Below are 102,803 nucleotides of genomic sequence, written 5' to 3' on the forward strand. Positions count from 1 at the left end.
TCCTCTCTTGTTTTTCAGTTTGAAGTTGCTCGGCAATATCCTTAAAAACATTCTTCGGTCTCAACACCTCATAATCGAAACCCTTACTCTGTAACGTTTTTTTGGTCAGTTCAATCCCTTTTCCGCCCGCCTCGTCATTATCTCGGACAACGTAAATCTTCACATCTTTCCCAACAACCCGTTCTATTAGGCACGCTTGTTCTATTGATAGATGTGAAGCTTGCATGGCCGCAGCTGGTACCCGAAGCTCTTGGCGCATTAAGATTGCATCAAATCCCCCCTCTACTAAATAGAGTGTCTTGCTGCGTTTTGCCTCTTTCAGCACTTCATAAAGGCCAAATAAAACAGCCCCTTTTTGAAAGAGGCTGTCGTCAGGCGTATTGCGGTATCGTTTTTTGGAAGTGGGTGCAATGGATCTGTACGTAAACCCAAGCACATCCCCTGTTACTGCGTCTCGGTTGGAGAATACGATACTGTTGGTCTTCTGATCCCATCCAATGCCATACGTTCGGATGGTATTAGCATCCAATCCCCTTTCTCTTAGATAGTTCTGGGCATCTTGGGAGAGACAAAGATCGGCAGCATACTTATGCGCCAGCTCCCGTCGTTGCATTTTGAGAAGTTTATTTGAAACAGTAGTCGTCTTCTGCTTACACGAAGATTGGTTGCGGGGTCTCTTGTATTTTCCCAAATCAATCCAAGCCCGATAAACCTCCCCTGGTATTGCTAAAAGCACTCGGGTTTCGCCTTTGAACAATAGCTGTCTTACGTCCTTAAGCACCTTCCGTACCGCATCTCCAAAGCGCATTCCGTACATGTGTCGAACCATTTCCGCAGCATCGCCAGAAATGGAGCAGGCATGGCAGTACCAGATGCCTTTTTCCCTGTTGGCATACATACTTGGTTCGGTATCCCCATGGAGCGGGCACAAGCAAGGATGTTCACCCGATCGGTTTTCTCTTTGAACCGTAATCCCAAGATGACGGAAATATACCGGGAGGTCAATCCATTCTCGTATCCATGTTGCAGCAGCTCGAGCTCGGTCCGTGGAAACTTTCGAGGGTAAAATCAATGCACTCGCGAGAGAAGCCGCAGTGATTTCACCCTCGTCACAATCAATTGGTTTTAGAGCCGTGGCCCCCGACTGCTGATTGACCAACGTTGCAGGATTCACACACGCGCGCGTAACCAACTGGGGTAATATATACTTTTTTATATATACTCCATTAGCGGCTGCCGGTTCTTGGAATGCAACATTACCTGCTTTATCCATGCAATTGCAGCTGGGGACAAATGCAACATCGCTTTCCATTCCCATTGCAACATTGGGAACGACCTGTTCCGTTCTGGCGTCTCCTCTGCCCCCCACCTCCTGAATCCTAATCTTTTCTTTAAGGACAGTCTTGGATGCAACATTACTGTCCCGTGCTTTTCTTGGGACTACTTTAACCTGGGTAGCATCCTGCCGCCACTCACCCACCTTTTCGATTTTGACCCCTTCACATGTCCGTTGTGTCTGGATCAGATTGGCAATTTCAAGTTTCCGTATATTCCTCCAAACGGTAGCTCTGTGAACTGCAAAAACATCTGCAACATCACTGATACGAACAAAGGAATGGTTGACCAAATACACATAAAGTTGGTATAATTTGTTTGTGTTCATATTGAGATTCAAAAGGGACTAGCGGCATCTAGTCCCTTTTTCTTTCCTCCTTTCTTATAGTTTTTGTTGTTTTTTTCATACCACCTTCATCAAAAAACAGCCTCGACGAGTGCCAGTTTTCTGAGCCGTCGCTTTGCCTTCTGGCTGGCTTTGATTTTCACGAACTCAACGCTACGGTCGGCTGGCCGGAATACCTTGATGATCTCGTCGGGGCGCCGGAGGTTGCTCCTCATAGAAAACTTCACTGGTGTCCGGGTCGACGAATTGGCGCACTACATTACCACCACCACCCAATTGAGTTTGTTTTGGAATGTAAAAAAAGTTTAGGTCCTCTAATATTTTTACTTATGACCCTTTAATTTTCTGTAAACCTTCAAAAGTGAAGTCGAATGGCATATTTGCAAAGTCCTTAGGAAGCAACATGTTTATTAACTGGTCAAAATACCTAACAAACAAGAGATCAAACTCTATTAAGATCTCTTTCCATTCGTCGATATTGATTTCTTCCCTTGCCAATAATTTGGGTTTAAAGCCATTAACACTGCCCATGAATTTTTTAGGGTTCTGTCCCATACCAACAAAGTGAAATGTTCCACGATGTTTTTGATAATTATACTTTTCACGTACAAGGTGAAATGTTCTATTACTCTTGAAAGCTTGGAGGTGATTCCTAAGCTTAAATTGCTTGAGTAGAGTAAGTTGCCACCACAATTCGTCAAAATAACATTCTTCCAACAATGAATTGTATTGCTCTTCATCTTCTATCACTTGATATTCATCTACGGCATAATAAAGCCAAGCAGCTTGCCAGGACAAATCAACACAATAATTGTAGCAAGCTAAAGCATTAAGAAAAAAATGTGCTTTAGCCCAAGTAACATGTAATTGATCATGTTTTTCTATCATCTGCCCATAATTGTCCAGCTCCAAGAAACATAATGATGAACGAGCAAAACAAAATGTGTGATAAACGTCAGATATTTTAAAGGCAGCAACAACTTGACCCGGACTATAGTTTCCGTAATGCCCTTCATGTGGTTGATAATCTAGCCAATGATGCATATCTGCAATTTCATACAACTTTTCAGCTTCCACTTTCATCCCCCCGCTAATTAAATTCGCTAGTGGGGATTTTTGATCCTTTCCTGGAACTGGGTTTGATGTTATCCGCCTTATCAACGGAATACCGATGATTTAACTAAAAGATCTTCTCCACAAAAAAGAAAAAGCACCGCGTGGGTGCTTGTCACTTACTTAATTTTTCCGCCATAACTTTTGTAATCGCCACAATTTTGGCAGAAGCTAGTCTCTGTTTTTCTAACCCTCCTTCAAACATTGTTGTATCCGCCTTTACGTTGTCAATATCAAGTGAATTGATAAGACTCTGGATAGCCTGTATATACTCTGAGAAAATGTTTACCAATTGTGCGTGCTCATTTTCTACAATGCCAGGAGCTGTTATGCTATTTAACTCCGCTTTTTGACTTTTGAATTCCTTCAGTAATTGTTGGTAGCCTTCTTTCATTGCCCTTATGTCATCTATTGTTTCTGGCTTGCAACTACTAATCTCGCCATATTTATTAGCGGTTTCTCTTATGGCTCCACCAATTTTTGCAACAGCTTGAGCGTAAGCAAAATAAATTGGATTCATGAAAATCCCTCCCACCTCGACAATTCGCCACTAGCGACCATATTCCTACAACTTTCGTCCGACATTTTCTGACATTTGGAAGGTGTGTAATGCTATCGATAGAATAATATAGTTAATCAACATGGAAAGGATGGTATTTTTTGTGAGTTATTTTCCTGTTCTTAGACATTCAAATGCAGAAATCGGCGCCTACTCTAATCTAAAAGAAGAAACAAAAAAAGCAATTATACCAATAATTGAATCAAGACGTATCGCCACCAGTAATCGTTCAAAATGGTGGGAAACATTCAAAACAATTGGAACGTATTTCAAAAAAACTTTTGAAGATAGGGAATTCATTTACGACTTCCGTCAAGCTTTCGATTTTATTGGCAGTCCTAACAACCAACTCTTGTCCGATAAAGGTGTTGATTTGGTCAGCTATTGCTCGCAAAAATTTAAAGAGCAAGGATTAAATTACATCCCTGCTTTCCATTTTGATTCTGCAGATTGGTATGTCGAAGCTATTGCAAAGAGTAATCCTGACAAAATCGCCGTTCGTATAAGGTGTTGGTAGTCTGATGAAGTGCTGGACAGCATAATATTTGATCGTGTAGACACCATTATTAAAAAGTACTTTGATAACGCTGTTAAAAAATTTATCATTATAGACTTTTTCGATAAGATCAGTAATGCGACTAGAATCGAAAGTGCCGTAGAGGTATTTACTAAACTTCAAAATGCTACTCCAATTATTTGCTTGTCCTCTTGCCCTGCCAATGCCGATAAAGCAAAGCCTATGACTTTCAATAAAATTGCACCCCGTAGTGACTTTGCAACCTACTTGAAGCTAAAACAAAAACACCGTTCATTGCTGTACTCGGACTACACAGTTAGACTCACTCCAGAGCCAGATGAAGGAAAAAAAATTAAGCAAGAAAATACTTACTTAAAAGTCTTTTACACTACATCCGACTCTTATATGGTTGGTAAATCTACATTAATCAAAGATAATGGCATAGAGACATTTGTGAAAGTATGCAATGAAATTATTCTGAGCAAGGCATATAATGGAAAAAACTTCTCCGATGGCGACAAAGCTATACACGACGGGGCACATAGGAAAATTGTAATAAAAAGTCACAACAAATTAATTGAATACGGCATTAGCCACCATATTGAATTTACTATTAATTACTTCCGCCAGAATTCTCTAGTTTTGAGAGAGGTATAAACAAAATTCTTTATCACATCGATATCTTTCTCACCTGCAAAAATATCCAAAAGTTGAGATTTGGTAAGCCTTTTTAGCTTTTTTGAATAACCCAGAACATCAACTAGCTTCTCTAATTCATCTTTCCAAAGTAATTTTAATAGCAACTCTTTATCTTGGGACGTTTGCTTACGTCCTTTTCTTTTGCTTATTAATTTGACTTCTCCTGCTCTCTTCTTAACAGTTGTAATCCCCCACCAGTTGGGCACAGTGACTTTAACTTCATCATAATACTTCTCGTCAACCACAATAGTAACTCGTTCAAATAACCGATTATAATATTCCATTTGCTTTGGAAGTCTTTTTAGATTGTCGCTTTCGCTCTTAATCTCATAACCGTGTAGTATACCGTTAACAACCGCGACATCTACTCTTGAAGCACCAAAATCAATTCCCAATTCATTAATGATCCTGGTATCTGGCTCATCTCGATGTTCAGATGAAAGGAACTCAAGTAGTACCTCCCTAACATCTTGGTCACGTAGCTTTTCCATACTTACATCCCGTTCCTTAGTTTCTTGGCCTTAGTATACTTTGACGTTTGAATGCATATTCCTGCCATAGATAAAAATCTCGCCCCGTTTCCGAGGCGGTAAGGAGGGGTTCGTGAAAGAAAATGTCCTTTCACTTACTATTGGCATTCGCACGACAAAAAACAGGCTCAACTGATTAAGAAGAGGCTGTTCATCACACGATCCGATATTTTTGCTGAGCGCGCTTGATGTGAGTGTCTACGCTGCTCTTTGTTATGCCGAGCATATCCGCAATCTGTGAATGAGTGAAGCATTCTCCATGCGCCAGCACGTAGCATTCCCGTTCCCTCCCCAGGGTACAATCGTAATGTTGTGTTAACTGCGTGCTTTAATTTTTTCTGCGAGGTCTATTACGTTGCTGACCTTGTCTAGCTTGTAAGGTTCGATTTCTGCCAAAAGTTTTCGTGCAAGCACTCATACTGACTGAAAACGTCGAAGTAAACTTTGTGGCCTCTATACCAAACCGGCATATGTTTATCACCGACTTGGTTGAAAAAAGATCCACTCTCAATGTCCAACCCCTTGATCGTTCCTTTTGCCCCCTTGGGAATAATGATGTTTTCAAAAAATGGCTCAAGCTTGATCAGCACGTCTTCGTTCAAAGTTACGGTATCCCCGTATTTCAATCCGCGATTATCGTATTCGTAACCTTCTGGAACAATTTCGCCTACCGCATATCTCCTTTCGGTTGCCGATCCGGCCATGTTCATACCCCCATTTAACAAATCGTGTGTTGTGATTAATACCAATAAGCTTATGATTTGGGTAATACTGGCATTTGAAATATTTGTGAAAAGGTGACATATAGTGAAAAGAGTCATATTAGATATTGTCATTTCCATTGTAATTTTAACAACCATGCTCAAATTAGATTTGATTGGTAACGGTGGTATAAATAGCGAAAGCTGGGTCATGCTTGTCTTAGTGATCATCGTATCTATATATTTTGTTATGAGGCTAATTACACAAAAGCGAAAATGATGAATTATCAGATGTGTTCAATAACTCTCTCCTTGTCTCGGTTACCGTTGTGTATCCAGGAGCAGCCATGGAAGACTGCTCCCAATGCCTGTCTACTCCGTCCACCACGCAACGCAAGGAAATTGCTTAACATCCTGCACCCATTCACGTACAGTCGTCGTGATATAGCCAATGCCGCTAGGTGACTCCACTTTGTTCGGCTTGTCCATCGGATAGTCGTCGACTGCGTAATCAGCAAAGTCCTCTTCGCTGACCCCGGTGTGCCGCTTGTACCAGTCAACGACAGATTCCCGATCATATCCGACCACTACCTCATAGCGATCAGGTCCGATGGCGAAAGCTTTTAACCCCTTGGTCTTTTCAGCCAGAATGGAATCAAGCCACTGATTGATGTCTTTACGCAACTCGTCATTTGTAGTTTGTTCCGCGTAAGCACGCAGTGCAGCAAATGCTGCTCTGTCCTTATCTGGCCGGAGTACAAAGCAATCGTTTACCAGCTCGCCGGTGTCCACCTTGCGGACATCGTACTTCACATACAAACCTTTGTTTTCCATCGTTCTTTCCTCCCTTTTCTGAGTAACTATCGTGTTAATTTACCGCTTTTTCGTCGTGATACCGTATTTCCTTACCGGTTGCCTTAGCATATTCGATCTCGTTCTTTGTGCTAGAACCAATGTATCCACCGAAATTGATCACATAAATCTCATCTGCCATGTCAATTTTTCTTAAGTGGATATTGTCCAGCATCTGCTTTTCTTGCTCTGACAATTGGATGCCTTCGCTATGGCCAAACACGCCAACCGATATCACGAGGTTCCCTTGCAATGTAAGGTTTTTATTGACCTCTTCAAACTCTCTTTTGAATCGTGTCGATCCGCATAGGGTGATGACCCTTGGTTTTTCCCTTCTGCATCTGCAAGGGTATTTATAGTGGATCGGCTCGTCGCAAACTGAACATACGCCAATACGTTGATTTTCCATTCGTTTCCCTCCCTGATTATCAAATTGAGCATTGTGTTAAATGCCTCAAGCAATGATGATTTCGTGCCGGAACAATCCACCCTCAGCCGGTTCCATTGCTGGTGGGAACCGGTCCGGTGGGAGCTGCAGCAGGAGTCTGCCGCTCTTGCTCATCCCCACCTTCCGGAATCCCGCTGCGTGAAAGCAACCGCCTCGCAAATGCTCTCCGACGTAGGTGATGATCCCTTCTGCCGGCGGTTCTCCCCAAAGGTGCCGTGTAATCCCCAGCGCCAACACGATCAGGTGACTTGAGAGGTAATTCCCCTCGTTACGGAACAAGGTACATTCCCAAGCGTCCCAGCCATCATCCCGGATACCGTTCCATGTCACCCACAGCGCTTTTTCATCCTCTGTAAGCAGGACCAAGTTCTTTCTCGGCCTACAAAACTGATTACTTCCGGGTTTCTGGCGGGTGTAGTGCCTGTCTGCCAACTGCAGCGCTCTGTGATCACCCTTATTAATCAAGGTCCAAGACATGTCCTACACCCCCCACCTACCCCAGCTGTACCCCGGCAGCGAAAAGATTGTTTGTTGCCCAACCTGCTGCGCAGCCAGCGGATTGATCCAGAGGACTTCCTTACGCCTTTTCCCGCCTTCAGCTTGCACGAATTTGGTTTCCCTATACCAGTGCGCCAGGCGTTCGTCATACAAGAGATGCTCGTAACCAGAAAGCAAAACCGGACCAGGATGGGCATCGAGAGCATCAAGCAGCTCCAGGTGGTCGGCATCCGTCATTTCATGTTTGTACATCCGGTTGTTCCGTGTCGCCAGGACATAAGGAGGATCGGCGTAAATCAAGACCTCAGACCGCCGGTGCCGTTCAATAAGTTGCAGCGCTGGTTGCTGCTCGATCTGCACGTACCGCAGGCGTTCCGTCACAGCAAGAATCTTCTCCGGCAATTCCGCCCAAGATTTCGTTACAGATGGTCCGTTCGTGTCGATGATGTGCCGCCAACCGGTTCTATCGCTTGTCTTACCCCCGCGTGCCATCCAGCAGCGAATCAGGAACCGTCGGGCGTCCTCTAGCTCGTCGCCAGTCGGCTCGTAGCTGTCGTAATACTCCTGCCGGGAGTATGGCGTCCATCTTATCTTTTCCGCCAATTCCTCCGGCCGGTCCCGGATTACCCGGAAGAGGTTGACCACTTGGCCGTCCAGGTCGTTCACCGTTTCGATCTTGGAGGGCGGCTTGTTGAAAAGGACAGCGCCGCTTCCGAAAAACGGCTCCAGGTAAGTCTCATGCTCCGGCATATGCTCGATGATCCAGTCAGCCATGCTCCATTTGCTTCCGGGATAGTGTAGTATCCGTGAGACCTTCACTGTTTACGTCCTCCTTCCGTCAGGCCATTTAACATAATTGAGCTTGTGTAAAACCTTTTTTGTCCCAACCCGGTATGCTACGCTCACCACAAGGAGCGTGATCGTATGGAAAAGTCGTTTTACTATCCAGTCCCCTGGCAGGAGGTCAGCTACCTTCGTGATGCCTTAGTCTCCATGGAGATTCCATTTCTCATTGAGCAGGATGACTGTCTTGATCTTGCCGCAGGCCAAGTCGCCTTCGTTTTCCCGGAAGCTTTATAAGCTAGGAAAAATCAACAGCCCTTCTCTCCTCCCAATTAGGAAGAGTCGGGGCTGCCTTGTTCAGTCCATATAGCTGAATGTCCTCAACGATTCGTTTGGTTAGTCTCGTATTACGTGCCACAATCTTGTTGTTCTTAATCGCAATTTGCAAGGCTTTTTTGGTTCCCACCAAGACTACTTTGGATTCGGCTCGGGTGATTCCGGTGTAAATGAGATTTCTCGCAAGCATGATGTAATGACTGGTCGATACCGGTATGATGACGATGGGAGCCTGCCCTCCCTGCGACTTGTGTATGGTGATACTATAGGCCAGTTGAAGCTCATGTAATTCTTCCTTTGTGTATGTCACCGCTTGGCCGTTGATCGTGCAGTACAGACCTTTCTCTTCCGTTACGTGCCCTTCTTTGTCCAGCAGGTAATCAATCCGATCAATCTTACCGATATCGCCGTTATAAACCTCTTTCGCGTAGTTGTTTTTGGTCTGAATAATCTTGTCCCCGACTCGAAAGACTGTTTTCCCGACCACGATTTCTTCCTTATTGGGGGCAGAGGGATTGAGGGTTTCCTGGAGCACACGATTCAGCTCTTCTGTTCCAATGGGTCCCTTTTTCATGGGACTGAGGACAAGAATATCTGCAGCGGTGTATCCAAGCTGCGTAAACCTCACGACGCTGTTCCGAATCGTAGCAGCGATCTCTTCCGGCTTTTCCCGCTGGATGAAGTAAAAGTCCTGTTTCGCTGGATCAATGACAATCGACTCGCCTTTATTGATCCGGTGAGCATTGGTAACAATCTGGCTGTTTTGCGCCTGGCGAAAGACTTCTGTGAGCCGCACGTGCGGAACGCCAGCGTCCAACATATCTTTTAGTACATTTCCTGGGTTCACGGAAGGGAGCTGATCCTGATCCCCTACCAGTAGTACTTTCGTTTTGTTCGGGTTGATCGCTCTGAACAGCAGATCGGCCAGCTGTATGTCCATCATGGATATTTCATCGACGATGAGTAAATCTGCTTCAAGCGGATTGCTTTCGTTGAATTCTGGCTCCTCTCCCGGCCGGAAGTTAATGAGTCTGTGAATGGTGGCCGCATCCAGTCCGGTTACCTCCGTCAGTTTGCGGCTGGCCCGTCCTGTCGGTGCAGCCAAAGCAATACTTGCCACTGGGTTAAGCCGTTGATACACATCAATGACGGCTTTTACGCTTGCGGTTTTCCCGCATCCTGGACCACCGGTTAAGATCAACAGGTTTTCAGTGAACAACTTCCGGATCGCCTCACGTTGTCCTTCCGCCAATACGATTTTGGAACGTACCTGGTAGTCTTTGATGGCAGTATCGATAGCAGCCATGTTTACGTTGTTACTGCCGCTTCGCATAAATTTGAGCAGGAGTTGGGCCAGTCTCTTTTCGGAGCGATACAAAAAAGGAGGATAGACTCCCTCTTCCTCAATAATGAGGCGGCCGTTTTCCTCCAGCTGAAAAATCCCCTGTTCTACCTCTTCCCGTGTAATGTGTACGTCCGTGTTGTGGTTGAGAACCTTCAGAACCTCATCGATCAACTCTGCTTCTGGAATGAAGCAATGGCCAAAATCGAAGCACATCTTTTTCAGAACATAATCCACACAGGATTCAATCCGGAACATCGAATTGGGCATGATGCCTATTCTTTTTGCGATTTCGTCTGCCTTAAGAAAGCCGATGAGATCCAGTTTGGTGAGCTGGTACGGATTCCGCTTGATAATGTCCAGCGTGTTGGAGCCAAACTCTTTGTAGGCCTTCACGACAATACTTGTACTTATACCGTACTGTGACAGCTCCATCATGATCTGTTGAACCTCAAACGATGCCCGGACACTGGAGACAATAGAAGATGCCTTTTGCTGACCAATTCCACGGATCGGCAGCAAGCAGGCTTCTCCGTCTTTCATGATAATATCTAATGCGTTCTCACCAAGGACATCAATAATCTGCTTGGCTCTTTTCTCTCCGCAGCCTTTCACCAGGGACGAAGAGAGGAAAGCAATCACCTGTTCCTTGCTTTTCGGAATCGGACGTTCCCAACGCTCGACACGGTACTGTTCGCCAAACTGGGGATGTTTAAACCAATCGCCGTAAACCGTGATTTTCTCGTTTGGCTCTACCCCATAAATAGTCCCGATGATGGTAATTTCTTCGCCATCGTCTTGCTTAAGAATGGCAACAATGAAGTCGTTGTTCGGTTGCCGAAACTTATAACGGACTAATGTTCCGGTTTTCACACTCAATGTTACACCTCCTCGTTGTGTCACTTTTTTGATATAGTAGTTTTAAGTTTGGTAACGAAATCAACTCGGGTTACAGGCTTACACTATGGATCAAACAACATGACCTCATCTCTCCCCCCAATAAAACATAATAAACAATGTAACAAGCCAAAGGATGCCAGCTATTATTTTCGCTCGTTTAAACGAATCCATTGTTATCTGCCTCCATTGTTTTTACTTCAACAAGAAGTACAGCTCAAATAATGCAAGCTAATATCCACCAAGTGGATGAAATGTTGTCCACAGGGCAATTTAACTCGCATCTGAGCTCCTCTTGAGCGATAATGCTAATGTTTGTTTTGTCCGCCGATGAACGAGCAGCCACATATCGGGCAGTTTTTTGCTTAGCAGCCAATCCTTCGGATTAAGGTCACAGCTAAGAAGTACGAGTTTTTGCGTTCGTGTCAAGTTTTTCCCGTTTTTCAATGTCTCAACTCCTTCTCCTTAATTCCACCGTCAAGCCACTGATCCCCGATGCCTCATATCTTCTTCAATCAGTACCGGCAGCCACTTGATTAGCCATTCTGTCGGGATGAACACGTTGGGTTGGATCGCCTGGGGCAAGTGTCGCTTAATCAAATCAAGAACAAAGTCGTAAGAGAGAGAAAGGACCCGCTTGGGTTTTCGACCGATCTCCCTTTCCTCTATCCTCTGCCCAATCGAACTCACTTTTTGTTTGAAGCGATCCACCATCTCCTTGAAAGACACGCACTTACGAACCACGTTTTCAGCCTTGGCTTCTTCAACTGCAGCCTGGATCTCAACCGCCTGAACAGTGTCAGTCTCTTTTTCAGGTAACACCAGGCGAATCTCCGGCTCCAATTCTGTACCGAGATTACGAGCCATGCGTTCCATCTCTTCCTGAGAAGTAAACAGCCGCTGTTGAATCTGCTGCCACTTCCGAACCAACCCGATCACAAATGGGATGCCGCTTGTTAAAACGCAATACAACTTCTCCAGTTGATCGGTGGTCCAATTCATCAGATCGGCACCGATAAACAGGTAGCTTTTCACCCCCTTTTCATAGCTATATTTGACTCGGCTGGAAACCTGAGAGACCCCCTTCCGGAAGTGACATACAACCACATCTCTCAGGAACGCGTATGAATCATCGGACTCAGCCAGCATTTCAATTTTCTTCTTGAGAAGATTCAAAACGTTGTGTTCCCGACCGCTCAAAACCATCAGCTCAACGTATTGCATAACGACCCCTCCCCACTTTTTTCCGAATCTGACCACTAACAAATGGACAAGCGCCTTTATGATCGTGTCCTTTTGTTACTACTCAGTTTCAACTTGTAAGAAAAACGATAGGGAAGACTAACTTCCCCTGAGTAACCACTACTTTTTGGTATCTGTGCATATGGATTCAGCTTTTTTTAATCCAGGTTCCGTAAGCAAAAAGGGTGACGAGAAACCTGTTTCCTTCAAATTGGACTGAGCATCTTGCAGCTCAATGAATGCCTTCTCTACCAGGGAACGTTCCATATGGATCTCCCTCCTCGGATTCCGTTGTTGGGTGACAGATCTGGATCAAATACCGGGCATCATACTCCTCCGTGCAGCATGACAATCGCGTAAAGTGGAGATAATGAAAACAGCGAGTAGGAAAAAGCAGGAATAGAACTAAGAAAGAGAAACAGCTAGAATATTCAAAAAGATGTTGAGTTACTAGGCCGAAGACTTGGTGTTTTTCTGTTCCTGTTCACGCATCCAGGCGTCGATGCTCTCAACTCGGAAGAAAATGCGGGAGCGAACCCGAAAATGCGGGATTTCCTTTTTGCGAACCATCGCGTAAATCGTGTCACGGTGGACGCCGATGTATTTCGCACATTCAGCGGGGGTCAGTATTCCTTGATTCATGAGTATCACCTACTTTATGGATTAACCTATCAGGCGGATTTATCTTCACTCATTTTTTGAGCGTTATCTTCAAAAAAAAGATACTCAATTGAACGTTTCAAAACCTTTGCAATCCGATACGCAGTTGGCAATGACGGTAATGTATACCCTCGCTCGATATTTGAAAGCATTGCACGAGAAAGATTTGCCATGGCTGCCAGATCGTCTTGGGTCATCCCACGATCTTTACGTGACTTAATTAAATTCTGGCGAGGGGCGAGTTTTTTTTCATTTCCTTTCACCTCACTTTGTTAAGCTCATTTTTTGAACCTTGCAATTATAATATACGCTCGATAAATGAGCGTGTCAATGGTTTTTGTTCAAATATTGAGCGTTTATTTTATGAACGTTATTTTGTAGAATGGAGGCAAGAAATGAGCGTGATAATAATGGGGTTTAAAGATAGACTTAAGGAACTTCGGTCAAAAAAAAGGCTAACACAAGAGGCTCTTGCAGCAGCCTTAGAAATTCCGGAATCGACGATCCGCCGTTATGAATCGTCTGATGATAACATTCCGAGGCGTGAGCGCTTAGAAAAGATTGCCGACTACTTCGGGGTTTCCGTCGATTATCTCCTCGGTCGTACTGACGATCCTGCCCCTTCCGACAAAAAGGACGATAAAGAGGCACGCATGGGCCTTGCCTTTATTACTGGCGGAGAAGATCTTACCGAAGAGGAAGCTGAGTATTTAAAAGAGAGCTTGGAACTGTTCCGTAGGATGAAAGAAAGACGAGCGAAGGAACGGGAAAAATAATCCTTTATTCTAGTGCTTCATAGCCCTTTGGGCTATTATTTTCACCCATAAATACGAACAAATGTTTGTTTAGGAGGGGTTTGTGTGGATTTGTCGCTCTACAAAATGACTCCACTTGAGGAATGGATTGCTGAAAAATACCTCGCACATTCCATCTTCACGCCAGAAGACCTTGATATTCACCGGATTGCAAACATTTATGGGGGTGAAATATCCTATCTCCCGACAAAATCTCATGCCCGTTGGATTGACGATGGCTCTAATGATTTTATGATCATTCTCGACTCTCGTTTGGACGAGCCATCTGCTCAGAGCGAATTTTTTCATGAACTTTGTCACCCGCTCCGCCACGTCGGTGATCAACAAATGCTCCCCAAGGCGTTCCGGGACTTGCAGAAAACGCAAGCATCGCAGTTTCAGTTATACGCCGCTATTCCCTTCTTTATGGTGCTGGAACTGGATTTGCCAACATACGAGAAAGATGTCCCCATGTACTGGGCTCACGAATTTCGGGTTCCGCTTGACCTCGCAACACGTCGATTCAAACAGATCAAAAATCGAATCAGCCAGGAAGAATACAGTCAGAGGATTGCTACCTATCTTCAGAGTCAGTACAGCAAAGCAAATCCCACAAACTGGTCAGACGAAACAAAAGGCTCTTTCTGACTGCAATAAAAAGAAAATTTCAAAAAGGACAAGGAGTTGTAATACGATGAAAATTGCAGTTTTTTACGATTATTTCGAGGGGGAGATGGCCCCGCTCTGGTACGTCATCAATTTTCGGAAGGGGGAACTTGATTGGAACAAAGATATAGCCTATATCCCCATAGCTGCTCCCTTCCAACGACAGGGAGCGGAAGATTTCTCGTCGGACAGCATGGGGATAACGGTGACGCTTGCAGATCTGACCGTGAGCGAAGATAAACCAGGGAAGTTCGGGATTCGGCTTGACCCTCTCCGTAGGCGCGCAACGGAAAACATGCAAGATTATTGGGATGCCGAGTTTCTTATGCTGCAGGTGGCAGACCTCGAAGAGCTCCTGCAGATGAATCCATGGAGGTGAACCAAACATGGCAAGCATTGAAAAACGCGGCGCTAATTCTTGGCGTTTAACCGTTGAATTGGGGTATGGACCTAATGGAGAACGGTTGCGCGAAAGAAAAGTCATCAAGGTTGAAGATCCAGCGTTATTGAAAACAACGAAGAAGCTCAGAGAATATCTGGAAAGTGAGTGGCTTAAATTCAAGATGGAGGTTGAGGCCGGTGAGTATATTTCCCCCGAAAAGATGACATTGGCTGGGTTTGTTGACGAATGGAGAGAAAAGTATGCCAAACGAGAACTAAGTGCTAAAACATTAGAGAACTATCTGATCCAAATTAATAACCGGATTATTCCTGAATTCGGCCACATGCGTCTCGATCAGATCAAACCTCTCCACATCGTCACCTTTATAAAAAAACTTGAAGAAGAAGGCTCCCGGAAAGACGGCAAGGAGGGAAAGTTATCGTCTGGGATGATCGAATATATCCACCGCGTCTTGAAAAATATATTTAACCGTGCTGTTGAGTGGAAGGTAATTAAAACAAGCCCAATGGACGGGATAAAGAAGCCGAAAGTTGAACAGGCCGAAATGAGCGTATATGACGAAGCTGAAGCTCACCAACTGTTCTTGGCATTGGAACGTGAAAAGCTGATGTGGAGAGTCATGATTGCCTTGGCACTGACAACTGGCCTGAGAAGAGGAGAACTGCTTGGATTGGAGTGGAAAAATGTTGACCTGGAGGCCGGTACCATTGATGTCCGCCAATCGCTTACTTACGTGAAGGGGATCGGCTACGTTGTAAAGGAACCAAAGACAAAAAATTCGGTCCGGATCGTGTCCATTCCCCCAAGTTTATATCATGATCTGAAGGCGTTGAAAGTTCAGACTAGCAAGAAACGGATGCAATCAGAGGAACTATGGGAAGGTGGCGATCGATTCTTCGTCTTTTCCTCCTGGAACGGAAAACCACTTTACCCTTCCAGCGTAAAGACTTGGTGGTCACGTTTTACGAAGCGGCACAAGCTGAAGTACATCCGTTTTCACGATTTGCGACATACTTCGGCCACTCTTCTTATTAACAAAGGTGTCCATGCCAAGATCATTTCAGAACGTCTCGGACATGCTAACATCCTTACGACCATGAACATTTATGGTCACGCTTTACGATCTGCTGACCAGGAGGCTGCTAAACATTTTGAATCTCTCTTCGACAGTCAGCCGAAAAGTAAAAAGGCCTGATGGTCACAACGGCCAAAAAATTCGTCCCCAGCCCGTCCCCAATTATGAGTTTTGACGCCTGTATTAGTCTTTTTCAGGCGGTTATTACAACAAAAAAAGCCTTGATTTTCAAGGCTTTTGGCGTTTCTGTTATGGTGATCCGGACTGGGTTCGAACCAGCGACCCCCACCCTGTCAAGATGGTGCTCTCCCAACTGAGCTACCGGATCATGGGATATGTTGTGATCGTCAAACAGCTATGTACTCGTTTCATGGTGGGCCCTGTAGGACTCGAACCTACGACCAATCGGTTATGAGCCGACCGCTCTGACCAACTGAGCTAAGGGCCCCAATCGCACCGGACGTCGATCACATTTATTACTATACAGCATACGAAAACGAAATTCAAGAGGAAAAATATAATTTCTAGTAATTTTTTCACTCCCACCAAAAGACCTTCACTAAGACAGGTCCGAAGACATTCCTCCGCCCTCAATTTCCCAGTAAAAGTCAATACCGGGTGAAGATAAAGAACTCAAGATCAAATCAATATCTGGTTAGGTTAAAGACCCTTAGGTCGAATCAATACACGAGTAGGAAAAAAAGCTCTACTTCAAAACAGCCCCCGGGGAAGAAGCACATCTAGATCTAGATCAAAATCTAGATCAAAGAAATACAGCCGATAAAACCAATGACCGAAACACAGCATGCAACAGACATACATCTGAAATTACTCTAGCCGCGAAGTGACTTTAGCTTCGAAACTGATCACCCGTGAGGAGCGTAAAATGGCGCGTAAAACGGAGCTTAAATGGGGCGTAAAAGGGGCCTAAGCAGTAAGAATGTAACAAATGCCTGTATTTCCCCAGTTCCATTATAACCTATTACCCCATATCCCAACCAAACAAAAGACGAAAGGATCCCTCCCCCACTCCTTACTCCATCCCCCAACGCAAAAAGCCACCTCCCCAGGCTTCCCCAACATTACGGCACTCCAAGTACGCAAAGGTTCCACACACTTGCCTGGGCCTGCCGTAATCCCTCCCCCCAGGGAGAATGGCTTTATTCATCCCGAATGGATCGACCTTTCTTACTCAGGTAATAAACAAAATTCAGGCAACAACCAAAGAAAACGGTTTTACGAAAGACTTACTTTCTCGCTATCTGAAAGAATATTTCTGCCCAACCCAACCAATTACCCAGCCTGCCCCGCCTTCTTGTCATCCTGCCCCTCAATCCGCAGTTCGGCTGCCGGCTGCTGCCCCAAGGCTTCCTGCCTCGCCAGCTCGGCCTCCTGCTCGTCCCGCATCCGGTGGGCCATCCGGCTGGACGCATTGGCCGCGACGCTTGCCACGAGGTCATCCAGGAACGTATGCACGCGTCCACCAGCTGTTTTCGTATCCAGGCGTTTGATGACGCCCACCTTGTGTTTATCCAAATGCCCGAAGGTCGTCACCGCGATGCTCCCATACCCGAAAACGGAGCCGAGCGCCAGTGTTTCGTCGCAGCCGAACAGCCCTTCGTCCGAAGCGATGATCGACTGGAGCGGTTCGGACAGAAGGCCCTTCTCCGCCAGCGTATCCAGCTCGATCCCGACCAGAATGGCATGCTGCATTTCGCGTTTTTCCAAGACGGCCTTTACGCTCTCGATACATGGCGCCATGGTCAGGTCGGGATGGTAGGGCGACTGCATGAGGTACACGATCTCGGCAATGTCTTCCACTGTGACGCCCCGCTCCGCCAGGCGCGAGAGGGCGGCGTTTCTGACTTCGATGCTGTGCACTTGCTTCTTCATAAGAGACAACCCCTTCCGCAAATCGAGTGAAGTCGTTTCCTACCATAGTATCATACGGTGACAAAATTGCGACAATTTTTCACCGACAGTGGAAAAGCTTGAGGCGCTGCAAGTGCGTTCTTCCGTTTTTAAACCCCCGCCGCTCCTGTATAATATTCACCAGAACATCCTGAAGGAGGACAAACCTGTGGCTCTTGAGGAAATCGTCTTGGACAGCCGGCATCTGGGAACGCCGGAAAAGCTGATCGTCTACACCCCGGAGCGCTATTCTCCGCTCTACTCGTACCCCGTCCTCTACGTGCAGGATGGCGATGACTATCTGGCGATGGGCCGGATGGCTACCCTATTGGACCGGATGATCCGGGAGAAGGAACTGCCCGACGTGCTGGCCGTCTTTATTCCCGTGGACAAAAGCAAACGGCAAGCGCGGTACCATCCCGATGGACGGGAGCATCTGGCGTACCGGCGTTTTCTGGCGGAGGAAGTCGTCGGCTATGTCGATACGCACTATTCGACGGAGACGCTGGGCAATGCGCGGGCGCTCATCGGGGAGTCGCTCGGGGGCGTCGTTTCCCTGTTTACCGCTTTGGCGTACCCGCATACGTTTGGACAGGTCGCCTGCCAGTCCATTGCGATGGACGCCGAGCTGAACCGCCGTGTCGCCGAGACGGACTTTACCGTTCCGCTCACCGTCTACCTGGAGATCGGGACAGAAGAGACGGCTGTCTCCTCCGCACGCGGCACACTTGACCTCGTCGCGGCCAACGAGGAGCTGCGCGACATTTTGCGCACGAAAATGGCCACCCTCGTCTATGAGACCTTTGAGGGTGACCATACGTGGGGCCATTGGCAAGCCAACCTGCCGCGTATGCTGCGGTCGCTGTTTGGGTAAACTTACCGTGGCTGTTCTTCTTGCGGGCCTTCGTCCTTCACTGGCGTCACCAGTGCCTCTTCAAACTCCACTTTGCGGATGGCGGAGAGGATGGTGAACGTCAGCACGGACAGCAAGAGCAGGACAAGAAAAATGAAAGTGATCATCATGGCCATATACATGCTGTGCGGCACCTCCTTGCACTACACAGTGTTTCCTGCCGCAGGAGGAATATACGGACACGCGCTTAACATTACACAAATGAAGAATTTTCTGTTAAAATAGCAGAATAACCAGAGAAAGATGCTTGCTAGATAGTGAAGGAGGAGTGGTTCTTATGATGTACAGTATCGTCGTATTCCCGTCCAGCAAGGTGCAAGAAGTAGCCAACTCTTACCGGAAGCGTTACGACCCGGCTTATGCTTTGATCCCGCCGTACATCCGCTTGAAAGAGGGCTTCGAACTGGATGAGACCCAATTGCCGCAGCTGGTCAGTCACCTGGAGCAAGTCGCCTCCTCTACCGATAGCTTTACGGCCCAGTTCCATCGGGTATCTACCTTCCATCCGACTACCAACGTCATCTACTTGGCCATTCAAAATAAAGAACCGTTTACCGAGCTGCACCAAAAGATCATCAACCAATGTGTGTCCGAGAAAGAAACGTACGCGTACGTCCCTCACCTGACCATCGGGCGCGACCTGTCTGACGACGAGCTACGCGATGTGACCGGACAGCTCAGCATGGCGAAGATCGACCTGACCTCGGAGATCGACCGCTTCCACCTGATTTATCAGCTGGAGGACGGGATCTGGAGCGTCTACCAGACTTTCCTGCTCAAAAAGTAAGCGCCCGCTCGATCGCTGCGGCTACGATTCGCACCTGCAGATCGATCCCTGTTTGGCAGCGCCGCGAAGCACTCCGGGACTGGCGCATGTTCCAAACTTATACCGCAACACCCCGACCCTCCCTGACCTCTTTTAGGCAGGGAGGGATCTTTTGCTCATATAAAGGACGTGTCATTCCATGAACAAAACCTATCTGATCCAACCAGTCCACTCGGAAAAGGAAATGGCGGACGCCCTCTCCGTGCGCAGAGTCGTCTTCATCGAGGAGCAGGAAGTGCCGGAGGATCTGGAGATCGACGAGCATGACGCCGTAGACAGCGGCACGATTCACTTCGTCGCCTACGACGGAGATAAGCCGGTCGGTGCCAGCCGTCTGCGCCCGTATGCACCAGGCGTGGGCAAAGTCGAGCGCGTAGCCGTCACGCAGACGGAGCGCGGCAGCGGCCTGGGCCGTCTCATCATGCAGGCGATGGAGCAAACGGCGCGGGAGCAGCAGTACCAAACCTTGAAGCTGAATGCTCAGACGCACGCCCAGCGCTTCTACGAAAAACTCGGCTACCAGCCGCACGGCGACGTATTCGACGAGGCGGGGATCGAGCATATCGCCATGGTGAAGCAGCTGTAGGAGCCTATTGATAAAGAAGCCGGTCGAAACGCTTTTTGCCCAAGTGTTTCGACCGGCTTCTTTCTGTGAAAGGGGAAATCTTACTTCCTCCCCGCTTTCCTTTCCTCCGCAATCTCCCGCAGTCTCTCCACGGCCTCCAGCGGGGCGGTATGCGAGCCCAGCATGGCGTGAAACGGCTCTTCTCCGCGCCATCCGTGGAAATCGGAGCCGCCCGTCATGACGAGGTCGTGCTCGTTCGCCCAGGCGGTATAGCGCTCGCGCTGCCCGGCATCGTTGTCCGGATGGTAGACCTCGATGCCGTCCAGGCCGAATGCGATCAGCTCCTGCACCAGCTCATCGTCGTCGTACAGTCCGGGATGGGCCAGGACAGCTGCTCCGCCCGCCTCCTTGATCAAGGTGATGGCTTCCTGCGGCGCGATCCGCGGCGGGTTGACGTAGGCCGCGCCCCCCTTGCCCAAGTATTTGGCAAACGCCTCGTCAATCGACGAAACGACCCCCAGCTCGATCAGCTCTTCGGCGATGTGGGGCCGCCCGATGTTTTTGTCCGTCCCTTGCTTGCGGCGGTATACATTCTCCAGCGTGATCGGGATGCCGAGCTCCTGAAGACGGGCGATCAAGAGCTGGTTGCGCTGGTGTCTCGTTTCCCGCAGGCCGACCAGCTTCTCCTGGAAAGCCGCGTCCTCGTACGGCACGAAATAGCCAAGCACGTGAATATCCTGCCCGCGCCCGACCGAGCTGACTTCGACCCCGGGAATCACCTCCACCCCCGATCCGGCTGCCGCTTCCATCGCTGCCGCTACGCCTCCGACCGTGTCGTGATCCGTGATCGCGACGGCAATGAGCCCCGCCTCTTTGGCCAGGCGTACGTTTTCGGCCGGATCGCAGGTGCCGTCGGACGCTTTCGTATGGGTATGCAAATCTGCCTGCTTCTTCATACAGGTCCACTCCTTCTTTTCTTTTTCCGCGAGTCTGAATCCGGATCGCCCTACATAGGATGATACCAAACCCGATTTCCCAAAGGTTGAGCCGAGGAGGATGTCCATGCGGTTAAAAAACAAAACCCTGACCGGTGTCGTGCAGCCGCTCTCCTACGTAGACAAGATGCTCCGACTGCAGGGCTTTCAACGATCAGGAGGGGACGCCACGCCCACCTATGATGTCGTCATCTACGACTCCGCCAGCAGCAGCACGTACTTTTTGCGCATTCCCACGAACTTCACCCATGCGACGACCGGGAAAGGCGAGCTTACCGTCAAGCTGGGGCATCCCTATCTGGAAGCGAAGTTCTACATGAACACCGCATCCGACGAAGTCTTTTTCATCCCGAAAGCCGTCCGCGAAGCCGCCGAGCACAAGCTGGCGGAAATCGCCGACTACCTTTCCTCACCCTCCGCACCATCCTGATTCTTACGCTTTCTTCCACAACCATTTGTTTTGATTGAACCGATAGACGACTCGTTGCTCTTTCAAAAGTCCTGCGAGGTATCCCATGAACGCCGTCCGATACAGGACAAAACTGGAGGCGTTCTCCACGGAAATATGCAAGCGCTCGCAAAGACGAGCCAACGCTTCTTCCAGCGTGCTCTCTTCCTGCAAAATCTCTTCGATTCGCGCGTAAATGCTGCGATGCAGCCCGATGTTTTTGTCCACAGCCGCTTGAGGGGAGGTGGTGTAAGGGCCGTGCCCAGGCACGTAGCCTTTGTAATGGGTCTGCAGCAGTTTTTCCAGGCTGACGATTGTCTCATGCGCATCGACGAGAAATGGAAGCTTGTGCTTTTCCAAGAGTTCTTCGCCTAAATAACTGTCGGCGGCAAAACAGATGCCATCGCAGACGACGCCTGCTTGCTGCCAGCTGTGCCCCGGCAGGGAAAGGATAGAAAACGGCACACCGTCAATCTCGAACTCCCCCTCTACAGGAAGGAGGTGGTCCACCCGAGAAGCGTTTGCAAGAAGAAACTTGTTTTGCAAATCCGGGAGCGGGTCTGCTCCGAGATTCAAGTAGATCGGCTCCAGGATCGGATAGCGGATGATCGCCTCTTCCAGCGGCGGTGCGTACACCTGCGCTTCCGGCCAGCAGCCGAGCAGGTAAGCGTTGCCGCCGAAGTGGTCGGCATGAGCATGGGTTTGTACGATGGCGCTCAAGGGCTGGGCAATCGCGTCCAGCCCTTTCTTCAATTTTTTTGCGGTTTGCGTATCCAGGCCCGAGTCGATTAGAATCGCCCCGCGGGATCCCAGGACCAGACCAACGTTCACGTGACCGGGAAAATAGCCGACTCGCTCCGTCAACATTTCAAATGGATTGGCAGACAAAGACGTCCCTCATTTCAGCTTTTCCTATATAGTTTCTCCATAAATTTCCCCTTCCCTTCCCCCTCACCGTTTTCCCTGCCGCTGGCCTTCTACCGGGTAAAATGATCCACGCCGGACCAGGTCTGTTTTTTGCGTACAGCGCCTTCGCCAAGCGGCCCAATGACGATATACGGAGGACGCCTGCGCCTGATTCCGCTGAACATGTGCGTAGTCGCCGCAACAGCCGTAATGGTGATCAGCGAGAACACCATCCTCTCCAAGCCGATCGTATGCAGCGAACAAGCCACGATCATGCCGTCGATCAGAAAGATCAGCAGGCTCACGGGAATGGCAAACCGCCGGGCGAGAAACTGGGCGAGCAGGTCCGTTCCCCCTGTATTGGTTTCGTAGGCCAGCATCAATCCGATGCCTGTCCCGATCAACGCCCCTCCCGTCACTGCCGAGCTGGTGACGCTCCAGTGATTCCAGCTTCGCATCCCCGAGAAAATATCGATAAAGAAGGAAGAGATGAGCATCCCGTGAAAGCTGTGGAAAAACAGCCGGCGGTCATAAAAAAACGCCACGGCGTACACCGGAATGCTGACGCCGATCATCACGAGTCCTGGCGGCAGCTGCACGTAATAGCTCGCCAACAGGCCGATTCCGATCATGCCCCCGTCCATCAGCCGATGCGGCACGAGAAACAAATTGACGCCGACTGCCACGAGAATGCTTCCAGCCAGGATGGCGGCCGCTTTTGTCAGCCAGTACATCATCCTCCCCCCTTCCTTTGTCCCTTCCTTTGTCGCTCGTTTATGTGTATGATGCGAGGCAATTCGGTATGTCCAACCATCTGCAAGTATGCTCGGACGGGTCGGAACGTTTTGACTGTTCCGCAGACCTGTTGGTATACTATCCAATAACAAGGAACATGCGAATGTTTGCCTGATTTTGATCGTACATTGGAAATACCATTCTCTTTCATACGGAGGTGAATTCTCCTCCTTTCGCACGGCGGGAGGATGGGGGTATGCTTGGAGAGTCCGATAGGGGAGCTTACGCTGAATCTGCTGCTCGTGCTGTTTTTGGTATTATTGAACGGTTTCTTCGTCGCAGCAGAGTTCTCGTTGGTAAGAGTTCGCCAAACCCGTCTGACCCAGCTCGTTAGCGAAGGCAACCACAAGAGCGCCCGCTACGCGCAAAAAGTCACCCGGCAACTGGACGCCTACTTGTCCGCCTGCCAGCTCGGGATCACGCTGGCATCGCTCGGCTTGGGGTGGGTCGGCGAGCCTGCCATCGCCCATTATGTCGAACCCGTGATGGCATTTTTTCATTTTCCGTCTTATTTGGTCGGCCCGGTTTCGCTGGCCATTGCTTTTGCGATCATTACCTTTTTGCATATCGTGATCGGCGAGCTGGCGCCCAAATCGCTCGCCATTCAGAAACCAGAGGCGACCTCTCTGTGGACGGCAGGGCCGCTGCTGTTTTTTTTCAAGCTCAGCTATCCGCTGAACCGGCTGTTGAACGGTGCCGCCAATCTCTTTATCCGCCGGCTGGGGATCGAGCCCGCCTCTGAAAGCGATTTTGCCCATACGGAAGAAGAGATCCGCCTGCTCGTCAACCAAAGCCACAAGAGCGGCCATATCGACCAGACAGAGCTTGCCCTCGTAGACAACGTCTTTGCCTTTTCCGAACGCCTTGCCCGGGAAATCATGATTCCCCGGATCGACATGATCTGCCTGTACGATGACAATACGTTCGAGGAAAATCTGAGCATCATGAGAGAGTCGCGCCATTCCCGCTTCCCCGTGGCGCACGAGGACAAAGACCGGCTGATCGGCTTTGTCCACACCTCGGATTTTTACCTGTCTGCGTTGACCACGGGCCAAGCGGAGCTGAAGGACTTCCTGCGTCCGCTGCTGACGGTGCCGGAGTCCATGGAAATCAGCCACGTGCTTCGTCTGATGCAGAAGCGGCGCTCTCAACTGGCGATCGTCATCGACGAGTACGGCGGCACAGCCGGCCTGCTCACGATGGAAGACATCCTCGAAGAGATCGTCGGGGACATTCAGGACGAATTCGACGAGCATGAACGCCCTGAAATCGAGGAGAGCTCCCACAATGCCTGGTCCGTTTCCGGCAAGACGCTTTTGACAGAGCTCAGCGACTACATTACGATTGAGATCGTGTCCGATGAAGTCGACACAATTGCGGGGTGGCTGTACAGCCGGCTGAACGAGGAAGTGGGCAAAGGAAAAGCCGTCACGTTCCAAGGCTATCAGTTCACGATCAGCGAGCTGGAAAACCACCGGATCACCCGCGTGGACATAACGCAGATGGGGGAAGAAATCGATTCCCCCTCCATCTCTGAAGATACCGTGCTGTCGCACGCGCAATCTTCCTGACAAACCAACGTGCGAGTGTCCCCTGCGGCCGGGGGGCACTTCTTCTTTCCTTACTTACTATCAGCCTGAGGTGTCCTGATGAAACATGCCATTCTCGAAAACAAACCCATCCTGCTGAGGCCGGAGACGTACAATCGCATTCCGTTCTGGCGAATGGCAGCACGGCAGGATCAGGTGCGCTGTCCCGTCTGCGGATCGCCTCTGCGCCTGATCGCAGGCATTACGTTTGAGCCGTACTTCGCGCATCCACAGGCATCGGACGGACCGCCTTGCCCGGTCTCGTCACAGGAGGATGTCCTTTCTCCTGACTGGCTTCAGGCACAGGAAGAAGCAGCCGCTGCCAGCGCCGCTTCCGAGGCTGCTGTAGAGGACAAGCCTGCCGCAGACGAAGAAGCGGAGATGATCGGCTCTTTTCGCTTGCCGAAAAAGCGGAGCATCGCCAGCAGCGCGACATCTCCTTCCCCTGCTCCCAAACCGCCTGTTTTTCGCAAGCGCCTGACGCCCAAGAAGACGATCCAGCATCTTGCGGAAAAACAAAGTGAACCGCTGCATCCCGGCCAGCAGCGTGCCGTCCACACCACCGACGGGCCTCTTTTGATCCTGGCTGGCGCGGGCAGCGGCAAGACGCGCGTGATGGCGGCCCGCACGGCTCATCTGATCAAAGACATCGGCCTGTCGCCGAAACAGATCATGGTCGTCACCTTTACGACCAAGGCTGCGGAGGAAATTCGCCAGCGCATTGCCCGGCAGCTCCCGCCCAATCAAGCCCGAGAGCTGGTCGCCGGCACCTTCCACAGCATTTTTTACCGGATGCTCCTGCACCATCAGCCTGGCCGTTGGGACCAGCAGCGTCTCTTGAAAAAGGAGTGGCAAAAGTGGCGTCTCCTGCGGGAATCCGGCGTTCTCCTGGGACATGAGGAGCTGGCGGCTTTGAAGGAAAACGAGGCGCTCGACGCTCTCGGCGTGGTCAGCCGTTGGAAGAACGAATACATCCTCCCCCGCGAAGCTGCGCTGCGGGAAGCGGCAAGCGATGCAGAGAGACAGGCTCTGATGCTGTATCCGCTCTATGAGGAAGCAAAGAAAAAGCTCGGCTGGTTCGACTTCGACGACATGCTGATCGGCTGCTACGAGATGCTGCGGGAAGACGCGCAGCTGCTCAGCCGCTACCAGGAGAGAATCACCCATGTGATGATCGACGAGTTTCAGGACATCAACCGGATCCAGTACGAGACGGTCAAGCTGCTGGCCGCGCCGCAAAACAACCTGTGCGTCATCGGTGACGACGACCAGTCCATCTACGGGTTCCGCGGCAGCGATCCACGATACATACTGGGCTTTACCAAAGACTTTCCCGACGCCCAGACGATCACGCTGGAGGTCAATTACCGTTCGCACGCCTCCATCGTCAGCCTCGGTTACTCGCTGATCGGCCACAACCGGGAACGCTGGGCAAAAGAATGCCGCTCCTTTCACATGGAAGAGGGCGACGCTTACTTGTTCGAGCCGGAAGACGAGGAAGAACAGGCGTCCCGCATCGTCGATGAAATCCTTCATCGAACGGAGCAGGGCGCTACGCTTGGAGAGTGCGCCATTCTGTACCGCACCAACGAATCGGCGCGCCCGATCGTGGAGCGGCTCAGTGAAGCGGGCATCCCTTTTCACTACACCCAGGAGGAAGACTCCTTTTACCAGCGGCAGACCGTCCGTTGGGCCCTGCACTACTTACGGCTCGCGCTCAATCCGGACGACACCGACGCGCTGAAGGAAATCTTGCCCACTCTCTACATTTCCCACGAGATGTGGAACACGCTTCGCAGCCAGGCGATTCTCGAGGACGTGCCGATTTTGCATGTCCTCCCCCGTCTGACCCAGCTCAAGCCGTATCAGCGGAAGCATTTGCAGACGGTAGCCGACATCCTCGCCTCCTGCCGCGAATGTTCGCCGGCTCAGGCGCTGGAGCTCGTCTTTGAGGACGGCAAGCTCCGCGATTACTTGAAAAAACGCGCACGCAGCCGGGAGGACGGAAAAGACCGCTGGAGCGACGAGCTGCAGCAGCTGCTCTCGGCATCCAAGCGCCATGCCACCGTCGCCGACTTTTTGCAGTACATCGACCAGATGGCACAGCGCGAAAAGGAGTGGCGCACGCAGCGGCCACTCCCCGATGAAGCGGTACACGTCCTTAGTATTCACCGGGCAAAAGGCCTCGAGTACGACCACGTCTTTCTGCCCGACCTCGTAGAAGGCGCCCTGCCGCACGAGTATACGCTCGACGAGCTGCGACGGGGCGGAAATGCCGCTCTCGAGGAAGAACGCAGGCTTCTATACGTCGCCATTACCCGGGCCCGTCACACCTTGTGCATCGGGATTCCCCGCGAGCGCTTCGGCCGAAAGACCCGGATCTCCCGCTTCGTCGCCGAAATGGGCAGGTAAATACTGAAAGCCGCCGCCCATGTAGATCAAAAATTCTTCCATATTCGTAATCAGCGGAAACATAAAACAGGCTCCCTTCCTCGCATTTACGTACAGTGTGCGCGGGAGGAGAGCCTGTTATTCATAAAGGAAGGATCAACCGCCGATGATGTTGTAGCCTGCGTCCACATGCAGGATTTCACCCGTGATCCCGCGGGACAGGTGGCTAAACAGGAACAGAGCGGTATCGCCCACTTCGGATTGATCGATGGTCCGGCGAAGTGGCGCCTTCTCTTCCATTTCTTTGAGTACCGAGTTGAAGTTGCGGATTCCTTTCGCGGCCAATGTGCGTATCGGGCCGGCCGAAATGGCGTTGACGCGGATGTTTTCTTTCCCCAGGTCGTTTGCCAAATAGCGAACGGAGGCATCCAGCGCCGCCTTGGCGACACCCATGACATTGTAGTTGGGGACAGCGCGCTCGCCGCCCAAGTAGGTCATCGTGACAATGCTGCCGCCCTCTGTCATCAGCGGACGAGCGGCTCTGGCCACGGCCACCAGCGAGTACGCGCTGATGTCCTGCGCCAATGCGTAGCCTTCACGCGAGGTATTGACGTACTCGCCTTCCAGTTCTTCCGTCTTGGCGAAGGCGATGCAGTGGGCCAGTCCGTGGATGACACCCACCCGCTCCCTGATGGCAGCGAAAGCCGCCTCGACATCTTCATCCTTGGTGACGTCACAGGCCACCAGCAGCGACTCCTTGCCGAGCTTGGCGGAAAGCTCCGCGACATTCTCGCGCAGGCGCTCTCCCTGATAGGTAAAAATCAGATTGGCGCCTGCGTCGTGAAGCGATTGGGCGATTCCCCAAGCAATGCTGCGGTGGTTCGCCACTCCCATGACTACGATGTTCTTCCCCTGTAACAATGTATTCATAGCGCACATCGGCCCCCTTCCAACATATTCCACATTATAACCGATCTTGTCCGCGGTTACGAGAGGATGGGAAAGGGTTTTTGCGACGGCTATTCGTTGTCAAAGAAAGAATCTGTCGAACCGTCAGGATCTGCGGGATCCCACCACGGCTCTCCCAACGGATTGAGCGATGTCCCCATTTCCGGGAATTCGGATGGCAGCTGAGCGAAATCGTCCGCTCTCCTCCACACTTGCTTTCGTTCCATGCGACCCGACTCCTTTCACGCGTAAGTCATTTCTGCCAGTCTTTTCTTAGAGTGACATCCGACCATCGCGTTTATACATGCGCATGGCTTCCCGACAAGTACGCCGTCAGCAGCATGTAAGCCAGTATCGCCCCGAAAAAGTACACGCCAAGCTGCGCTCTCCTCGCATGCTGGATATAGGGGACGAGGTGGCTGGCGGATACGTATAAAAAAATTCCGGTCGTGAGCGCCAGCATCACCGGCGACCAATCAGGGGGAAACATCCGCTCCACCGCACCCATGCTGCACGCCCCCACGACGGTAGCGATTCCGAGCGAGGTAGCCCCCCAGAAAGCCATTCGCCGGGAACGTGTAGCCGCAAGCAGCAGGGATGCGACCGTCACCCCGTCCGGAATCTTGTGCAGCAGCATCGCGAACAAAACCGATACGCCGACTTGCGTGTCCATGCGGAGGCTCGCGGTCAAGGAGACGCCTTCCACGAAAGCGTGCAGCAAAAACCCGGTCAATACCCCGATGACCCCCGTCGATCCAAGGTCTCCTCCCGATTTGCCCATCGCCTCGATAGCGAACAGGACGGCAAATCCGACCAGGACAAACGGCATCATCCGATGGTTTTCCCCCTCCAGCACATGCGGCAAAAGGTCCAGCAGCGTGATGGCCAAGAGCAGGCCCGCCCCCGCGCTGATCATGGCGAAAAGCGATTCCTCCGACCAGGCGCGCATGCAGAGCATCAGCCCTCCGATACTGCTGGCCGCCGCAGCAGACAGCAAGACAATCCAAAAAACAGACGACATCGTGCGGTCCTCTCCTCCGCCTAAGTTGGGTAGGGACAACAATCCCTTCCATTGTACGCGCCTGTCCCGTGCATTATGAGAGTTTGCGCTCTTTTGACAAAAAACGCAAAGCTGTCCGAAACGGACGAATCCCCACTAGTTTTTAGAACCTTTGTCGATTCCCTCTTGCCGGGAAAAAAATGGTGCTATAATGAGTCCACCGGGAATATCGAGGGGAAAAAGGGAGTGATTCGGGATGGATGTACAAGTTTGGATGGCTTCAAAAGAGGTAGCTGATCGCCTTGATGTACACGTTCGCACACTGCGCAACTGGCTGGACTTGTTCGTGCCGGCACACGAGCGACTGAAAAATCCACAGGGTCACTATTTGATCAGCGAAACAGGCTTCGCCCTATTGAAGGAAGTAAAGGAACGGAAAGATAATGGGAACAGCTCCCTTCGCGACATTCAGCGGCAGCTCATCGAAGAAGGACGGATCCCGGAAGAAATGCTGCTGGCCGAGGAACTGACCGCGGCGGAAGAGACCGCCGTCACTGTCTCCGCTCCGGCGAAGCCGCAAACCGGGCTGGGCGAAATCGAGATGAGCGTCCACGAGGCCCTGCAAAAATTCCAGCATGAACTGACGCAGCTCGGCTCCCTGAACCATATGCAGTCGACGATCTTGCAAAAAATCGCGGACATCGAAGAGCGGCAGGAGTCCCTGCGCCTGGAGATGCGCCGCGTGACCTTTGAAATGGATCTGATGCAGCAGCGTCTGACGCGGCGCAAAGAACGGTACGCCCGCCACGAGCCACGCTGGTCGCTAAATCCATTCCGCTGGTTTACCCGGTCCGATCGGGCAGCAGAGCAATAACCGGGCGAGATTCCGCCTTCACCGTATGGCGGACAAGCCGCAAAAACAAAGCTGAGACGACTGCCGTCTCAGCTTTGTTCATTCCCCCGCATGCTCCCGGCTGTGCCGGCTTCGCTGCCAGTATCCGAGCAGGAGAACCACCGCTACGATCCCTGTCTTGAGAATCGTCGTCCCCAGCGCTCCCCACTGCGCGAGCCATTTTGCCACTACCGGTTCGGTGACGATCATGTTGACGGCTGCCCACGCCAGCACGGCCGATCCCACATACACCAACCACGCAAATCGTTCCATCGCCTTCAGGATCAGCTGGCTGCCGAACACCATCAACGGGACGCTGATGACAAGGCCCAGCACGATCAGCAGAAGGTTGCCGCGCGCCGCCCCCGCAATCGCCAGCACGTTGTCCAACCCCATCATCACATCCGCCACCACAATCGTTTTGACCGCTTGTACCAGATCCTCAGTCGATTCGATCCGGTTATCCTCCTCCTCTTCCTTCAGCAGGTTGTAGCTGATCCAGAGCAGAATGAGGCCGCCGATCACATACAGGTAAGGGATCTTCAGCAGGTAGACGGCCAGCACGGTCGCGATTACGCGCACGATCACCGCGAGGAAGGTCCCCCAGAGAATCGCCTTTTTTCTCTGCTGTGGCGCGAGCTTTCGGCAGGCTATGGCAATCACGACGGCATTGTCGCCACTCAGGACGATATTGATGGTAATAATGAGCAACAGAGACGAGAAAAAAACGGACATATCCAGCGCCTCATCCCTCCGTTCTTTTTGTCATGGAAGTCAAAACCGGGCAAAATCGGGAAACGGATGCACCCGGGTGTTCTGTCCGGGCTTGTTGTCCGCATGGGAATTCAGTATGATGATAAGGAGGAGGGTTGTCGAAATGTCGAAACAATTCGTTACCGAGGCGATCATGCTGGCTATCTACGGGGAACTGATGTCCCCATCGCAACCGGTAGAATATCTGATACCCGCATCGACAATCTATGAATTGGACGAATTTATCCAAAGCCCGGAACCAATCATGCCGAACATCGGTGACGATCAATATGTCCGAAAGATCATGCAGGAGATGAGCCAGTTTTTCCACGATCCGTTCAACCGCAAACGGCTGGAGAAAGGCTTGATCGCTCCGTGGTCCAAAGTCCCGTTTACTTTCCCGAACGGCGTCACCCTGACGATCGTCAAGGTCGAAGACAACGCGATGTGGGGGGAAATTTTTGATCCCGTCGAGACACAGCTATTGCTTACGTCCATGCGATTTGAAATCCCGCTGATCACCGACCAGCCGGATTATCAGGATCGGATTTTGGAATACATCGTACCCGTTCAATTTTATGATGTGGACGACTTCGAATTCGCCCTGGAGCAAGGGATATCACTGACCGAACTGCGGGAGCCGTAGACGTCGAAAAATCGGATTGGCCTCGAATGGCGAAAAACAGACTGGCGATGCTGCCCGCATGCCCGTCTGTTTTTTCTTTGTATTAGTATGGCCTTTTCTCAGGACATAATCGGCTCCCCCGGGAAAAATCATCCCTGCGGTGGTTTGTCCATGGTACAATATGGGTATAGAATGGGAAAGACGTTCGGGGAGGAATACCTGCATGGAACTGACGAAACAAACGCAAGGAGCGAAGTGGGACACGGAGGGAGCTGCCGCTCAATCCATCCTGTTCAAAATGGGGAACGAATTTTATGGACTGTCCATATCCCTGGTGCGCGAAATCATCAAGCCGCTCCCGATCACTCGTTTTCCCAAATCCCCGCCGTACGTGGAAGGAGTCGTCGATCTGCGCGGACGGATCTTGCCGATCATCAACCTGCGGAAAATGTTTGGCCTCGAGCCTGTCGCGGAAACCGATGATACCCGCTTTGTCGACTTGCAGCTCGAAGGCCTCGACGTCGGCATCATCGTCGAATCGGTATCGGAAGTGATGAACATTCCGGAGCGCCTGATCGAAGCAGCTCCTCCCATCGTGGCCGGAGTTGAGGGCAAATACTTGCAAGGGATCGCCCGTCTGGACGACAAGCTGATCATGCTGCTGGACGTAAATGAAATCTTTGGACAGTGGAAAAAGAAATCCTAAAAAAAGCGAAAACCCAGGACCGCAAAATGGCTCTGGGTTTTCGCTTTTTACAGCAGATCGTTCGCCATGAGCAAGTAGACGGCCAGACTGGGCAGCGCCACGCACAGGAGATGGACCATCCAGCGCATTCTGCTTTTGTTGCTGGACCTCTCTTTGGCATGATTGGCGTAATAGGCAGCCTGCGTGTCGGGAAGCATGGCGGAGAAACTGATCATTGCCGCAAAAAGAACGCAGATACCGAGAAGGTAAAACGACAGCGTCTCTACGAGCTCCAGATTATTCCGGAGAAGACCGATGATCCACAGGAGACACTGGAGTATGACACCCGTGACCAATGATTTTTTCAAAGGCTCACTCCTCCTTCTGTCAGGAAATCTACAAAATATCCCAACTCTCTGTTTTTCTACTGTTCTGTCAATGGTTTTCGGGGAAACTCCCGCCGCTTTCATCCGTACTATAACTGCGAATGGAGAGTGAATCAGATGATTAGACAGGACCTGATCAAACGGGCGGCATGGATCCCAAAAGCGTTTCTTGAGGGGATATATACACCTATCTACGAAGCATGCAGCGATTCGTTTCGCGAGCAGCTCAGCCTGGAAGAGTTCAGTACCTTCTCCGCTCAATTTCATCAAGAGGTGAAACAATACCAGGAGCTGCCCGCCTCGATCGTGCCGTGGGGCAATGCCGTGCGCTACGTGTGGGTCGACGAGAGCGGAGAAAACGGAATGTCCGCCGCCATCGACGCAAACGGCACCATCCTCGGCCTGCGGCTCGCCCACTTGAGCCGTTTCCCGGAAACGGATGATGCACCGACCAAAGGAATCTATCAATTGCCATTCCACGGAGAGTGGTTTACGTACTGGGGCGGTGCCAATGAGCTGCTGAACTACCATTACGCCTATCCGAGCCAGCGGTACGCCTTCGACTTTCTCGTCATGCGCGACGGATACACCTATGCCGGCGATCCGCTGCGCAACGAGAGCTACTTCGCCTTCGGCCAGCCCATTCTGGCACCGGCAGCAGGAAAGGTCCTCAAAGTATCCGATGCCGTTTTGGACAATGAGCTGGTCGGCGCTGTCAATGAACGGTACGCTGCCGGCAATTTCGTCGAGATCGATCACGGCAACGGGGAGTACAGTCTGCTCGCCCATCTTCAGCACGGCTCCGTCACCTTGAAGCCGGGCGATTCGGTCGAGCAGGGACAAGTCGTAGGCCGCTGCGGCAACTCCGGTAATTCAAGCGAGCCTCACCTGCATTATCAAGTGTCGGATTCCTCCGATCTGTTGCATTCTAAGTCCTTGCCGATCCGGTTTGCCACTGTCCCGCACGTCATTCAGGGCATGACCGTACAAGGGCAAAAAAAAGTGGATGACTATGTGTAGCCGCATAGCATCCACTTTTCTCTACTCTCTTCCCCCACTCGCCAAATACGCGTAATTCACCCATACCATTTCTTCAATCCCCAGAATCTCCTTGAACAGATCAACCGAATCGTACAAGAGCGAAGCGCCTGTCTCTTCGTCCACATCGGTCAGCAGCTGCAGGTCAAACAGGGAACGCAACTGCTGCACCTGCTTGGGCCCCGCGATCCGGTTGAAGCACTGCGGCTTGATTCGGGTAATTCCTTTGCCTACTTCCCGCCGATACGTTTCCGAACGTACCACCCGATCCAAAATGTCCTCGTACTTTTGCCGCACGTCCTCGCTTTCCCCGATTCCCTCCTGCAGGTCAATCTCTGGATAGAGCCGGCCAAACTCTTCTTCCGCCATCTCTACGTCAAGCGAGTAGCTGATCGTTGCGGAGGACACCTCGTAGCCGGCATCAAACAGCCGAAACCCCCAGCCGTTGTCTTCCGCGTCGTGAAACCAGAGAAGCGGCACGAATTGCTTCGACAGCTGCAGCACAAATTGCAGGGTCGCGGACGTCTCCAGCCACTCGTCCTGCAGGAAGAAAGCGTTCCAGTCGCCGTTGACGTTTCTGTGGAAGTACGGCTGATCCGTCTTGGACAAGGCGATCCGCACTTTCGGTTCGTATTTGCGTGGATAAAGAATGCCGGTCGTGAACTCACCCATCCGATTTCCACCGCTTTCTGGAAGTTCTCCCCTATTCCTTCTCTGCTTAGTCTATTCAGGACCCGCTTGTTTTTTGCTGTGATCTTTGTCAAACGTGCTTGAATGGAGAATCGTATGGACAGCTCCTTCCGGCTTCAGCTCGGATTGGTACAAATGCACGTGCTTCACTTCCCAGCGGGGCGATTCGATGGCCAGGTACCGCTCGTTCCACTCCATCAGCGGCAAGCCGTTTCCCTGCACACGCGGGCCGCGTGCGAGCGTAATGTGCGGCTTGTACTTTTTTTGGTCGTAGCTCAAGCCTTCATGGAGGTCAAAACGCTTGCCGAGCAGAAGATGCAGCTGCTTGAGCGGATCTGTCTGGCCGCGCAAGCCAAGCCAAAGCACACGGGGATGCTCGGCATGGGGAAACGCGCCGAATCCACCTACTCGCAACGTAAACGGCTGGATGATGGCGCTGACGATGTCCATGTCCTCGCAGATGGCTGGCAGCAGTGACTCAGGTACCTCGCCCAAAAAATGCAGGGTCAGATGCAAGTTTTGCAGCGATTGCCAGCGATCGGCCGTCAAATCCTGCCTCAGCCTTTGCTGAACGTCGGCGATGTATGCAGCGGCGTGCTGCGGAATGTCCAGTGCAACGAATAGACGCATGTGCCCCCTTGTCTCCTTCCTTTGGAAATGTAGAAATCCTGGATACGCCATGCCTTTTGGCCAAGCTGCGGTTGTCCTTATACTGGATCGGCATTTGATAAATGCCTATCTGTACGAAAAAAGCTCTCCATCGGGAGAGCCTTTCTGTATTCTCGCTCCTTATGCAGCCAACATTTTACCGGTTACGATGCCCAAAACGCTTCGGACGTATTCACCGAGCCTGCCGGTACCGGGTTGATAGGAAAAGCGAATGGTCAATTCGACGTGGCCGACGTGACCCGCAGGCGGGATGTTCCAAAACAGGTCGACTTCTCCGTACAAAATTTCTTCAATGCGTTGTTTTTTTCCTTCGATGTCCAGATTCGGGTCGTGGGACAAGGAAAACTTCATCATGATCGACAAAGATTCCTTTGACGACAATACTTCGCTTGGCAAGCGCAGCTTTCCGTGGACGGCGACGACTCCTGCCTCTCCCCACAACGTATACTCCAGCAAAGCCTGAAATTGTGGGGTCACTTGCAGTTCCAAGGCAGGGAGTCCGCCCTCGATCGTAAGCCCGTGATTCGCGGCCACTTGTTCGATCTCCCCTTGAAAACGGTGAGCGCAGTCAGAAACGTATTGTAGTACATCGGGTTGAACAGCGTACATCGTTGTCACCTCTCCCCAGCAGATTATCTGTCCTACCTAAGTTCGGAATTTTCCTTGTCGTATCCTTTGTTGAAAAATGACTTATTTACCCATATTTCATCGAAGTGAAAAAAATTCCTATGAAAATTCGTTTTCACAATGTCGCCCTATTTACCGATAGGGATCGTCCATGGACGAAAACGCTTCCCGATGCAGAGCGGACAGGACCTCCTGCATTTCGTCATCCAGCTCCAAATGATAGAGTCGTCCTTTTTCATACCGCAAAATCGGGAAGGCGCCGAGCTGCAGCGGATTTGCTTCCTCGCATCGGAGAAAAGCCGGCAGGGCCATAAAAAAGCGGGAAAACGGATTCGCTTCGTCCTCCGACATGTGAATGACCTCAAACAAATGCGACAGAGACGGCGTCACCACAAGCGACAAATACGCCTCTTGCTCGGCGGCCCAGACGGTGAAAGAAGCATCTCTCACCTCGCTCCGCGAGTGCCGTCGTACGACCCAGACCGCCTGCTGCAGCGTCTTCATCAGCAGGTGCTGGGCTTCCTCCTCATCGTAGGCTGCCAGCATCCGTCGATAATCCAGGACGAAAGCCATGCCTTCCTCCGCTAACACCGACCTCGGAAGGGACGTGGCGGGTATGGACTGCATCTCTTCCTCCTTCACCTCCGCCGCTTCCGGAAGCGTTTCGGGCGTCCCTTCGTACAGGGCGCGGATCATTTCGGTCGTGCGCGCCCTTTCCTCCAGGGAGAACGTGATCGGCTCCGTGTAGATGTGTGTCAGACCGCCCTCTTCATAGGACAGGTAGTGCAGAGGAGTAAAAGGCTGGCGAAGCATGGTCTGGATCATGTGGCGCTCTTCCGCCTTGGAAATGTCGAAGCTCAAGGGAAAACCGAGCGGATGGAGCGGATCGGACAGCGTCCAGATGACAGCGAGCAGCTGGCTTTGGTACGTTTTGAACTCAACCGAGACCGCATCACGGGTCTGCTCGCTGAAAGCATCCACCGATTCGAACACGAGGTACAGCTCCGCCACTCCCTGTCCGTTCAAACGAGCGAAGTAAGGAAGGCCTTCCTCCCCCGCCAGCCTGTACAAATCATCAAATTGCTCCGGGTCCAAGCGCTCGCCCAAGGTCCGTTCGTCCGGGGAGGCAAGGGCAGGATCCGGCTGGATCAGCGGCTCGTACGCTTCCGTCATGTCGTTATCCCTCGCGTTTCCCCCACGATTTCACGAACGACCATTCGCCCATTTCCTTCAGGAGAGCCTTGTCCGTCGCATCGATATGGACAGGCGTGACTGCGATGTAACCGCTCTTGACCAGGTCGTAATCGAGCAGCTCGGCTGGCGGCTCGGCTTCCGGGTATTCCCGCATCAGGAAGTAGCCCTCTTCTTCCTTGCTGTATTTGTCTTCGTAATGGTTCAGTGACAGGGAGGCAGGCACGATGCCCTTTATCTGTGCTTGCGGCACATGCGGAATATTCACGTTCCAGAACACGTTTTCCGGCAGGACGCCTTTTTTCGCTTGCTCGGCGAATTCCCGGACTAGCGGCTGAATCATCTCGGTCACCTCGCCGTAGTTTTCCTGATCGAACCAGTTGTCGTACGAGAGAGCGACGCCCGGGACGCCGAGGATGACTGCCTCTCGAGCCCCGCTGCACGTACCCGAGTAATAAATGTCACGTCCCAGATTTGTCCCGACGTTGATGCCGGAAAAGACGATGTCCGGCTTTTGTCCGTCTTCAAAAAGCAGGTGGTAGGCCGCCTTCACACAGTCGGCGGGATTCCCGTTGATGGCCCATGCCTTGACCGGAAGACCGTAGAAGTCGCGTTCCTGCGGGTCCAATGCGCTGCGTAACGTCAAGCCGTGGCCTACGCCGCTTTTTTCTTCCTGGGGAGCTACGAGGTATATGTCCGCGCCCTCCAAGGTCAGCAGCGCTTCCGCCAGCCGCTTGATGCCCAGCGCATCAATGCCGTCGTCATTCGTGATCAAAATACGCAACATCGTTTCGTCCTCCTCATTTGCTAGATTCTCCTTATTGTACCAAAAAAGCGAAAGGACCCCAATGCAATTGGGGCCCTCTCTATTCGGCGACGATCTCGTTCCAGCGTTCCCGCCATTTGATACCGTCGATGATCCACTCTTCCACCTGCGCCTGCTTTTCCTCCGAAATGCCAATCAGGCACGCAATCCGCGCGATCTCTTTGGACTCTTTCGGAGACAGCTTGCGGTCAATCAGAGCCATGTGATAGAGCTTGCGCATCATCACCAGCTTTTCGGTTTGAGACAGATCGACCAGATCGCGGACGATGTCCTCCGGGCGCTTCGGATAATCCATGTCATCCATCAAGATTTGTCGTTCCTTCAAGGTAAAATGCTCGGAATTCACCATTTCATGAATGCGGTTCACTTCTTTATTTCCTATATAACCGTCGGCGTGACCGACGCATATCATCAAACGAATGGATGCAAACAAGATCTGTTTGTCCTTTTCCATTTTCGTATACAACACGCGTTTCCTCCTCCTACCGTCTTCTGGCTGCATATGTTCTGTTTTTCAAACGGTAAAAATCCTTTTACCTAATTATACGTTGAAAAAGGAAAGCGGTTTCACACTAATATGTGACAAATTTTTCTCGCTTTCTGACGACCATCCGAAGTCTTGTCCTGTTGCACGTTCCTTTCATCCTTTCATACCGTTGTTACATCTCTTGAAATCGCACAAAAACACGAGAATAGTCAATCCATCCGTACGAATCCAGCGAGAGCCCACAAAGGCGTGGGTGAACCTCCCTTTCAATCCGGTTCGAATACAATGGAACCAAAACATTCCGCTCGCGAAGGACGGTCAGGATTCCGTTCATCGCAGCTTGGCGTTCCTTCGCGGCAAGCTCCGCGATCATCGAGCGGCCCGCCTCATCCAGATGATGATAAATGCTCAGCGTCTCGGCAAAGACCAGCTCCAGCAAGGACAGCTCTTCCCGTTCGTCGACATTGGCGCTGTCCAAAACCAGATCGGCTCTTTGCAAAAGCTCGGGCTTCGCCAGGTCTTCGGGCTTGGCATACACGATTTCGACCACAATCCCGCTCGCCGCACATCTCTTCTGTATCCACAGCGCATCCTCCTCGTGGTCTGGATCCGGATACGTGTACATGCGCAGCGGCTCGCCCGTATAACCGCACTCCTTCGCTACCATTCCCACGTTCACGGCCACTGCTTCAGCCGCGACTGCAATAAGGCCCGCATCTCCCCAGCCTTCTACGGGATGCCGTGAGCCTTGCAGATCGGCACGCATCTCGCTTCCATCCAAAAGGCTCGCCAATGCCTGACGAAAGGCTGGCTGCTGCAATACTCCGGGCTTTCTGCCATTCAGGCTGACGTATTGAAAGCACTGTTCCCGGCGGGACAAGCCGTGCCAGTCTGGATGTCTCCGCTGCTGGGCAATTTGTGCCCTCCCGTCGTTCTCCAGGAGCTGCACTTGCTTTTTGGCGGTTTCATCCGCCAATCCAGGCACACACCACAGCTCCACCCGGTCGAGAAACGGACGCCCTGCAAAATGTGATTGGAACGCCTCGAGAACGAGCATGGAGTCGTCGTTTCGGACCACCTTGAACGGACCCGACCCAACCGGAAGAGCCGGGAACGACTCCCCCATCTCTTGGGAGTAGCCGCGAGGGACGATCGCTGCGTACTCCTTGCTCAGCGCATGGAGGAGGAGATCATCCGGGTGCTTCAACATGACTGCCACCGTATAGTCGTCCAGCGGCCGCACATCCTCGACCGTCCTGAGCAGCCAGCGATGCAAGGATGGCTTGTCCATCAGGCGGCGCAGGGAAAAGCACACATCCTCCGCCGTCAGAGGCAGTCCGTGGTGGAACAAGACCCCTTTTCGCAAGTAGAAGATCCATTGTCTGCCCGCTTCGTCGACGTCCCAGGAAAAGGCAAGCTGGGGCTCAATGGTGCGGGTGACGGGATCGAAACGGACGAGCGTATCGAAGATTTGTTTGACCAAATGCGTTTGCGAACGCAGCAAAACACTCACAGGGTCGAGCGAGCCAAAGGGGCGGTCGACGAACAAGCGAAGCGTATCGACCCGATCGCCGCCCCTCGTTCCCTTCGCGCCGCGGCTTAGTCCAAACTGGCTGCTCATCCACCGCGCGTAGCTGTCCTCAAGTCCAGGCCACCGGTTTTGATAATCCCCGATCAACTGGCGGGAGGCGTGAATCTCCCCTCTTTGCACCAGCTCCTTGGCAGTGGAAAACACCAGGTCGGACGGCCCGATGAAACACGTGAGCGACGACAGATGGCCGCGCCCCCGCCCTGGCTGCCACATGAGCCAGCCCAGGTTCTGCATTTTTTTCAAGGTCAACGTCGCATTGCGCAAGGTGCAGCAGAGAATATCCGCCACTTGGGCCAGCGATATTTCCACACGGGTACCGGGTTCGAGAGCCGGACAGCCCGTACACAGCCGCACGTATTGTTCAACCAGCTGCAAGCTCATCACCACCGATCCCCCTTTCCAAAACATGAAATTCTCGCAGGCTTAATCGTACGCTTTTTCTCCCCCTGCTGGCAACGTAAAATGGTCGAAACGTCGTTATACCCTACGCCCCAAAGAAAGGAAGCGAACCATGAACCTCTTTCCAAGAACACTCGAACGACTTTTTTCCGCCTATCCGCCGCTCCTGTGGGTCCGCCTGTTCGGAGAAACGCTCACGTCCGCTTCCAGCGCGATGATCGCCCCGTTTTTGGTCCTGTATCTCAGCGACCACCTCGGCGGCTCTGTTCCCTTGACCATGATCATCATTGGACTTCAGCCCTTCTCGGAAATTTTGCTGACCCTGCTGGCGGGCAGCGTGACCGACCGCTTCCGGCGCAAGACGATCATGCTCGTCTCCCTGCTCATACAGGGTACCGCCATGTTTGCCATGTCCTGGGCCGAGTCGATGGCAGCGTTCGCCTTTCTCTACGTGCTCAACGGGGCAGGACGCTCGCTCTTCATCCCGGCCAGCCGGGCCCATCTCGCCGATTCCATCCGGACGGATCAGATGGCGGGCGCTTTCGCCCTGCTGAGCACGGCCAGCAGTATCGGTGCCTCGCTCGGCCCTTTGGCCGGCGTACTCCTCTACCGGTACGATCCGTCACTCGCCTTTTTGTTTACGTCCTTATCCTTGCTTCTGTACGCGGCCGCTGTCTGGTGGAAGGTGCCGCACACGCGCCAGGCCATGGCGGCGGCTGAAGAGTCGCATCCCGCCTTTTCCACCCGATCGCTGCCTGCGTATCGCCCGGCTCTCGCCATCATGCTCTTGTCCTTGCCCGTCAGCCTGTTCTACGCGCAGACGGAAACCAATCTGCAGCTTCATTTCAAGGAGACGATGGCTGACTATTTGCAAACGCTGGCGACACTGGCTTCCGTAAAAGGCATCCTGCTGATTGCCCTGGAGTTTTGGTTGGTCAAATGGACTCAGCATCTGCCCGCCAGGCTGCTCGTCTCGGGCTCGTACCTTTGTTTTGCGGCTGTCGCGATCGGATACGCCCTGTTCGACACACTCCCGGCTCTCCTGGCCTTGCAGCTCGTCTGGGTCGTAGGAGAGAGCATCGGGCTGACGCAGCTGTTGACCTTCGTCTCCCGCATCGCTCCTCCGTCCATGCGAGGCCGCTACTACGCCATTACCGGCACGCACTGGGATATCTCCCGCACATGCGGGCCGTTGCTCGGGAGCTACGTCCTGCTCCATTTCGGCGGAAGCGCGCTGTTTGCCATCGTCGCGCTGGCGCTTCTCGTCGGCAGCATGGCGATCTACGCCTACCTGCGTCAAAAAGAAAAAGCCTTCCCGTTAAAACAGGAAGGCGGTTTTCACTAACCACTAGCTGAGCAAGAAGCGGTCTTCGTTTAAACTCTCTCCGCCGCGGGCTGTTTCAAAGGCGCGCAGCAGGTCCTGCGGTTTCATCGTGCGTTTTTTCTCATCCGGGATATCGAGGATGATGCCCCCGTCATGCATCATCAGGAGCCGGTTGCCCATATTCAGCGCCTGCTCCATGTTGTGGGTGACCATGATCGTCGTCAGGTTGTGACGCTCCACGATCTTCTCCGTCAGCTCTACAATCAGCTGCGCACGCTTAGGGTCCAGCGCTGCGGTATGTTCGTCAAGCAGCAGGATCTTCGGCTCGGTAAACGTCGCCATCAGCAGGCTGAGCGCTTGCCGCTGTCCGCCCGAGAGAAAGCCCACTTTTGTCTTGAGGCGATTCTCGAGCCCTTGGTCCAGCTGCTTCAGCTGCTCGCGGAACAGCTCCCGCTTCTGATTGTTTACTCCGAAGGACAGTGTGCGGCGCTTCCCTCTCCCAAGCGCGATTGCCAGATTTTCTTCGATCGTCATATTGGGAGCGGTCCCCGCCATCGGATCCTGGAAGACGCGACCGATCAATCCGGCTCGCTGGTGCTCGCCCATGCGGGTCACATCTTTTCCGTCGATACTGATGCTGCCTCCATCCGGCAGCATTCCGCCGGAGATGATGTTCATCAAGGTGGATTTCCCGGCCCCGTTACTTCCAATGACAGTGATGAAATCACCCGGCTTCACGTTCAGATTCACGTTGCGCAGGGCGATCTTTTCGTTTACCGTTCCTGCGTTGAATATTTTATGGACACCAGAAATGTTAAGCATCGCCGCTTCCTCCCTTCACCGCGCGAACCGCCTGCTTCTTCCACACGCCCTTGGCGATGGTCGGTACAGTCAGCGCGACAATGACGATCAGGGCCGTAATCAGCTTCATGTCAGACGGATTGAGCCCCGCCTGCAAAGCCAAGGCGATGACCATGCGGTACACAATCGACCCGAGTATGACGGCCAGCGTCGCCCGGAAAATGGAGGAGCTTCCAAACAGTACTTCCCCGACAATAACAGAAGCCAGACCGATGACGATCATCCCGATCCCCATGCCGACGTCAGCAAAGCCCTGGTATTGGGCGACCCAAGCGCCGGATACCGCGACCAGCCCGTTGGACAGCGCAAGGCCTACGATGGTAGTCGTGTCCGTATTGACCCCAAAGCTGCGGATCATTTTCGGATTGTCGCCTGTCGCGCGCAAGTCCAGTCCCAAGTCCGTGTGCAGGAACCAGTCGATCACCAGTTTGAGCACCAGTACCCCTACCAGGAATACCATAGCCGCACCGGTCAAAATCGTCACCCCGCCTACCGCCAGATCCGGAACACTCAGATCTTTCACGTAGGTGAACAGCGTGTCTTCCCGCAAGAGCGGCAAATTCGCTTTGCCCATGATACGCAGGTTGACCGAGTACAGCGCAATCATCGTTAAAATCCCCGCCAGCAGGGCGTTCACTTTTCCTTTGGTATGCAGAACGCCGGTAAAGGCCCCCGCCACACAGCCGACCAGAAAAGCCAGCAGCGTAGCCAGATAGGGATTCGCGCCATCGATGATGAATTTCGCCGCGATCGCGCCACCCAAGGCGAAGCTTCCGTCAACGGTCAGGTCAGGGACGTTGAGAATGCGGAAGGTCAGATAAACGCCCAGAGCCAGTATTCCGAATAAGAGACCCTGTTCGATCGCTCCCATTATTGCCAGATTCATAGAAGAAGTCCTCCTGTTGCTGCGTGTATTACTCTACCACTTCTCCAGCGCGGTCGAGCATTGTTTGCGGAATGGTCACTCCCATTTTCTCCGCTGCTTTTTTGTTCAATACCAGTTTCATATCCGCCTGCATTTCGACAGGCATATCGCCCGGCTTGGCTTCGCCCTTCAAAATTTTCACAGCCATGTCAGCCGTTTGCGCACCAAGCTTGGTGTAGTCGATTCCGTATGTCGCGATTGCGCCGCTCTTCACGGAGTTTTCTTCCCCTGCGATGACCGGAATCTTTTGCGCTTCCGCTACGCCGAGGACGGCAGCGATCGAAGAGACGACCATGTTGTCAGTCGGGATGTAGAACGCATCCACTTTGCCGACCATGGATTCAGCCGCTTGCTTCACTTCCGTAGCGCTCGTGATGGCAGCTTCCTGAATCGTCAGGCCCAGTTTGTCGGAAACGGCTTTCGCTGCATCCACCTGCACCTTGGAGTTTACTTCGCCGGAGCTGTAAATAACTCCTACCGTTTTGGCATCCGGCTTCAGTTCTTTGACCAGCTTGAGCTGCTCTTCCACCGGGTTCATGTCGGAAGTCCCCGTCACGTTGCCTTCCGGCTTTTCCATCGACTTGACGAGTCCCGCTTCGACCGGATCGGTAACCGCCGTGAACAGGATCGGAATGTCTTTGCTCGTCTGCGCCGCCGCCTGAGCCGTCGGCGTGGCGATCGCCAGCACCAGGTCTACTTTGTCCGCCTCAAATTTTTGCGCGATGGAGATCGCCGTGTCCATGCTTGCTTGCGCGGATTTCACGTCAATTTTGACTTGCTTGTCTTTCTCGTAGCCTTGCTTCGCCAGTTCCGCGATGAAACCTTCGCGTGCTGCGTCCAAGGCAGGGTGTTCGACGAATTGGGCGATCCCGATGGTCAGCTGCTTGTCAGACGCAGGAGCCTGCCCTGTGTTTGCTGCCGGCGCCGGGCTTTGGTTGTTGGCCGGAGTGGCGCTTTGCTGTCCACACGCGGTGACGGACAAAAGCAGCAAAGGAAATAAAAAACTTTGGATCATTCTCATTGATCTCTTTTGTTTGAACATTTGATAAATAACCCCCTCAAAAAATTTTTTCTAATTTTATCATGTCTAAAACATTTTTAAAAGAAGAAAAAAGAGAGCAAGAAGCCCTCTTTTCACTTGATGATTTCTTTCGCCTGTTGTTTGAGCTCCTCTGGTATCGCGAGGCCAAACTTCTGGGCTGCCGTTTCATTGATGTACAAGTCGGCCTGCTTGGAAATCTCAACAGGGGTATCGGCTGCTGCTTGTCCTTTCAGCACGCGCGCAGCCATTTCACCGGTCTGCTTGCCCATGCCGTAGTAATCGATCCCGTAAGTGGCGACGGCTCCGCGCTTGACCGTGTCGGTATCCGATGCGAATACGGGAATTTTGCTTTGTTCGGCTGCGCCCAAAACGGCTTCGAAGGAAGATACGACGGTGTTGTCGATTGGTATGAACAACGCGTCGGTCTTCGCCGTCAGCCCGCTTGCCGCCAATTGCACTTCGGACAACTGCGAGATACCTGCCTTGACGATTTCCACGCCTTCCTTGCTCGCTGCGGCTTCCAGATCCTTGACTTGCACCTCGGAGTTCACCTCGGAAGTGGTATAGATCACGCCCAGCTTTTTCAAGTTCGGCAAGAATTTTTTAATAAGTTGTAGTTGTTGTTCCATCGATACTTTATCTGAGGTACCGGTCACATTGCCGCCCGGTTTTTCCAGGCTGTTGACCAGCTGTGCCGAAAGCGGATCGGTCACGGCACTGAATACGACAGGCTTGTCAGTAATCGCTTTTGCTGCTGCTTGAGCGGATGGCGTCGCGATCGCCACGACCAAGTCCTTCTTGTCACCCGCGTATTTTTGCGCGATGGAAACGGTGTTGTTCATATCCCCATGGGCGTTTTGGAAATCGACCTCCAGATTTTTGCCTTCTTCGAATCCGGAATCCTTCAATCCGTCCAAAATCCCTTGGTGAATGGCATCCAGAGCCGGATGCTCCACGAATTGCGTCAATCCCAGCTTGACAGTCTGTCCTTGCCCGCCGGCATTGGCTGCTGTGGCTCCTTCCGTTTTTCCACCTGTTTGGTTGCCGCATGCTGCCAAAGAAAATGCCAGCAACGCGGTCAGTCCCATACTGACTGCTCGTCTCATCTCAACTTCCTCCTCTAGGCTCTGCTTCGCTACTTTCTGCTTACGACTATTCTACTAGCTGATTGCAAACTTGTGACTTATTATATCATATTCATTCGGAATGAGAAGTTTTTTTCATCAATATTTTTATCGTCGGAAAACTAGAAAGAATTGTAATGTCGGTTGGATATATATTTGTTATTTATATTTCTGCAAACAAAAAAGCAGCGATGTCCCTAATCAGGTGTCCACCACTGCTTCCTCTGCCGGCAGCTTTTTGACGATGACGCGTGTAATCCGGTAATGGTCCACTTCTCCGACGATGAATTGGTAGTTGGCTTCCCGTATCATATCCCCTACCCGCGGCGGGTGATCCAGCTGCATGTAGATCCATCCGGCAAGCGTATCGACCTCGCTCGATTCCAGATCGATGTCCAAGTAGTCGCTGGCTTCTTCCAACAGCATGCGTCCGTCGAGGGAAAGGATGTCGTCCCTGCGCTCCACTTCCGGCCTTTCGTCGTCGAATTCGTCCTGGATGTCGCCGACGATCTCTTCCACGATGTCCTCCAGTGTGACCAGTCCCGCTGTGCCCCCGTACTCGTCAATGATGATCGCCATCTGTCCCCGCTGTTTTTGCAGCATCGTAAGGAGGCGGCTGATGGAGATCGTCTCGGGAACCGTCAAGACCGGACGCATAAGCGCTACGAGGTCTCGCTTTTCCCCTTCCAGTAGACCCGTCAGCATGTCCTTGATGTGGAGGCTGCCTACGACGTGATCCTTGTCGCCATCGACGACCGGATAGCGCGTATACCGTCCGTTTTGCACCAGCGTCACGTTTTCCTCGAACGGATCGCGAATGTTGAGCACCACCATGTCGGTACGCGGCACCATGATCTCCCGCGCCATCGTTTCCGAGAAGTCGAAAATATTGTCCACCAGCATCATTTCCGTGTTGTCGATTAGCCCGCTTTTATGGCTCTCGTTGACCAGGATGCGGATTTCTTCCTCGGTGTGGGCTTCCTGATGCGGCTCCATCGAGATGTGAAACAAACCTAAAAAAGCGGATGCCGATCGGTTCAGAAGGGCGATAAACGGATACATGACTTTGTGAAACCACATGATCGGCTTCGCTACCGTGAGCACAATCATTTCGGTCTTCTGGATCGCCAACGACTTGGGGGCCAGCTCGCCCATCACGATGTGCAGGAAGGTGATGACGCAAAAGCCGATGATGACCGAAATGCTGCTGACCAATGTCTCATTAAAGCCGAAATAGCGAAAGACCGGATGCAAAAGCCTGGCAACGGCTGGTTCCCCCAGCCACCCGAGCCCGAGCGATGCGAGCGTGATGCCCAATTGGCATGCGGACAGGTAAGCGTCCAGATTGTGCAATACCTTGTCAACATAGACAGCTCGTTTGTCCCCCTCCGCTACCAATTGGGCGATTCGCGACTCCCTTACCTTGACGACAGCAAATTCGGTCGCCACGAAAAATCCATTGAGGAGCACGAGGAGCACGACAAGCCCCAAGTTCAACCAGGTCCCCGCCATTCCCATGACCCCGCCTTCCTTTCCGTCGTACTTTGGGTTATTGTTTCCCAGGCCAGGACAAATGTTACCTGTCTGTTTTTCTTTCTTTTCCCGATTGTGATACCATGGTTCTGTATGAATATGTCGCTCGTGAATGAGGTGAGTACCTTGTCCTACCGTCCCGATCTGCCCATGATTGTGCAAAGCGACCGGACGATTTTGCTGGAGACGCAGCATCCATCCTATATGGAAGCGAGACAAGCCCTGCACGGCTTTGCCGAGCTGATCAAAAGCCCGGAGTACATGCACACGTACCGGATCACTCCGCTGTCGCTGTGGAATGCGGCGGCTGGCGGAATGACGCACGATCAAGTGCTGGATACGCTCAGCTCGTACAGCAAGTACGGCGTGCCGCCGACAATCGTGGGGGAAATCGCGGAAACGATGGGCCGCTACGGCCGCATCCGCCTGGAAAAATCCGGCGAGGACCTGGTCCTGACCAGCAGAGATCCGCTGATTCTGACGGAGCTCACCTCGTACAAATCCATCCAGCAACTGCTGGAACGACCGCACGAGAACGGATATGTGATCAAAAACTACGCGCGAGGGCTCATAAAACAGGAGCTGGCCAGACTCGGCAATCCTGTCCAGGACATGGCCGGCTACACGGAGGGCGAACCCTGTCCCGTCCGCCTGCGCGAGACGACGACTGCGGGCCGCCCATTTGCCCTCCGCCCCTACCAGATGGAAGCGGTCGACGCCTTCTATTCGGGAGGCTCCGCGACGGGAGGCAGCGGCGTTCTGGTCCTGCCTTGCGGTGCGGGAAAGACTGTCATCGGGCTCGGGGCGCTATGCCAGCTGCAGACGGCGACGCTCATCCTGACCACGAACACCACGTCCGTGCGTCAATGGATTGCAGAACTGATGGATAAAACCGATCTGGACCCATCCATGATCGGAGAATATACAGGAGATCGAAAGGAAGTAAAGCCGGTCACGGTGGCTACCTATCAAATTTTGACCCACCGACCCAGCTCGGAGGATGAATTTCCTCACATGAAACTCTTTTCAGAGCGAGACTGGGGGCTTATTATTTACGATGAGGTGCATTTGCTGCCCGCTCCGGTTTTCCGCGTGACCTCCGGCATTCAAGCCACGCGGCGGCTGGGTTTGACAGCCACGCTGGTGCGGGAAGACGGGCGCGAGGAAGACGTCTTTACGCTGATTGGTCCGAAAAAATACGAAGTCCCCTGGAAAGCGATGGAGGAGCAAGGGTGGATCGCTGAAGCCCACTGCCGGGAAATCCGCCTGCCTTTCGAACCGAAGTGGCGGGAAGCCTACGCGCGTGCCACGGCTCGGCAAAAGTTTCGCATTGCTGCGGAAAATCCACGGAAGCTGGAGGTCGTCCGCTATTTGCTGGAGCGCCATCCGCAGGACCAGGTCCTGATCATCGGCCAATATGTGGACCAGCTCGACCAGATGGCGGAAGCCCTGCAATTGCCGCTCATCACGGGGAAAGTACCGGAATCGGAACGGCAGCAGCTGTACGAGCAATTTAAACAAGGAAAAATCAAGCGCCTCATCGTCTCCAAAGTCGCAAACTTCGCTGTGGATCTGCCCGATGCCAACGTGGCGATCCAAATATCCGGGACATTCGGCTCCCGGCAGGAAGAAGCCCAGCGGCTTGGGCGAATCCTCCGCCCCAAGGCTGAGGAGAACAAGGCGCATTTTTATACGCTGGTGACACGGGATACGCGTGAGCAGGAGTTTTCACTGCATCGCCAGCTTTTTCTCGTGGAACAAGGCTATCCATACGATATTATAGAAATGGAAACGCTGGTCTGAAACGTTTCGTGGAAGACCAGCGTCTCATAGAGGGAAGGGAGGCCGGAGATTCAATGCAATCCGACGCCGAAATCATTCAGCGGATTCTTCAGGGCGACATCGAAGGGTATCGCGACCTCATCCAACGATACCAGCATATGATCTACGTTTTTATCTACAAGATGGTAAACAATCGCTCCGATGCGGAGGATCTCACCCAGGAAGTATTTGTCAAAGCGTACGAGAAACTGTCCACCTTTCGCGGAGACAGTCAATTCTCCTCTTGGCTGCACACGCTCGCCAGAAACAAGAGCATCGACTTCTTGCGGCGCCGCAAGTTTCACGATTCTGACGAGCAGCTGGCATACGTGCCTTCCAGCGCCAGGGATGAATCCCCGCAAGAGTCGCTCATGAACAAAGAACAACGGCGTGAAATCGAAGAGGCATTCGCTTTGCTGTCGGATTCTTACCGGGAAGTTATCGTGCTTCGTTGCACGCATGAATATCCGTTCGAAAAAATCGCTTCGCTCCTCGGCATTGCCGAGTCGACCGCCCGCGTCCGATACCTGCGCGCTCGCCAGGAACTCGCAAAATTGTTAACCCGCAAGGAAGGGGGGCTCGTACATGAACTGCCAGGCATTTAGAAAAGCATGGTTAGAAGATACGGACAGTGATGTGTTCTCTCATATAGAAACCTGTGAAGATTGCATCGCATGGATCGAAAAACAAATGACAACGGACGAGGAGGTGCAGTTCTTGAAAGAGGTTCCGCTGCCGCAAGCGAACCTGGAGGAGAGAATCATGCAGGCCATCTATGAGAGCGCCGAAAAAGGCACCCCACCTCACGCCGCTGCCCAATCGCTGGAGCCGCCGACACCTTTAAGCAGCAAGCGCCGGACCAAAGGCTTCCCTTCATTCGCCTGGGTCAGCGCAGCTGCCGTCCTGCTCGCGGTAGGCTTTGTCGGATATCAGCAGCTTCAATCGAATGATTTGCAGCAAGTAGCAGGACAGGCACAGGACATCGCGACCGGAGCAAGCGCACCGAGCGAGCCCTTTGCACTGAACCGAGCTACCGAATCAAAAGAGGCCGCAGATGCTCCTGCGTTGAGTCCGAAAGCGTCGACGTACCAGGGAACACCAGCGGCCGGCTCCACTGAGCAATCGCAGTCGCAGCAACAGGCAGCAGCCACTTCCGGCCCCGCGGCTCAGCCGAAGGCCCCGACGACGGAAGCACCTGCCACCAACGCCCGTACAGAAATCGCGATAAACACGCAGACGCAACCCAGGAGCGCTACTCCACCAGCGAGAAGTGCCGTCACGGAGTCCCATCCCGCCGCACGGAATGCCAGCGCGAATGCCCCCGTTGCCGTAACCGGGCAAAAAGCGGCGACAAACGCTCCTGCTGCTGCGGCGAAGGCAAAGGCCGATAGCGCTCCGGCAACCGAAGACGCGAAAGCCGCAGCTGCTGCCGACAACGATCAGCCAGTCTACGCTTTGACTTCTCAAGCTTTGACGGACACCACCCCTGAAGCCGAAGCGAAAGCGTTCGTGGGGCCACCTGTGCAAAAGGCGGCGATTACGCTCTCTACGTTTTCGGATACCCAGACGGCTGTACAAGCGTCTGACATGCCTGTTCCGATTCTCGCCCAACCGGCAAGCGGCTTTTCGGTCTCCGATATTTCCGTCCAGTACGAATCCGAGACCAGTCAGAAGGTGACCAGGCTCACTGCCGATTACAAGCGCAACCAGAGCTGGATCAAAATCGATGTCGTCCGAAACACGCACGGCAAACGCAGTCTTTCCATCCCCGGTACCTTTACGGCTACACAGCTGTTTACGGTGGGGGGAGAACAAGCGATTGGCGTATCGTTTGACCAAAAAGGAACGAAAGAGTCAACTGTCGAGCATGCGGTCCACTTCAACGCACAGCCCGACAATCAATCGCTGTACGTCGTCATCACCGCTCACGGGATCGGACTGGATGAGCTGATCGAAGCGACGAAGCAAATAACCTGGGAATAAACGTCACACAAGGCGAAAGGACACGGCGGTGCAGCATCGGCAGCCCGCGTGTCCTTTTTCTTTTTGCGTCACTCTTTAATCAACCGCGCCGCAGCCCCCAATAATCGGAATCTCTTTCGCCTCGACTTTCTCCGGTGTGGTGAGCTCGATTCGAATTCCGCTCGGCTCGTAGCAGAACAAGGCGATGGATCCTCCCTCCTGCCCTTTGACCCCGATTCCGCCAAACTGCAGACGGACTTTGCGCTGCTTCATCCGTTCTTCGATTTGACGCAGCACGGCTACCGAGGGTACGGACAGGGCGAGATGATGCATCCCTGCCACGCTCACCGTCGCTTCCCGTTCCGCCGTCTGCCACAGCGTGATCATCGTCACCCCATCCGTCACATAAGCATGGTGCCCGGCCTCGTATTGCAGCCGTTCAAACTCCAATATCTCCGTAAAAAAATCCATGCTCGCCTCCAAATCAGTCACACTCAAGCCTACATGATTCACTCCGTGAGTCAGTGCCATCGTTCTCCCTCTCCTTTTTCCTTTTTACGCGCGGGTCAGTCTTGGTATCCGCGCCGAGCAATTCCGGTACACTTCTTCGACCGTTACCTGGACCACCTGGATGCTGCCGGGGAAGTGACGGCAGAGCTCCGGATCGTCTTTGACCTCGGCCCTGCCATTGATCCGCAGCCGCTGCTGATGTTCAAAGTCGATGAACAGCATGCCGATATTCGGGTTTTCGATCAGGTTGCCCAAGCTTTGAAAGGCTCCATTGCCGGGATAATCGGGGAAGAGCAGCGTTGTCTCGTCCAGCACTTTTACTGCGGGGGAACCGCCGCGAAAGCTGCAATCGCAATTCCCTTCCCGGTCCGCCGTAGCAATAAAAAAGAACTCCATCGCTTCTACGTAGCGCCTCAGCAGATCCGTCAGTTTTTGCCCGACGCGGATTCCATTTGTTTGGAACTTTTCCCGCAAAAATTGCTCGCCGCTTTGTTCCATACCCGCCACGCCCTTTCATAACCTTTATTTTTGAGTTTTAATGGTTATAGAATACTCGATGTTCCAAACCTTGTAAATACATTTTTAACGGTTATAATAAAATGTGAGGTGAATCGATATGGATAGCCATCGCTGCACACTTGGCGGAGCGATTTGGATCAATTTGGCCAATACAATCAACAAAAGGCGCGTGGATAAACTCGATGAGCCCGCCAGCGTCATGTTCTGGCTCCAGGAAAACGGACTTCTGCGCGAGAGCGACCGTCTCGTGCTGGAGAGTGAACCACGCCTTCTGGAAGTCACGGAAGTCCTTCGCTCTCTGCGGAATCTATGCCTGGACGTCCTCTCGGAACTGGAACACGAGATTGCCCCGACTACCGTGAAACGTTTGCATGAAATTGCGGAAAACATCCAGGTGCGGCTGACCCTCTCCTCCTCACACGGCCTTCTCAAACTGGAGCACGAGGGGGCTACTACGGAAGATCACCTCTCCTATCACGTGATCTCTTCCATGGTCCAGACGCTGCAGACAGTGCCAAAGGAGCGGATTCGCACCTGTGAGCATGAAGAGTGCATCTTGCACTTCATCGACACGTCCAAGTCGGGCAGAAGGCGCTGGTGCAGCATGGAGACGTGCGGAAACCGCCACAAGGCCGCCGAGTTCTATGCGAGGAAAAAGCAGAAGAATGGATAAAAGCAGCCCTCATCTTTTCATTCCCTTTATTGCCTGAAATTGGTATCATTTGGTAGGGAGGGATTGATGATGACCGGATTTGCCAAAGTATTCTGGGGACTGATGCTCGTATTCCTGGACATTCGCATGAACCAATTTGACATTCTCCCGGATTTGCTGGGTTATATTCTGGTATACGCTGGTCTCAGCGGACTGTCCGGGCTGCACGAGCATTTTCGCAAGGCGAAAGCCTTTTGCATTCCGCTGCTTATCATCTCCATTTTCGAATTGCTGTCATTTCGGCTACGGTTTGAAATCACTGTGGATACGGCTGTCACGCCAGTCAGTTTTGTCGTCATCCTCATGACCATCGCTTTTTCGCTTTTGGATTTGTTCATGATCTACCACTTGTGCAAAGGCATTGGATGCCTCGCGAAGCAGGCTGGAGCCTATCCGCTGGAGGAGAAGGCACGGCAGCGCTGGACGTACTATTTGTGGATCGCGATCGTGATGACGCTTTTCCCGTTTCTGGCATTCACCGGTGCGATCAACGTCCTGATCCTGATCTTCATTCCGTTTTTCGTCGCCAGTCTGATCGTTTTTCTCCTGATCCTGCTTTTGGTACGGGAAGCTGACCGAATGCTTCCTCCTGCCGTGCAGACTGAATGAAACCGCCCATAAAAAAACCCGCCTTTGCATGCGAGATGCAAAAGCGGGTTTTCGTTTTCAGGAAGTAACATCCCTTCGGATGAATACCGTGTACGCCACGATCAAAGCGGCCACTGCCCAGACTGTCAGCACTGTCAAGGAAAACGGCAATGTCATTCCTTTGATCGGCGGCAGCGTGCCGTTCAAGTAATCCGTCAGCTGCAGGTTGACGACAAACAGGTATTTGGACGACTCCCAGGACGAAGCCATCTGGGTCAAAATCGTCCCGCTGATCAGCGCGGCCATCATGATGCCCATCCCCGCCGCTGCACTCCGCACGAGGACCGAAACCATGAACGTAACCGTCCCGACCACGACGCAGACAAACCAGCCGAGGCCGTACTGCAGGAGCAGAAATTGCCATTGCGGCAGCATGAAGGCTCCGGACGTCTGCAGCTCTCCTCCCGTCACCTCAAAGCCGGTCAAAATCGGCAGCGTCCAGCCCGAATACCCGAACACCACCCCTGACATCGCATAGGCCAATAGCAGCGTCATCAACACCGTGAGCGAGGTGAACAGCAGCAAGGTGATGTACTTGCTCGTCAACACCTTCCACCTGCGGACGGGTCGGGTCAGCAAAAGCTTGATCGTCCCTTCGCTAAACTCGGCCGAGACCAGATCCACTGCCAGCACGACGATGATCATCGGCAAAAACATGGAAACCGCCTGGTCCATGAAACCTCTGGCAAAAGTCGGTCCTCCCGGTGCCATCGGGTTGATGTCGTGATCCAGGTAATACTGCTGCTGCTGGATCTGCACCTTGATGAAGTCGCGCCATTCGTCGGGGAGGCGGCTGGACGCAAGCCGGTTTTGCATGTCGACGATCTTCTGGGTCAGGAGCGGCCGCCAATCCGTCGTGCCCATGCGCTCCTGGGCCGTGATGACCGACCGGTATTGAGCGTAGGTAAAAATCGGGATGAGAATGGCCAGAATGAGCACGACGACGAGAAAGCGCCTTCGCCTGAGCAGTTTGACCGTCTCATTTTGCACCAGTCCCAGCATGCTTTGTCCCATGATCCGCACCTCCTTTGGTCAAGGTCAGGAACAAGTCCTCCAACGTTACCGTTTTTGTCGCAATGCCCATGACGGGGATGCCTGCATGCACCAAGGCTTCATTGGCCTCGCTGACGCGCTCTACCTCCATCCGGCACTTCAGCCGCTCCATGTCTGTTTCCCACACTTCCGTGACGAAAGGGATCCCTTTCAGGACCTCGACCGCCTTTTTCCGATATTGCGGCTCGATCGTCCAGTCTACCCGATCGGCGAACTGCGCCATCAGCTCTTTTACCAAACCGACCGACACGACCTGCCCCTGATTGATGATCGCCACGCGGTCGCACATCATCTCGATCTCGCTGAGCATGTGACTCGAGATGAACACCGCGAGCCCTTCCTCCTCCGCCAGCCTGCGGATGAACTGGCGCAGCTCGCGAATGCCAGCGGGATCAAGCCCGTTGGTCGGTTCGTCGAGGATGAGGATCTTGGGACTGTGCAGGAGAGCCTGAGCGATTCCCAGCCGCTGCCGCATGCCGAGCGAATACGTCTTCACCTTGTCGTCAATCGCCCTCTCCAGATCGACGAACCGCACGATTTCCTCGATCCGCTCCCGGGAGATGCCGCCGCTCATCCGGGCGAATTGCTCCAGATTTTCCCGCCCCGTCATAAATTTGTACAGCTCCGGATTTTCCACGATGCACCCTACCTGGGCGATCGCCTCGGGGAATTGGTTAATCAAGGAGATCCCCCCGATCCGGACCTCTCCTCCATCCGCCGCCGCCAGCCCGACGAGCATGCGGATCGTTGTGGTTTTTCCCGCACCGTTCGGTCCCAGGAATCCGAATACTTCCCCTGCAAACACATCAAACGTAATATCGTGAATGATCGGCTTTCCCCCGATCTTTTTGTGCAAACCTCTTACCGACAGTACGGTTTCAGCCAACTAGCGACCCTCCTGTTCAATAGCCGTCCCATTGCCTGACGCGGGCGTTCCGTTTATGGTACACTGACAAAAGATGTCCATCCACATTATACCACGCAGGTCTACTCAACATCGAATAGGAGGAGGATCCGATGCGCATATCCGGACAAATGCTCTGGCGCACGGCAGGTCTCTTGTCTTTCGTATCCTTTTTGCTGTTTGCCACGGGCTTTGTCCTCGCCCTGAACCCGCAGCAGCTGGCTCCGACGAAAGCGACGGCGCCTTCCCGAACACCTGAATCGGCCGCTCCGCCCACTGAGGGTATCCAAAAAGTCGTCGCCCTCGGCGATTCCCTGACGCGAGGTGCAGGCGACGCCAACGGACAAGGCTACGCCGGTCTGGTTCGCCAGGCGTTGGAGAAAAAAATCGGCAAGCCGGTTACCTTCTCCAACCTGGCGATCAACGGCCAAGAGTCGCCCGAGCTGGTCAAGCAGCTATCCCAGGAGCAAGTCAAAAAGCAGCTGGCCGAAGCCAACCTTGTATTGTTTACGATCGGCGGCAACGACCTGTTCAGTCAGTCCGGCGGCCTGTATACCATTGATCCACAAAAATTGGCCGCAGCTACAAAAGAGCTCACGGCCAATTTTGAGGAAGTGATCCGGCAAATCCGAGCTGTCAACAAGCAGGCGACGATCCTCTACCCGTCGCTGTACAATCCGTTTGGCGACACCGAGGCTGCCGCCGAAACCGTACAGCCTGTGCTGGACTGGAACGACACCGCAGCCCGGATCGCCGCGAAATATCCGCATGTCATCGTCGTACCGACGTATGATCTATTTGTGAACAAAGAGAAAACGTACCTGTATACCGACCATTTCCACCCGAACGCTGCCGGCTATGCCCGCATCGCGGACCGGATCCTGCAAGCGCTAGAGTGAGTCGACCCGAGCGTAGTTGATCGACTTGCCGTTCGCAAGGATATAGGCCCTCTGTCCCGCCCACTGAAAGGCGCTGCTGAGCAGGGAGAACGCAGCGACGGTGAGGAACAAGGTCATGCCTCCGTACTGGGCAAGCAGAATGCCGCCAAGCCAGGGGCCTGCGAATTGCCCCAGGTTGCTGAAGCTTTTGGCACCGTAGTAGCTGCCTCGCATACCCTCGGGGGCCATACGGTCGATCAGCACATCACCCGACGTAAAGGTGAGGATTTCCCCGAAGGTAAAGAATACCATGGCGATGATAAAGACGATCCAGGAGCCCGCGAAGGCGTACCCCACGTCGCCGATCGCATACATGACGTTCCCGACCACGATTGCGGTGAGGGGCGTCTTTTTTTCTGCCCATGCCGTCAAAGGAAGCTGCATCACGACGACGACGATGGCGTTGATGCTCATCAGTATCGCAAACAGCTCCGTTCCGCTCACGACCGTCATTTCGGCGTATTTGGCCAGCGTCGAAGACATTTGCGAGTAGCCGATCGCCCCCAGCATTCCCGCCACCATGTACAGGCGGAACGCTTTGTCGTTCACCACGACGTTGAATGCCCTTCTGAATGTCACATGCTCTTTCTTCTGTCCTTCGATTTTCTTGATGCCGAACTTGTTCAGAAGCCCCTGCAAGCTGACGACGTAAATCAGGTAGATCAGCGCGGTGATCATGAACGGCAGCGCCACCGAGGTCTTCGCCAGTACCGCTCCTGCGATTGGCCCCACTGCTACCCCGACGTTGATGGCCGTATAGCGCAGGCTGAACACCCGAAAGCGCTTCTCGGGTGGAGTCACATCCGCCATCAAGGCCTGGGAGACCGGCTCGTAAAACGAACGACAGAGACCGCCCGCCATGTTCAGAATGAGCAGTACCATCGGATTCTTGCTGAGGGCAAATCCGACAAACACCAGCGTCCAGACGTACAAGGCTCCGATCATGACCCGCCTTCGCCCGATCCGGTCGGACAAGGTCCCGGCGATAAAGCCCCCCAAAGTCCCGGCCAGCGGACCCGCCCCAATCGTCAGGCCGATCGTCGCCAAATCCATATCCGTGTTGTTGGATAAGTAAAGAAATAAAAACGGCATGCTCATGGAGCTGGCCGCCCTGACAAAAACGGTCCCGATCACCAGCGACCAGACGATCGGGTGAAACTCCTTCAACAGCGACAAAACCCTACTCATGATCTCTCTCTCCTCGACAACTGTTCTGCGCTGGATGCCCGCCAGAACAGACGCTCTGTGTTTTCCCCATTGTAGAGAGGAGATACGCGTTCGTCAATCAGCATTCAAAATTTTTGGATTATGAAAAATTTCTATGAGCCTCTCCAATCCTTCGATAACGAATCCAATCGAAGCTAGAAAACCTGGCTGCGCCATGCCATTTGCCGGAGCCACGGCTGCTTATCTATACAAAAAAACCGGGCAAATGCCCGGCTTACAGTTCTACATCAAGATGCTCGACGATCTCGCCCTGCTCGTTCCACTTTACGACGCGGTAAATGGCGTCGTGGTAAAACGTGAAGGACGCTCCTTGTGCGATTCCGCCCTTGATCCACTTTTCTTTGGCAAAAATGGAGGTCATCGGGTAATCGTCGTACGCCATCACCCACAAGGGATTTTGGTGGGCATGGGTTGGCATGATGTCTGCGAGGTGCAAAGCGATCTGTCCTTCGCTCTCCATCCGCACGACGGCATGTCCCTGGCTATGCCCTCCCGTATGGTGCAGCGTCATTCCCGGCAGTACTTCATGCTCCTCGCCATACGTTTGCACCTGGCGCTCGATCGGTCTCCAGTTTTCTTCCCAGTAGGTGTTGCGCGAGCGGATATTGGGTTCCCGCATCTCCGCCCACTCCTGCTCCTGGACGAAAATCACCGCACGCGGGAACGTCGGTACGAGCTTTCCGTCCTGCCACGTAACCAGGCCATTGCAATGGTCGTAGTGCATATGAGTCATGACCACGATATCGATGTCATCTGGCGTCAGTCCTTTTGCCGCAAGCGATTCTACAATTCGGGACTCCTCGGCCAACCCGAAGTTGCGCTTCTGCTTGTCCGTCAAGCGGCCATTCCCCATGCCTGCTTCGATCAGAATACGCTTGCCGTCTGCCTCTACCAGGATCGGGTCTGCACGCAGCGGAATTTGATTCAGCTCATTGTTCGGGTACTTGCGGCTCCACAGCGGTTTCGGAACGACGCCAAACATCGCTCCGCCATCCAGTTGGGTGAGGCCTCCCTGCAACCAGGTCAAGTGAAAAGCTCCCAGTTTCCATTCGTTCAATTTCATACTAGTCCCCTCCTAGCCGCCGAGTATATCCCCCCTACAAGTGGGGGTGACACAAAAAAAGCACTCCGTCAAGAGTGCCTTACTGCTTCTCCGCCACACTCACGGTTCGCGTCGCTGGAGCGATTTCCAACAAGATCTCACTGGAGACGGCTTGCACCGTTACATCGGAATCAGAATGTCTATGATGGAGTACGAGTTGGGCTACCTTTTCGTTTTCCCGATACACACTGATCAGCGTCTGCAGGGGGTTTGCACTACCGCCTGCGATCAGCTTAAAGCCCGGGGAAATGGTGAACGTCCATCCTTCCACTTCTATTAAAGGAGAATTCGAATATAGGAAGTGACGCTTCCCCAGCAGTATGCCATTGTGATTCATCAAGGCGAGTGCCCCCAATCAAAGGAATTTGAACAGTATGGTATTATTTTGCAAGAATTTAACTACGATGAAAAGTCTTTCGACAAAAGTTCCAAAAAGCTGACATCTCTTTTCATCATACACTACGTTTTTACTTTTCGAAATAAAAAATCTCTTCCGATCAAATGTTCAGACGGTTCGGCCGATCGCAGCCCCTTCGTAAATGGCGCGTTTGGCATCCAGCTCGCCCGCTTCTCTCGCGCCGCCGATCAGATGGACAGGCAGACGCCCCTGCAAGGCGTGGTAAAGGCTGTCGTTAGGTGTAGCCCCGGCAGCGATAATCACGGTGTCCGCCGCGATGAATTGTTCCGCTTCCTGCAAGCGGATCACGACTCCCTCCGGAGTGATTTCCTTGTACTCGATTCTCGTCAGCATCTCCACGCCATGCCGCTGCAAATTGTCCAGGACAGCCCAGCGGGTCGTTTTGCCCAGGCCTGTTCCTACATGCTTGCCGCGACGGAGCATGTATACTTTCCTGCCGCTTCTTTGGAGGCGCTGCAGCGTCTGGTCATCGAGAATGCGGTACTCCAGGAGATAGGAAATAGACTCGGGCGACAAGGGTCGATCCTGGACCAACAAGTGTGAAAGGTCGCAAGCGATCCCTCCAGCCCCAACGATCGCTACTTGGCGGCCTACTTTTGCCTCGCCTTCAAACACGCGGTCGTAGCTCACCACATTCGGTAAGTCTACACCCGGGATGTCCGGACGGCGGGGAATGACGCCAGTCGCCACGACCACTTCTTCAAACCCTTCCTCGATCAGGGAGTCGGCTGTTGCAGCCGTATTGAGCCGAATGGGGACACCCCATTTGTCCAGCTGCGTCCGGTAATAGCGCAGTGTCTCGTTGAACTCTTCCTTCCCGGGTACCTGCCTGGCGTAGTTGAGCTGACCCCCGATCCGGCTTCCCTTTTCAAATACGACGACCTGATGCCCGCGCTCAGCGAGTACGCGAGCTGCTTCCAGGCCGGCCGGGCCTGCGCCTACGACTGCGACTCTCTTGCGCGTCTCAGCGGGGACCAGCGCCCATTCCCGTTCCCTGCCTACGACAGGATTGACCATGCAGGACGCCACTTTGCCGGAAAAGATATGGTCCAGACAGGCTTGATTGCAGGCAATGCACGTATTGACCTCATCGAATCGGCCTTCCCTGCTTTTGCGGACGATCTGCGAATCGGCGAGCAGCGGGCGGGCCATCGACACGAGATCGCTTCTCCCTTCGCGGACGATCGTTTCCGCCTGGCGCAGGTCGTTGATGCGATTGCTGGCGATCACCGGAATGCCGACCGCTTTCTTTACCTGCTCCGCGACCCAGACGTATGCGCCGCGAGGAACCATCATCGCGATCGTCGGCACACGGGATTCGTGCCAGCCGATTCCGACGTTCAAGGCGTCCACGCCTGCTCCTTCGAGCATGGCGGCAAAGGCGAGCGTCTCCTCCATTGTGGTGCTATCCGGGACCAGGTCCAGCCCGGACATGCGGAAGAGCACGGGATAATCTTTGCCTACAGCTTCCCTCACTCGCTTCGCCACTTCGACACCAAAGCGCGCACGGCGGGCAAAATCCCCTCCCCATTCGTCATCCCGATGATTGGTGACGGGAGATAAAAATTGATTTATCAAATAACCTTCGGAGCCCATAATTTCTACCGCATCAAAGCCGGCCCTTTTTGCCCTGACCGCTCCGTCCGCGAACGATTGGATCGTGAGCTCAATTTCAGCTGCACTCATCGCTCGCGGCCTGTGGCGATTGATGGGGGCCTGCAGGGCAGACGGGGCGACGGATTCCATTCCTGTCGACTCCGGATGCGCATACCGTCCCGAGTGAAAAAGCTGGAGCGCAATTTTCCCGCCCGCATCATGCACCGCGGTGCTGATCAAACGAAGCGGCTCGATATGGTCATCCAGGTACACGTTGCAGTACGCATCGCCCATCCCCCCTTCCGGACGGACAGCCGCCCCTCCCGTCACGATCAGCCCGACTTCTCCCCTCGCTCGCTCGGCGTAAAAGGCCGCCAGCCGTTCTACCCCGCCTTCCAGCCTTTCAAAACCGACGTGCATCGATCCCATCACGATTCTGTTTCGCAGTGTCATCGACCCGATCCGGATCGGCTCCAGCACTTTGGTAATGCCCATGGTTTTTTCCCTCCATCGCCGTCGAGTGAATGTTCATTCATTATTCTGTTATACTGCTTCTCTCCCCCGACCCGATTTCCCTTCTAGCTGATTTCGTGAAATTTGTAAGCGCATTCAGTTAAGAGTACGTCTAATTAGCTTCCCTGTCTTTTCGCATCGAGTCTGAATCGATCGTCTACGCTTTGATGCCGAGGATGGAAAAAAGCTCAGGGAGCAGGCCCCGAGCTTTTTAGTCCAAGCGCACCAGTTTTCCGAGATCTGCTGAAAAACGCCTCAGCGTATCGGCGAGCCGTTGCTCTTCCTCTGCATTCCCGGGCTGTTCCAGGATGAAGTGGTAATCCAGCATCCATCCGGTTTGAGGAGGCTGTTCCGGCTCCAGGTAGCGGCACTTTTCCGTAAAGGAAATTTCCGACACGATTTCTCTGGCCCGCTTCCACAAGCGGCTGCCAGCTTCACTGTCTGCGTGGTTCACCGGAAACTCCACCTCCACCTCTACCTCGCAGCGTTCATCCGCCAGCTCCACCAGATGAATCGTTGCCACAGGGTGCCCTTCTTCCGCCGACGCTGCAAACGAGAGCAGGACCTCCCGCATCTCTTCTTCCTCCACCAACGACTGGTCCGAACGCAGGATTACGTCGATGACCGTTCCGTGCGAAGAAAGATACTCGCTTATGTGTTGCACCAAATAGGAAAGCACGTACTTCTGTTCCTCCTGTCTCTTCATCGCTCCATAGGCAGTATACCACGGCCTTCCCGCTAACGAAAAACCCCTTCACGAAGAAGGGGTAGGCGTGTTGTTCATATTTTTTTGATTCATGAATTCGGACAGCCAAGCCCTGCGCACTTCTTTGTTCGGACAGTACCCTAGAATATAGCTCTCCCCGCGCATGTATTTTTCCTTGATCCACTCTTTGTGCTTGCGGAAAAAGGCGTGTTGGAAATCGATCGGCATCTGCTGATATTCTTCCAGGGCTGAGGGGTTCTGGAGGAAAAAATCTTCATCGTACACAAACTCTTCATTTTGTTGGCGGCTGATCAGGTACACAAAGGCAATCACCAGGAACAGGTTCACCAAAAAAATTGTCATCCAAATCCCTCCAGTCGAGTGCTATAATTATCAGATTTATCTGTCTTATCAGCATATTATTATTGTACCACGTTTTTGGTGTTTTCTAAACCTCTGCTTTCTCTATTTTATAAAAAAACTTTTTAGGGAATGCGCCCAGCTTCCCTCGCTTAAAAGGAAGACACCCGCTCTGGAGGAACGGGTGTCATTTGCTGTCAGGAATTGCTGTTGGTGCTTGTGCTCGGGGTCGAGCTGACATCTGGCGCAGGCGTCTGCATAATGTCCGGAGGAGGTGCAGTCCCGGCATTCGGTGTAGTTGGAGATGTCTCTGCAGGAGGAGTGGTCGCAGGCGGCACTGTCGTCTGGCCTTGCTGCTCCGGACTGACCACATCCGGTGGCGGCGTCTCGGCCTGTTCGGTTGCATCCGGCGCTTCCGCGACTTCCTCTTGTTTTTGGGACTCCTCTTCAGTAGGCTTCTTCTTCGTAGTCGATGCCGCCGAAGTAGTCGTTTTCTTTTGCGTCGTTTTCTTGTTGCTGCTCGAGGCCGCTACGGCTGACTCGTTTGAGCCCAGTACAGGCGAATTGTTCAGTTGGGCTACGGCTTGATTCGTTACACCCATCTCAGCCTGCAGGGAGCTGCGGATGGTTTCCAGCTTCTCTTTCTCCAGGTACGTATAGCCGCCTTCCCAGTAGGCGCCGTTGTCCAGCGCGTTGACCATGGATGCACTGAACCCTTTGAAATCCATCGCCAATCCCTTGATCTGGTCCTTGGAGAGATCCGTATGTATATGTTTGGCTCCGACATCCATGATGTTGAAGATTTTGGTCAAGCCGTCCAGTGAAGCCGCCTTGTCTACCAGGGCCTTGATGACCTCTTGCTGACGGCGGTTGCGGTCAAAGTCGTTGGAGAAATACTTGGTTCCGCGGTTGTCGTGACGGTGTCGGACATAGCCCAGCGCCTGTTCGCCGTTCAAGGTCTGCAGGCCCGGATTCAGGTTGATGTGCGTGTCGTCCGTCGGGTCGTCGTAGACCAGCTTGCGGTCCACATTTACCTCGACACCGCCGAGCTCGTCAATCACTGCCTTGAATCCATCAAAATCGACGGCGACGTAATGCTCGATTGGAATACCCAAAATTTCATTGAGCGTCTTTTTGGTCAAGGAAATGCCGTCTTCCGTCGGCGTCTGGTTGTTGCGCTCTGCCTGGCGCCGCTCCGCTTCCCCGTTGGCGTAAACCGAATTGATCTTGTGGTAATCGCGGTAGCCGGGAATTTTCACCCTCGTATCGCGCGGAATCGATACCATCGTCACCTTTTTGGTCGATGGGTTGGCTACGGCTACAATCATCACGTCGGTATTCATGGAGCCGGTCTCCGGACGGTTGTCCGAGCCGAGGATAATAAACGACATCGGTTTGTCGTTGTGGTACTCAGGATCGACATTTTGCGAAAGGTTGGAAGTGAAATCGTCGTTTGGCTGTGTGATCGTATCTAGCGTGTTATCAATTTTCCAATAAATTGCCCCGGCTACACCGCCGACAGTGAGCAGGATCAGCAAGCTGAGCAACATGAAAATTCTACGTAGTTTGCGACTGCGTCCCGGTTGCTTCTTTCGGGCAGCGGAGGCGCGTGGTTTTGTCACCTTTTCAGGCATATGTATCAGTCTCCTTGTTCGCGCACGCTTTTTGAAAAGAGAAAAGGGAGGCACAATTAAGAACAGTGCCACTCGGCAAGATGCACTAATATTTTCTTCTGATGGGAATACTCTGATTCCGATATTGTACCATACCATTGTCTGCATTTGTAGAAAAATGTTCCCTGAACGTAGAAACCCCCATCTTTTTGTCGATGGGGGAACCGCATTTTTATGCCTATTGCAAGCCGCGCGGAGCCTGGCTGAATCCCTGCACGGGACCCTCGGGACGCTTTTGGGTCGAGCGATGCGCGTCGCCTCCCTGACGGACGTGGCTCTCTTGCTTGCCGTTTACGTCATTGGACTTTTTCTCCATCTGTACACCCCTCCTTGTCAGAAGCTACCGGGTAGTGTACGTCAACGAGCCCCTTCTCATTCGGTGTCCCGTTTCGTAGCCAGTCCCTGTCTGGAAGCGAAGAACGCTTGCCGCTGCGACAGCTCGTCCAGATCGTATTCGCCGCACTTTTGCGCACTCATCTCCGCAAGTGCGATCCCGAAAGCAGCCTGCTGCAAAAGTGATGACGACTTGTCCTGGGCATAGATCACACCGGCTACGAACGCATCTCCGGCCATTTCCCGGATGGGTACAGGCGGAGCCGGGAGCCAGGCCGACTCCTCCTCGCTGCACAGGAAAAGCCCCGCCTCTCCGCAGATCACAATGACCTGGGCGATCCCTTCCGTCAAGAAGGCCCGCGCGCATGCTTCCACATCCTGATAGGAGTGCAGCGCCTGTCCACTCAATGTCTCCATTTCGTCAATGCTGCCCACCAAAAGGTGCACGCCTCTCAATTGGCCTTTCCACTTCTCCGCTTTTTTGACGGAGACCAGGTCCGCGATCACCTTCTTGCCGATTCGGCTGGCTTCGCTCAGTACGATCGCCATGATCGGAACGGGCAAATTGGCATCCAAAAACAAGCCGGTCGCCTGGGGAAGTCGCTTGATCGCCTCACGAGCCATGGCTTCTGTCCACTCTTCATTGATAGTCGTATCGGCGACCGCTGCGTACAGCTCCCCATCCACATCCCGGATAGCCAAATAGCGACCCGTCGATTTTCCGGGCACTCGCAACATGCCGTGGGTAGCCACGCCGCTCTCCGCGGTGTACTGGCGCAGCCACTCTCCGTCCGGATCCTCACCGACCAACGCGTACAAGTGGACTTCCTCCCCCAGCCAACCCAAATTTTCCGCAACGTTGCGCGCTACTCCTCCTGCCGCTTGCTGGACCTCCCCCGGATTGCTTGTCCCGGGCAGCAGTCTGGCGGAAGCGATCCCTTGCACATCCACGTTTGCGCCCCCTATGCACAACCAGTACTCCTTTTTCCCCTCCAGCATGTAAGCACCCCTTCCAGCCGATTCCAAAAGGCCAGGTTCATCTTTCTTCCTTTTTTCTGCAAGATAGTCCTCTTTTCCCCCTATTTTCGACAGCAACCGCTCAATTACCTACCTCTTCGAAAAGTTCCGTGTTTTTCAGAGCGATTATTCCGCTTCACTATATGCGCGCTTTACATGGATGACGAGGGTCGTTATTCCGTGCTAAAGTGGGTAGTAAACTTGACTTTGCTAAGCTTTTGTCGCGAAGTCATACACATTGATCGTTTCAGACAGAAAAATGGAGATGAAAACCAGATGAGCGCCACATCAACACCGATCCACGCGTCACAGACGGGGAACGCTGCTCCTACGGTCTACCGCATGCTGTTTGCCATCAGCGTCGTGCATTTGTTGAATGACAGCCTGCAAGCGGTCATTCCGGCCCTGCTTCCTATCGTGGAAAAAAACCTCGCCCTGAGCTTTACGCAAGTCGGCATGATCCTGTTAGTCATGAATCTTACTTCTTCGGTACTACAGCCCGCTGTCGGATACTTTTCCGATCGGAAGTCGCATCCGTTTCTTCCACCGATTGCCCTGCTTGTATCCGGACTTGGCATGCTGTCCCTCGCCTTTGCCGGCAACTACTATCTCGTCCTGATGGCCGTCGCCTGCGTAGGGATCGGCTCGGCAGTCTTTCATCCGGAGGCTTCCCGGTTTGCCCACCAGGCATCCGGGGTACGCCGAGGTCTCGGTCAGTCGATCTTTCAGGTAGGGGGAAATGCTGGTCAGGCACTCGCTCCCCTCATGACCATCCTGATCTTTGCCAACCTCGGCCAGCAAGGAGCCAAGTGGTTTCTTCTTCCAGCTGTTCTCGCCAGTGCCGTGCTGCTCTATGTCGCCCTCTGGTACCGCGGACAACAGCGCTTGAAGAAGGCAGCTTCGAGTGTGGTCGCCTACAGTCACAAAAGAAAGAGATTCATCGCCCTGGGGCTGCTCGTCCTGATCGTCACTGTACGCTCCTGGATGAATGCGGGATACCAGAGCTTTTACCAGTTTTACCTGATCTATGTCAAAGGCGTTGAATACTCCCACGCGCAGATCGTCGTCTTCGTCTTCTTGCTGGCCGGTGCAATTGGAACGTTTTTGGGAGGCCCGCTTTCCGACCGCTTCGGAAAGCGCAACCTGCTGATCATCTCGACGCTGGGAGCGGTTCCCCTGACCGTCCTGACTCCTTATGTATCAGGCATCTGGACGTACCCTGTCCTGTTTTTGAGCGGATTGATCATGCTGTCCAGCTTTTCCGTCAGCGTCGTCTACGCCCAGGAATTGCTCCCCGGCCGAATCGGGACCGTTTCGGGGCTGATCACAGGCTTGGCTTTCGGAATGGGCGGGATGGGCAGCCTCGTATTCGGTTCCCTCGCCGACATGTTCGACTTGGCTTTTGTCATTACCCTGTGCTCTCTGTTGCCGCTGGTCGGCTTCTTCGGATTCTTCCTCCCGAAAGACGAGACTGTCCGCGAATGGGCTCGATCGTAATCGGCGACGATGCCACGCAAAAAGGGTGTCCCCCAAACGGGACACCCTTTTTCTATTGATTGCTATACGAGCACGCTGGTCGGCAATCCGAGCAATTGGGCGACGACCGGCGGATACAGCTCAGGCGTGGAGTACAGTCTCCAGCTTCCATCCTCGGCCTGTCCGAACAGACCTGCGATCAACCAATCGGAAGCCAGCACCTGTCCAGCCTCGGATTCGATCCGCAGCATTACTTTTTCTCCGTCGGAACGTTTGGCGACCCATCCGTTCTTGTCCTGCTCCAAAAGCATGAGCGTTTCCTCGGAGATTCGAGCGATACCCGACGCGTTTGCGATCAGATTTTGGCTCGCTTCCTTCTCCAGCGAGCCGCGCAGACGATACGCCTCGGGGAGGGTCTCCTTCAGCTCGGCCAATGCTGGCTGAATGCCGGCATTCAAGCTCCCAGCGCCTTGCTTGTCCAGCCACTTGAAGAACGCGGTAAGGACGGACAGCAGGTTGCTGGCAAGGGTTTTGGACACGGCGTCCGTCCGGGAGTATATGTCATGCACCAGGAAGTATACGACCTCTTCCTTGCGCAGCTGGTCCCACGTGAACGACGGACCGAAAGCGCCGCGCACAAAGGAGCGGAAATTGGTCATGACCTCGTCGTACTTTTTGACGGTCGCTTCCGATTTGCCCTCTGTCATCTCCTGCACGAAGCGGTTGATATCGGTCAAGCGATCCGGATGAACCGTGTATACACTTTCCGGAAGCCCTTCGATCAACGGGCGGTTCAGCAGGTTGTTGACATGGACATTCTCGTTCGGGAGCGACAAGCGCGGACGGAGCATGTCCATCCGCATGAACCTTGCGAGGCCTTGTCCCAGCTTGCTGTCCTCTTCCATCTGATTCATCAGGGCTTGCAGTTTTTCATTCAGCCCTTGATTGTCCGATGCTGCCACCAGAACCGGGGCCAATTCGTCCAACGCCTCATGCGGCGTCACCAGCCACTTTTCGGCGAAGTACGTTTGCACCGCCCATTGCAGCACTTTGGGTGGCAGCGTTGGCTGGCTGGTAATGAACAGCGTTCCCTTCGAGAGCTTGGAGCCGGTGGAGGACAAGACCCGGATTCGCTCCTCGCTTTGGAGCGAAGGAAGCTGCAGCAGATCCGCAACTTCATCCAGCTGAGCCGCATACCCTTCGATGGCGACCATGCCATCTGACATCAAGACTTCTGCCTGCACTTCGTACAGCTCCAGCAAAGCGCCTTTCAGCCCCGGAAACAGATGCTCTTCCTTGCGCGTCGCGTACACCCAAATCTCCAGTGTTTCGTCCCGTCGCTTTAGTTCAAAGGAACGCGTCGCTTCCATTTTCGCCAGCAGCCCGGCACGGTCGGCCACAGCGTAAGTACGGCGCAAGAGGGATTGGACTTGTTTGTCCTCGCCCTGTCCTTCGTCGCCAAACCCGACGATAAAACGGTACAGGTCCGTCGTATATACCCGCTTGCCGGTATCGCCTGCCGCTTCTTCTACCTCCGGATGCTGCTTCAGCCACTCGAGCATCGGTTGCTTGATGTGAGGCTGAAGGATGATGCTGCCGGAGAACAGCATGTCTCGCAGCCCCAAATTGAGCAGACGTCCTACGATCAACTGGCCGACTTCCACCTGCAGATTGCTGGAACGCAGCAAGTAGTGAGTCTCGTGGCTCAGTGGGTGCTGAACCGTCAACACATCCCGGTCGACCTCGATCACCTCGTACACGTTCAGGTACAACCTCGCAAATGCTCGGCGAAGGTCGGGCTCCATTCGGCGGCCGTGCTGCTTTACGTAATTTTCCAGCAAGGTGCTGCCGTTCGTTTTGACGTCCAGAACGTACCAGTTGAAGAAGTGAGCCGCCCATTCGGGACGCATGATGCTCTCTTCCGACAGGCCGACCTCTTCCGCGAAGCGGCTGCGCGCTTCCGTGATCGCCTCACTGGTCACGTTTCCGCCTACAAAGTGGTTCAGACGTTCCACCCAACCCGCATATTCCTTTTGCAGCTTTTGCTCGTGGCGGCTGCGAAGCTCTGTGATCGGGGTGACGACCCCACAGCATTTTTTGTATTTTTTCCCGCTTCCGCAGGGGCACAATTCATTTCTTCCTACTGACATAGAGGGTTTGGATCTCCTTTCCATCCCACGCGGCATGCGCGGGGAATCCTGCACAATCCCCCTATTTTACCGCATTTTTCGTCATGTGTTCAAGTGTTCTCGTTTTGTTTCATGAACGATACCCACATCGCCGTTGTTTTCCCACTGGGCAACAAACTGTTCCAGACGGTTCATCAGCCTGACGATGCGCTGCTTCTCGCCCATGCATGCAGAAATAGCAGAGAGCTGATTGGTGGTAAAGAGCTGCACCACTTCCCGCTCCATTTCCTGAAGCCGAATCCGATAGCCGGCGATCACTCCGCGCAGCAAGGCAAATCTGTCCTCCAACCGGATCGTAGCCTCAGCCTTACTCATTGCTGTTCACTTGCAGCCAGCACTTGCTTGATGCCGAGTGCAATCTGCTCATGCTTATGTTTCTCATTCATCAGCACTTCTATTGCTTGCATATTGGATTGTTGAAAATGAGCGACTACTTCTTGGGACATTTCTTGCTGGCGCGCCTCCAGACGGCTGAGTGCTTGCAGCAGCAATTGCGAAACCTCTTGCAGTACTTGCTGATTGGAAACGGTATTCATAATTTGTTCCTCCTTAATGATCATTGGTTCTTGGTGTTGGTCCAAAAGCTGCACGGTATCGTCCGATGGGGAAGCCTCTTCTTGCTCTTCGTCGGTGATCGCTATCGTATCGGGAGCGGCGGCAACGGCAACTTCCAATTCCGCCGACTCTTCTTCTTTTGGTTCGTCGTCGCTGCGGACAATGATGTACAACCGCTCTCCGTCGATCCGAAAGCGATCGTCCAGGAGCGGCAAGAAAGCTGTATCAGCAGCCATTCCCACTTCCTGCTCCAAAAAGTGAACCAGGGAGCGGGAAGTCACCTGCGTGATGCCATTGTCACGGCAAAAGGCGTAAACCTGATCGTTTCCCACCTTCCACTCGGCCAGGAACCAACGGGGATCGCCTTGGTATTGCACGAAGCGCGGATCTTTCTCCAATTGCAACAGCCGCTGGATCTGATTCCAGCCAAACTGGGTTTGACGACGTAGTTCCGCTACGATCTGATCCATCTTTTTCGGCGTCAGCGTCTCACGCAAAAAGCGATGAGCCAGATCAAACAGCTGGTGCGGTTGATAGGTTAATTCCACGATCGCATCCGAGCTCCCAACCCGAACGGGGGACTGCTCCATGCTAAGCACTTTGTCGAGCAACGTCTCGCTGTCCAGATTCAAAAACGCATTCAGGTCGTTCGCTTCCATTCTGGAGCGGACTTCTGTTCGGGGGAGGGAGCGCTCACCGGACCGGAATACCTTTTTGACAATACTTGGTAGGGTATAGGTTGGCCGTTTCATGAACTTTCTCCTTCTCGTGACCGGCATGGTATGCCAATCAAATGGGAATCAAAAAGGTATTCTACAAAAAGAAAAAAAATCCTACTTCCGGCAAAGTGTTTCTCTATTTTGATAATTGCATGAGAAAAACCTGGCTTTTGGCGGAGCTGCTGCCGCCCTGATACCGGATAGGAATTTGATAAATTCTATCTGTACAAAAAGAGCCTGGCACTGCCATCAGCAGACCAGGCTCTCTCCACTACGAACAAATCATTCCTTCAGAATAAAATCCGACATCACTACTTTTTCCCACTTCTTTCCTTTTGGACTCACATTCGTGTAAAGCGCGATGTCGTCCGTTTCGTCCAGTACTGCCTTCAAGTCAAAATTCATTTCCTTCGGCATCCCATATTCATCGTACAGCTGTTGATAATGAGGATCGCCCGTCTCCTTTGCGGCCTTGATATAACCGACTGTGTCGGGGTCCTTCTCTTTATTTTGGTAGGTCACTTTGTACGCGAACGTCGCTTCCACTTTTCCATCCACGCTTTGCTCGCGATAATCCGACATTTCAAAGTCAACCAGCACATAGTAGCTTGAAAAAGCCTTCTTGCACTCTTCTTCCAGATAGGCGGCAATTTTGCTGGAACGGTCCCCGCGATTTGTTTCTTCCGTTTGTTGATTCGCTTCACGAGCGACATGAGGATTCGGTTTATTGGTTCCATCGCCTTCGCTTGCGGGACTGCACCCTCCGAGTCCGCATACCAAGGCCGAGACGATGCAAATCATTTTCCTTTTGTTCATGAGGAATCTCTCCCCTGCATGGTTGGATGGCAGCCGCCTTTCCTTTCAGGTAGATGCTTTTGCCTGATTCACTTTTTCAACCGATCGTCCTCCTTATTTGAGACTCGTAAAAGAAGACGCAACAAACTGGAAAACGTTACCTTATCTAAAAAAATGAGTCGTCCGCTCCTCAGCAGACGACTCCTTGATCAGGCATCAGTAACCACGCCACACTTTTCTTTTGAGAACACCGGCATAGGACCACTCTTCCTCGCCTGCGTCTGCAAGCGTTTGTCCCAGGGCATTCATCTTGCTGTCAATCTGGTCGAGGTAATGGAACAAAACCGCTGTCGGCGTTTTCCCGGACACCGCGCTGCCCCAGCCGTTTTCCACTTCGCCGTGGTGGCTCAGAATGCAATGTTTCAGGTGCAGCACCTCTGCATCTCCCAACGGAATGTCCAGCTTTCGGCATATGCCGCTGACGATTTCCACGCCCATCACCAGATGGCCGATCAACTGTCCAGGGGTGGTATACTCGGGCGCGATCGGATCCGACAGCTCGTACAATTTGCCGATGTCGTGCAGGATGCAGGTAGCGTAGAGCACGTCCCTGTCCACCTGCGGATAAAGCGGCAGCAGCCTCTCCGCAGCTGTGAGCAGCGAGACGATGTGCTCCAACAGGCCGTGGTAGTAGTTGTGATGCATGCGGACTCCCGCAGGAAAATGGCGCAGCCGTTCGCCGATTTCTTCATCAGCTAGCGCCTCTTGGATGATGGTCTTGAGCGTCCGGCTCTGCAGGCTGTCGATCGCCTTCTCGAGCTTCTCCCACAGCTCGCCGGCCGGCACAGGAGAGATGGGGATCAGCGACTCCATGAGCACTTCATCTGCTGCGGATGCAGGACGGATCCGCTGTATGACCAACTGCTTTTTCCCCCGGTAGTTTTGCACGGTCGCGTCGATCTTGACGACGGTTTTGACCGCGATCGCTTCTTTTATCTCCGCGCTGACATCCCACAGCTTAGCCATGATGGTCCCGGAACGGTCGCCCAGCTCCAGATTGAGGTACTCGCTCTGATTGCTGGCTACTCCCGATTCTTTCCCCTTCACCAGACAAAAGGCGATGACCCGCTCCCCCTCTTGATATTCCAGCAAATATTTCATCCGTTCTCCCATCCCTGTCTATTTTTTCCGAAACAGCGTTTCCTCCAGTTTTCTCACGATCTTTTTCCCCACCAGATCGTCAGCCGATTTGACGACCTTGGTAATCACCGCGAGCAAATCCTCTTCCCCATTCCAATGCTCCCGCACGACGGCTTCGTCTACATCGACGAGGATGCGGCGCAGAGCGTAAACGGCCAGGATGACATCGTCCAACAGCCCGAATCCGCCCACCAGCACTTCCGGGATAAAATCGATTGGGGCAATGAAGTACGCTACAGCGACACCGGCGATCGCTTTGGACTGCACGCTCACCCGTTTGTCCAGCAGCAGGCGGGCGAGCAGCACAAACAGGTCGGGGGCCAGCAAAATATAGCTCGCCACCGTGTCGTTCACGCCTTTATCCTTGATAAATGCCTCGATTTTGTCCCGCAGCTTGTCGTAAAAGCGTTGATGCTTTTCAGGAAGCACGACCGGAATCAGCTCGTGCGTTCCTCGAACGGCCGGCAAATTTTCCATCGCTTGCTCCTCTGCCGCATGCTCCTCTGGTTTTCGATCTTCTTCGCTCATTGCGATTCCTCCCGTTTTGGTTTTCTCGCAGCCACCATCTTGTGGCGAAAGTACGACCAAATAGCGATAACAGACAACACGGCCAGAAAAAAGATAGCCAAATTCCGGGAAATCAGGTCAAACACCTCGTCCCAACGCTCGCCCAGCTGCCAACCGATCGTGACGAACAGCAGGCTCCAAAAGAGCCCTCCCGCATACGTGTAAAGGACGAACGTCGGAAACGGCAGACGTGTGATTCCCGCAAAATAGGCCGTAAACTGCCTGACTCCCGGGATGAAATATCCGATCGGCAACGCCCATTTTCCCGCCCGGTTGAACCATTCCTCCGTTTTTTTGTAGACCGTATAGCCCATCCCCAGCCGCTTGCCGAAGCGCTCGAGGAAAGCAAACCCGAGCGTTCTCCCGATCCAGTAGGCGCTTGTCATCGCCGCGATGGAACCGAGAAAGCATACGAGCATGGTAGGCCAATATTCCAGTTTGCCCGTCGAGACGAGAAAACCGGAAAATACGAGCAGCGTTTCTTCAGGCAGAGGCATTCCCAGAATCCCCAGAAAAAACAATCCAAACAGTGCTCCGTATCCATACTCCGTAATGTAACCGCCAAATGCCGCCATCATTTCTTCCAATAGGGTCACCACTTTTCCGGCAAGTCTGCCTTCCCTACCATTATGCCAAAAGATTACACCATTCTCAAATGAGCCCGGTTGACTTTGCGAGTCCGTCATTGTACGTTTACAGAGCATCACCAAATCTTAAAGTAGGAATAAACTTTTTGTAGAAAAATGCTGAAATCACAGACAGGCGCCGTGGCTTTCATCAAGCCAATTCGTTATAATGAATGAAAGCAGAGAAAAAGAAACGGGATAAAACGAGGGACAGGCCGGATGTGGAAAAAAATCTACCGCAAGTTGAAGTTTGAGTACTACAAGCTGATTCGAATGAAGGGTGCCCCTTCCTTTGTCGCCCGCGGTTTTTCCGTTGGCATTTTTGTCGAATTTATTACGTTGCCTACTTTCGGCCTAGCATTTTTGCTGTTGTTTCCATTGATTAAGTTGTTCCGAGCCAGCTTGCCTGCCGGACTCATCGCCTTCGTCATCGGCAAGCTGATCTTGCCTGTATTCATGGTGATCAACTACAAGATCGGCTACGCGATCGTCGGCAGACCTCTGAACGAGCACACTGTCCTTGGACATATGCCTCCTTGGGAGAAGTGGCTCATGTGGATGAAGGACAAAGGGTTTGCCTACCTGACCGGCAGCGCAGTGGTCGGGCTGATTGTTGCCATCGTTGGCTACTTTCTCGTCTATGCGGCCCTTCAGCTGTATCGCCGCAGAAGAATGCGTCGTTCTCTTTCCCACGGACGGGGTGCTTCCTGAACAGCTTCCGTGAGCATCCATCCTTGCGGCATGAAAAAAAGACCGGTTCTGACTGCTATGCGTCAGACCGGTCTTTTTATTTTGCTTGCTCGATTATGCGAAGTACCCTTTATCCCGCAGTTGCTCCATGATTTCGGCAACCGTCAAATCCTGCTTCAAGAGCTCCAAGGTCACTTCCACTTGCTCCGGGGACAGGCCGTTCGCGCCCAGGCTTTCGCTGACCAACACGAGGTTTGGGCGACGGAAGTACGTTTGCAACGTACGCTTCACTCGTCCTTCCAGACTTGTTTTCAGCATCAATTCTGTCGTCGACATCTGTTCCACCTCTTTCTCAGATAGATCTTTGCGTAACCTCTATTATCGTACAAATCCGCCCAAGAATCAACTGTGGACGCCGATTCTTCCCATTAAATTTCCGGCATGCCCCTGCGCTTGTGCTCGGAAATACGGTGGAGGTACTCGATTCTCTCCTTTGCCTCCGGTCGGGTCTCGCCGGTAATGAGCAGACGGTCCAAATCTTCGTAGGTGAAGCCCATTTCCTGTTCGTCGGTTTGGCCTTCCCACAAGTCAGCCGATGGAGCTTTGGTAATGATAGGAGCAGGCACCCCCAGCTCGGCAGCCAAAATGCGCATCTCGTGCTTGGTCAGGCTCGCCACCGGATTGATATCCGCAAGGCCGTCTCCGCCTTTGGTCATGTACCCGACGTAGATTTCGCTGCGGTTGCACGTATCCACCACGAGATACCCTTTTTGATTGGCAATCGCGTACAAGGCTGTCATTCGCAGCCGAGCTTTCGTGTTTCCCCTGGTCTTCGCGTCAAGCGTCAGTACGTTTTCAATCGCGGGGACAATCGCATCGAATGCCGCACCTACGTCGACGGTCACCAGCTGGAGCCCGATCGCGTCAGCCAGCCGCTTGGCATCCTCTGCGTGTACATCCTGGGAGTATGCAGGCAACCAGACACCGATCACTCGGTCCTTGCCCAATGCCCGCACGCAAAGGGCTGCGGTCACGGCGCTGTCGATTCCGCCGGAAATGCCTACGACCGCTCCCCCCAGACCCGGTCCGTCAATCTGCTCGCGGATAAAGGCAATGCGCTTTTCCACGTCATCTTTTACATGTATCTGGTAGTTCGCCAGATGTTCCTGAAACTTGTCCATGCTACCTACCCCCCGGTTGATTATTTCTTCCTCATCCTACCACGCGGTTTTCGCGGTGGCAATTAGCGTCAAATGGGTCTACACTATATACTGTACAATGAAGAGAAGAAAAGCGAGGACAAGGAGAGAGTCAATTGATTATCCTCAAGACACCTGAAGAAATCGAATTGATGGGCGCTGCCGGAAAGATTTTGGCGGCATGCCATCGGGAAATTAGAAAAATGATTCGTCCCGGCGTATCCACGTGGGATATTGATCAATTTGTGGAAGAGTTTTTGGCCAAACACGGAGCAACTCCCGAACAAAAGGGGTACAACGGCTATCCGTACGCGACGTGCGGATCTGTCAACGACGTCATCTGCCACGGATTCCCCAAGAAGGAGCCGCTGCGGGAAGGCGATATCGTCACGATCGACATGGTCGTGCGCAAAGACGGCTGGTTGGCCGACTCCGCCTGGTCGTATGCAGTCGGCAAAATCTCTCCGGAGGCGAAGCGCCTTCTGGAAGTGACGGAAAAATCGCTGTATCTGGGCATTGAGCAAGCCATTGTCGGCAACCGACTCGGGGACATCTCCCACGCTATCCAGACCTACGCGCAAGCGAACGGCTACTCCGTCGTCCGGGACTTCACCGGCCACGGCATCGGACAGCAGATGCACGAGGAGCCGTACGTGCCGCACTACGGACCGGCTGGACGCGGTCCGCGCCTGAAGGAAGGCATGGTCATCACGATCGAGCCGATGCTCAACATCGGCACCTACCACGTCTCTATCGACGATGACGGCTGGACGGCCCGCACGAGAGACGGAAAACTGTCCGCCCAGTACGAGCACACCATCGCCATCACGGCGAATGGCCCGGTCATCTTGACCAAACAATAAGCAAAAGGAAAAGCCCTTGAAAGGGCTTTTTCTTTTGCCCTGCGAGACCGAATGTGCAGGGGCGAACATCGAAATATTGACAGAGCTGCCCTCGCCTCGTATGATGCAGGTACGCTTTGTTACTATGCAGTAACAAACCCCCAAAGGAGGTTTCGCAAATACATGTCAGAGTCTACGAAGTCCAAAACGCTGCGCGATATTCCCTTGTCCGTCCTCGATCTGTCCCCGATCGTCGAAGGCAGCACTGCCGCGGAATCGTTCAAAAGAAGCCTCGACCTCGCACAGCGGGTCGAAAACTGGGGCTTTCACCGCTATTGGGTGGCAGAGCACCATTCCATGCCCGCAGTAGCCAGCTCTGCCACCTCTGTCCTGATCGGACATATCGCAGGCGGCACCAGCAAGATTCGCGTCGGCTCCGGCGGAATCATGCTGCCGAATCACGCCCCGCTCGTCATTGCGGAACAGTTCGGCACACTTGAATCCCTGTACCCGGGACGCATCGATCTCGGACTGGGCCGCGCTCCCGGAGCAGACCAGCGCACAGCCAGGGCCTTGCGCCGCGATCTGCGGGTTGGCGGAGAGGATTTCCCCGAGCTGCTGCAAGAGCTGCGCGACTACCTGCTTCCCCCTGCGGACGCCCCAGCCTCTCGCGTCCGTGCCATCCCGGGCGAAGGGTTGAACATCCCGATCTGGCTGCTCGGTTCCAGCGATTTCAGTGCCCGCCTGGCCGGATTGCTCGGCTTGCCGTTTGCCTTTGCGGGCCACTTTTCACCGGGATACACCTTGACCGCCCTGCAAGTGTACCGCAGCAGCTTCCGCCCTTCCGAGGTGCTGGAAAAACCATATGCGATGGTCGGTGTGAACGTCATGGCGGCTGATACGAACGAACAGGCCGAACGGCTGGCAACCTCGCACTTCCAGTCGTTTCTGAACCTCATCCGCGGCGACCTGAAGCCCGTCCAGCCACCAGTGGACGACATGGATGAGCTGTGGACCGAGTTTGAAAAGATGTCCGTCCAATCCCAGCTTGGCTCCTCGATCATCGGGAACCCGGAAAAAGTAAAGGGAGAGCTGCAAAGGCTTCTGAGCGCTACCCAGGCTGACGAACTGATGATTACGACGCAAATGTACGATCACGCGGACCGTCTCCGCTCCTACGAGATTGTGGCCGATGTCTGGAAATCATAGTGATAAGGCTCCTGCAAAACGCGCCCGCGTTCCTCGGGAAAAGGCCCAGGAAATCATCCTGAACGCCGCCGAAGAGCTGTTTTATCAGGAAGGGATTCACAACGTCAGCATTGACGCAGTCGTCGAGCGGGCAGGAATCAACAAGATGAGCGTCTACCGCCAGTTCTCCTCGAAGGCAGACCTGATTACCGCTTACATCGGCCGAAAGCAGCAGGCGTTTTGGGATGAATGGGCAGAAAGCATGGCCAAGCACCCAAACCAGCCGCGGCACCAGCTCATCCAGTTCTTCCGTGACCTGGCTGCAAGGGCATCCTGCTCCGATTTTCGCGGCTGCTGTTTTCTCAACGTCGCTGTTGAATTTCCTGATGCGTCGCACCCTGTTCGCGAGCTCGTCGCGGCGCACCAGAAGCGAATCGCGGACACGTTTTTGGACATGGCGAAGGCACTGGGAGCAGGCTCCCCAAAGGAGCTCGCCTGCGCGCTTCTCCTGCTGATGGAGGGGACGTATGCCGACAGCCAATCCTACGGGACGCACAGCGCGGCCATCCAAATGCTACCAGCCATCGTCGAAAGGCTGATCGACTCATACGTTTCCGGGTGACCTGACTACCGGCGAATGCCTATGATGTAAAAAAAGTGGCTCTCTGCCTCATGGGCAAGGGCCACTTTTTCGATTTGCCTATTTCAGGGGCTCCGTATCTTCCTTACCGTTGCGAGCTGGTCGCAAACGATTTCCCGCTCGTCATGGCTTCCAGGTCTTGAATGTCTTTTTCCAGATCGCGAATGTCTTCTTCGATCAGCTTTTTCAGATGCTGCTTTTCCCTCAGCACTTTCCGGGTCTGTTCCAAACGCTTCTGCAAATCGAACACGCCGAGATACACTGCCGTTCCCTCCCTATGTACATTATCCACCTTACATGTTATGCTGCGGTCCCCATTTGTTTCCATGCCGCAGCCGTGGAGACAGGCCTTTTTTCAATCACAAAAAGGAGGCTTTTCCCCAACTTTATGGGTGAAAGCCTCCCAGCTTTGTCTACAGACCTTTGTATTTGCCCAGCTCCGCGCGAAGACGCTGAACTTCCTGCACCAGCGCACGCTTTTCCAGCCGGTCGATCTCCGAATCCAGATCGTTCACCCGCGTGTAATGGGGGTACGGCTGTTCATCGTAATCGTAGCCTCCCCCTGCGTACGACCACCGCGGTTCTTTCGGCATGAGCATGGCCAACAGCACGTAGATCAGAATAGGGATCCCCGTGCATACAGTCAGGATGACCACTCCCACCCGAACGAGCGTGGAGTCGATCCCGAGAAACTGGGCGATCCCTCCGCACACTCCAAACAGCCTTTTATCTTGCTGCGAACGGTACAAACGTCTTTCCATCATCGCATTCCTTCCTCTCTGCATTTTCCGCTTGCCTTGTATGTATAGGATACCCTGTCGCGGCATGCGGCAAAATGGCCCATAGAGGGATTTGTCCTCCGTCCGGGGACGGAGAAACGACGTTCGCGCATGAAACAGACGCTTCCCGTCCACGCTACGGAAGAGGTGATTGAGTATGCCCCTCCTGCTGTTGCTGGCTGTCTGCCTGCTGACGGGATGCCAAGCGGCCTCCCCGACAGATCGCAGCTTTATTCAGAGCGACCGACACTATTATTACCAGCAAAGCGTCGTCCATCCGCTCGGCCTCGAGCCGAATGTCACCCCGTACGGCACCCCGGTAAACGCGGGCACCTCCGGCGAGTACGACAGGTGGATCAGGCCGGACGCGGTGTCCCGCTACCCGGGGCTCGAGCCGAAATGACGTTCGAGGCCGAACCGGAAAAGACCGTCCGAGAGCATCCGGGCGGTCTTTTGCAATTACGAAGGCTTTTTGTCTTTCGAAACGGCCTCTTCATAGACGGGCCGCGGACGGTCGAACAGCTCGCCCAGCGTCGCGTACGTATGTCCCGCCATGCGGCTGACAGGGTCAAAAGCGCGGGGGTCGATCCTGCCGTGTTCGTACAGCTCGTCGGCGACGTGGACGTGGACGACTTCCCCGATGATGAGATCCGAAGTGGTCGGACTGCCCAGCTCCACGATCTGGTGCAGTCTGCATTCAAAGTGGATGCGGGATGCCGCCAGACGTGGCACTCGGACCGATGCGGACGGCTGCAGTCCGAGTCCCAGCGCCGTCACTTCGCTTACTTCCGGAGGGTAATCGGCCGACGTCTGGTTGACTGCATCGACGTTGTGCACATCTACCATGTTGACGACAAATTCACCGGTCGCCGCGATGTTTCGGGCGGTGTCTTTGCGGATTCCACCAGGCTTTCGCATGACAGCCACCGAAACCATCATCGGCTCGATGCTCGCCACGTTGAAGTAGCTGAAGGGTGCCGCATTGACCAGGCCGCTTTCGTCCGCAGACGTCACCCAGGCGATCGGCCTCGGTACGATGCAGCCGATCAGCAGCTTGTATTTTTCTTGGCGCTCCAACTGCGCCATCGACAATTCCATCCTTCTCCCCCTTTTCCTTCCCGATGGGATTGGGAAAGAGCGGGCGCTCCTCCCGGCATTTGCCCAACCGACGGTTTTTACGCCTGTGGCGGCAGCCAGCTCGACATGTACGCCTCGTCCTCCACCGCCAGCGCTTGGCGTGTGACCTTGAGCGGATGAAACGTGTCCAGCATGACTGCGAGCTCGCTCGTCTCCTTCTTGCCAATGGAAGCCTCGATCTTGCCGGGATGGGGCCCGTGCGGTATTCCCATCGGGTGCAGCGTGATCGAGCCTTCGTAAATGCCTTTTCGGCTCATAAAGTTTCCTTTCACGTAGTATAGCACTTCATCGCTCTCGACATTGCTGTGGAAATACGGGGCCGGAATCGAATCGGGATGGTAGTCGTACAGCCGCGGCACAAAGGAGCAGATGACGAAGTTTTGTCCGGCAAACGTCTGGTGGACAGGCGGCGGCTGGTGGATCCGACCGGTGATCGGCTCGAAATCGTGGATGCTCAATGCGTATGGATACAGATAGCCGTCCCAGCCCACAACATCGAACGGGTGGAAGTCGAAGAAGTAGCTGTACACGACAGACTGTCGCTTCACCCGCACTTCGAACTCGCCGCTCTCGAGGTGAGTCTCCAGCCGCTCGGGCGTGCGTATGTCCCGTTCGCAAAAGGGCGAGTGCTCCAGAAGCTGTCCGTGCTCATTGCGGTAACGCTTGGGCGGGACGATCTCGTTCTGCGATTCGATGACGAGGAAGCGGCTCTGGCTCGATGGGACGAGCCGGTAGGTCGTTCCGATGGGGATGACCAAATAATCGCCCGGATAGTAGGAAATCGTCCCGAATATCGTCTGCAGCTCGCCTTCGCCCTCGTGAACGAAGATGACTTCATCTCCGTCGGCGTTGCGGTAAAAGTAGTTCATTGGCTCCGTCGGCGCGCATACCCCGAGGAGCACGTCGCTGTTGCCGAGCAAATAGCGGCGGCCTGCGATCGGATCGCCCCCCGCTTTCACGTCGAACGTCTTGAAATGCTGATGCTTGAGATCGTTTTGCTCGACGAATTCCGGGGTCACGTCGGCGTATTTGCGCGTCGCCCGCACCTCTGTTGGCGGGTGATGATGATACAGGATCGACTGGATCCCGGAAAACCCTTTCGTCCCCATCACCTGCTCGCGATACAGCTCGCCGTTTGGCTTATAAAACGTGGTATGCCGCTTCTTCGGCACTTCCCCCATGCGGTGATAAAAAGCCATCCCACTTTCCCCCTCCGTATGTTTTTGCCCCTTTATTCGCTAATCGTATTCTGCAAGACCCCGAGCCGCTCCACTTCCAGCTCGACGACGTCCCCGGGCGCCAGCCAGCCATACTGCTCCGCGCCCAGCTCCAAAATGCAGCCAGTCCCGACCGTCCCCGAGCCGATCACATCCCCCGGATAGAGAGGACAATCGCTGGATGCCCGCGCGATCATTTCCGCGAAAGTGAAGGTCAGGTCCCGCAAGTTCCCGCGCGAGTACTCGATTCCGTTCACACGGGCGACCATCTGCAGGTCGTAGCGATCGCCCCGGTCTCCGGCGATTCGGGCGCTCTCCAGCTCATCCGGCGTCACCAGCCACGGACCCATCGACGTGGCGAAGTCTTTTCCTTTGGCCGGACCGAGCCCTACCTTGACTTCCTCCCGCTGGATATCACGTGCGCTCCAATCGTTCAGGATGCAATACCCTGCGATATGGTCTGCCGCCTGTTCGACAGGGATATCGACGCCCGCTCGGCCGATGACACAGGCGACTTCCAGCTCGTAATCCAGCGAACGGGTCGCTTTCGGCCGGCGAATCGTCGCTTTCGGACCGGAAAATGCCGCCGCATTCGAGAAGTAAAAGACCGGGAACTGGTACCACTCAGGAACCATGTCCAGACCACGCCTAGCGCGGGCTGTCTTCACATGCGCTTCGAAGGCGTAAAAATCTCGGAAGCTGCCCGGGCGCGGCAGTGGAGAACCCAGCTCTACCTGTGCCGCCGGCAAGCCTTTCTTTTCGTTTGCTGCTTGTGCCTCCCGCAGTCTCGTGCTCCAATGCCCCCACTCGGAGAGCAATTCAGCCATCGTCGCAGGAGCACCGGGCAACAGCTGCTGCACATCAGTCACCAGGTTCTCCGCAAACAGTCCTGCCCGCCACATTTCTCCCTCGCGCTGCCGATAGGAAACCAGCTTCATGGAATCACTCCTTTGCCTACCAGACCCGTCTCGCTTGCGTGCCGACGACAAAAAGCCCAGCTCACCCCCAAGCCGATTCGGTTGCATGACAAAGGTCGGGTCTCCCCGCTGTCAAACGTTCCGAAGCATGCGTCAGGCGCAAGCTGGGCCTTGACTGCTACATGAGGCACGATCTTGTGGACCTTCCCCCGCAGACAACCAGCTGTCGTCCAATCTTTCTGTCTGGTCTTTCTTCATTACCAACATCATATCGAAACCGCTTACATTTTTCCAGAGGAAAATGCCGAGTCCGACTGCCGCATTTTCCTTTCTCCTAAAATCCCCGGCAACTGGCGGACAGCTCGCTCATATCTGTCGGCAAAGGCTCCGTCCATTCCATGCTCTGGCCGCTGCGCGGATGGACAAACGCGAGACGGAAAGCGTGCAAGGCTTGTCTGCCGATGAGCTGACGGCCTCCCCCGTACAAGTCGTCCCCGGCCAATGGATGCCCCAGGCTGCTCATGTGCACGCGAATCTGGTGCGTGCGTCCCGTATCCAGCTTCAGCTCCAGGTGGGAAAGGCCGTTGCCGCGGGCGAGCACGCGAAAATGGGTGACTGCCTTTTGTCCGTCCGGCCGGATCTGGCGGGTGATGAATGAGTCTTCCGCAAGCCCGATCGGTGCGTCGATCGTCCCTTCGTCCGGTTCGACCTCTCCTTCCGCGATCGCCTGATAAATGCGATGGAGCGTCCGCTCCTGCTGCATTCTGCTGAACTGCTCGTGCGCCCATTGATTTTTCGCGACGATCAGCAGCCCCGATGTATCTTTGTCCAAGCGGTTCACCGCACGAAATTTCCGGTGCTCTCCACGCTGCTGCCAGTACGCGATCACGCCGTTGGCCAATGTCCCGCCCGCGTGGTTGCCTGTCGGGTGGACGACGAGTCCAGCCGGTTTGGCAATCACCATCAAATCGTCGTCCTCAAAGCGGATGGAGAGCGGCATCGCTTCCGGCGCCACCGTCTCTTCGGCATCCTCGGTCACCATGACCGCAATCTCGTCTCCGGCCCGCAGCTTTTCGTTTACGAATACCAACTGGCCGTTTCGGGTGATCAAGCCCTTGAATTTCGCGCGAACGAGCAGCCGGCGGGACACTCCGTAGCGCTTTTGCAGCACATCGCGCACGGTGCGGCCCTCATCTGCTTCGTCTGCGGTAAAACGTATCAGCTCTTCCAGCATGTTGTCTCTCCTTTGGGTCAACGCTGCTGTCAGTATACCAAAAAGTCCGGATATCGTCCCGCAGACTGATTGGAATCACAGTCGCTGGTCTCTCACTTCGATGACGAAAGCGTGTCCGGCATCTCCCTGGGCCCATTCGCCGCGGATGTCAAACAAGTACCAGCCCGGGCTGTCTGGCGCTTTCCATTGATTGCCGTTTTCGATCGGCTGTTCGATTTGCTGTGTTCCTAGCCATTGGGTGATGCGCAGCGATTCATCCTTGGGAGCTAGTTCGTACGTGACAGTGAGGATCGCTCCGGGATTGACGGAGAGGGGTTTCGGCTTTTTTTCGCCCACAACTTCAGGAGGTGCCGCCATGTCGATGCACACTCCTTGGTTTTCGTAGCTCCAGCAAGACGACGTGGGGATGGTGACGGCGGTTTTGCCATTCCAGGAGATGACCGGCTTCGGCGGTTCGGGGAGGCTCCGCGTGCCGGCCTGATTGCTCTGCCACAGGCCGCAGCCTGTCAAACTCAGCGCGACTGCCATGCAGATCGAAATGAACAAGCCCTTGTGTTTCATGCAATCACCTCTCCTGATAGGACGCAAAAAAAGCCGGGATGTTGCACCCGACTTGTCGTGGATAATAGGTGGTTACTGCCATACACTGGCGGGGATCGAATGGGCTGCTGCTGTCGCACGGACGTATTCTTCCAGATGATCTGCCGGGTCCTTCACCGGTTTTCCGTGGCACACCTCCAGATGCGCGGGCATCAAATCGCGGAGAAGCCAACTGCTTTTCAACGCCTCTCCCATGTCGGCTGTAAACATCGGCATCGGCCTGTAGAGCTTGCCGGCCTTTGAGGTGAACAGATCGCCTGCCAGCATCACCCGATCTTCCTCGTGGTAATACACTGTGTGTCCCGGCGAGTGACCCGGGGTAAGATACGGCCGCAATCCGGCAATGGACTCCAATGCGCCCTGCTCATTTTCAGGCAACGGTTGGACCACACCCGGCGCAATGTTCGCCTCCGCCTTTTTGCGGCGCGGATAGACCTTGTGCCCTTCGAGATACGGGATCTCCACCTGATGGGCAAAGACGGGAACTTGTCTTTCCTGTGCGATTCGCTTCACCGCTCCCACGTGATCGGAGTGCCCGTGCGTCAGCAAGATTTGCTTGAGGGGTCCGGCATTCAGCCCATCGATGAACGAGAGAATTCCCTTGGCCATCAGCGGCACTCCTGCATCCACCAGCGTGACGCCACCTTTTTCCGCCACGATCCATACGCGCACCGGGATCAACAGCCACGTACGCAAACTCCAGATGTGCTGCGACACTCGCTCTGCTTTCATCCTCTACCCTCTCCTCTTTCCCTCATGTTTTGCTTACATCCTGCCAGCAAGACCTCCACCGACAGCTCGAAAGTCGGCGAGAGCCTTTCCATCAGCTGTTCGACGGTTTCCTCCGAATGGGTATACGTCCCGATGATTCCATGCAAGGTGTAAAAGAAGAGGCGTGCGTATGCAAGACCGCGCTCCTCCGGGCCTCCTGCGGGAAGGCAACGAAGCAGCGCCTTCCTCAGCAGCTCGAACAGTCCGTTCCGCAGCTGCTGGAGCCGGGCTGTCGGTTCTGCTTCTACATCAATTCGGGACGCCTTCACCATAAAGAACAATGTGTACATCGTGCGGTTCAAAAGGCAAAATTCGATGAACGTGATACTGACCCTTTTCAGACTTTCTTCGGGAGAGAGCCCCGGGTCCGACATGGCTGTCTCCATCTTCTCCTGCAGAGCTTGCAGAGGCCCGACGGACAGCTCGTGCAGCAGAGCTTCCTTGTCCTTGAAGTAAATGTACAGGGTCGTATGCGAGCACCCTGCCTCTTTGGCAATTTCCCGAATGGAGACGGATTCGAAGCCTCGCTCGGAAAACAGCTTCCCTGCCGCTGACAATATGGCCCGCTTTGTCTCCTCAGAACGCTTTTCCTGTCTACTGCCCATATGTGAACTCTCCTTGTCAAAGTGGGTTCGCAATTTCATAACCACTGGTAACTAACCGATGGTTATAATATAACCGATGGTTACTATTCCCGTCAATACATCTTTTTCCAAGGGCGAAAAAATGGGCCGGACCGTGTCCTGCCAACAAAAAAACGCCAACCCGTTTCGGGTCGAGCGTCTCCTCCTTCCTGCCTTACGATTCCGGCCGCTGCATGATGAAGAACGTATAGCCGTAATAGGTCCCATACTTTCGGTACAAATCGATCTCCTGCTGCGTCTCATCCAGAGCCTGCTGCATATCCACCTGACCGGCGTACTCGTCGCGCAGTTTTGCGACCCGCTTTTCCAGCGGACCGTAATATTCCCACCAGCCTGATTCGGGAAGAGTAAAGCTCCCGACGAGCCGGTAGCCAGCGCGCTGCACGATCTGCTTGTTTTCTTCCACGCCCGCGATCGCAGGGTAGTTCTTTTGCCAAAAGGCCTCGATCTCAGCAGGCCGCTCGCCTGTCAGCCATGTGACCTCGGACGCAACCAGATATCCGCCTGGCCGAAGCAGCTTTCCCCACTCCCGCATGCCCCTCTCGAAGCCGATGATGTAGATGGCTCCTTCCGACCAAATCAGGTCGAAGCTCTCTTCGGCAAACGGCAGCGCGAACATGTCGGCGCACACCGTCCGGATTTTACCCTCGGCTCCATGGTCAGCGACCCACTTCTCCAGTTCGCGCAGAAATGGTTCGTGCCGGTCCACGGCCGTGATCGTCCCGTCTATCAGGCTGGCGAGCGCCTTTGTCTGCATGCCCGGCCCGCAGCCCACGTCTAGAATCTGTGGGTGTGCAGGCAGCCTGCTCAACATGCCGAATGCTTTCTTCGTACTCTCGTCGTTTCCCGGGCCTTCCCGCGGAAGCTCTTTGTGAATTTCAAAAAAAGGATGGCTGCTCATCCCCGTCACTCCTTCGTTCTCATGTCCCTTCAGAATACGACAACATTCCATTTCCATCCAGTAGCAGCCCATTCGATCGCTTGACTCCGTCGGGCCTTTTTGCGGAGCCTTCTGTATGCAAAAAGCCCTCTTCATCACGAGGATAAAGAGGGCTTGACGCTCGTCAACCGGTTGCGGGCAAAAGCTTACTTCGCCGCTTTTGCCGCTTCGATTGCGGCTTCGTAGTTCGGATGTTCGCCAGCGGCAGGAACGTACTCGACGTGTACCACTTTGTCGTTGGAATCGATGACGAATACAGCGCGGGACAAGAGACGGAATTCCTTGATCGCTACACCGTATGCAGTACCGAAGGAAAGGTCTTTGTGGTCGGACACGGTTTTCACCTTGTCGATGCCCGCAGCTCCGCACCAGCGGTTTTGTGCGAATGGCAGGTCTACGGAAACGGTCAGTACGGTTACGCCGTCCAGTTTCGCTGCCTCTTCATTGAAACGGCGAGTTTGCGCATCGCAAACGCCTGTGTCAATGGAAGGGATGACGGAGATGATACGAACGGTGCCCTTGGAATCAGCCAGGGTAACCGGGTTCAGGTCGCCGCCTACCACTGTGAAGTCAGGAGCGGTGTCGCCCACTTTGATTTCCGGACCCAGCAAGGTTACAGGGCCACCTTTGAATACGAATGCGCCTTGGCGCTCAACAACAGCTGTCATGATTTCTTCCTCCTCGCCTATGTTTCATATGTACCTTTTCATCATACCTTATTACACGCATTTTTTCACCATGCCAATAGTAGAAATTACAGATTCAGCTGCACTTTCCGGGTCGTCGACTCTACCTTTTCGATGCGCTTCACTTCATGCTCATACTCCCAGTCCGTCTTTTCGTTAAGTTCATGGCAGCGCATCAGGCCGTGATAGAGTGCAAAGACAAAGTGAACGTTCTTTAGCTCGTAGCGATGGGGATGGGCTTTAGGCAGTACGGTGTTGACGATTTCGATCTGGTAGGTGCCTTTGCTCCCTTTTTGCCTCACCGGGACGATGTAGCCCATCCGCTTCAAGACAAACCCGAAGTCGAACTGCCCTTCGTCGTCAAAGTCAACGGTCTCGTCCGAAGTCGCCAAATACTCCAGAAGCGTGCCCAAGTCAAGCAGGTCGAAGCAGGCGGGCTTCGGCATGGACAGAACCGAACCGTCGTTGTTCACAAAGTAAATATGGTCGCGGTAATGAAAGATCAGCTCGTCTTCCGGCACTTCGCCCGGGAACATCCATTGACTCTCGGGAATCAGCAGGCGCCACACCTGGGCTGGGGCCTCATAGCCTATTTCCATGGCAGGGATCCCTCCTTTTCCCTACCAGTTTTGGCAAAACGCCAATCTGCTATTCAGTGCGCTTCCCTAGCATGTAGCTGCGCCAATCCCCGTCCTCTACCCGCACGCCCATGCGTCTCACGTACTCTTCGTCCAGATAGCGGTAGACGTAGACCATCTGCTCTTCATCGGCACCGTCCAGCCTCGCCCGCACCTCGACCCGCTCATACTCGTTTCGCGGATCACCTGGCCCAAAGTACGTCTCCAGCTCGTCCAACCCCACCATGACAGTCTCATACTCATCCGGTGAAAAAAAGAGCGCTGCCCCGATTACCTCGCCGTCGCCTGGAAGAACGCCCGGATACCCTTGGGGCAAATGATAGAGTTCTCCTTCGATCCGGGCCGGGACTGCCTTATGCACATACGGTTTTACATACAGCCGATGGTTTTCAAAGCCTTCCAGCAAGGTTCCATACACAAATACAGGCACTGGCTTCCTCACATTACCCACTCCATCCGATTCATTCTCTCTCAGCCTTTGAAAAAAGTGTGTATTGCCAAGAGAAAATTTTGTATATTTATATTATATATACTTTTTTAAATTGTTTCTAACATGCTTCTAGGGGGAGAGAAACATGCAAAAGAGAAAAATCAACCGATTACTGGTCGCCAACCGCGGCGAGATTGCCATCCGCATCTTCCGCGCCGCTACCGAGCTGGGCATTCGCACGGTCGCGATCTACTCCGAACAGGACAACGTCTCGATCCACCGATTCAAGGCGGACGAGTCTTATCTGGTCGGAGCGGGCAAAGGCCCGATCGAAGCCTATCTGGACATCGACAGCATCATCGAAATCGCCAAGCGCAATGACATCGACGCGATTCACCCCGGCTACGGCTTCCTCGCGGAGAACGCGGAATTCGCCCAGCGCTGCCAAGACGAAGGTATCATTTTTATCGGGCCTTCGCCAGAGCTGATCGACAAGTTCGGAGACAAGGTCGAGGCCAGACGCCTGGCGATCGAAGCGAACATCCCTGTCATTCCCGGCACGCCTGAGCCGATCGAATCGCTACAGGAAGCGCTTCTGTTTGCCAAAGAATACGGCTATCCGATCATTATCAAAGGGGTGTCGGGTGGCGGCGGCCGCGGGATGCGCATCGTGCGCAGCCAGGATGAGCTGCAAGACTCGCTGGATCGCGCCCGCTCCGAAGCACGCTCTTCCTTTGGAAACGCGAAGGTGTATCTGGAGCGCTACCTCGAACAGCCGAAGCATATCGAGGTGCAGATCCTGGGCGATCAGCACGGCAACATCGTCCACCTATTCGAGCGGGACTGCTCCGTGCAGCGGCGCCACCAAAAGGTGGTGGAGGTGGCTCCCAGCCTGTCGCTGGATGACGCCTTGCGCAATGAGATTTGCCAGGCTGCCTTGACCCTGATGAAAAAGGCGGGCTACGCCAATGCCGGTACCGTCGAGTTTTTGCTCACTCCCGACAAGCGCTTCTATTTTATCGAAGTCAACCCGCGGATTCAGGTCGAACATACCATCACCGAGCTGATCACCGGCATCGATATCGTCCAGGCGCAAATCCGTGTGGCCGAGGGCCATGCTCTCTCTGATAAAGAAATCGGCATCGGCTCGCAGAACGAAATCAAGATGAGCGGTTACGCCATCCAGTGCCGCGTCACAACGGAGGATGCCGAGAACAACTTCCTGCCGGATGCGGGTCGACTGCTTGCCTGGCGCTCCGGCGGAGGCTTCGGCGTAAGGCTGGACGGCGGCAACGGCTACCCTGGCGCGATCATCACTCCGTTTTACGATTCGCTGCTGGTGAAAATCTCGACGTACGGCACCAGCTTCGACCAGGCCGCACGCAAAATGCTGCGGACGCTGCGCGAATTCCGCATCCGCGGGGTAAAAACGAACCTGCCTTTCCTGGAAAACGTCGTGACCCATCCCGACTTTTTGAGCGGCAACTACGACACTTCCTTCATTGATACGAAGCCGGAGCTGTTCATCTTCCCGGGCAGACAGGACAGGGGCACCAAGCTGCTCTCGTACATTGGGAATACGATCGTCAACGGCTATCCGGGGCTGGGAAAAGCCGAGAAAAAACCGCACTTCGACTCGCCTCGCATCCCGCGCACGCCGTTTGCCCAGCCGTATCCGGACGGAACCAAGCAAATTTTGGAGCGGGAAGGCGCCGACGGGCTGGTGCGCTGGATTCAGGAGCAGAAGCAGGTGCTCGTGACGGATACGACGTTCCGCGACGCCCATCAATCGCTGTTCGCCACACGTGTTCGGACGTACGACCTCGCCTCTGTCGCCGAGGCCACCGGCAAACTCGGCGCAGGCCTGTTCTCCCTCGAAATGTGGGGCGGCGCCACGTTCGACACATCCATGCGCTTCTTGCAGGAGTCTCCTTGGGAGCGGCTGCAGATTTTGCGCGAGCGGATCCCGAACGTGCTGTTCCAGATGCTTCTGCGCGGGGCAAACGCAGTCGGCTATACGAACTACCCGGACAACGTCATCCAGTCGTTCGTCAAGGCTTCCGCTGAAAACGGCATCGACGTATTCCGCATCTTCGACAGCCTGAACTGGCTGCCGGGCATGCAGACGGCCATCGATGCGGTCCGCCAGACAGGAAAGATCGCGGAGGCTGCGATCTGCTATACGGGGGACATCCTCGATCCAACGAAGACGAAGTACACCCTCGCCTATTACGTAGACCTGGCGAAGGAGCTGGAAAAGGCCGGCGCGCACATCCTTGCGATCAAGGACATGGCCGGGCTGCTGAAGCCGTACGCGGCCTACGAGCTCGTGCGCGCCCTCAAGCAGGAAATCGGCATTCCGATCCATCTGCATACGCACGACACCTCCGGCAATGGCGCGGCGATGCTGCTCAAAGCCATCGAAGCCGGGGTAGATATCGTAGACGCCTGCGTCAGCTCGATGTCCGGCCTGACTTCCCAACCAAGCCTGAACGGGCTGATCGCCAGCCTCGCCCATACGGAGAGAGACACCCAGCTCTCCCTCGAATCGTTCAACAAGCTGTCCGATTATTGGGAAGATGTGCGCCCGTACTACCAAGGGTTCGAGAGCGGGATGAAAGCGAGCAACACCGAGGTGTACGTCCATGAAATGCCAGGCGGCCAATACACCAACCTCGAGCAGCAGGCCAAAGCCGTCGGGCTGGAAGGGCGCTGGGACGAAGTCAAACGGATGTATGCCGTGGTGAACCAGATGTGCGGTGACATCGTGAAAGTGACTCCCTCCTCCAAAGTCGTCGGAGACCTCGCGCTTTTCATGGTGCAAAACAATCTCACGGAGGAAAACATCTGGGAAAAAGGAGCTCGCCTCGACTTCCCGGATTCGGTCATCCAGTTCTTCCAGGGCTATTTGGGCCAGCCGCCGGGAGGCTTCCCCAAAAAGCTGCAGGAGCTGGTATTGAAAGGTCGGGATGCTTTCACCACCCGCCCGGGCGAACTGCTGGCTCCAGTCAACTTTGCACAGGTCGCCGCGGAGCTGGAAGAGAAAATCGGCCGCGAGCCGAGCGAGCTGGACGTCCTCTCCTACATCATGTACCCGCAGGTGTACCTGCAATTCGACCAGCGCATGAAAGAGTACGGCGATCTCTCCGTCCTGAATACGCCCACCTTCTTCTACGGGCTGCGTCCGGGAGAAGAGACGGCGATTACGATCGAGAGAGGCAAGACGCTCATCATCAAGCTCGTCGCCGTCGGTGAGCTCCATCCAGACGGCCGCCGCATCATCTACTTTGAATTGAACGGACAGCCTCGCGAAATTTTCGTTCGCGATCACGCTGCCGTCGTCACGGAGCAAGTCCGTCGCAAGGCAGACCCGCAAAACCCGGCGCATCTTGGCGCGTCCATGCCGGGCAAAGTGCTGAAGGTCCTCGTCTCCGAGGGCGACAAGGTCCGAAAAGGCGAGCACCTGTTGGTCAGCGAGGCGATGAAAATGGAAACGACGATTCAAGCTCCCGCGGACGGAAAAGTCAAAGCTGTTCACGTCAAGGCAGGCGAAGCCATCGAGACTGGCGATCTTCTCATTGAAATGGAATAGCTTTCCACTATAATGGGGGTAGAACGAAAGCAGGAGGTGAAGCGCTTTGAAAGTGAAACGGATCAGCCATATTCCATACAGCCATCGGGTGGGGCGCTACCATTTCCAAATGGTTCAGGCGAAGCTCCACGCCCCCATCGATCCGATCCGAAGCTACAGCCTTCAACCGTTCTACTCCCGTGAGCAACAATGGCTGACAGCGTTGTCCGATTCCTTGGCTCGGCTGTACCGGTATTCCTCAGACCTGGACCAGGCGGCCCGCGAATTTGACCCCGACTGGAAGAAAAGCGCGATCAACCGCTACCTGGCCGGTAGCGATCCTGCTATCAGCGCCGCACCTGACACGGAACATTTGCTCGAGGCGATGAGGCAGCTGGTGAGCCGATTCAACCGGCTGCATCTGTTTCTCCGCGATCAGGAGGATGTACTCGCTACCCACAAGTTCGACACGTTCGAACGAGTTGCCGAAGCGGCAGACGGCACCCTGCAGCCATACGGTGTCCACCTTACGTCCGACGGCCAGCTTGAATTGGACGAAAAGACGTGGCGCCAAGCTGTAGCCTCTCGCTTTTCTGACTTCGCATCGGCTATGAAAGGGCTGACGAAGCAGTTTCGGGAGGAGGCCTTGCGGGTACAAAACAGCCCCCTCGGCGCTTTTAGCCGTTGGTTCGGAGATGCTGAGAGCCATACGCCTTACGTCTCCCTCTCTCCATCCAGCCTGCGTTACTGGCACGCCGCCAGCACCGGTTTGTTTATCAATCTCTTGTTCTAAAGCAAAAAAACAGGTACGCCGTCTTTTTCGGCGCACCTGTTTTTTACTTTTTGTTTTTCCAACCGTCAGCTTCGATCGATCAGGTCTTCCAGGTCAGGGTCATCGACCTTTGTCACCACAGTCGTCGCGTGGACAGTCGTCTCATCCTTCTTGCCAAACATCGCTTGCATCTTGTCCACAAACTGGGGTACGGAGTCCAGGATCCGGTCGTACAAATGGGTCGTATTTTCCAAGGGGATGGAGCGAATCCCTTGCTTGCCGACCACCAGAAACGCTACAGGGGTGATGGAAACGCCTCCACCGCTCCCCCCGCCAAACGGGTAGCCGATTGCGCCTGGATGATCGCGTTCGTATTGAAATTCGCTACCCCCTGCAGCAAACCCGAATCCAACCTTGGAGATCGGCAGAATGACACTGCCGTCCGGCGTCTCAACCGGATCGCCGATAATCGTATTCACATCGACCATTTGCTTGATGTTTTCCATGGCCGTTCGCATGAGTCCTTGAATGGGATGGTCCGCCAAGTTGCTTCCTCCTTTCGATCTATCCGCATTCATTAACATGCCCCAAAAAAAGCGGAGCATGTACATCAGCTACGCTTCCGAAGGCGCCGTTCGCCATTTCCGGACCCGACCTTTCCGCAACCGGACATACATTTTGACGATTACCGTGAGTACGTGACCCAAGCGAAAGCGGAAGACGCCGTGAAACTGCGTGCGTACCAGGGCTTGATTCCAAACCGGCTGCACGCTGAGCCGCGGGATGACCCGCATGGTGACCGAATGCGAAACAAACCCCACCAGCATGCTTTTAATCCCCCAGATGATGCCGGTCAACGCCCCGGTTTCCGGCGCCTGACCGGTTCCCATTACCGTATGCCAGTCCAGCCTGGTACAGCGAAAGCTCCGGAACAGCTCTTTGAACATCGGCTGCAGGTCGTGGACTTTCTCCAGCATCTCCCGATAATTGTGGTACCATTTGTGCGCCTGTCTTCTCGTGAAGTCCTGGACTTTTTCCTTGGTTTTTTTCTTCTGCTGGATCGTCTCCACCTTGGCGACCAGCTCTGGTCCAGCCTCTGACTGTTTCATGAACACCATGGGGACCTCGTACTTTTTGCGAATCAAGCGAAACCATGCAGACAGCTCCAGAACGACATGATCGTTTTCCCCCACCCGTCCGTAGTAGATCTCGGCCTGCATAGGAGTCATATACAACAAGAACAAAAGTGCAATCAACCCGATGATTAGCCAGCTCACAAAAAATCCCACCCCTTCCACCCTAGTATGAGTGGAACGAGTGGGAAATATGACCAACCACGGTGATTAATCGAGGACGTACACTTTTACGCCTTGTTTCATTCCGTACTTCTCCGCTTCGCTGAGAGAAGGCAGGAACAGGTCCACATGTCGCTGCTTTACGGCACCGCCGATGTCTGCGGCTACCGCATATCCGTACCCCTCAATATATAGATGGCTGCCGAGTGGAATGACATTCGGATCGACTGCCACCACACCCTCGTGCAGCGGATATTCGAGGTAAGAGAGAACCGTCGGATCGCTGGCAAAGCAATACGCCGTCGTCTGTACGGTCATGACTTCGCGAAAAGCCGTGCCGTTTTCCAGGGTTTTCTGCTTCTGCTCTTTTGGCGAAAGCAGATGCAACGCCGCATACGTTGCCGCTTCTGCCCGCGTAATGGGTACTTGCGGCTTGAGAGTGCCATCGCCATACGGGCTAACCAGGCGATTCTCAAGGGCGTAGACCAGGGGGCGCTGGTACACTTCCTGCACGCTTTCTCCATCCTGGTATTTGGCCAGCGTCTGAGCTGTCGTCGTCCAGTTTACCGTATTGACCGCACCGCTTTTTCCCATCGAACGAATCAAGATGGAGACCATTTCTTCCCGAGTTACCGTCTCATTCGGGTTGAGATCGACGCGTTCTCCGCGTTTTTGTCCATGGACCATTCCTAGGCGGTATGCCGTCTCGGCGTAGGGGGCCAGCCAGCTGCCGGCCGTTATGTCTGCGAAAGAAGATTCCGTCGATTTGACCGGTTCAATCCCTTTCGCTTTTACAAACAGGGTAAGTAATTCTCCGCGCGTCACGGGGTCATCCGGACGAAAGGCATCCATTTGACCGAGGGCGCCTGCTATGTATAACTTCTCAATGTTCGTTTCTGCCCAATGGCCTGCAACGTCAAAATAGGGGGTGGTAACATCTTCGCTGTCATTTGTCTTTGCCTCCGCCAGTGCCGTGCCCGTCATCAGCATGGCTGCAAGCGAGGCCAGGATCAGTATCTTCCTCATCATCAACCTCCGTTATTGCAAATGGGTAACGTTTCTATCATTTTATCGGATTTCGCCGCAATAACCATATACAAATGTTCCCACCTCTTCCTGCTCCCCCAAAAAAACGCCCTTGAGCAGGCTGATTGGCCTGAATCAAGGGCAGCTGTTTTCGTTATCGGGCGAAAATATGCTTTCCGATTTTTTTGATCTGCGGACGTGTCCAAATCCAACCGGACGTAGCTGTATCCGGGTTGAAGTAGTAAAGAGCTCCATTCGTTGGATCCCATCCACGCACAGCATCCCACACCGCTTTATACGCCGTGGCATTTGGAGTCAGCCAGAACTGTCCATCGTCCACTGCCGTGAAGGCGTACGGCTCGAAGATAATGCCTTTGATCGTGTCGGGAAAATCGGCAGATTGCAAGCGATTCATCGCGACTGCTGCGACTGCCACCTGACCTTCATAGCTTTCCCCGCGTGCCTCGGAGTACACGAGTTGGGCGAGGAGCTGCATTTCCGTCCGGTTGACGGATACTTTTTTCAGTACGCTCCATGTCCGGTTCCCGACGATCCCATCTGCGGACAATCCGTAATTTTTCTGAAACTGCTTGACGGCATAGAGGGTATTTTTGCCATAGATGCCATCCAGTTTGTCATGGTAAAACCCAAGCAATTGCAGGCGGTATTGCAAATCCCAAACATCGCTGTTTGCGCTTCCTTGCTGCAATGGAGTTGCGGCAAACGATTGGGCAGGCATTACGGACGCTACGGTCAAAACTGCCAGCAGCAGGGTAGTCAGCGTTTTTTTATTTAACCACATGAACATTCCCTCCTTCCGCATCATTTTACAAGTGATGTGAAAGAAGGTTCAATTCAAGCATTTTTCCAGCCGAGCCATTACTCTCCTATTTACGACGAGATCTCTCGCGGACGAATTTCGAGTCATGGCTCCCGATCCGGATTTGTTTTCCTCTTAAATTAAGAAGAAAGAGCCCCGAAGGACTCTTTCTCGCATCCAGGTATTCGTTTGTCTGCTGCCCACTTTGGAACAGCGGCAAGCACCTGAAATCCTTACGCGCGGCCAGCCAGTTGCTGTTCTGCAAAGCTTACCAGGCGCTTGGTGATTTCTCCCCCGACGCTACCGTTTTGACGGGAAGTAGTGTCTGCGCCAAGCTGCACACCAAACTCAGATGCAATCTCATATTTCAGTTGATCCAAAGCTTGGTTAGCTTGTGGCACCAAAAGATTGTTGCGGGAGCCTCCGTTGTTTGCCATTGTATCTCAACTCCTTTGCTCATGGATTACTGCTAACCATTGTTGTTAGCAGCATTCAATGTGCAAGCGGGTTGCCTACTGAATGCCACTAACAACATTCCTGGCTGCACTTCTTACGGGGAAGGTCTGTCGTGTCGATTCTCCTTCACCTCCTCGCCGTTTGTAGCTTTAATATGTGTGAACAAGAAAAGGTTCATTCGTACTCTGATTATTTTTTCACTGCCAATTTATAGGGTTATACCCTCAGCAAATATTCCGCGATCTGCCTGGCGGACTCCGGTCGGCGCAACGGCTCCATTTGTTCCACTGCGTGCTCCCACTCTTCTCGCACTCTCCATCGGCCAATCGTCTCCCGAATTTCTTCGGGCCGCTCAGCCAGCACCGCAGCGCCATGCTTGAGCAAAAAAGCGCAATTTTTCCACTCCTGCCCAGGCAGCGGCTGATACAGGATAAGCGGCGTTTTCAACGCAAGGGCTTCGGCACAGCTGATTCCTCCGGGCTTGGAGACGTAGGCGTCCGCTGCGCCGATCCATTGCCAAATCTGCGGCTCGTAGCCTTTCATTACGAAGCGGTGCTGGCTGGCTCTCCGACTCGCCCACTCTGTCAGGCGATGATATAACGCGCTGTTGTTTCCGGTGATGACGATAATTTGCAGAGGCTCCTCCATCTCTGCAAGCTCGCGCACCACCTGCTCCATCCCACCGCGTCCGCCCTCCCCGCCGCTTATCAGTACGGTAAATGGCTCCGGGGACAGGCCGAGCTGCCGTTTCCAATAGGACTTGTCCCTTTTACCCGCCTCGTGAAACACGGGCCGGACCGGGATGCCGAAAACACGGATGGCATCCGGCCGTACGCCAAAGTCGCTTTCCAGCACATCTGCCAACTGCTGATGGGCCACGATGTACGAGTCAATCTCCGGATGTACCCAAAACGGGTTGATGTGGTAATCTGTGGGCACGCTGACCAGGTGGAACGGCTTGTCCATTTTTTTCTTGGCCATGGCGAGGGCGGAAAGGCAGTACGCATGCGTCGCTACTACCACATCAGGCTGCTCCACTCTCAGCAGCTGCTCCGTCAAGGTTTGGGAAAGCCACCAGGCGAGAGGTCGTTTCAGTGTGGCGCCCCATAGACGCTCGCCCTCATACAGCCGCTGCCAAAGCAAGGGAGCATGGCGAAGCATCCCCATATAAAAAAGACGGGACAGCTCCCTGAGCGCGGGACTGGCCGTCTCTAATCCGCCTACCACTTTTGCCGACAAGGTTCCCCCGCCGCCGTACCGCACCGCCTCTTCCAAAGCGAGAGCCGCCATCCTGTGACCGCTACCTGCCCATTCTTCCGTCACCAGCAGAAATCGTTTTCCCATCACCGCGAGCCTCCAAGGGTTGTATGCTCGCTTGCCCCGTACCGCTGCAGCAGCATTTCCTTGGACATGTATACCCGCTTGAGCGGCATTTCCGTATCCCATGTCTGCACCCGACGTTTGCCATCGGGATGAATGATCCGAAGCAGCAGTCGTAAGTACCACCTTTTGTAACGGAAAAACCAGTTCATCGGCACATCCGAGATGGAAAAGCCCAAAGGCTGGACCCCCTTATGCAGCATGGTCGTACCGACAATCCCTTTTACTTCTTCCTTTTGCGCCATCGATTCCAGATAGCTCGCCAGCTTGGGTAAAGACTGCATGATGTGGCGCCTTAGCAGCAGGGCCAGACGCAGCTCATCCTTGACCCCTTTGCAAAGCGTGGCAAAGTAGTAGTTGTGGATATGGATTTTCAGAATGAGATCGCCGTTTCGAATGACTTGCTGATCGTCAGTCACCAGGGTCTCACCCCGGTACCGAAGCAAAACGACGCGGAAGATGTTGGCTCCCTTTTCTATGTACCTCAGCCGCGTACAACGCTGGTAAACGTCGTCCCACAGCCCCCAGAGCGTCAAGAGGCTCGAATTCATCTGCATCCGGATCCTTTCTGGCCCTATTTTTTATGTAGTATGCCCCAGAATGCAGCCCTCTCATCAGCCCGTCACGCTCTTTTTATTCGTCCCCACACCATGACAAGGACCGCGATAATGCCAGGCAGCCAGGCATGATTGAGCATGAGCGGATTGATCCATTTCCATACGTACGGATCTTCCAGACACATATCCACGGCCGTGAAAGCGAGTACCCCGCCTCCCGCAATCACCAGCCAGCTAAAGCGGTTCATCAGTCTCGCTACCAGGGCACTGCCCCACATCAAGAGCGGGATGCTCATGACCAGCCCGAGGATCACCAGCCACAAATCCCCGTGAGCCGCTCCCCCCACTGCCAGCACATTGTCCAGACTCATGACAAAATCAGCCAGAATAATCGTCCGTACTGCCTGGCCCACGGTTTGGCTGCGAGAAACCTCTGTCAATTCTTCGCTTTCCCCCATCATCAGCTTGCAGGCGATCCACAATAGCATGAACCCGCCAATCGCTTTTACCAGCGGGATATCCAGCATCCAGGTTGTCATGCTTGTCAGTAAAATGCGCAGCAATATAGCTCCCATCGTGCCGTACATCACGGCTCGCGTCCTCTCATGGCGAGGCAGTCCCCGGCAGGCCATCCCGATCACAACGGCGTTGTCGCTGCTCAAGACGAGGTCAATCAAAAAAATATGCACCAGTCCCAGCCAAAAATGCTCCTCCATCTCCGCCTCCCTGGTCAACCGATGTCTGTCCATTCTACTTTATGCGACTAGAATCGGACTCATGAGTGAATACTTTTCCGAAATAAGGAACTTTTTAGCGGATTTTGTAGATAAAAACTTCCATAAAAAAACATTTTATTGCGAAATTAGGAGAATTATACCTTGTCTTTCCCTACCCTTTTCCATTACGATTTGATTGGGGTGGATAAGAGATGGTGGAAACTGTGACGCTTAACCTTTTTCAAGTTTCTAGGAAAATTCTAGATATGGCACCAAATATTACCACACTCTGGATGCAGGAAATTGTCCGCAGTATGGAAATCCCGGTAGCAATCCCGCGCGATTTTGCGGAAAAGCGTACGGTGCTCTTAGCTCGATATCTGGTGGAAAATGTAGACCAAGATATGCAGACTTGGTCACTAGATATGGGAGAGTGGCTGCGTTCGCAGGAATTCCCCTTCTCCTCCATATTGCGCACGTATCAACTTTATCGGAATGTATTCTGGCGCGTTCTTCAGCCGGAACTGCAAAAATGGTCGTTAGCCCCATCCGATATGCAATATCTGGAGACCCAGCTGGGCAAAGCGATGGATGAAAGCGTTTTTTGGGCTGTATACCATTTTGAGCAGATGATGAATGAGGAGCTGGTTCAAAAGGAAGAAACCATCTCCTATTTGCACAACGACAAATTGACCATGCTGGGGAAAATAGCTGCCAACATGGCCCATGAATTGCGCAATCCGCTCTGCGCGATCGAAGGATTCTTAAAGCTGATCGGCGAATCGACCAAAGATCAGCCGAAACTACAATCATATATTCAAGTCGTCATGCACGAATTTGAGAATTTGCATCGGCAGCTAACCGGCTTCCTGAGCTTTTCCAAAAAACCGATTCTCGATGAAATTTTTAAAACGGTTCAAGTCGAAAGTTTGTTTGAAGAAGTGGAATTGCTAATTACCCCCCGATTGCTGGGAGAAAACATACGCTTCGAAAAACTAATCCACCCCTGTTCTATTGCTTGTTATGAGGAAGGCCTGAAACAAGTCATCGTCAATCTGCTCAACAACGCCATTGATGCCGTACAGCATCGCCCGGACAAATGTATCCACGTGATCGCCACCTCGTCGGATGGCTGGCTGTACTTGAGCGTGGAGAACAATGGTGAGATGATCCCGCCTGAGATTGTAGAGAGCCTGTTTCAACCGTTTTTTACAACCAAACAAAACGGGACAGGCATTGGGTTGTCCATTTGCAAAAACATCATCGAAAAGCATAACGGCACCATCCATTGCGACTCCAATGAGAAGCGCACCCGTTTTGTCGTCTCGCTTCCTCTCGAAACGGCGACTGCCGAGGAGCTGGACCAGTCCTCGTGACTCGGACAGAAAAAAGGCCCCCTGGTGGCCAGGAGGCGAGGCAAGAGATCCGTTACCGAATGCTTGGTAAGCGATCTAAGGCTTACTCTACACGAAAACATATGTTTCTACCACTTAAAAGATTAGACACACTTCGACATCTTTACAGGATCCGAGTTCCGTTCGTCAACGGATAACCGGGTCCTTTTTGCTTTCCCATTCTGCTCTCTTCTCCTCTCTGCAGGAAGGAAGCAACTCGATCTTTGAACACAAAAAAACAGGGAGCCAAAGGGCTGCCCTGTTCTCGTCATATGGAGCGGGTGATGGGAATCGAACCCACGCGACCAGCTTGGAAGGCTGGGGTTCTACCATTGAACTACACCCGCACGGAATCGTATTGGTGCCGAGGACCGGACTTGAACCGGTACGGGAGAAACTCCCGACAGATTTTAAGTCTGTTGCGTCTGCCCATTCCGCCACCCCGGCAAAGCAAGAAAATGATGGGCAAATCATGGTCGGGAAGACAGGATTCGAACCTGCGACCCCTTGGTCCCAAGCCAAGTACTCTACCAAGCTGAGCTACTTCCCGACAAGCTGATACCAATCATCTTACCACAGAAGATCGTGGAAAGAAAAGCGTGCCCTGAGAGATTCGAACTCCCGACCTTTTGATTCGTAGTCAAACGCTCTATCCAGCTGAGCTAAGGGCACATATTATTATATGGAGCGGACGACGGGTCTCGCTTCCACTGGCGCCGCTGCGTCGAAACGCTTCCTGACAAGCCAGATCGGAAGTACCCGAGCTGTTCTCCTTATTCGATCTTCGAGGGTGAACCCGGAACGGGTGAGAGGCCTGAAGATCATCATGGAGCGGACGACGGGTCTCGAACCCGCGACCTTCGCCTTGGCAAGGCGACGCTCTACCAATTGAGCTACGTCCGCATATTTGCAAAGCTTATTTTGGTTTGGTGCGGTCGAGAGGACTTGAACCTCCACGGTGTTGCCACCACTAGAACCTGAATCTAGCGCGTCTGCCAATTCCGCCACGACCGCATTTTGAAGTTAACGCTCTCCGATCCTGGAGAGTAAAAACTGGTGAGCCATGAAGGACTCGAACCTTCGACCCTCTGATTAAAAGTCAGATGCTCTACCAACTGAGCTAATGGCTCACAAAACAAGTGGTGGGGAGAGACGGATTCGAACCGCCGAACCCAGAGGGAGCAGATTTACAGTCTGCCGCGTTTAGCCACTTCGCTATCTCCCCACAAATGGTGCCGGCAATAGGACTTGAACCCACAACCCCCTGATTACAAGTCAGGTGCTCTACCAATTGAGCTATACCGGCGTACTTATTTATTTTACCAAATCATTCATAGATATTCAATGTTTTTTTCATAGAGATTAAACATTCTTCATATCCGTGAACGCAATGCCATCTCGCTAAAAAGATGGCGGAGCTGACGGGACTCGAACCCGCGACCTCCGGTGTGACAGACCGGCGTGAACTCCAACTTCACCACAGCTCCATATTGAATGCACCCTACGGGTACTCCGATCCTCCCTTACCTCGAAGTGTCTCAAGGCAGTATAAGGAGAAAAATTGGTTGCGGGAGCAGGATTTGAACCTGCGACCTTCGGGTTATGAGCCCGACGAGCTACCGAGCTGCTCCATCCCGCGACGATCAGGACGATCAAGTGTCAGCGTTGCCACAGACGCGGCGCTTTAAGCTGACCGACCTTATATCCTGTCAGTGGTGGAGGCTGACGGGATCGAACCGCCGACCCTCTGCTTGTAAGGCAGATGCTCTCCCAGCTGAGCTAAGCCTCCAGAATTCCCTACAAAGTGACGTTTAAGCTCTGAAGCATATTCCGAATACTTTGCGGGGGCCCCAACAACTGACTTGTAAGGGCATTATATGGTGACCCGTAGGGGATTCGAACCCCTGTATGACAGCGTGAAAGGCTGCTGTGTTAAACCGCTTCACCAACGGGCCATATGGATTTTGTATCTGGTGCTCCCGACAGGAATCGAACCTGCGACCTCTTCCTTACCATGGAAACGCTCTACCGACTGAGCTACAGGAGCAAGAATAATGGCTCCTCGGGACGGACTCGAACCGCCGACCGATCGGTTAACAGCCGATTGCTCTACCAACTGAGCTACCGAGGAACGTTGAAGAATCTTCATTCCTTCAAAACTGAATACGCATGTATGCAAGGATTGTGTGGATAAGCCCTCGACCGATTAGTATTCGTCAGCTCCACGCGTTGCCGCGCTTCCACACCGAACCTATCAACCTCATCGTCTATGAGGGGTCTTACCAGCTTAACGCTGTGGGAAGTCTCATCTTGGAGGGGGCTTCACGCTTAGATGCTTTCAGCGCTTATCCCGTCCGCACATAGCTACCCAGCTGTGCCACTGGCGTGACAACTGGTGCACCAGCGGTGCGTCCATCCCGGTCCTCTCGTACTAAGGACAGCTCTCCTCAAACTTCCTGCGCCCGCGACAGATAGGGACCGAACTGTCTCACGACGTTCTGAACCCAGCTCGCGTACCGCTTTAATGGGCGAACAGCCCAACCCTTGGGACCTACTTCAGCCCCAGGATGCGATGAGCCGACATCGAGGTGCCAAACCTCCCCGTCGATGTGGACTCTTGGGGGAGATAAGCCTGTTATCCCCAGGGTAGCTTTTATCCGTTGAGCGATGGCCCTTCCATGCGGAACCACCGGATCACTAAGCCCGACTTTCGTCCCTGCTCGACTTGTAGGTCTCGCAGTCAAGCTCCCTTCTGCCTTTACACTCTACGAATGATTTCCGACCATTCTGAGGGAACCTTTGGGCGCCTCCGTTACCTTTTGGGAGGCGACCGCCCCAGTCAAACTGCCCACCTGGCATGGTCCTCTCGCCCGATGAGGGCGACGAGTTAGAAACTCCGTACATCAAGGGTGGTATCCCACCGACAGCTCCACAGAGGCTGGCGCCCCTGCTTCTCAGCTTCCCACCTATCCTGTACATGATGCACAAAGTTCCAATACCAGGCTACAGTAAAGCTCCATGGGGTCTTTCCGTCTTGTCGCGGGTAACCTGCATCTTCACAGGTATTATGATTTCACCGGGTCTCTTGCCGAGACAGCGCCCAAGTCGTTACGCCTTTCGTGCGGGTCGGAACTTACCCGACAAGGAATTTCGCTACCTTAGGACCGTTATAGTTACGGCCGCCGTTTACTGGGGCTTCGGTTCAAAGCTTCGCTTGCGCTAACTCATCCCCTTAACCTTCCAGCACCGGGCAGGCGTCAGCCCCTATACTTCGCCTTGCGGCTTCGCAGAGACCTGTGTTTTTGCTAAACAGTCGCTTGGGCCTTTTCACTGCGGCCCCCTCGGGCTATAAACCCTACCGGGGCGCCCCTTCT

General features: G+C 53.6%; 112 protein-coding genes, 17 tRNA genes, 1 rRNA gene and 1 pseudogene (2 of these 131 cut by a window edge). 32 read left to right on the plus strand and 99 right to left on the minus strand.

Translation table 11 applies throughout. From position 1 onward, the window contains the following. The 3 genes from RGB73_RS20660 to RGB73_RS20670 all read right to left on the minus strand — a co-directional run. Nucleotides 1–1,663: the 5' portion of a DUF5348 domain-containing protein gene (locus RGB73_RS20660; protein WP_310764604.1), read on the minus strand. Its footprint begins 437 nt before the window's first position; 1,663 of the gene's 2,100 nt are visible here — the first part of the coding sequence; it begins with the start codon at nucleotides 1,661–1,663; the stop codon falls past the left edge of the window. Nucleotides 1,664–2,008: 345 nt separating this feature from the next. After that, nucleotides 2,009–2,758: a hypothetical protein gene (locus RGB73_RS20665; protein WP_310764607.1), complete on the minus strand. Its 750-nt coding sequence runs from the start codon at nucleotides 2,756–2,758 to the stop codon at nucleotides 2,009–2,011. A gap of 151 nt (nucleotides 2,759–2,909) precedes the next feature. Continuing rightward, nucleotides 2,910–3,314: a hypothetical protein gene (locus tag RGB73_RS20670; protein ID WP_310764609.1), complete on the minus strand. Its 405-nt coding sequence runs from the start codon at nucleotides 3,312–3,314 to the stop codon at nucleotides 2,910–2,912. Nucleotides 3,315–3,456: 142 nt separating this feature from the next. On the opposite strand from RGB73_RS20670, the pseudogene RGB73_RS20675 reads away from it, so the two are divergent. Then, nucleotides 3,457–4,527: pseudogene (locus tag RGB73_RS20675) on the plus strand (beta family protein). On the opposite strand, the gene RGB73_RS20680 reads toward RGB73_RS20675, so the two are convergent. The 7 genes from RGB73_RS20680 to RGB73_RS20710 all read right to left on the minus strand — a co-directional run bounded on the left by RGB73_RS20680 (nucleotide 4,488) and on the right by RGB73_RS20710 (nucleotide 8,417). Continuing rightward, the gene (locus RGB73_RS20680; protein ID WP_238501333.1) at nucleotides 4,488–5,060 is read right to left on the minus strand and encodes a sce7726 family protein; all 573 of its coding nucleotides are present in this window, start codon (nucleotides 5,058–5,060) and stop codon (nucleotides 4,488–4,490) included. The pseudogene RGB73_RS20675 and the gene RGB73_RS20680 sit on opposite strands and share 40 nt — an antisense overlap. 193 nt (nucleotides 5,061–5,253) lie before the next feature. Beyond that, nucleotides 5,254–5,370, minus strand: coding sequence for a sigma factor-like helix-turn-helix DNA-binding protein (locus tag RGB73_RS20685; RefSeq protein WP_310764613.1), 117 nt, complete (start codon nucleotides 5,368–5,370; stop codon nucleotides 5,254–5,256). Between the two features lie 97 nt (nucleotides 5,371–5,467). After that, on the minus strand, nucleotides 5,468–5,803 hold the full coding sequence (locus RGB73_RS20690) for a hypothetical protein (RefSeq protein ID WP_310764615.1): 336 nt from the start codon (nucleotides 5,801–5,803) through the stop codon (nucleotides 5,468–5,470). Nucleotides 5,804–6,172: 369 nt separating this feature from the next. Then, on the minus strand, nucleotides 6,173–6,634 hold the full coding sequence (locus RGB73_RS20695) for a hypothetical protein (protein ID WP_310764617.1): 462 nt from the start codon (nucleotides 6,632–6,634) through the stop codon (nucleotides 6,173–6,175). Between the two features lie 34 nt (nucleotides 6,635–6,668). Further along, complete coding sequence (locus tag RGB73_RS20700; RefSeq protein WP_310764618.1) at nucleotides 6,669–7,061, minus strand: DUF4406 domain-containing protein; 393 nt, start codon at nucleotides 7,059–7,061, stop codon at nucleotides 6,669–6,671. A gap of 45 nt (nucleotides 7,062–7,106) precedes the next feature. Further along, nucleotides 7,107–7,577 carry a hypothetical protein gene (locus RGB73_RS20705; RefSeq protein WP_238501325.1) on the minus strand — a complete coding sequence of 157 codons (471 nt, stop codon included), beginning with the start codon at nucleotides 7,575–7,577 and terminating at the stop codon, nucleotides 7,107–7,109. A 3-nt stretch (nucleotides 7,578–7,580) separates the two neighbouring features. Then, nucleotides 7,581–8,417 carry a DNA adenine methylase gene (locus tag RGB73_RS20710; RefSeq protein WP_238501323.1) on the minus strand — a complete coding sequence of 279 codons (837 nt, stop codon included), beginning with the start codon at nucleotides 8,415–8,417 and terminating at the stop codon, nucleotides 7,581–7,583. 105 nt (nucleotides 8,418–8,522) lie between these two features. Here RGB73_RS20710 and RGB73_RS20715 point away from each other — a divergent pair, with 105 nt between their 5' ends. Beyond that, entirely contained in the window at nucleotides 8,523–8,678 is a 156-nt protein-coding gene (locus RGB73_RS20715; protein WP_238501321.1) for a hypothetical protein, read from the plus strand. 1 nt (nucleotide 8,679) lies between these two features. Here RGB73_RS20715 and recD2 read toward each other — a convergent pair whose 3' ends face one another. The 6 genes from recD2 to RGB73_RS20740 all read right to left on the minus strand — a co-directional run bounded on the left by recD2 (nucleotide 8,680) and on the right by RGB73_RS20740 (nucleotide 13,121). After that, entirely contained in the window at nucleotides 8,680–10,932 is a 2,253-nt protein-coding gene (recD2, locus tag RGB73_RS20720) for an SF1B family DNA helicase RecD2 (RefSeq protein WP_238501365.1), read from the minus strand. Nucleotides 10,933–11,229: 297 nt separating this feature from the next. After that, entirely contained in the window at nucleotides 11,230–11,403 is a 174-nt protein-coding gene (locus RGB73_RS30640; RefSeq protein WP_396136119.1) for a DUF6906 family protein, read from the minus strand. 30 nt (nucleotides 11,404–11,433) lie between these two features. Further along, the gene (locus RGB73_RS20725) at nucleotides 11,434–12,180 is read right to left on the minus strand and encodes a hypothetical protein (RefSeq protein ID WP_238501319.1); all 747 of its coding nucleotides are present in this window, start codon (nucleotides 12,178–12,180) and stop codon (nucleotides 11,434–11,436) included. Nucleotides 12,181–12,318: 138 nt separating this feature from the next. Then, nucleotides 12,319–12,465: a hypothetical protein gene (locus RGB73_RS20730; RefSeq protein WP_238501318.1), complete on the minus strand. Its 147-nt coding sequence runs from the start codon at nucleotides 12,463–12,465 to the stop codon at nucleotides 12,319–12,321. 183 nt (nucleotides 12,466–12,648) lie between these two features. Further along, entirely contained in the window at nucleotides 12,649–12,840 is a 192-nt protein-coding gene (locus RGB73_RS20735; RefSeq protein WP_024983297.1) for a helix-turn-helix domain-containing protein, read from the minus strand. Between the two features lie 29 nt (nucleotides 12,841–12,869). Further along, nucleotides 12,870–13,121, minus strand: a complete 252-nt coding sequence (locus RGB73_RS20740) for a helix-turn-helix transcriptional regulator (RefSeq protein ID WP_310764621.1) — start codon at nucleotides 13,119–13,121, stop codon at nucleotides 12,870–12,872. Nucleotides 13,122–13,253: 132 nt separating this feature from the next. On the opposite strand from RGB73_RS20740, the gene RGB73_RS20745 reads away from it, so the two are divergent. From RGB73_RS20745 to RGB73_RS20760, 4 genes are all read left to right on the plus strand, one after another. Beyond that, on the plus strand, nucleotides 13,254–13,634 hold the full coding sequence (locus tag RGB73_RS20745; RefSeq protein ID WP_238501315.1) for a helix-turn-helix domain-containing protein: 381 nt from the start codon (nucleotides 13,254–13,256) through the stop codon (nucleotides 13,632–13,634). A gap of 84 nt (nucleotides 13,635–13,718) precedes the next feature. After that, a complete protein-coding gene (locus tag RGB73_RS20750) occupies nucleotides 13,719–14,300 on the plus strand; it encodes an ImmA/IrrE family metallo-endopeptidase (protein ID WP_310764622.1) in 582 nt (193 codons plus the stop codon). 46 nt (nucleotides 14,301–14,346) lie between these two features. Continuing rightward, nucleotides 14,347–14,697 (plus strand): hypothetical protein, encoded by a 351-nt coding sequence (locus RGB73_RS20755; protein ID WP_238501310.1) that lies wholly within the window; start codon nucleotides 14,347–14,349, stop codon nucleotides 14,695–14,697. 7 nt (nucleotides 14,698–14,704) lie between these two features. After that, nucleotides 14,705–15,916: a site-specific integrase gene (locus RGB73_RS20760; protein ID WP_238501308.1), complete on the plus strand. Its 1,212-nt coding sequence runs from the start codon at nucleotides 14,705–14,707 to the stop codon at nucleotides 15,914–15,916. A gap of 132 nt (nucleotides 15,917–16,048) precedes the next feature. Here the strand turns inward: RGB73_RS20760 and RGB73_RS20765 are convergent. The 3 genes from RGB73_RS20765 to RGB73_RS20775 all read right to left on the minus strand — a co-directional run bounded on the left by RGB73_RS20765 (nucleotide 16,049) and on the right by RGB73_RS20775 (nucleotide 17,689). Then, a tRNA-Val gene (locus tag RGB73_RS20765) sits at nucleotides 16,049–16,124 on the minus strand. A 43-nt stretch (nucleotides 16,125–16,167) separates the two neighbouring features. Beyond that, a tRNA-Ile gene (locus tag RGB73_RS20770) sits at nucleotides 16,168–16,244 on the minus strand. An 845-nt stretch (nucleotides 16,245–17,089) separates the two neighbouring features. Further along, a complete protein-coding gene (locus RGB73_RS20775) occupies nucleotides 17,090–17,689 on the minus strand; it encodes a phosphatidylglycerophosphatase A family protein (protein WP_310764623.1) in 600 nt (199 codons plus the stop codon). Nucleotides 17,690–17,876: 187 nt separating this feature from the next. On the opposite strand from RGB73_RS20775, the gene RGB73_RS20780 reads away from it, so the two are divergent. Then, a complete protein-coding gene (locus tag RGB73_RS20780; RefSeq protein WP_310764624.1) occupies nucleotides 17,877–18,581 on the plus strand; it encodes an alpha/beta hydrolase in 705 nt (234 codons plus the stop codon). A 2-nt stretch (nucleotides 18,582–18,583) separates the two neighbouring features. Here RGB73_RS20780 and RGB73_RS20785 read toward each other — a convergent pair whose 3' ends face one another. After that, entirely contained in the window at nucleotides 18,584–18,742 is a 159-nt protein-coding gene (locus tag RGB73_RS20785; protein WP_203353080.1) for a hypothetical protein, read from the minus strand. A 155-nt stretch (nucleotides 18,743–18,897) separates the two neighbouring features. On the opposite strand from RGB73_RS20785, the gene RGB73_RS20790 reads away from it, so the two are divergent. Both RGB73_RS20790 and RGB73_RS20795 read left to right on the plus strand, forming a co-directional pair. Continuing rightward, nucleotides 18,898–19,407, plus strand: coding sequence for a YjcG family protein (locus RGB73_RS20790; protein WP_310764625.1), 510 nt, complete (start codon nucleotides 18,898–18,900; stop codon nucleotides 19,405–19,407). A 178-nt stretch (nucleotides 19,408–19,585) separates the two neighbouring features. Then, the gene (locus RGB73_RS20795) at nucleotides 19,586–20,032 is read left to right on the plus strand and encodes a GNAT family N-acetyltransferase (RefSeq protein ID WP_310764627.1); all 447 of its coding nucleotides are present in this window, start codon (nucleotides 19,586–19,588) and stop codon (nucleotides 20,030–20,032) included. A gap of 80 nt (nucleotides 20,033–20,112) precedes the next feature. On the opposite strand, the gene RGB73_RS20800 is transcribed toward RGB73_RS20795, so the two are convergent. Beyond that, nucleotides 20,113–20,967 carry a PHP domain-containing protein gene (locus RGB73_RS20800; RefSeq protein WP_310764628.1) on the minus strand — a complete coding sequence of 285 codons (855 nt, stop codon included), beginning with the start codon at nucleotides 20,965–20,967 and terminating at the stop codon, nucleotides 20,113–20,115. Nucleotides 20,968–21,073: 106 nt separating this feature from the next. Here RGB73_RS20800 and RGB73_RS20805 point away from each other — a divergent pair, with 106 nt between their 5' ends. Then, the gene (locus RGB73_RS20805) at nucleotides 21,074–21,436 is read left to right on the plus strand and encodes a hypothetical protein (RefSeq protein ID WP_310764629.1); all 363 of its coding nucleotides are present in this window, start codon (nucleotides 21,074–21,076) and stop codon (nucleotides 21,434–21,436) included. A 3-nt stretch (nucleotides 21,437–21,439) separates the two neighbouring features. Here RGB73_RS20805 and RGB73_RS20810 read toward each other — a convergent pair whose 3' ends face one another. Both RGB73_RS20810 and RGB73_RS20815 read right to left on the minus strand, forming a co-directional pair. After that, nucleotides 21,440–22,342, minus strand: coding sequence for an MBL fold metallo-hydrolase (locus RGB73_RS20810; RefSeq protein ID WP_310764630.1), 903 nt, complete (start codon nucleotides 22,340–22,342; stop codon nucleotides 21,440–21,442). Between the two features lie 89 nt (nucleotides 22,343–22,431). Continuing rightward, complete coding sequence (locus RGB73_RS20815) at nucleotides 22,432–23,097, minus strand: YitT family protein (RefSeq protein WP_310764631.1); 666 nt, start codon at nucleotides 23,095–23,097, stop codon at nucleotides 22,432–22,434. A 246-nt stretch (nucleotides 23,098–23,343) separates the two neighbouring features. Here RGB73_RS20815 and RGB73_RS20820 point away from each other — a divergent pair, with 246 nt between their 5' ends. Both RGB73_RS20820 and RGB73_RS20825 read left to right on the plus strand, forming a co-directional pair. Beyond that, nucleotides 23,344–24,726, plus strand: coding sequence for a hemolysin family protein (locus RGB73_RS20820; protein WP_310764632.1), 1,383 nt, complete (start codon nucleotides 23,344–23,346; stop codon nucleotides 24,724–24,726). Between the two features lie 78 nt (nucleotides 24,727–24,804). Further along, nucleotides 24,805–27,156: a UvrD-helicase domain-containing protein gene (locus RGB73_RS20825; protein ID WP_310764633.1), complete on the plus strand. Its 2,352-nt coding sequence runs from the start codon at nucleotides 24,805–24,807 to the stop codon at nucleotides 27,154–27,156. A gap of 135 nt (nucleotides 27,157–27,291) precedes the next feature. On the opposite strand, the gene fabI is transcribed toward RGB73_RS20825, so the two are convergent. From fabI to RGB73_RS20840, 3 genes are all read right to left on the minus strand, one after another. Then, on the minus strand, nucleotides 27,292–28,065 hold the full coding sequence (fabI, locus tag RGB73_RS20830; RefSeq protein WP_310764634.1) for an enoyl-ACP reductase FabI: 774 nt from the start codon (nucleotides 28,063–28,065) through the stop codon (nucleotides 27,292–27,294). Between the two features lie 89 nt (nucleotides 28,066–28,154). Continuing rightward, nucleotides 28,155–28,310 (minus strand): hypothetical protein, encoded by a 156-nt coding sequence (locus RGB73_RS20835; protein WP_310764635.1) that lies wholly within the window; start codon nucleotides 28,308–28,310, stop codon nucleotides 28,155–28,157. Between the two features lie 71 nt (nucleotides 28,311–28,381). Continuing rightward, a complete protein-coding gene (locus RGB73_RS20840) occupies nucleotides 28,382–29,104 on the minus strand; it encodes a ZIP family metal transporter (protein ID WP_310764636.1) in 723 nt (240 codons plus the stop codon). Nucleotides 29,105–29,339: 235 nt separating this feature from the next. Here RGB73_RS20840 and RGB73_RS20845 point away from each other — a divergent pair, with 235 nt between their 5' ends. Next, entirely contained in the window at nucleotides 29,340–29,957 is a 618-nt protein-coding gene (locus RGB73_RS20845; RefSeq protein WP_310764637.1) for a MerR family transcriptional regulator, read from the plus strand. Nucleotides 29,958–30,035: 78 nt separating this feature from the next. Here RGB73_RS20845 and RGB73_RS20850 read toward each other — a convergent pair whose 3' ends face one another. Continuing rightward, nucleotides 30,036–30,710 (minus strand): TerC family protein, encoded by a 675-nt coding sequence (locus RGB73_RS20850; protein ID WP_310764638.1) that lies wholly within the window; start codon nucleotides 30,708–30,710, stop codon nucleotides 30,036–30,038. 142 nt (nucleotides 30,711–30,852) lie between these two features. On the opposite strand from RGB73_RS20850, the gene RGB73_RS20855 reads away from it, so the two are divergent. Together RGB73_RS20855 and RGB73_RS20860 are read left to right on the plus strand one after the other, a co-directional pair. Continuing rightward, on the plus strand, nucleotides 30,853–31,374 hold the full coding sequence (locus RGB73_RS20855) for an ADP-heptose synthase (RefSeq protein ID WP_310764639.1): 522 nt from the start codon (nucleotides 30,853–30,855) through the stop codon (nucleotides 31,372–31,374). A 202-nt stretch (nucleotides 31,375–31,576) separates the two neighbouring features. Continuing rightward, nucleotides 31,577–32,059 carry a chemotaxis protein CheW gene (locus RGB73_RS20860; protein ID WP_310764640.1) on the plus strand — a complete coding sequence of 161 codons (483 nt, stop codon included), beginning with the start codon at nucleotides 31,577–31,579 and terminating at the stop codon, nucleotides 32,057–32,059. A 47-nt stretch (nucleotides 32,060–32,106) separates the two neighbouring features. Here the strand turns inward: RGB73_RS20860 and RGB73_RS20865 are convergent, their stop codons facing one another. Further along, nucleotides 32,107–32,406 (minus strand): hypothetical protein, encoded by a 300-nt coding sequence (locus RGB73_RS20865; protein WP_310764641.1) that lies wholly within the window; start codon nucleotides 32,404–32,406, stop codon nucleotides 32,107–32,109. Between the two features lie 135 nt (nucleotides 32,407–32,541). Between RGB73_RS20865 and RGB73_RS20870 the strand changes: the two genes are divergently transcribed. Continuing rightward, a complete protein-coding gene (locus tag RGB73_RS20870) occupies nucleotides 32,542–33,444 on the plus strand; it encodes a M23 family metallopeptidase (RefSeq protein WP_310764642.1) in 903 nt (300 codons plus the stop codon). Nucleotides 33,445–33,465: 21 nt separating this feature from the next. Here the strand turns inward: RGB73_RS20870 and RGB73_RS20875 are convergent, their stop codons facing one another. The 7 genes from RGB73_RS20875 to RGB73_RS20905 form a co-directional block, all read right to left on the minus strand. Continuing rightward, nucleotides 33,466–34,134, minus strand: coding sequence for a hypothetical protein (locus RGB73_RS20875; protein WP_310764643.1), 669 nt, complete (start codon nucleotides 34,132–34,134; stop codon nucleotides 33,466–33,468). 51 nt (nucleotides 34,135–34,185) lie between these two features. Beyond that, nucleotides 34,186–34,782 (minus strand): RNA 2',3'-cyclic phosphodiesterase, encoded by a 597-nt coding sequence (gene thpR / locus RGB73_RS20880; RefSeq protein WP_310764644.1) that lies wholly within the window; start codon nucleotides 34,780–34,782, stop codon nucleotides 34,186–34,188. A gap of 159 nt (nucleotides 34,783–34,941) precedes the next feature. Then, nucleotides 34,942–35,430: a hypothetical protein gene (locus RGB73_RS20885; protein ID WP_310764645.1), complete on the minus strand. Its 489-nt coding sequence runs from the start codon at nucleotides 35,428–35,430 to the stop codon at nucleotides 34,942–34,944. A 150-nt stretch (nucleotides 35,431–35,580) separates the two neighbouring features. After that, nucleotides 35,581–36,621, minus strand: coding sequence for a hypothetical protein (locus RGB73_RS20890; RefSeq protein ID WP_310764646.1), 1,041 nt, complete (start codon nucleotides 36,619–36,621; stop codon nucleotides 35,581–35,583). Nucleotides 36,622–36,625: 4 nt separating this feature from the next. After that, the gene (gene surE / locus RGB73_RS20895; protein ID WP_310764647.1) at nucleotides 36,626–37,426 is read right to left on the minus strand and encodes a 5'/3'-nucleotidase SurE; all 801 of its coding nucleotides are present in this window, start codon (nucleotides 37,424–37,426) and stop codon (nucleotides 36,626–36,628) included. Nucleotides 37,427–37,505: 79 nt separating this feature from the next. After that, complete coding sequence (locus tag RGB73_RS20900) at nucleotides 37,506–37,919, minus strand: tellurite resistance TerB family protein (protein WP_310774453.1); 414 nt, start codon at nucleotides 37,917–37,919, stop codon at nucleotides 37,506–37,508. Nucleotides 37,920–38,124: 205 nt separating this feature from the next. Next, complete coding sequence (locus RGB73_RS20905; protein ID WP_310774455.1) at nucleotides 38,125–39,924, minus strand: SgrR family transcriptional regulator; 1,800 nt, start codon at nucleotides 39,922–39,924, stop codon at nucleotides 38,125–38,127. A 130-nt stretch (nucleotides 39,925–40,054) separates the two neighbouring features. Here RGB73_RS20905 and RGB73_RS20910 point away from each other — a divergent pair, with 130 nt between their 5' ends. Then, nucleotides 40,055–41,287: an MDR family MFS transporter gene (locus RGB73_RS20910; RefSeq protein WP_310764648.1), complete on the plus strand. Its 1,233-nt coding sequence runs from the start codon at nucleotides 40,055–40,057 to the stop codon at nucleotides 41,285–41,287. A 3-nt stretch (nucleotides 41,288–41,290) separates the two neighbouring features. Here RGB73_RS20910 and RGB73_RS20915 read toward each other — a convergent pair whose 3' ends face one another. From RGB73_RS20915 to RGB73_RS20935, 5 genes are all read right to left on the minus strand, one after another. After that, nucleotides 41,291–42,088, minus strand: coding sequence for an ABC transporter ATP-binding protein (locus RGB73_RS20915; RefSeq protein WP_310764650.1), 798 nt, complete (start codon nucleotides 42,086–42,088; stop codon nucleotides 41,291–41,293). Further along, nucleotides 42,081–43,013, minus strand: coding sequence for an ABC transporter permease (locus RGB73_RS20920; protein ID WP_310764651.1), 933 nt, complete (start codon nucleotides 43,011–43,013; stop codon nucleotides 42,081–42,083). Before RGB73_RS20920 ends, RGB73_RS20915 begins: the two co-directional genes overlap by 8 nt. Nucleotides 43,014–43,041: 28 nt before the next feature. Next, nucleotides 43,042–44,094, minus strand: coding sequence for an ABC transporter substrate-binding protein (locus tag RGB73_RS20925; RefSeq protein ID WP_310764652.1), 1,053 nt, complete (start codon nucleotides 44,092–44,094; stop codon nucleotides 43,042–43,044). A 92-nt stretch (nucleotides 44,095–44,186) separates the two neighbouring features. Next, a complete protein-coding gene (locus tag RGB73_RS20930; RefSeq protein ID WP_310764653.1) occupies nucleotides 44,187–45,200 on the minus strand; it encodes an ABC transporter substrate binding protein in 1,014 nt (337 codons plus the stop codon). Nucleotides 45,201–45,419: 219 nt separating this feature from the next. Then, nucleotides 45,420–46,736: a hemolysin family protein gene (locus tag RGB73_RS20935; RefSeq protein WP_310764654.1), complete on the minus strand. Its 1,317-nt coding sequence runs from the start codon at nucleotides 46,734–46,736 to the stop codon at nucleotides 45,420–45,422. A 141-nt stretch (nucleotides 46,737–46,877) separates the two neighbouring features. Between RGB73_RS20935 and RGB73_RS20940 the strand changes: the two genes are divergently transcribed. The 3 genes from RGB73_RS20940 (at nucleotide 46,878) to RGB73_RS20950 (ending at nucleotide 50,555) form a co-directional block, all read left to right on the plus strand. Further along, nucleotides 46,878–48,554, plus strand: a complete 1,677-nt coding sequence (locus RGB73_RS20940) for a DNA repair helicase XPB (RefSeq protein ID WP_396136120.1) — start codon at nucleotides 46,878–46,880, stop codon at nucleotides 48,552–48,554. A gap of 53 nt (nucleotides 48,555–48,607) precedes the next feature. Continuing rightward, nucleotides 48,608–49,177 (plus strand): RNA polymerase sigma factor, encoded by a 570-nt coding sequence (locus RGB73_RS20945; RefSeq protein ID WP_310764656.1) that lies wholly within the window; start codon nucleotides 48,608–48,610, stop codon nucleotides 49,175–49,177. 103 nt (nucleotides 49,178–49,280) lie between these two features. After that, nucleotides 49,281–50,555, plus strand: coding sequence for an anti-sigma factor (locus RGB73_RS20950; protein ID WP_310774456.1), 1,275 nt, complete (start codon nucleotides 49,281–49,283; stop codon nucleotides 50,553–50,555). A gap of 75 nt (nucleotides 50,556–50,630) precedes the next feature. On the opposite strand, the gene RGB73_RS20955 is transcribed toward RGB73_RS20950, so the two are convergent. Further along, complete coding sequence (locus tag RGB73_RS20955; protein WP_310764657.1) at nucleotides 50,631–51,065, minus strand: VOC family protein; 435 nt, start codon at nucleotides 51,063–51,065, stop codon at nucleotides 50,631–50,633. A gap of 24 nt (nucleotides 51,066–51,089) precedes the next feature. Then, on the minus strand, nucleotides 51,090–51,542 hold the full coding sequence (locus tag RGB73_RS20960) for a pyridoxamine 5'-phosphate oxidase family protein (RefSeq protein ID WP_310764658.1): 453 nt from the start codon (nucleotides 51,540–51,542) through the stop codon (nucleotides 51,090–51,092). Nucleotides 51,543–51,660: 118 nt separating this feature from the next. On the opposite strand from RGB73_RS20960, the gene RGB73_RS20965 reads away from it, so the two are divergent. Together RGB73_RS20965 and RGB73_RS20970 are read left to right on the plus strand one after the other, a co-directional pair. Further along, a complete protein-coding gene (locus RGB73_RS20965; protein ID WP_310764659.1) occupies nucleotides 51,661–52,236 on the plus strand; it encodes a CGNR zinc finger domain-containing protein in 576 nt (191 codons plus the stop codon). Between the two features lie 66 nt (nucleotides 52,237–52,302). Continuing rightward, nucleotides 52,303–52,884, plus strand: coding sequence for a hypothetical protein (locus RGB73_RS20970; protein WP_310764660.1), 582 nt, complete (start codon nucleotides 52,303–52,305; stop codon nucleotides 52,882–52,884). Nucleotides 52,885–52,941: 57 nt separating this feature from the next. On the opposite strand, the gene RGB73_RS20975 is transcribed toward RGB73_RS20970, so the two are convergent. Together RGB73_RS20975 and RGB73_RS20980 are read right to left on the minus strand one after the other, a co-directional pair. Further along, on the minus strand, nucleotides 52,942–53,937 hold the full coding sequence (locus tag RGB73_RS20975) for an ABC transporter permease (protein WP_310764661.1): 996 nt from the start codon (nucleotides 53,935–53,937) through the stop codon (nucleotides 52,942–52,944). Next, a complete protein-coding gene (locus RGB73_RS20980; protein ID WP_310764662.1) occupies nucleotides 53,903–54,862 on the minus strand; it encodes an ABC transporter ATP-binding protein in 960 nt (319 codons plus the stop codon). The genes RGB73_RS20975 and RGB73_RS20980 overlap by 35 nt, the downstream gene beginning before the upstream one ends. Nucleotides 54,863–54,993: 131 nt before the next feature. Between RGB73_RS20980 and RGB73_RS20985 the strand changes: the two genes are divergently transcribed. Further along, entirely contained in the window at nucleotides 54,994–55,779 is a 786-nt protein-coding gene (locus RGB73_RS20985) for a GDSL-type esterase/lipase family protein (RefSeq protein WP_310764663.1), read from the plus strand. On the opposite strand, the gene RGB73_RS20990 is transcribed toward RGB73_RS20985, so the two are convergent. The 9 genes from RGB73_RS20990 to RGB73_RS21030 all read right to left on the minus strand — a co-directional run bounded on the left by RGB73_RS20990 (nucleotide 55,771) and on the right by RGB73_RS21030 (nucleotide 64,697). Next, nucleotides 55,771–57,006: an MDR family MFS transporter gene (locus RGB73_RS20990; RefSeq protein WP_310764664.1), complete on the minus strand. Its 1,236-nt coding sequence runs from the start codon at nucleotides 57,004–57,006 to the stop codon at nucleotides 55,771–55,773. The genes RGB73_RS20985 and RGB73_RS20990 overlap by 9 nt on opposite strands. 253 nt (nucleotides 57,007–57,259) lie before the next feature. Beyond that, entirely contained in the window at nucleotides 57,260–58,108 is an 849-nt protein-coding gene (locus RGB73_RS20995; protein WP_310764665.1) for a YtnP family quorum-quenching lactonase, read from the minus strand. Between the two features lie 79 nt (nucleotides 58,109–58,187). After that, on the minus strand, nucleotides 58,188–58,484 hold the full coding sequence (locus RGB73_RS21000) for a hypothetical protein (RefSeq protein ID WP_310774457.1): 297 nt from the start codon (nucleotides 58,482–58,484) through the stop codon (nucleotides 58,188–58,190). 168 nt (nucleotides 58,485–58,652) lie between these two features. Further along, nucleotides 58,653–60,656, minus strand: a complete 2,004-nt coding sequence (locus RGB73_RS21005; protein WP_310764666.1) for an FAD-dependent oxidoreductase — start codon at nucleotides 60,654–60,656, stop codon at nucleotides 58,653–58,655. Nucleotides 60,657–60,885: 229 nt separating this feature from the next. Then, complete coding sequence (locus RGB73_RS21010; protein WP_310764667.1) at nucleotides 60,886–61,353, minus strand: hypothetical protein; 468 nt, start codon at nucleotides 61,351–61,353, stop codon at nucleotides 60,886–60,888. 75 nt (nucleotides 61,354–61,428) lie between these two features. Beyond that, on the minus strand, nucleotides 61,429–61,743 hold the full coding sequence (locus RGB73_RS21015) for a hypothetical protein (RefSeq protein ID WP_007717017.1): 315 nt from the start codon (nucleotides 61,741–61,743) through the stop codon (nucleotides 61,429–61,431). A 194-nt stretch (nucleotides 61,744–61,937) separates the two neighbouring features. After that, on the minus strand, nucleotides 61,938–63,374 hold the full coding sequence (locus RGB73_RS21020) for an LCP family glycopolymer transferase (protein ID WP_310764668.1): 1,437 nt from the start codon (nucleotides 63,372–63,374) through the stop codon (nucleotides 61,938–61,940). Nucleotides 63,375–63,591: 217 nt separating this feature from the next. After that, on the minus strand, nucleotides 63,592–63,729 hold the full coding sequence (locus tag RGB73_RS21025) for a hypothetical protein (RefSeq protein WP_310764669.1): 138 nt from the start codon (nucleotides 63,727–63,729) through the stop codon (nucleotides 63,592–63,594). Nucleotides 63,730–63,785: 56 nt separating this feature from the next. Further along, complete coding sequence (locus tag RGB73_RS21030; protein WP_310764670.1) at nucleotides 63,786–64,697, minus strand: PfkB family carbohydrate kinase; 912 nt, start codon at nucleotides 64,695–64,697, stop codon at nucleotides 63,786–63,788. Nucleotides 64,698–65,039: 342 nt separating this feature from the next. Between RGB73_RS21030 and RGB73_RS21035 the strand changes: the two genes are divergently transcribed. Further along, the gene (locus RGB73_RS21035) at nucleotides 65,040–66,260 is read left to right on the plus strand and encodes an MFS transporter (protein ID WP_310764671.1); all 1,221 of its coding nucleotides are present in this window, start codon (nucleotides 65,040–65,042) and stop codon (nucleotides 66,258–66,260) included. A gap of 62 nt (nucleotides 66,261–66,322) precedes the next feature. Here RGB73_RS21035 and RGB73_RS21040 read toward each other — a convergent pair whose 3' ends face one another. From RGB73_RS21040 to RGB73_RS21070, 7 genes are all read right to left on the minus strand, one after another. After that, nucleotides 66,323–68,389 (minus strand): YecA family protein, encoded by a 2,067-nt coding sequence (locus tag RGB73_RS21040; protein ID WP_310764672.1) that lies wholly within the window; start codon nucleotides 68,387–68,389, stop codon nucleotides 66,323–66,325. A gap of 81 nt (nucleotides 68,390–68,470) precedes the next feature. Beyond that, complete coding sequence (locus tag RGB73_RS21045) at nucleotides 68,471–68,743, minus strand: hypothetical protein (RefSeq protein WP_310764673.1); 273 nt, start codon at nucleotides 68,741–68,743, stop codon at nucleotides 68,471–68,473. Beyond that, nucleotides 68,740–69,735 (minus strand): hypothetical protein, encoded by a 996-nt coding sequence (locus RGB73_RS21050; protein WP_310764674.1) that lies wholly within the window; start codon nucleotides 69,733–69,735, stop codon nucleotides 68,740–68,742. The genes RGB73_RS21045 and RGB73_RS21050 overlap by 4 nt, the downstream gene beginning before the upstream one ends. A gap of 249 nt (nucleotides 69,736–69,984) precedes the next feature. Further along, entirely contained in the window at nucleotides 69,985–70,518 is a 534-nt protein-coding gene (locus RGB73_RS21055) for a hypothetical protein (protein ID WP_310764676.1), read from the minus strand. Nucleotides 70,519–70,713: 195 nt separating this feature from the next. After that, a complete protein-coding gene (locus tag RGB73_RS21060) occupies nucleotides 70,714–71,658 on the minus strand; it encodes a 3'-5' exoribonuclease YhaM family protein (RefSeq protein ID WP_310764677.1) in 945 nt (314 codons plus the stop codon). A gap of 18 nt (nucleotides 71,659–71,676) precedes the next feature. Continuing rightward, nucleotides 71,677–72,225 carry a YkvA family protein gene (locus tag RGB73_RS21065; protein ID WP_396136121.1) on the minus strand — a complete coding sequence of 183 codons (549 nt, stop codon included), beginning with the start codon at nucleotides 72,223–72,225 and terminating at the stop codon, nucleotides 71,677–71,679. Next, nucleotides 72,222–72,842, minus strand: coding sequence for a DedA family protein (locus RGB73_RS21070; protein WP_396136225.1), 621 nt, complete (start codon nucleotides 72,840–72,842; stop codon nucleotides 72,222–72,224). Before RGB73_RS21070 ends, RGB73_RS21065 begins: the two co-directional genes overlap by 4 nt. 267 nt (nucleotides 72,843–73,109) lie before the next feature. Between RGB73_RS21070 and RGB73_RS21075 the strand changes: the two genes are divergently transcribed. After that, nucleotides 73,110–73,601 carry a DUF2062 domain-containing protein gene (locus RGB73_RS21075; RefSeq protein WP_310764679.1) on the plus strand — a complete coding sequence of 164 codons (492 nt, stop codon included), beginning with the start codon at nucleotides 73,110–73,112 and terminating at the stop codon, nucleotides 73,599–73,601. Between the two features lie 93 nt (nucleotides 73,602–73,694). On the opposite strand, the gene RGB73_RS21080 is transcribed toward RGB73_RS21075, so the two are convergent. Together RGB73_RS21080 and nadE are read right to left on the minus strand one after the other, a co-directional pair. Then, on the minus strand, nucleotides 73,695–73,916 hold the full coding sequence (locus RGB73_RS21080; protein WP_310764680.1) for a hypothetical protein: 222 nt from the start codon (nucleotides 73,914–73,916) through the stop codon (nucleotides 73,695–73,697). Between the two features lie 92 nt (nucleotides 73,917–74,008). Next, entirely contained in the window at nucleotides 74,009–74,761 is a 753-nt protein-coding gene (gene nadE, locus RGB73_RS21085; RefSeq protein WP_310764681.1) for an NAD(+) synthase, read from the minus strand. 134 nt (nucleotides 74,762–74,895) lie between these two features. Here nadE and map point away from each other — a divergent pair, with 134 nt between their 5' ends. The 3 genes from map (at nucleotide 74,896) to RGB73_RS21100 (ending at nucleotide 77,431) form a co-directional block, all read left to right on the plus strand. Continuing rightward, on the plus strand, nucleotides 74,896–75,642 hold the full coding sequence (gene map, locus RGB73_RS21090; protein ID WP_310764682.1) for a type I methionyl aminopeptidase: 747 nt from the start codon (nucleotides 74,896–74,898) through the stop codon (nucleotides 75,640–75,642). A gap of 162 nt (nucleotides 75,643–75,804) precedes the next feature. Continuing rightward, on the plus strand, nucleotides 75,805–76,830 hold the full coding sequence (locus RGB73_RS21095) for an LLM class flavin-dependent oxidoreductase (RefSeq protein WP_310764683.1): 1,026 nt from the start codon (nucleotides 75,805–75,807) through the stop codon (nucleotides 76,828–76,830). Beyond that, nucleotides 76,814–77,431, plus strand: a complete 618-nt coding sequence (locus RGB73_RS21100; protein WP_310764684.1) for a TetR/AcrR family transcriptional regulator — start codon at nucleotides 76,814–76,816, stop codon at nucleotides 77,429–77,431. Before RGB73_RS21095 ends, RGB73_RS21100 begins: the two co-directional genes overlap by 17 nt. A 103-nt stretch (nucleotides 77,432–77,534) precedes the next feature. Here RGB73_RS21100 and RGB73_RS21105 read toward each other — a convergent pair whose 3' ends face one another. Further along, nucleotides 77,535–77,711 (minus strand): hypothetical protein, encoded by a 177-nt coding sequence (locus RGB73_RS21105; protein WP_310764685.1) that lies wholly within the window; start codon nucleotides 77,709–77,711, stop codon nucleotides 77,535–77,537. 151 nt (nucleotides 77,712–77,862) lie between these two features. Continuing rightward, nucleotides 77,863–78,213: a PspC domain-containing protein gene (locus tag RGB73_RS21110; protein WP_310764686.1), complete on the minus strand. Its 351-nt coding sequence runs from the start codon at nucleotides 78,211–78,213 to the stop codon at nucleotides 77,863–77,865. Between the two features lie 172 nt (nucleotides 78,214–78,385). Between RGB73_RS21110 and RGB73_RS21115 the strand changes: the two genes are divergently transcribed. Further along, nucleotides 78,386–78,631 (plus strand): hypothetical protein, encoded by a 246-nt coding sequence (locus tag RGB73_RS21115; protein ID WP_310764687.1) that lies wholly within the window; start codon nucleotides 78,386–78,388, stop codon nucleotides 78,629–78,631. Nucleotides 78,632–78,687: 56 nt separating this feature from the next. On the opposite strand, the gene RGB73_RS21120 is transcribed toward RGB73_RS21115, so the two are convergent. The 11 genes from RGB73_RS21120 to RGB73_RS21170 form a co-directional block, all read right to left on the minus strand. Beyond that, complete coding sequence (locus RGB73_RS21120) at nucleotides 78,688–79,326, minus strand: flavin reductase family protein (protein WP_310764688.1); 639 nt, start codon at nucleotides 79,324–79,326, stop codon at nucleotides 78,688–78,690. Nucleotides 79,327–79,403: 77 nt separating this feature from the next. Continuing rightward, entirely contained in the window at nucleotides 79,404–80,564 is a 1,161-nt protein-coding gene (locus tag RGB73_RS21125; RefSeq protein WP_310764689.1) for a homogentisate 1,2-dioxygenase, read from the minus strand. 32 nt (nucleotides 80,565–80,596) lie between these two features. After that, nucleotides 80,597–81,520: a fumarylacetoacetate hydrolase family protein gene (locus tag RGB73_RS21130; RefSeq protein WP_310764690.1), complete on the minus strand. Its 924-nt coding sequence runs from the start codon at nucleotides 81,518–81,520 to the stop codon at nucleotides 80,597–80,599. A gap of 313 nt (nucleotides 81,521–81,833) precedes the next feature. Then, nucleotides 81,834–82,733: an RluA family pseudouridine synthase gene (locus RGB73_RS21135; protein ID WP_310764691.1), complete on the minus strand. Its 900-nt coding sequence runs from the start codon at nucleotides 82,731–82,733 to the stop codon at nucleotides 81,834–81,836. Between the two features lie 75 nt (nucleotides 82,734–82,808). Continuing rightward, on the minus strand, nucleotides 82,809–83,294 hold the full coding sequence (locus RGB73_RS21140; protein WP_310764692.1) for a hypothetical protein: 486 nt from the start codon (nucleotides 83,292–83,294) through the stop codon (nucleotides 82,809–82,811). A 72-nt stretch (nucleotides 83,295–83,366) separates the two neighbouring features. Then, on the minus strand, nucleotides 83,367–84,065 hold the full coding sequence (locus RGB73_RS21145; protein ID WP_310764693.1) for an MBL fold metallo-hydrolase: 699 nt from the start codon (nucleotides 84,063–84,065) through the stop codon (nucleotides 83,367–83,369). Continuing rightward, on the minus strand, nucleotides 84,062–84,709 hold the full coding sequence (locus tag RGB73_RS21150; protein WP_310764694.1) for a TetR/AcrR family transcriptional regulator: 648 nt from the start codon (nucleotides 84,707–84,709) through the stop codon (nucleotides 84,062–84,064). Before RGB73_RS21150 ends, RGB73_RS21145 begins: the two co-directional genes overlap by 4 nt. Before the next feature lie 193 nt (nucleotides 84,710–84,902). Further along, on the minus strand, nucleotides 84,903–85,649 hold the full coding sequence (locus RGB73_RS21155; protein ID WP_310764695.1) for a class I SAM-dependent methyltransferase: 747 nt from the start codon (nucleotides 85,647–85,649) through the stop codon (nucleotides 84,903–84,905). A 185-nt stretch (nucleotides 85,650–85,834) separates the two neighbouring features. Beyond that, entirely contained in the window at nucleotides 85,835–86,356 is a 522-nt protein-coding gene (gene tpx, locus RGB73_RS21160) for a thiol peroxidase (RefSeq protein ID WP_310764696.1), read from the minus strand. 86 nt (nucleotides 86,357–86,442) lie between these two features. Further along, the gene (locus RGB73_RS21165; RefSeq protein WP_310764697.1) at nucleotides 86,443–86,973 is read right to left on the minus strand and encodes a hypothetical protein; all 531 of its coding nucleotides are present in this window, start codon (nucleotides 86,971–86,973) and stop codon (nucleotides 86,443–86,445) included. Between the two features lie 49 nt (nucleotides 86,974–87,022). Beyond that, nucleotides 87,023–87,454, minus strand: coding sequence for a gamma-glutamylcyclotransferase family protein (locus tag RGB73_RS21170; RefSeq protein ID WP_310764698.1), 432 nt, complete (start codon nucleotides 87,452–87,454; stop codon nucleotides 87,023–87,025). A 133-nt stretch (nucleotides 87,455–87,587) separates the two neighbouring features. Between RGB73_RS21170 and pyc the strand changes: the two genes are divergently transcribed. Both pyc and RGB73_RS21180 read left to right on the plus strand, forming a co-directional pair. Further along, on the plus strand, nucleotides 87,588–91,034 hold the full coding sequence (gene pyc / locus RGB73_RS21175) for a pyruvate carboxylase (RefSeq protein ID WP_310764699.1): 3,447 nt from the start codon (nucleotides 87,588–87,590) through the stop codon (nucleotides 91,032–91,034). A 52-nt stretch (nucleotides 91,035–91,086) separates the two neighbouring features. Continuing rightward, on the plus strand, nucleotides 91,087–91,806 hold the full coding sequence (locus RGB73_RS21180; protein WP_310774461.1) for a hypothetical protein: 720 nt from the start codon (nucleotides 91,087–91,089) through the stop codon (nucleotides 91,804–91,806). Between the two features lie 65 nt (nucleotides 91,807–91,871). On the opposite strand, the gene ytfJ is transcribed toward RGB73_RS21180, so the two are convergent. The 8 genes from ytfJ to RGB73_RS21220 form a co-directional block, all read right to left on the minus strand. Next, nucleotides 91,872–92,330 (minus strand): GerW family sporulation protein, encoded by a 459-nt coding sequence (gene ytfJ / locus RGB73_RS21185; protein ID WP_310764700.1) that lies wholly within the window; start codon nucleotides 92,328–92,330, stop codon nucleotides 91,872–91,874. Nucleotides 92,331–92,399: 69 nt separating this feature from the next. Next, nucleotides 92,400–93,062 (minus strand): DUF2953 domain-containing protein, encoded by a 663-nt coding sequence (locus RGB73_RS21190; RefSeq protein WP_310764701.1) that lies wholly within the window; start codon nucleotides 93,060–93,062, stop codon nucleotides 92,400–92,402. A gap of 66 nt (nucleotides 93,063–93,128) precedes the next feature. Further along, a complete protein-coding gene (locus RGB73_RS21195) occupies nucleotides 93,129–94,109 on the minus strand; it encodes an S-layer homology domain-containing protein (RefSeq protein WP_310764702.1) in 981 nt (326 codons plus the stop codon). 151 nt (nucleotides 94,110–94,260) lie between these two features. Beyond that, complete coding sequence (gene sleB / locus RGB73_RS21200) at nucleotides 94,261–94,908, minus strand: spore cortex-lytic enzyme (protein WP_310764703.1); 648 nt, start codon at nucleotides 94,906–94,908, stop codon at nucleotides 94,261–94,263. 251 nt (nucleotides 94,909–95,159) lie between these two features. After that, complete coding sequence (locus RGB73_RS21205; protein WP_310764704.1) at nucleotides 95,160–95,363, minus strand: alpha/beta-type small acid-soluble spore protein; 204 nt, start codon at nucleotides 95,361–95,363, stop codon at nucleotides 95,160–95,162. Between the two features lie 235 nt (nucleotides 95,364–95,598). Beyond that, nucleotides 95,599–96,726, minus strand: a complete 1,128-nt coding sequence (locus RGB73_RS21210) for an MGDG synthase family glycosyltransferase (protein ID WP_310764705.1) — start codon at nucleotides 96,724–96,726, stop codon at nucleotides 95,599–95,601. Beyond that, a complete protein-coding gene (locus tag RGB73_RS21215) occupies nucleotides 96,726–97,313 on the minus strand; it encodes a YkoP family protein (protein WP_310764706.1) in 588 nt (195 codons plus the stop codon). Before RGB73_RS21215 ends, RGB73_RS21210 begins: the two co-directional genes overlap by 1 nt. Before the next feature lie 71 nt (nucleotides 97,314–97,384). Beyond that, complete coding sequence (locus RGB73_RS21220; RefSeq protein WP_310764708.1) at nucleotides 97,385–98,035, minus strand: TerC family protein; 651 nt, start codon at nucleotides 98,033–98,035, stop codon at nucleotides 97,385–97,387. 212 nt (nucleotides 98,036–98,247) lie between these two features. Here RGB73_RS21220 and RGB73_RS21225 point away from each other — a divergent pair, with 212 nt between their 5' ends. After that, nucleotides 98,248–99,411, plus strand: a complete 1,164-nt coding sequence (locus tag RGB73_RS21225; protein ID WP_310764709.1) for a sensor histidine kinase — start codon at nucleotides 98,248–98,250, stop codon at nucleotides 99,409–99,411. Between the two features lie 291 nt (nucleotides 99,412–99,702). Here RGB73_RS21225 and RGB73_RS21230 read toward each other — a convergent pair. The 16 genes from RGB73_RS21230 to RGB73_RS21305 all read right to left on the minus strand — a co-directional run. Further along, nucleotides 99,703–99,776 (minus strand) — tRNA-Gly (locus RGB73_RS21230). Between the two features lie 12 nt (nucleotides 99,777–99,788). Beyond that, nucleotides 99,789–99,876 (minus strand) — tRNA-Leu (locus RGB73_RS21235). Between the two features lie 26 nt (nucleotides 99,877–99,902). Then, nucleotides 99,903–99,979: transfer RNA gene (locus RGB73_RS21240), tRNA-Pro, on the minus strand. Nucleotides 99,980–100,027: 48 nt separating this feature from the next. After that, nucleotides 100,028–100,101 (minus strand) — tRNA-Arg (locus tag RGB73_RS21245). 155 nt (nucleotides 100,102–100,256) lie between these two features. Beyond that, nucleotides 100,257–100,332: transfer RNA gene (locus RGB73_RS21250), tRNA-Gly, on the minus strand. Nucleotides 100,333–100,356: 24 nt separating this feature from the next. Beyond that, nucleotides 100,357–100,443 (minus strand) — tRNA-Leu (locus RGB73_RS21255). A gap of 40 nt (nucleotides 100,444–100,483) precedes the next feature. Further along, a tRNA-Lys gene (locus tag RGB73_RS21260) sits at nucleotides 100,484–100,559 on the minus strand. A 10-nt stretch (nucleotides 100,560–100,569) separates the two neighbouring features. Then, nucleotides 100,570–100,654 (minus strand) — tRNA-Tyr (locus RGB73_RS21265). A 5-nt stretch (nucleotides 100,655–100,659) separates the two neighbouring features. Continuing rightward, nucleotides 100,660–100,735: transfer RNA gene (locus RGB73_RS21270), tRNA-Thr, on the minus strand. Between the two features lie 104 nt (nucleotides 100,736–100,839). Next, nucleotides 100,840–100,916, minus strand: a tRNA-Asp gene (locus RGB73_RS21275). 75 nt (nucleotides 100,917–100,991) lie between these two features. Then, nucleotides 100,992–101,068 (minus strand) — tRNA-Met (locus RGB73_RS21280). Between the two features lie 74 nt (nucleotides 101,069–101,142). Further along, nucleotides 101,143–101,218 (minus strand) — tRNA-Val (locus tag RGB73_RS21285). An 89-nt stretch (nucleotides 101,219–101,307) separates the two neighbouring features. After that, a tRNA-Glu gene (locus RGB73_RS21290) sits at nucleotides 101,308–101,384 on the minus strand. Between the two features lie 16 nt (nucleotides 101,385–101,400). After that, a tRNA-Thr gene (locus tag RGB73_RS21295) sits at nucleotides 101,401–101,476 on the minus strand. Nucleotides 101,477–101,484: 8 nt separating this feature from the next. Beyond that, nucleotides 101,485–101,560 (minus strand) — tRNA-Asn (locus tag RGB73_RS21300). A 55-nt stretch (nucleotides 101,561–101,615) separates the two neighbouring features. Further along, a 23S ribosomal RNA gene (locus RGB73_RS21305) occupies nucleotides 101,616–102,803 on the minus strand; it runs 1,740 nt beyond the window's last position.

Origin of the sequence: Brevibacillus brevis, from assembly GCF_031583145.1 — a bacterium.
GTDB classification, from domain to species: domain Bacteria; phylum Bacillota; class Bacilli; order Brevibacillales; family Brevibacillaceae; genus Brevibacillus; species Brevibacillus brevis_E.

Bases quoted from the DNA above. Each gene is read 5' to 3' on its own strand.
- RGB73_RS20670 (WP_310764609.1), bottom strand. From the start codon at position 3,314: ATGAATCCAATTTATTTTGCTTACGCTCAAGCTGTTGCAAAAATTGGT.
- RGB73_RS20680 (WP_238501333.1), bottom strand. From the start codon at position 5,060: ATGGAAAAGCTACGTGACCAAGATGTTAGGGAGGTACTACTTGAGTTC.
- RGB73_RS20690 (WP_310764615.1), bottom strand. From the start codon at position 5,803: ATGGCCGGATCGGCAACCGAAAGGAGATATGCGGTAGGCGAAATTGTT.
- RGB73_RS20695 (WP_310764617.1), bottom strand. From the start codon at position 6,634: ATGGAAAACAAAGGTTTGTATGTGAAGTACGATGTCCGCAAGGTGGAC.
- RGB73_RS20700 (WP_310764618.1), bottom strand. From the start codon at position 7,061: ATGGAAAATCAACGTATTGGCGTATGTTCAGTTTGCGACGAGCCGATC.
- RGB73_RS20705 (WP_238501325.1), bottom strand. From the start codon at position 7,577: ATGTCTTGGACCTTGATTAATAAGGGTGATCACAGAGCGCTGCAGTTG.
- RGB73_RS20715 (WP_238501321.1), top strand. From the start codon at position 8,523: ATGGAAAAGTCGTTTTACTATCCAGTCCCCTGGCAGGAGGTCAGCTAC.
- RGB73_RS20725 (WP_238501319.1), bottom strand. From the start codon at position 12,180: ATGCAATACGTTGAGCTGATGGTTTTGAGCGGTCGGGAACACAACGTT.
- RGB73_RS20730 (WP_238501318.1), bottom strand. From the start codon at position 12,465: ATGGAACGTTCCCTGGTAGAGAAGGCATTCATTGAGCTGCAAGATGCT.
- RGB73_RS20735 (WP_024983297.1), bottom strand. From the start codon at position 12,840: ATGAATCAAGGAATACTGACCCCCGCTGAATGTGCGAAATACATCGGC.
- RGB73_RS20745 (WP_238501315.1), top strand. From the start codon at position 13,254: ATGAGCGTGATAATAATGGGGTTTAAAGATAGACTTAAGGAACTTCGG.
- RGB73_RS20755 (WP_238501310.1), top strand. From the start codon at position 14,347: ATGAAAATTGCAGTTTTTTACGATTATTTCGAGGGGGAGATGGCCCCG.
- RGB73_RS20760 (WP_238501308.1), top strand. From the start codon at position 14,705: ATGGCAAGCATTGAAAAACGCGGCGCTAATTCTTGGCGTTTAACCGTT.
- RGB73_RS20775 (WP_310764623.1), bottom strand. From the start codon at position 17,689: ATGAAGAAGCAAGTGCACAGCATCGAAGTCAGAAACGCCGCCCTCTCG.
- RGB73_RS20785 (WP_203353080.1), bottom strand. From the start codon at position 18,742: ATGTATATGGCCATGATGATCACTTTCATTTTTCTTGTCCTGCTCTTG.
- RGB73_RS20790 (WP_310764625.1), top strand. From the start codon at position 18,898: ATGATGTACAGTATCGTCGTATTCCCGTCCAGCAAGGTGCAAGAAGTA.
- RGB73_RS20795 (WP_310764627.1), top strand. From the start codon at position 19,586: ATGAACAAAACCTATCTGATCCAACCAGTCCACTCGGAAAAGGAAATG.
- RGB73_RS20800 (WP_310764628.1), bottom strand. From the start codon at position 20,967: ATGAAGAAGCAGGCAGATTTGCATACCCATACGAAAGCGTCCGACGGC.
- RGB73_RS20805 (WP_310764629.1), top strand. From the start codon at position 21,074: ATGCGGTTAAAAAACAAAACCCTGACCGGTGTCGTGCAGCCGCTCTCC.
- RGB73_RS20815 (WP_310764631.1), bottom strand. From the start codon at position 23,097: ATGATGTACTGGCTGACAAAAGCGGCCGCCATCCTGGCTGGAAGCATT.
- RGB73_RS20820 (WP_310764632.1), top strand. From the start codon at position 23,344: ATGGGGGTATGCTTGGAGAGTCCGATAGGGGAGCTTACGCTGAATCTG.
- RGB73_RS20825 (WP_310764633.1), top strand. From the start codon at position 24,805: ATGAAACATGCCATTCTCGAAAACAAACCCATCCTGCTGAGGCCGGAG.
- fabI (WP_310764634.1), bottom strand. From the start codon at position 28,065: ATGAATACATTGTTACAGGGGAAGAACATCGTAGTCATGGGAGTGGCG.
- RGB73_RS20835 (WP_310764635.1), bottom strand. From the start codon at position 28,310: ATGGAACGAAAGCAAGTGTGGAGGAGAGCGGACGATTTCGCTCAGCTG.
- RGB73_RS20840 (WP_310764636.1), bottom strand. From the start codon at position 29,104: ATGTCGTCTGTTTTTTGGATTGTCTTGCTGTCTGCTGCGGCGGCCAGC.
- RGB73_RS20845 (WP_310764637.1), top strand. From the start codon at position 29,340: ATGGATGTACAAGTTTGGATGGCTTCAAAAGAGGTAGCTGATCGCCTT.
- RGB73_RS20850 (WP_310764638.1), bottom strand. From the start codon at position 30,710: ATGTCCGTTTTTTTCTCGTCTCTGTTGCTCATTATTACCATCAATATC.
- RGB73_RS20855 (WP_310764639.1), top strand. From the start codon at position 30,853: ATGTCGAAACAATTCGTTACCGAGGCGATCATGCTGGCTATCTACGGG.
- RGB73_RS20860 (WP_310764640.1), top strand. From the start codon at position 31,577: ATGGAACTGACGAAACAAACGCAAGGAGCGAAGTGGGACACGGAGGGA.
- RGB73_RS20870 (WP_310764642.1), top strand. From the start codon at position 32,542: ATGATTAGACAGGACCTGATCAAACGGGCGGCATGGATCCCAAAAGCG.
- RGB73_RS20875 (WP_310764643.1), bottom strand. From the start codon at position 34,134: ATGGGTGAGTTCACGACCGGCATTCTTTATCCACGCAAATACGAACCG.
- thpR (WP_310764644.1), bottom strand. From the start codon at position 34,782: ATGCGTCTATTCGTTGCACTGGACATTCCGCAGCACGCCGCTGCATAC.
- RGB73_RS20885 (WP_310764645.1), bottom strand. From the start codon at position 35,430: ATGTACGCTGTTCAACCCGATGTACTACAATACGTTTCTGACTGCGCT.
- RGB73_RS20890 (WP_310764646.1), bottom strand. From the start codon at position 36,621: ATGACGGAAGCGTACGAGCCGCTGATCCAGCCGGATCCTGCCCTTGCC.
- surE (WP_310764647.1), bottom strand. From the start codon at position 37,426: ATGTTGCGTATTTTGATCACGAATGACGACGGCATTGATGCGCTGGGC.
- RGB73_RS20900 (WP_310774453.1), bottom strand. From the start codon at position 37,919: ATGGAAAAGGACAAACAGATCTTGTTTGCATCCATTCGTTTGATGATA.
- RGB73_RS20905 (WP_310774455.1), bottom strand. From the start codon at position 39,924: ATGAGCTTGCAGCTGGTTGAACAATACGTGCGGCTGTGTACGGGCTGT.
- RGB73_RS20910 (WP_310764648.1), top strand. From the start codon at position 40,055: ATGAACCTCTTTCCAAGAACACTCGAACGACTTTTTTCCGCCTATCCG.
- RGB73_RS20915 (WP_310764650.1), bottom strand. From the start codon at position 42,088: ATGCTTAACATTTCTGGTGTCCATAAAATATTCAACGCAGGAACGGTA.
- RGB73_RS20920 (WP_310764651.1), bottom strand. From the start codon at position 43,013: ATGAATCTGGCAATAATGGGAGCGATCGAACAGGGTCTCTTATTCGGA.
- RGB73_RS20925 (WP_310764652.1), bottom strand. From the start codon at position 44,094: ATGTTCAAACAAAAGAGATCAATGAGAATGATCCAAAGTTTTTTATTT.
- RGB73_RS20930 (WP_310764653.1), bottom strand. From the start codon at position 45,200: ATGAGACGAGCAGTCAGTATGGGACTGACCGCGTTGCTGGCATTTTCT.
- RGB73_RS20935 (WP_310764654.1), bottom strand. From the start codon at position 46,736: ATGGGAATGGCGGGGACCTGGTTGAACTTGGGGCTTGTCGTGCTCCTC.
- RGB73_RS20945 (WP_310764656.1), top strand. From the start codon at position 48,608: ATGCAATCCGACGCCGAAATCATTCAGCGGATTCTTCAGGGCGACATC.
- RGB73_RS20955 (WP_310764657.1), bottom strand. From the start codon at position 51,065: ATGGCACTGACTCACGGAGTGAATCATGTAGGCTTGAGTGTGACTGAT.
- RGB73_RS20960 (WP_310764658.1), bottom strand. From the start codon at position 51,542: ATGGAACAAAGCGGCGAGCAATTTTTGCGGGAAAAGTTCCAAACAAAT.
- RGB73_RS20965 (WP_310764659.1), top strand. From the start codon at position 51,661: ATGGATAGCCATCGCTGCACACTTGGCGGAGCGATTTGGATCAATTTG.
- RGB73_RS20970 (WP_310764660.1), top strand. From the start codon at position 52,303: ATGATGACCGGATTTGCCAAAGTATTCTGGGGACTGATGCTCGTATTC.
- RGB73_RS20975 (WP_310764661.1), bottom strand. From the start codon at position 53,937: ATGGGACAAAGCATGCTGGGACTGGTGCAAAATGAGACGGTCAAACTG.
- RGB73_RS20985 (WP_310764663.1), top strand. From the start codon at position 54,994: ATGCGCATATCCGGACAAATGCTCTGGCGCACGGCAGGTCTCTTGTCT.
- RGB73_RS20990 (WP_310764664.1), bottom strand. From the start codon at position 57,006: ATGAGTAGGGTTTTGTCGCTGTTGAAGGAGTTTCACCCGATCGTCTGG.
- RGB73_RS20995 (WP_310764665.1), bottom strand. From the start codon at position 58,108: ATGAAATTGAACGAATGGAAACTGGGAGCTTTTCACTTGACCTGGTTG.
- RGB73_RS21000 (WP_310774457.1), bottom strand. From the start codon at position 58,484: ATGAATCACAATGGCATACTGCTGGGGAAGCGTCACTTCCTATATTCG.
- RGB73_RS21005 (WP_310764666.1), bottom strand. From the start codon at position 60,656: ATGGGCATTACCAAAGTGCTGGAGCCGATCCGGATCGGGTCGATGACA.
- RGB73_RS21015 (WP_007717017.1), bottom strand. From the start codon at position 61,743: ATGACAATTTTTTTGGTGAACCTGTTCCTGGTGATTGCCTTTGTGTAC.
- RGB73_RS21020 (WP_310764668.1), bottom strand. From the start codon at position 63,374: ATGCCTGAAAAGGTGACAAAACCACGCGCCTCCGCTGCCCGAAAGAAG.
- RGB73_RS21025 (WP_310764669.1), bottom strand. From the start codon at position 63,729: ATGGAGAAAAAGTCCAATGACGTAAACGGCAAGCAAGAGAGCCACGTC.
- RGB73_RS21035 (WP_310764671.1), top strand. From the start codon at position 65,040: ATGAGCGCCACATCAACACCGATCCACGCGTCACAGACGGGGAACGCT.
- RGB73_RS21040 (WP_310764672.1), bottom strand. From the start codon at position 68,389: ATGTCAGTAGGAAGAAATGAATTGTGCCCCTGCGGAAGCGGGAAAAAA.
- RGB73_RS21045 (WP_310764673.1), bottom strand. From the start codon at position 68,743: ATGAGTAAGGCTGAGGCTACGATCCGGTTGGAGGACAGATTTGCCTTG.
- RGB73_RS21050 (WP_310764674.1), bottom strand. From the start codon at position 69,735: ATGAAACGGCCAACCTATACCCTACCAAGTATTGTCAAAAAGGTATTC.
- RGB73_RS21055 (WP_310764676.1), bottom strand. From the start codon at position 70,518: ATGAACAAAAGGAAAATGATTTGCATCGTCTCGGCCTTGGTATGCGGA.
- RGB73_RS21060 (WP_310764677.1), bottom strand. From the start codon at position 71,658: ATGAAATATTTGCTGGAATATCAAGAGGGGGAGCGGGTCATCGCCTTT.
- RGB73_RS21065 (WP_396136121.1), bottom strand. From the start codon at position 72,225: ATGAGCGAAGAAGATCGAAAACCAGAGGAGCATGCGGCAGAGGAGCAA.
- RGB73_RS21070 (WP_396136225.1), bottom strand. From the start codon at position 72,842: ATGATGGCGGCATTTGGCGGTTACATTACGGAGTATGGATACGGAGCA.
- RGB73_RS21075 (WP_310764679.1), top strand. From the start codon at position 73,110: ATGTGGAAAAAAATCTACCGCAAGTTGAAGTTTGAGTACTACAAGCTG.
- RGB73_RS21080 (WP_310764680.1), bottom strand. From the start codon at position 73,916: ATGTCGACGACAGAATTGATGCTGAAAACAAGTCTGGAAGGACGAGTG.
- nadE (WP_310764681.1), bottom strand. From the start codon at position 74,761: ATGGACAAGTTTCAGGAACATCTGGCGAACTACCAGATACATGTAAAA.
- RGB73_RS21095 (WP_310764683.1), top strand. From the start codon at position 75,805: ATGTCAGAGTCTACGAAGTCCAAAACGCTGCGCGATATTCCCTTGTCC.
- RGB73_RS21100 (WP_310764684.1), top strand. From the start codon at position 76,814: ATGTCTGGAAATCATAGTGATAAGGCTCCTGCAAAACGCGCCCGCGTT.
- RGB73_RS21110 (WP_310764686.1), bottom strand. From the start codon at position 78,213: ATGATGGAAAGACGTTTGTACCGTTCGCAGCAAGATAAAAGGCTGTTT.
- RGB73_RS21115 (WP_310764687.1), top strand. From the start codon at position 78,386: ATGCCCCTCCTGCTGTTGCTGGCTGTCTGCCTGCTGACGGGATGCCAA.
- RGB73_RS21120 (WP_310764688.1), bottom strand. From the start codon at position 79,326: ATGGAATTGTCGATGGCGCAGTTGGAGCGCCAAGAAAAATACAAGCTG.
- RGB73_RS21125 (WP_310764689.1), bottom strand. From the start codon at position 80,564: ATGGCTTTTTATCACCGCATGGGGGAAGTGCCGAAGAAGCGGCATACC.
- RGB73_RS21130 (WP_310764690.1), bottom strand. From the start codon at position 81,520: ATGAAGCTGGTTTCCTATCGGCAGCGCGAGGGAGAAATGTGGCGGGCA.
- RGB73_RS21135 (WP_310764691.1), bottom strand. From the start codon at position 82,733: ATGCTGGAAGAGCTGATACGTTTTACCGCAGACGAAGCAGATGAGGGC.
- RGB73_RS21140 (WP_310764692.1), bottom strand. From the start codon at position 83,294: ATGAAACACAAGGGCTTGTTCATTTCGATCTGCATGGCAGTCGCGCTG.
- RGB73_RS21145 (WP_310764693.1), bottom strand. From the start codon at position 84,065: ATGAAAGCAGAGCGAGTGTCGCAGCACATCTGGAGTTTGCGTACGTGG.
- RGB73_RS21150 (WP_310764694.1), bottom strand. From the start codon at position 84,709: ATGGGCAGTAGACAGGAAAAGCGTTCTGAGGAGACAAAGCGGGCCATA.
- RGB73_RS21155 (WP_310764695.1), bottom strand. From the start codon at position 85,649: ATGAGCAGCCATCCTTTTTTTGAAATTCACAAAGAGCTTCCGCGGGAA.
- tpx (WP_310764696.1), bottom strand. From the start codon at position 86,356: ATGACAGCTGTTGTTGAGCGCCAAGGCGCATTCGTATTCAAAGGTGGC.
- RGB73_RS21165 (WP_310764697.1), bottom strand. From the start codon at position 86,973: ATGGAAATAGGCTATGAGGCCCCAGCCCAGGTGTGGCGCCTGCTGATT.
- pyc (WP_310764699.1), top strand. From the start codon at position 87,588: ATGCAAAAGAGAAAAATCAACCGATTACTGGTCGCCAACCGCGGCGAG.
- RGB73_RS21195 (WP_310764702.1), bottom strand. From the start codon at position 94,109: ATGATGAGGAAGATACTGATCCTGGCCTCGCTTGCAGCCATGCTGATG.
- sleB (WP_310764703.1), bottom strand. From the start codon at position 94,908: ATGTGGTTAAATAAAAAAACGCTGACTACCCTGCTGCTGGCAGTTTTG.
- RGB73_RS21205 (WP_310764704.1), bottom strand. From the start codon at position 95,363: ATGGCAAACAACGGAGGCTCCCGCAACAATCTTTTGGTGCCACAAGCT.
- RGB73_RS21210 (WP_310764705.1), bottom strand. From the start codon at position 96,726: ATGGGAAAACGATTTCTGCTGGTGACGGAAGAATGGGCAGGTAGCGGT.
- RGB73_RS21215 (WP_310764706.1), bottom strand. From the start codon at position 97,313: ATGAATTCGAGCCTCTTGACGCTCTGGGGGCTGTGGGACGACGTTTAC.
- RGB73_RS21220 (WP_310764708.1), bottom strand. From the start codon at position 98,035: ATGGAGGAGCATTTTTGGCTGGGACTGGTGCATATTTTTTTGATTGAC.
- RGB73_RS21225 (WP_310764709.1), top strand. From the start codon at position 98,248: ATGGTGGAAACTGTGACGCTTAACCTTTTTCAAGTTTCTAGGAAAATT.